Annotated in this window: 108 protein-coding genes and 7 tRNA genes (1 of these 115 cut by a window edge); 38 read left to right on the forward strand and 77 right to left on the reverse strand. The window is 61.4% G+C overall.

Annotated elements, in window-relative coordinates; all coding sequences use genetic code 11:
- Window positions 1–164 precede the first annotated feature (164 nt).
- Window positions 165–815, forward strand: a complete 651-nt coding sequence (locus OKC29_RS14135) for a hypothetical protein (RefSeq protein ID WP_270669309.1) — start codon at window positions 165–167, stop codon at window positions 813–815.
- Between the two features lie 336 nt (window positions 816–1,151).
- Complete coding sequence (locus tag OKC29_RS14140; RefSeq protein ID WP_123785046.1) at window positions 1,152–1,397, forward strand: MerR family transcriptional regulator; 246 nt, start codon at window positions 1,152–1,154, stop codon at window positions 1,395–1,397.
- Here OKC29_RS14140 and putP read toward each other — a convergent pair.
- The 10 genes from putP to OKC29_RS14190 form a co-directional block, all read right to left on the reverse strand.
- On the reverse strand, window positions 1,390–2,907 hold the full coding sequence (gene putP / locus OKC29_RS14145) for a sodium/proline symporter PutP (protein ID WP_073351662.1): 1,518 nt from the start codon (window positions 2,905–2,907) through the stop codon (window positions 1,390–1,392). The genes OKC29_RS14140 and putP overlap by 8 nt on opposite strands.
- Window positions 2,908–3,195: 288 nt before the next feature.
- A complete protein-coding gene (locus OKC29_RS14150; protein WP_073351664.1) occupies window positions 3,196–4,122 on the reverse strand; it encodes a L,D-transpeptidase family protein in 927 nt (308 codons plus the stop codon).
- Window positions 4,123–4,309: 187 nt separating this feature from the next.
- The gene (locus OKC29_RS14155) at window positions 4,310–5,551 is read right to left on the reverse strand and encodes a mechanosensitive ion channel family protein (protein ID WP_011707327.1); all 1,242 of its coding nucleotides are present in this window, start codon (window positions 5,549–5,551) and stop codon (window positions 4,310–4,312) included.
- Window positions 5,552–5,684: 133 nt separating this feature from the next.
- On the reverse strand, window positions 5,685–6,884 hold the full coding sequence (locus OKC29_RS14160) for an acetate kinase (protein WP_073351666.1): 1,200 nt from the start codon (window positions 6,882–6,884) through the stop codon (window positions 5,685–5,687).
- 174 nt (window positions 6,885–7,058) lie between these two features.
- Window positions 7,059–7,529, reverse strand: coding sequence for a YhcH/YjgK/YiaL family protein (locus OKC29_RS14165; protein WP_073351668.1), 471 nt, complete (start codon window positions 7,527–7,529; stop codon window positions 7,059–7,061).
- Between the two features lie 310 nt (window positions 7,530–7,839).
- Window positions 7,840–8,946: a 1-acyl-sn-glycerol-3-phosphate acyltransferase gene (locus tag OKC29_RS14170; protein WP_073351671.1), complete on the reverse strand. Its 1,107-nt coding sequence runs from the start codon at window positions 8,944–8,946 to the stop codon at window positions 7,840–7,842.
- 159 nt (window positions 8,947–9,105) lie between these two features.
- A complete protein-coding gene (cueO, locus tag OKC29_RS14175) occupies window positions 9,106–10,770 on the reverse strand; it encodes a multicopper oxidase CueO (protein ID WP_073351673.1) in 1,665 nt (554 codons plus the stop codon).
- 125 nt (window positions 10,771–10,895) lie between these two features.
- Entirely contained in the window at window positions 10,896–11,588 is a 693-nt protein-coding gene (locus OKC29_RS14180; RefSeq protein ID WP_073351674.1) for an aspartate/glutamate racemase family protein, read from the reverse strand.
- Between the two features lie 144 nt (window positions 11,589–11,732).
- Window positions 11,733–12,323 (reverse strand): LysE family translocator, encoded by a 591-nt coding sequence (locus OKC29_RS14185; protein ID WP_073351676.1) that lies wholly within the window; start codon window positions 12,321–12,323, stop codon window positions 11,733–11,735.
- A 124-nt stretch (window positions 12,324–12,447) separates the two neighbouring features.
- Window positions 12,448–13,044: a LysE family translocator gene (locus OKC29_RS14190; protein ID WP_073351678.1), complete on the reverse strand. Its 597-nt coding sequence runs from the start codon at window positions 13,042–13,044 to the stop codon at window positions 12,448–12,450.
- 117 nt (window positions 13,045–13,161) lie between these two features.
- On the opposite strand from OKC29_RS14190, the gene OKC29_RS14195 reads away from it, so the two are divergent.
- The 5 genes from OKC29_RS14195 (at window position 13,162) to OKC29_RS14215 (ending at window position 19,627) form a co-directional block, all read left to right on the forward strand.
- Window positions 13,162–14,538, forward strand: coding sequence for an aminotransferase-like domain-containing protein (locus OKC29_RS14195; RefSeq protein ID WP_073351680.1), 1,377 nt, complete (start codon window positions 13,162–13,164; stop codon window positions 14,536–14,538).
- 42 nt (window positions 14,539–14,580) lie between these two features.
- Window positions 14,581–15,045, forward strand: coding sequence for a hypothetical protein (locus tag OKC29_RS14200; RefSeq protein WP_073351682.1), 465 nt, complete (start codon window positions 14,581–14,583; stop codon window positions 15,043–15,045).
- A 93-nt stretch (window positions 15,046–15,138) separates the two neighbouring features.
- The gene (locus OKC29_RS14205) at window positions 15,139–17,196 is read left to right on the forward strand and encodes a hypothetical protein (RefSeq protein WP_162275774.1); all 2,058 of its coding nucleotides are present in this window, start codon (window positions 15,139–15,141) and stop codon (window positions 17,194–17,196) included.
- Window positions 17,166–17,891, forward strand: a complete 726-nt coding sequence (locus OKC29_RS14210; protein WP_073351687.1) for a DUF3142 domain-containing protein — start codon at window positions 17,166–17,168, stop codon at window positions 17,889–17,891. Before OKC29_RS14205 ends, OKC29_RS14210 begins: the two co-directional genes overlap by 31 nt.
- Window positions 17,892–18,001: 110 nt before the next feature.
- Window positions 18,002–19,627: a hypothetical protein gene (locus tag OKC29_RS14215; RefSeq protein WP_073351689.1), complete on the forward strand. Its 1,626-nt coding sequence runs from the start codon at window positions 18,002–18,004 to the stop codon at window positions 19,625–19,627.
- Between the two features lie 21 nt (window positions 19,628–19,648).
- Here OKC29_RS14215 and OKC29_RS14220 read toward each other — a convergent pair whose 3' ends face one another.
- A complete protein-coding gene (locus OKC29_RS14220; protein WP_029304843.1) occupies window positions 19,649–20,962 on the reverse strand; it encodes a sodium-dependent transporter in 1,314 nt (437 codons plus the stop codon).
- 455 nt (window positions 20,963–21,417) lie between these two features.
- Between OKC29_RS14220 and OKC29_RS14225 the strand changes: the two genes are divergently transcribed.
- Complete coding sequence (locus OKC29_RS14225; protein ID WP_073351691.1) at window positions 21,418–22,134, forward strand: substrate-binding periplasmic protein; 717 nt, start codon at window positions 21,418–21,420, stop codon at window positions 22,132–22,134.
- Here OKC29_RS14225 and OKC29_RS14230 read toward each other — a convergent pair whose 3' ends face one another.
- On the reverse strand, window positions 22,135–23,448 hold the full coding sequence (locus OKC29_RS14230) for a sodium-dependent transporter (RefSeq protein ID WP_073351693.1): 1,314 nt from the start codon (window positions 23,446–23,448) through the stop codon (window positions 22,135–22,137).
- 214 nt (window positions 23,449–23,662) lie between these two features.
- Window positions 23,663–24,502, reverse strand: a complete 840-nt coding sequence (locus OKC29_RS14235; protein WP_011707343.1) for an isopenicillin N synthase family dioxygenase — start codon at window positions 24,500–24,502, stop codon at window positions 23,663–23,665.
- 208 nt (window positions 24,503–24,710) lie between these two features.
- Here OKC29_RS14235 and OKC29_RS14240 point away from each other — a divergent pair, with 208 nt between their 5' ends.
- On the forward strand, window positions 24,711–25,274 hold the full coding sequence (locus OKC29_RS14240; RefSeq protein WP_073351697.1) for a DUF2799 domain-containing protein: 564 nt from the start codon (window positions 24,711–24,713) through the stop codon (window positions 25,272–25,274).
- 50 nt (window positions 25,275–25,324) lie between these two features.
- Here OKC29_RS14240 and OKC29_RS14245 read toward each other — a convergent pair whose 3' ends face one another.
- Window positions 25,325–26,146, reverse strand: coding sequence for a Cof-type HAD-IIB family hydrolase (locus tag OKC29_RS14245; protein WP_073351698.1), 822 nt, complete (start codon window positions 26,144–26,146; stop codon window positions 25,325–25,327).
- Between the two features lie 272 nt (window positions 26,147–26,418).
- Window positions 26,419–27,660, reverse strand: a complete 1,242-nt coding sequence (locus OKC29_RS14250) for an MFS transporter (protein ID WP_073351699.1) — start codon at window positions 27,658–27,660, stop codon at window positions 26,419–26,421.
- Window positions 27,661–27,826: 166 nt separating this feature from the next.
- Here OKC29_RS14250 and OKC29_RS14255 point away from each other — a divergent pair, with 166 nt between their 5' ends.
- On the forward strand, window positions 27,827–28,447 hold the full coding sequence (locus OKC29_RS14255) for a helix-turn-helix transcriptional regulator (RefSeq protein ID WP_011707347.1): 621 nt from the start codon (window positions 27,827–27,829) through the stop codon (window positions 28,445–28,447).
- On the opposite strand, the gene OKC29_RS14260 is transcribed toward OKC29_RS14255, so the two are convergent.
- Complete coding sequence (locus tag OKC29_RS14260; RefSeq protein WP_123785047.1) at window positions 28,423–28,638, reverse strand: hypothetical protein; 216 nt, start codon at window positions 28,636–28,638, stop codon at window positions 28,423–28,425. The genes OKC29_RS14255 and OKC29_RS14260 overlap by 25 nt on opposite strands.
- 117 nt (window positions 28,639–28,755) lie before the next feature.
- Here OKC29_RS14260 and OKC29_RS14265 point away from each other — a divergent pair, with 117 nt between their 5' ends.
- Window positions 28,756–29,232, forward strand: coding sequence for an Lrp/AsnC family transcriptional regulator (locus tag OKC29_RS14265; RefSeq protein WP_005304871.1), 477 nt, complete (start codon window positions 28,756–28,758; stop codon window positions 29,230–29,232).
- A gap of 89 nt (window positions 29,233–29,321) precedes the next feature.
- Here the strand turns inward: OKC29_RS14265 and OKC29_RS14270 are convergent, their stop codons facing one another.
- From OKC29_RS14270 to OKC29_RS14280, 3 genes are all read right to left on the reverse strand, one after another.
- A complete protein-coding gene (locus OKC29_RS14270; RefSeq protein WP_005304873.1) occupies window positions 29,322–29,639 on the reverse strand; it encodes a hypothetical protein in 318 nt (105 codons plus the stop codon).
- A gap of 145 nt (window positions 29,640–29,784) precedes the next feature.
- Window positions 29,785–30,012: a hypothetical protein gene (locus tag OKC29_RS14275; protein ID WP_045525426.1), complete on the reverse strand. Its 228-nt coding sequence runs from the start codon at window positions 30,010–30,012 to the stop codon at window positions 29,785–29,787.
- 34 nt (window positions 30,013–30,046) lie between these two features.
- Window positions 30,047–30,472 (reverse strand): MarR family winged helix-turn-helix transcriptional regulator, encoded by a 426-nt coding sequence (locus OKC29_RS14280; RefSeq protein ID WP_016351946.1) that lies wholly within the window; start codon window positions 30,470–30,472, stop codon window positions 30,047–30,049.
- A gap of 142 nt (window positions 30,473–30,614) precedes the next feature.
- On the opposite strand from OKC29_RS14280, the gene OKC29_RS14285 reads away from it, so the two are divergent.
- From OKC29_RS14285 to chrA, 4 genes are all read left to right on the forward strand, one after another.
- Window positions 30,615–31,061 carry an organic hydroperoxide resistance protein gene (locus OKC29_RS14285; protein WP_162275775.1) on the forward strand — a complete coding sequence of 149 codons (447 nt, stop codon included), beginning with the start codon at window positions 30,615–30,617 and terminating at the stop codon, window positions 31,059–31,061.
- A gap of 82 nt (window positions 31,062–31,143) precedes the next feature.
- On the forward strand, window positions 31,144–32,148 hold the full coding sequence (locus OKC29_RS14290; protein WP_073351703.1) for an NADP-dependent oxidoreductase: 1,005 nt from the start codon (window positions 31,144–31,146) through the stop codon (window positions 32,146–32,148).
- Window positions 32,149–32,347: 199 nt separating this feature from the next.
- The gene (locus tag OKC29_RS14295; protein ID WP_073351705.1) at window positions 32,348–32,791 is read left to right on the forward strand and encodes a nucleotide triphosphate diphosphatase NUDT15; all 444 of its coding nucleotides are present in this window, start codon (window positions 32,348–32,350) and stop codon (window positions 32,789–32,791) included.
- 359 nt (window positions 32,792–33,150) lie between these two features.
- Window positions 33,151–34,302 (forward strand): chromate efflux transporter, encoded by a 1,152-nt coding sequence (gene chrA, locus OKC29_RS14300; protein ID WP_073351707.1) that lies wholly within the window; start codon window positions 33,151–33,153, stop codon window positions 34,300–34,302.
- An 80-nt stretch (window positions 34,303–34,382) separates the two neighbouring features.
- On the opposite strand, the gene msrB is transcribed toward chrA, so the two are convergent.
- From msrB to malQ, 4 genes are all read right to left on the reverse strand, one after another.
- On the reverse strand, window positions 34,383–34,775 hold the full coding sequence (msrB, locus tag OKC29_RS14305) for a peptide-methionine (R)-S-oxide reductase MsrB (protein ID WP_017411114.1): 393 nt from the start codon (window positions 34,773–34,775) through the stop codon (window positions 34,383–34,385).
- A gap of 56 nt (window positions 34,776–34,831) precedes the next feature.
- Window positions 34,832–36,973 carry a glycogen debranching protein GlgX gene (gene glgX, locus OKC29_RS14310; protein WP_073351710.1) on the reverse strand — a complete coding sequence of 714 codons (2,142 nt, stop codon included), beginning with the start codon at window positions 36,971–36,973 and terminating at the stop codon, window positions 34,832–34,834.
- Complete coding sequence (glgB, locus tag OKC29_RS14315) at window positions 36,973–39,150, reverse strand: 1,4-alpha-glucan branching protein GlgB (RefSeq protein ID WP_073351711.1); 2,178 nt, start codon at window positions 39,148–39,150, stop codon at window positions 36,973–36,975. The genes glgX and glgB overlap by 1 nt, the downstream gene beginning before the upstream one ends.
- Window positions 39,151–39,232: 82 nt before the next feature.
- Window positions 39,233–41,422 carry a 4-alpha-glucanotransferase gene (malQ, locus tag OKC29_RS14320; protein ID WP_162275776.1) on the reverse strand — a complete coding sequence of 730 codons (2,190 nt, stop codon included), beginning with the start codon at window positions 41,420–41,422 and terminating at the stop codon, window positions 39,233–39,235.
- A gap of 346 nt (window positions 41,423–41,768) precedes the next feature.
- On the opposite strand from malQ, the gene gap reads away from it, so the two are divergent.
- Together gap and OKC29_RS14330 are read left to right on the forward strand one after the other, a co-directional pair.
- The gene (gap, locus tag OKC29_RS14325) at window positions 41,769–42,764 is read left to right on the forward strand and encodes a type I glyceraldehyde-3-phosphate dehydrogenase (RefSeq protein ID WP_011707358.1); all 996 of its coding nucleotides are present in this window, start codon (window positions 41,769–41,771) and stop codon (window positions 42,762–42,764) included.
- Between the two features lie 115 nt (window positions 42,765–42,879).
- Complete coding sequence (locus OKC29_RS14330; RefSeq protein WP_073351714.1) at window positions 42,880–43,746, forward strand: D-hexose-6-phosphate mutarotase; 867 nt, start codon at window positions 42,880–42,882, stop codon at window positions 43,744–43,746.
- A gap of 72 nt (window positions 43,747–43,818) precedes the next feature.
- Here OKC29_RS14330 and nadA read toward each other — a convergent pair whose 3' ends face one another.
- The gene (gene nadA, locus OKC29_RS14335; RefSeq protein ID WP_045789014.1) at window positions 43,819–44,892 is read right to left on the reverse strand and encodes a quinolinate synthase NadA; all 1,074 of its coding nucleotides are present in this window, start codon (window positions 44,890–44,892) and stop codon (window positions 43,819–43,821) included.
- Between the two features lie 140 nt (window positions 44,893–45,032).
- Here nadA and OKC29_RS14340 point away from each other — a divergent pair, with 140 nt between their 5' ends.
- Complete coding sequence (locus tag OKC29_RS14340; RefSeq protein ID WP_073351716.1) at window positions 45,033–47,138, forward strand: methyl-accepting chemotaxis protein; 2,106 nt, start codon at window positions 45,033–45,035, stop codon at window positions 47,136–47,138.
- Window positions 47,139–47,187: 49 nt separating this feature from the next.
- On the opposite strand, the gene OKC29_RS14345 is transcribed toward OKC29_RS14340, so the two are convergent.
- From OKC29_RS14345 to ruvA, 20 genes are all read right to left on the reverse strand, one after another.
- Window positions 47,188–47,263, reverse strand: a tRNA-Val gene (locus tag OKC29_RS14345).
- A 12-nt stretch (window positions 47,264–47,275) separates the two neighbouring features.
- Window positions 47,276–47,348 (reverse strand) — tRNA-Val (locus OKC29_RS14350).
- 17 nt (window positions 47,349–47,365) lie between these two features.
- A tRNA-Lys gene (locus OKC29_RS14355) sits at window positions 47,366–47,441 on the reverse strand.
- Between the two features lie 22 nt (window positions 47,442–47,463).
- Window positions 47,464–47,539: transfer RNA gene (locus OKC29_RS14360), tRNA-Val, on the reverse strand.
- Between the two features lie 21 nt (window positions 47,540–47,560).
- A tRNA-Lys gene (locus OKC29_RS14365) sits at window positions 47,561–47,636 on the reverse strand.
- Between the two features lie 48 nt (window positions 47,637–47,684).
- Window positions 47,685–47,760 (reverse strand) — tRNA-Val (locus OKC29_RS14370).
- A gap of 31 nt (window positions 47,761–47,791) precedes the next feature.
- Window positions 47,792–47,867 (reverse strand) — tRNA-Lys (locus OKC29_RS14375).
- Between the two features lie 174 nt (window positions 47,868–48,041).
- Complete coding sequence (ybgF, locus tag OKC29_RS14380) at window positions 48,042–48,851, reverse strand: tol-pal system protein YbgF (protein ID WP_024945827.1); 810 nt, start codon at window positions 48,849–48,851, stop codon at window positions 48,042–48,044.
- Window positions 48,852–49,009: 158 nt separating this feature from the next.
- Complete coding sequence (gene pal, locus OKC29_RS14385) at window positions 49,010–49,534, reverse strand: peptidoglycan-associated lipoprotein Pal (protein ID WP_005304908.1); 525 nt, start codon at window positions 49,532–49,534, stop codon at window positions 49,010–49,012.
- 49 nt (window positions 49,535–49,583) lie between these two features.
- Window positions 49,584–50,909, reverse strand: a complete 1,326-nt coding sequence (gene tolB / locus OKC29_RS14390; protein ID WP_011707363.1) for a Tol-Pal system beta propeller repeat protein TolB — start codon at window positions 50,907–50,909, stop codon at window positions 49,584–49,586.
- 94 nt (window positions 50,910–51,003) lie between these two features.
- Window positions 51,004–52,167 carry a cell envelope integrity protein TolA gene (gene tolA, locus OKC29_RS14395; RefSeq protein WP_011707364.1) on the reverse strand — a complete coding sequence of 388 codons (1,164 nt, stop codon included), beginning with the start codon at window positions 52,165–52,167 and terminating at the stop codon, window positions 51,004–51,006.
- Between the two features lie 5 nt (window positions 52,168–52,172).
- The gene (gene tolR / locus OKC29_RS14400; protein ID WP_270669311.1) at window positions 52,173–52,619 is read right to left on the reverse strand and encodes a protein TolR; all 447 of its coding nucleotides are present in this window, start codon (window positions 52,617–52,619) and stop codon (window positions 52,173–52,175) included.
- Window positions 52,619–53,308, reverse strand: a complete 690-nt coding sequence (gene tolQ / locus OKC29_RS14405; protein ID WP_011707366.1) for a protein TolQ — start codon at window positions 53,306–53,308, stop codon at window positions 52,619–52,621. The genes tolR and tolQ overlap by 1 nt, the downstream gene beginning before the upstream one ends.
- A complete protein-coding gene (ybgC, locus tag OKC29_RS14410) occupies window positions 53,298–53,705 on the reverse strand; it encodes a tol-pal system-associated acyl-CoA thioesterase (RefSeq protein WP_011707367.1) in 408 nt (135 codons plus the stop codon). The genes tolQ and ybgC overlap by 11 nt, the downstream gene beginning before the upstream one ends.
- 105 nt (window positions 53,706–53,810) lie before the next feature.
- Window positions 53,811–54,122, reverse strand: coding sequence for a cyd operon YbgE family protein (locus OKC29_RS14415; RefSeq protein WP_039213707.1), 312 nt, complete (start codon window positions 54,120–54,122; stop codon window positions 53,811–53,813).
- Window positions 54,109–54,225 carry a cytochrome bd-I oxidase subunit CydX gene (gene cydX / locus OKC29_RS14420; RefSeq protein WP_005304933.1) on the reverse strand — a complete coding sequence of 39 codons (117 nt, stop codon included), beginning with the start codon at window positions 54,223–54,225 and terminating at the stop codon, window positions 54,109–54,111. Before cydX ends, OKC29_RS14415 begins: the two co-directional genes overlap by 14 nt.
- A 14-nt stretch (window positions 54,226–54,239) precedes the next feature.
- The gene (cydB, locus tag OKC29_RS14425) at window positions 54,240–55,376 is read right to left on the reverse strand and encodes a cytochrome d ubiquinol oxidase subunit II (RefSeq protein ID WP_073351718.1); all 1,137 of its coding nucleotides are present in this window, start codon (window positions 55,374–55,376) and stop codon (window positions 54,240–54,242) included.
- Between the two features lie 12 nt (window positions 55,377–55,388).
- Window positions 55,389–56,945: a cytochrome ubiquinol oxidase subunit I gene (gene cydA, locus OKC29_RS14430; RefSeq protein ID WP_011707370.1), complete on the reverse strand. Its 1,557-nt coding sequence runs from the start codon at window positions 56,943–56,945 to the stop codon at window positions 55,389–55,391.
- Window positions 56,946–57,881: 936 nt separating this feature from the next.
- Window positions 57,882–58,892: a Holliday junction branch migration DNA helicase RuvB gene (gene ruvB, locus OKC29_RS14435; RefSeq protein WP_011707371.1), complete on the reverse strand. Its 1,011-nt coding sequence runs from the start codon at window positions 58,890–58,892 to the stop codon at window positions 57,882–57,884.
- Window positions 58,893–58,900: 8 nt separating this feature from the next.
- Entirely contained in the window at window positions 58,901–59,515 is a 615-nt protein-coding gene (ruvA, locus tag OKC29_RS14440) for a Holliday junction branch migration protein RuvA (RefSeq protein ID WP_073352585.1), read from the reverse strand.
- Window positions 59,516–59,753: 238 nt separating this feature from the next.
- Between ruvA and OKC29_RS14445 the strand changes: the two genes are divergently transcribed.
- Window positions 59,754–61,763: a methyl-accepting chemotaxis protein gene (locus OKC29_RS14445; protein ID WP_073351720.1), complete on the forward strand. Its 2,010-nt coding sequence runs from the start codon at window positions 59,754–59,756 to the stop codon at window positions 61,761–61,763.
- A gap of 135 nt (window positions 61,764–61,898) precedes the next feature.
- Window positions 61,899–63,623: a proline--tRNA ligase gene (locus OKC29_RS14450; RefSeq protein WP_073351722.1), complete on the forward strand. Its 1,725-nt coding sequence runs from the start codon at window positions 61,899–61,901 to the stop codon at window positions 63,621–63,623.
- Window positions 63,624–63,709: 86 nt separating this feature from the next.
- Here the strand turns inward: OKC29_RS14450 and OKC29_RS14455 are convergent, their stop codons facing one another.
- The 3 genes from OKC29_RS14455 to OKC29_RS14465 all read right to left on the reverse strand — a co-directional run bounded on the left by OKC29_RS14455 (window position 63,710) and on the right by OKC29_RS14465 (window position 65,617).
- Entirely contained in the window at window positions 63,710–64,387 is a 678-nt protein-coding gene (locus OKC29_RS14455) for an SDR family oxidoreductase (RefSeq protein ID WP_011707375.1), read from the reverse strand.
- Window positions 64,388–64,451: 64 nt separating this feature from the next.
- Complete coding sequence (locus OKC29_RS14460; protein ID WP_011707376.1) at window positions 64,452–65,081, reverse strand: TIGR04219 family outer membrane beta-barrel protein; 630 nt, start codon at window positions 65,079–65,081, stop codon at window positions 64,452–64,454.
- Between the two features lie 95 nt (window positions 65,082–65,176).
- The gene (locus OKC29_RS14465; protein ID WP_011707377.1) at window positions 65,177–65,617 is read right to left on the reverse strand and encodes a copper chaperone PCu(A)C; all 441 of its coding nucleotides are present in this window, start codon (window positions 65,615–65,617) and stop codon (window positions 65,177–65,179) included.
- Window positions 65,618–65,706: 89 nt separating this feature from the next.
- On the opposite strand from OKC29_RS14465, the gene OKC29_RS14470 reads away from it, so the two are divergent.
- A complete protein-coding gene (locus OKC29_RS14470; protein WP_162275777.1) occupies window positions 65,707–66,456 on the forward strand; it encodes an enoyl-CoA hydratase-related protein in 750 nt (249 codons plus the stop codon).
- A 3-nt stretch (window positions 66,457–66,459) separates the two neighbouring features.
- Here OKC29_RS14470 and OKC29_RS14475 read toward each other — a convergent pair whose 3' ends face one another.
- Window positions 66,460–66,888 (reverse strand): DUF2753 domain-containing protein, encoded by a 429-nt coding sequence (locus OKC29_RS14475; protein ID WP_011707379.1) that lies wholly within the window; start codon window positions 66,886–66,888, stop codon window positions 66,460–66,462.
- Window positions 66,889–67,178: 290 nt separating this feature from the next.
- On the opposite strand from OKC29_RS14475, the gene OKC29_RS14480 reads away from it, so the two are divergent.
- Complete coding sequence (locus OKC29_RS14480) at window positions 67,179–67,844, forward strand: CatB-related O-acetyltransferase (RefSeq protein WP_073351725.1); 666 nt, start codon at window positions 67,179–67,181, stop codon at window positions 67,842–67,844.
- Window positions 67,845–67,895: 51 nt separating this feature from the next.
- Here the strand turns inward: OKC29_RS14480 and OKC29_RS14485 are convergent, their stop codons facing one another.
- A complete protein-coding gene (locus OKC29_RS14485; protein ID WP_011707381.1) occupies window positions 67,896–68,603 on the reverse strand; it encodes a ParB-like protein in 708 nt (235 codons plus the stop codon).
- 172 nt (window positions 68,604–68,775) lie between these two features.
- Here OKC29_RS14485 and OKC29_RS14490 point away from each other — a divergent pair, with 172 nt between their 5' ends.
- On the forward strand, window positions 68,776–70,380 hold the full coding sequence (locus tag OKC29_RS14490; RefSeq protein WP_073351726.1) for a peptide ABC transporter substrate-binding protein: 1,605 nt from the start codon (window positions 68,776–68,778) through the stop codon (window positions 70,378–70,380).
- Window positions 70,381–70,492: 112 nt separating this feature from the next.
- On the forward strand, window positions 70,493–70,804 hold the full coding sequence (locus tag OKC29_RS14495; protein WP_042064670.1) for a hypothetical protein: 312 nt from the start codon (window positions 70,493–70,495) through the stop codon (window positions 70,802–70,804).
- A gap of 56 nt (window positions 70,805–70,860) precedes the next feature.
- On the opposite strand, the gene OKC29_RS14500 is transcribed toward OKC29_RS14495, so the two are convergent.
- The 5 genes from OKC29_RS14500 to OKC29_RS14520 are packed head-to-tail and all read right to left on the reverse strand — an operon-like array spanning window position 70,861 to window position 73,774.
- The gene (locus OKC29_RS14500) at window positions 70,861–71,280 is read right to left on the reverse strand and encodes a DUF4426 domain-containing protein (RefSeq protein WP_011707384.1); all 420 of its coding nucleotides are present in this window, start codon (window positions 71,278–71,280) and stop codon (window positions 70,861–70,863) included.
- An 18-nt stretch (window positions 71,281–71,298) separates the two neighbouring features.
- Window positions 71,299–71,598: a DUF167 family protein YggU gene (yggU, locus tag OKC29_RS14505; RefSeq protein WP_011707385.1), complete on the reverse strand. Its 300-nt coding sequence runs from the start codon at window positions 71,596–71,598 to the stop codon at window positions 71,299–71,301.
- Window positions 71,598–72,149, reverse strand: coding sequence for a YggT family protein (locus OKC29_RS14510; RefSeq protein WP_016351969.1), 552 nt, complete (start codon window positions 72,147–72,149; stop codon window positions 71,598–71,600). Before OKC29_RS14510 ends, yggU begins: the two co-directional genes overlap by 1 nt.
- A gap of 40 nt (window positions 72,150–72,189) precedes the next feature.
- Entirely contained in the window at window positions 72,190–73,014 is an 825-nt protein-coding gene (gene proC, locus OKC29_RS14515; RefSeq protein ID WP_073351728.1) for a pyrroline-5-carboxylate reductase, read from the reverse strand.
- A gap of 58 nt (window positions 73,015–73,072) precedes the next feature.
- The gene (locus OKC29_RS14520) at window positions 73,073–73,774 is read right to left on the reverse strand and encodes a YggS family pyridoxal phosphate-dependent enzyme (RefSeq protein WP_073351730.1); all 702 of its coding nucleotides are present in this window, start codon (window positions 73,772–73,774) and stop codon (window positions 73,073–73,075) included.
- Between the two features lie 39 nt (window positions 73,775–73,813).
- Here OKC29_RS14520 and tapT point away from each other — a divergent pair, with 39 nt between their 5' ends.
- Genes tapT through yaaA form a run of 3 tightly spaced genes read left to right on the forward strand, consistent with a single transcriptional unit; the run spans window position 73,814 to window position 76,791 of the window.
- Complete coding sequence (gene tapT / locus OKC29_RS14525; protein WP_011707389.1) at window positions 73,814–74,848, forward strand: type IVa pilus ATPase TapT; 1,035 nt, start codon at window positions 73,814–73,816, stop codon at window positions 74,846–74,848.
- Window positions 74,849–74,876: 28 nt separating this feature from the next.
- Complete coding sequence (gene tapU, locus OKC29_RS14530; protein ID WP_017411211.1) at window positions 74,877–75,986, forward strand: type IVa pilus ATPase TapU; 1,110 nt, start codon at window positions 74,877–74,879, stop codon at window positions 75,984–75,986.
- 31 nt (window positions 75,987–76,017) lie between these two features.
- Window positions 76,018–76,791, forward strand: coding sequence for a peroxide stress protein YaaA (yaaA, locus tag OKC29_RS14535; RefSeq protein WP_073351733.1), 774 nt, complete (start codon window positions 76,018–76,020; stop codon window positions 76,789–76,791).
- A 176-nt stretch (window positions 76,792–76,967) separates the two neighbouring features.
- Here yaaA and srmB read toward each other — a convergent pair whose 3' ends face one another.
- Complete coding sequence (gene srmB / locus OKC29_RS14540) at window positions 76,968–78,191, reverse strand: ATP-dependent RNA helicase SrmB (RefSeq protein ID WP_016351974.1); 1,224 nt, start codon at window positions 78,189–78,191, stop codon at window positions 76,968–76,970.
- 128 nt (window positions 78,192–78,319) lie between these two features.
- Between srmB and OKC29_RS14545 the strand changes: the two genes are divergently transcribed.
- The 3 genes from OKC29_RS14545 to brnQ (OKC29_RS14555) all read left to right on the forward strand — a co-directional run bounded on the left by OKC29_RS14545 (window position 78,320) and on the right by brnQ (OKC29_RS14555) (window position 82,199).
- A complete protein-coding gene (locus OKC29_RS14545; protein ID WP_073351735.1) occupies window positions 78,320–79,030 on the forward strand; it encodes a tRNA1(Val) (adenine(37)-N6)-methyltransferase in 711 nt (236 codons plus the stop codon).
- A 190-nt stretch (window positions 79,031–79,220) separates the two neighbouring features.
- Window positions 79,221–80,528 (forward strand): branched-chain amino acid transport system II carrier protein, encoded by a 1,308-nt coding sequence (gene brnQ / locus OKC29_RS14550; RefSeq protein WP_073352588.1) that lies wholly within the window; start codon window positions 79,221–79,223, stop codon window positions 80,526–80,528.
- Window positions 80,529–80,921: 393 nt separating this feature from the next.
- Complete coding sequence (brnQ, locus tag OKC29_RS14555; protein ID WP_049045832.1) at window positions 80,922–82,199, forward strand: branched-chain amino acid transport system II carrier protein; 1,278 nt, start codon at window positions 80,922–80,924, stop codon at window positions 82,197–82,199.
- Between the two features lie 70 nt (window positions 82,200–82,269).
- On the opposite strand, the gene OKC29_RS14560 is transcribed toward brnQ (OKC29_RS14555), so the two are convergent.
- From OKC29_RS14560 to zur, 3 genes are read right to left on the reverse strand one after another with little or no spacing between them, the layout of a single operon-like run.
- Window positions 82,270–82,500 (reverse strand): hypothetical protein, encoded by a 231-nt coding sequence (locus OKC29_RS14560; RefSeq protein ID WP_029304812.1) that lies wholly within the window; start codon window positions 82,498–82,500, stop codon window positions 82,270–82,272.
- Between the two features lie 4 nt (window positions 82,501–82,504).
- Window positions 82,505–82,966: a chemotaxis protein CheX gene (locus OKC29_RS14565; RefSeq protein WP_016351979.1), complete on the reverse strand. Its 462-nt coding sequence runs from the start codon at window positions 82,964–82,966 to the stop codon at window positions 82,505–82,507.
- The gene (gene zur / locus OKC29_RS14570; protein ID WP_011707398.1) at window positions 82,956–83,414 is read right to left on the reverse strand and encodes a zinc uptake transcriptional repressor Zur; all 459 of its coding nucleotides are present in this window, start codon (window positions 83,412–83,414) and stop codon (window positions 82,956–82,958) included. Before zur ends, OKC29_RS14565 begins: the two co-directional genes overlap by 11 nt.
- Before the next feature lie 138 nt (window positions 83,415–83,552).
- Between zur and dusA the strand changes: the two genes are divergently transcribed.
- Both dusA and OKC29_RS14580 read left to right on the forward strand, forming a co-directional pair.
- A complete protein-coding gene (dusA, locus tag OKC29_RS14575) occupies window positions 83,553–84,539 on the forward strand; it encodes a tRNA dihydrouridine(20/20a) synthase DusA (RefSeq protein WP_073351738.1) in 987 nt (328 codons plus the stop codon).
- 2 nt (window positions 84,540–84,541) lie between these two features.
- Complete coding sequence (locus OKC29_RS14580) at window positions 84,542–84,691, forward strand: hypothetical protein (protein WP_011707400.1); 150 nt, start codon at window positions 84,542–84,544, stop codon at window positions 84,689–84,691.
- Between the two features lie 75 nt (window positions 84,692–84,766).
- Here OKC29_RS14580 and OKC29_RS14585 read toward each other — a convergent pair whose 3' ends face one another.
- From OKC29_RS14585 to OKC29_RS14595, 3 genes are all read right to left on the reverse strand, one after another.
- On the reverse strand, window positions 84,767–85,192 hold the full coding sequence (locus OKC29_RS14585) for a hypothetical protein (protein ID WP_073351740.1): 426 nt from the start codon (window positions 85,190–85,192) through the stop codon (window positions 84,767–84,769).
- Window positions 85,193–85,293: 101 nt separating this feature from the next.
- Window positions 85,294–85,566, reverse strand: coding sequence for a nucleoid-associated protein HU-alpha (hupA, locus tag OKC29_RS14590; protein WP_005305063.1), 273 nt, complete (start codon window positions 85,564–85,566; stop codon window positions 85,294–85,296).
- Between the two features lie 58 nt (window positions 85,567–85,624).
- Window positions 85,625–85,810, reverse strand: coding sequence for a hypothetical protein (locus OKC29_RS14595; RefSeq protein ID WP_123785048.1), 186 nt, complete (start codon window positions 85,808–85,810; stop codon window positions 85,625–85,627).
- Between the two features lie 97 nt (window positions 85,811–85,907).
- Here OKC29_RS14595 and OKC29_RS14600 point away from each other — a divergent pair, with 97 nt between their 5' ends.
- Both OKC29_RS14600 and OKC29_RS14605 read left to right on the forward strand, forming a co-directional pair.
- Window positions 85,908–86,390 (forward strand): Rsd/AlgQ family anti-sigma factor, encoded by a 483-nt coding sequence (locus OKC29_RS14600; protein WP_011707403.1) that lies wholly within the window; start codon window positions 85,908–85,910, stop codon window positions 86,388–86,390.
- A gap of 101 nt (window positions 86,391–86,491) precedes the next feature.
- Window positions 86,492–86,872, forward strand: a complete 381-nt coding sequence (locus OKC29_RS14605; RefSeq protein WP_073351742.1) for a PilZ domain-containing protein — start codon at window positions 86,492–86,494, stop codon at window positions 86,870–86,872.
- Between the two features lie 71 nt (window positions 86,873–86,943).
- On the opposite strand, the gene radA is transcribed toward OKC29_RS14605, so the two are convergent.
- Window positions 86,944–88,308, reverse strand: coding sequence for a DNA repair protein RadA (radA, locus tag OKC29_RS14610; protein WP_073351744.1), 1,365 nt, complete (start codon window positions 88,306–88,308; stop codon window positions 86,944–86,946).
- Window positions 88,309–88,408: 100 nt separating this feature from the next.
- On the opposite strand from radA, the gene OKC29_RS14615 reads away from it, so the two are divergent.
- Window positions 88,409–90,787 (forward strand): PilZ domain-containing protein, encoded by a 2,379-nt coding sequence (locus tag OKC29_RS14615; protein WP_073351746.1) that lies wholly within the window; start codon window positions 88,409–88,411, stop codon window positions 90,785–90,787.
- A gap of 126 nt (window positions 90,788–90,913) precedes the next feature.
- Here OKC29_RS14615 and OKC29_RS14620 read toward each other — a convergent pair whose 3' ends face one another.
- The gene (locus OKC29_RS14620) at window positions 90,914–91,819 is read right to left on the reverse strand and encodes an alpha/beta fold hydrolase (RefSeq protein ID WP_073351748.1); all 906 of its coding nucleotides are present in this window, start codon (window positions 91,817–91,819) and stop codon (window positions 90,914–90,916) included.
- A 49-nt stretch (window positions 91,820–91,868) separates the two neighbouring features.
- The gene (serB, locus tag OKC29_RS14625; protein ID WP_073351750.1) at window positions 91,869–92,879 is read right to left on the reverse strand and encodes a phosphoserine phosphatase SerB; all 1,011 of its coding nucleotides are present in this window, start codon (window positions 92,877–92,879) and stop codon (window positions 91,869–91,871) included.
- Window positions 92,880–92,999: 120 nt separating this feature from the next.
- Between serB and OKC29_RS14630 the strand changes: the two genes are divergently transcribed.
- Window positions 93,000–93,608, forward strand: coding sequence for an AhpA/YtjB family protein (locus OKC29_RS14630; protein WP_017411238.1), 609 nt, complete (start codon window positions 93,000–93,002; stop codon window positions 93,606–93,608).
- Between the two features lie 53 nt (window positions 93,609–93,661).
- A complete protein-coding gene (locus tag OKC29_RS14635) occupies window positions 93,662–95,908 on the forward strand; it encodes a sensor domain-containing diguanylate cyclase (protein ID WP_073351752.1) in 2,247 nt (748 codons plus the stop codon).
- A 69-nt stretch (window positions 95,909–95,977) separates the two neighbouring features.
- Here OKC29_RS14635 and deoD read toward each other — a convergent pair whose 3' ends face one another.
- The 7 genes from deoD to OKC29_RS14670 all read right to left on the reverse strand — a co-directional run bounded on the left by deoD (window position 95,978) and on the right by OKC29_RS14670 (window position 103,171).
- A complete protein-coding gene (deoD, locus tag OKC29_RS14640; RefSeq protein ID WP_011707410.1) occupies window positions 95,978–96,694 on the reverse strand; it encodes a purine-nucleoside phosphorylase in 717 nt (238 codons plus the stop codon).
- Window positions 96,695–96,771: 77 nt separating this feature from the next.
- Window positions 96,772–97,980, reverse strand: a complete 1,209-nt coding sequence (locus OKC29_RS14645; RefSeq protein ID WP_073351753.1) for a phosphopentomutase — start codon at window positions 97,978–97,980, stop codon at window positions 96,772–96,774.
- A 14-nt stretch (window positions 97,981–97,994) separates the two neighbouring features.
- Window positions 97,995–99,326, reverse strand: coding sequence for a thymidine phosphorylase (gene deoA, locus OKC29_RS14650; protein WP_016351989.1), 1,332 nt, complete (start codon window positions 99,324–99,326; stop codon window positions 97,995–97,997).
- A 109-nt stretch (window positions 99,327–99,435) separates the two neighbouring features.
- On the reverse strand, window positions 99,436–100,209 hold the full coding sequence (gene deoC / locus OKC29_RS14655) for a deoxyribose-phosphate aldolase (RefSeq protein ID WP_011707413.1): 774 nt from the start codon (window positions 100,207–100,209) through the stop codon (window positions 99,436–99,438).
- Between the two features lie 391 nt (window positions 100,210–100,600).
- Complete coding sequence (locus tag OKC29_RS14660; protein WP_005305103.1) at window positions 100,601–100,771, reverse strand: XapX domain-containing protein; 171 nt, start codon at window positions 100,769–100,771, stop codon at window positions 100,601–100,603.
- Between the two features lie 123 nt (window positions 100,772–100,894).
- Entirely contained in the window at window positions 100,895–102,169 is a 1,275-nt protein-coding gene (locus OKC29_RS14665; protein ID WP_011707414.1) for a NupC/NupG family nucleoside CNT transporter, read from the reverse strand.
- A 225-nt stretch (window positions 102,170–102,394) separates the two neighbouring features.
- Window positions 102,395–103,171 (reverse strand): TatD family hydrolase, encoded by a 777-nt coding sequence (locus tag OKC29_RS14670; protein WP_073351754.1) that lies wholly within the window; start codon window positions 103,169–103,171, stop codon window positions 102,395–102,397.
- A gap of 40 nt (window positions 103,172–103,211) precedes the next feature.
- On the opposite strand from OKC29_RS14670, the gene tppF reads away from it, so the two are divergent.
- Window positions 103,212–103,826 carry a type IVa pilus pseudopilin TppF gene (tppF, locus tag OKC29_RS14675; protein WP_270669321.1) on the forward strand — a complete coding sequence of 205 codons (615 nt, stop codon included), beginning with the start codon at window positions 103,212–103,214 and terminating at the stop codon, window positions 103,824–103,826.
- Here tppF and OKC29_RS14680 read toward each other — a convergent pair.
- The 6 genes from OKC29_RS14680 to OKC29_RS14705 all read right to left on the reverse strand — a co-directional run.
- Window positions 103,795–103,977 carry a DUF5363 family protein gene (locus OKC29_RS14680; protein WP_073351758.1) on the reverse strand — a complete coding sequence of 61 codons (183 nt, stop codon included), beginning with the start codon at window positions 103,975–103,977 and terminating at the stop codon, window positions 103,795–103,797. The genes tppF and OKC29_RS14680 overlap by 32 nt on opposite strands.
- A gap of 205 nt (window positions 103,978–104,182) precedes the next feature.
- Window positions 104,183–105,535, reverse strand: a complete 1,353-nt coding sequence (gene rlmD / locus OKC29_RS14685; protein ID WP_073351760.1) for a 23S rRNA (uracil(1939)-C(5))-methyltransferase RlmD — start codon at window positions 105,533–105,535, stop codon at window positions 104,183–104,185.
- A 334-nt stretch (window positions 105,536–105,869) separates the two neighbouring features.
- Window positions 105,870–107,306: an ammonium transporter gene (amt, locus tag OKC29_RS14690; RefSeq protein ID WP_016351995.1), complete on the reverse strand. Its 1,437-nt coding sequence runs from the start codon at window positions 107,304–107,306 to the stop codon at window positions 105,870–105,872.
- Between the two features lie 971 nt (window positions 107,307–108,277).
- Window positions 108,278–109,546, reverse strand: coding sequence for an ATP-binding protein (locus OKC29_RS14695; RefSeq protein WP_073351762.1), 1,269 nt, complete (start codon window positions 109,544–109,546; stop codon window positions 108,278–108,280).
- Between the two features lies 1 nt (window position 109,547).
- Window positions 109,548–112,397: a TrlF family AAA-like ATPase gene (locus tag OKC29_RS14700; RefSeq protein WP_073351764.1), complete on the reverse strand. Its 2,850-nt coding sequence runs from the start codon at window positions 112,395–112,397 to the stop codon at window positions 109,548–109,550.
- Between the two features lie 271 nt (window positions 112,398–112,668).
- A protein-coding gene (locus tag OKC29_RS14705) for a hypothetical protein (protein ID WP_073351766.1) crosses the window boundary here: on the reverse strand, window positions 112,669–112,837 show its 3' portion. Its footprint extends 20 nt past the window's final position; 169 of the gene's 189 nt are visible here — the last part of the coding sequence; its start codon lies beyond the right edge, outside the window — the gene reads right to left on this strand; it ends in the stop codon at window positions 112,669–112,671.

A 112,837-nucleotide genomic window follows, 5' to 3' on the forward strand; every position in this document is an offset into this window, starting at 1 on the left:
AGGGTACCACCAATCAGCAGTTGGCCACCTCTCGCCATTCATCCATGAGTGTCGCACTTATTATCTGAATTCCCGAAGAAAATGAAAACGCTAGTAAGTTTTTTTCAGAAGCAGTAGCTAATTATCAAGATAGCATTAAGCAGTTAATCGTAAACAACCCTCTTTTGTTTACACCATACAAAGATGATCAAGCGATAGATTTAGTATTAGCCGTTTGGTTTCTGTCTCTCGATAATAGACATTGGAATGATATAAATTATTGGTTAAGCAATATGTCGCGAGAAATCTATCAAATGTTTGAGATGGGCGACAAATACCCGACAACCATACAAAGCTACGCTGAATTGATTGAACATCCCATTAATAAAACCGAAGAATATAAAAAAAGTGTAACTAAAGGTTCAATCTTATACCCCTACATCTCTACTTTTTCAGCGATTATGGGCTTCTCAGAGCCATATGGAGTAGTTAAAAAAATTAAAGAAGAATTTTTACCGCATTGTAACTTTCAAGTGTACTTTCTGGATGAATCATCTGAAGACCACTTTTACCTTTTCAATAAAATGCATGGTGCAACGTTATCTGATGTATGCGTGACCGAAGAGCCAGATAAATTGATTGAGCAGTTGGTTAGTGAGTGTGAGCAATCAAATAAAGTTTATGAAATGAGCGCTTTTAAATTTTCATTTTGGCCGATTATATTGACTGGCTGTAGGCATTACAGGTTGCCAGTGCCCATGCATTTCATAATTGACATTTTTAAACAAAGAAAAGAGCATGAAGCTGCAATTAGTAATGAGGCAGAAGAATCTTAAAAATGTTTAAGTGTCAGCCTGTAGATTCAATTAGAGAAGCGTATTCATACCATCGCGTATAAACACGCCACGACATAAACAAGGATCGGGAAATCCGCTTGGGGAGCCCCTTTCGGTCACCAGGTAGCCCTGTCTAGTTCGCCAGAGTCACTCGCCCCGGCCCGAAGGGCGGGCGAAACCCCGTCGAGGGCAAGGCCCTCGCATTCTATGGGGCAAAGCCACATCCAGAGCGCTGCTGTACAATGCACTGCGCCGACAGCTCCTCCATGGGGATTCTCTCCCGCCAGCCACTGACCTATAGTGGGCACCTCTCAAACCACCTTTGCGAGCAGCACCATGTATATCGGCGAATTTGCCCGGCTGGCGGGCACCACCCCAAAGGCTGTCCGTCTTTACGGGCTGCTGCCCGAGCCCAGGCGGAGCGACAAGTATCGCGCCTACCGGGTCGAGGTTCTGGAATGGGCCAGCTTTATCCGAGAGGCCCAGCGACTTTGTTGCAAGCTGGGTGAACTGGTCCCCTTGCTCATAAAAAAGCCCCGCATCGCGGGGCTTTTTGTTATCTGCAATAGCCGACTCAGTTGACGACAACCGGCTGACCCAGCGCATCCGGCGGGGTCTGGAACTCGCGCTCGGCGTCGTCGAAGCGCTCCAGCATGGCCTTGGAGGGGGCCTTGTCCAGCAGGCTGAACACCACAATGGCGAGTCCGGAGAAGAGGAAGCCAGGGATGATTTCATAGAGCCCCAGCCAGCCGAACTGCTTCCAGACGATGACAGTCAGGGCACCGACCAGCATGCCCGCCAGGGCGCCGTTGCGGGTCATGCGCGACCAGAGCACGGAGAGCAGCACCACGGGGCCGAAGGCGGCACCAAAGCCGGCCCAGGCGTAGCTCACCAGCCCCAGCACCCGGTTCTCCGGGTTCATGGCAACGCTGATGGCGATCAGCGCGATCACCAGCACCATGGCACGACCGACCCACACCAGCTCCTGCTGGGAGGCGTTCTTGCGCAGGAACGGCTTGTAGAGATCCTCGGTGATGGCGCTGGAGCAGACCAGCAGCTGGCAACTGAGGGTACTCATCACCGCCGCCAGGATGGCGGAGAGCAGCACGCCGGCGATCCAGGGGTTGAACAGGATCTTGGAGAGCTCGATGAAGACCCGCTCCGGGTTGCCGGTGACGCCGGCCGCCTGTTCGGTGAAGGTGGAGAAGTAGGCCAGGCCGAAGAAGCCGATGGCCACGGCGCCGCCCAGGCACAGCACCATCCAGGTCATGCTGATGCGGCGGGCATTGGCCATGGAGTGGTGGGAATCCGCCGCCATGAAGCGCGCCAGGATGTGGGGCTGGCCGAAGTAGCCCAGGCCCCAGGCCATCAGCGAGATGATGGCGATGAAGTCCAGGTTCTTGAACATGTCGAGGTTGCTGGCGTTCTGCGCCGCCACCTGCACCATGGCGGTGTCGATGCCGCCCACCGCGATGATGACGAACACCGGGGTGAGGATCAGGGCGAAGATCATCAGGGTGGCCTGCACCGTATCGGTCCAGCTCACCGCGAGGAAGCCGCCGAAGAAGGTGTAGGTGATGGTGGCCGCGGCGCCGACCCAGAGGGCGGTGTCATAGCTCATGCCGAAGGTGCTCTCGAACAGGCGGGCACCGGCCACCACGCCGGAGGCGCAGTAGATGGTGAAGAACAGCAGGATCACCAGAGCGGAGAGGATGCGCAGCACCCGGCTCTTGTCCTCGAAGCGGTAGGTGAAGTAGTCCGGCAGGGTCAGGGCGTTGCGGTTCTTCTCGGTATGCACCCGCAACCGGCCGGCGACCCAGCGCCAGTTGAGGTAGGCGCCCAGGGTGAGGCCGATGGCGATCCAGCTCTCGGAGATGCCGCCGATGAAGACGGCGCCCGGCAGGCCCATCAGGAGCCAGCCGCTCATGTCGGAGGCACCGGCGGAGAGGGCGGTCACCCAGCTCCCCATCCGGCGGCCGCCGAGAATGTAGTCGTCAAAGTTGCGGGTGGCGCGATAGGCGATAAAGCCGATCAGGACCATCCCGAGGATGTACACCAGAAAGGTGATGAGCATGGGTGTGCTGGCTGTCATTCAAAACTCCGTTATGTGACGTGTGTACCCGTTCTGACGACGGGCTCTTCCTTAAAAAAACCGCCCTAGCTTAATCAGCAGATCCCATGACCTCAACCTTTTTTAACAAACAGAAAACACAATATAAACGTTTCATCTTTAACCAACAGACCAGCTTTGCCCCGTTCCACCAGATTTTATCCTGACGCAGCAACTGCTTATCCGCCGGGCACGAGCCGCGGCACAGCCTCGCCACGGCCGCAAAAAAAAGCCCCGACCAGAGGTCGGGGCCATCTCGGCAAGCACCAATCAGCGATTGATCGCGATCGGCATGCCGCTGCGCTGCTCCAGCGCCTGCTTGACCAGCTGGGAGTCGCTGTCAGCGTGGGCGATGAAGCGGGTCACCGCCGGGGTCATCGGCAGCGGCGCAGGCAGGCTGGAGTTGAACTCCTCCTGATTGCGGGAGAGCGGCTGATGCACTTCCAGGTAGCGGCGGCCATCCGGCTCGACACTGGCCTTGATCGGCTGGTTGACGAACTGCACGCGGGTACCGACCGGCACCTTCTTGAACAGGTACTCGATGTCGTCGTTGCGCAGGCGCACGCAGCCGTGGCTCACCCGCAGGCCGATGCCGAACTGGGCGTTGGTGCCGTGGATGGCGTACATCTTGCCGATGTAGAGCGCGAACAGCCCCATGGGGTTGTCCGGGCCGGCCGGCCATACTGCCGGCAGGCTTTCGCCACGGGCGGCATATTCGGCATGCATCTTGGCGGTCGGGGTCCAGGTCGGGCCCGCCTTCTTGCGCTGCACGCTGGTCACCCAGTTTTCCGGGGTGTCGGTACCGAGCTGGCCGATGCCGATGGGCAGCACTTCCACCACCTTCTTGCCTTTCGGGTAGTAGTAGAGGCGCATCTCGGCCACGTTCAGCACGATGCCTTCACGGGGCGCATCCGGCAGGATCAGCTGGTGCGGCACGATCAGCTTCTCGCCGGTCTGCAGCAGCAGGGGATCCGCCTTGGGGTTGGCCTCCAGCATGTTGGTCAGCCCCAGTTGGAATTTGGCGGCAGCGGCCTCCAGCGGCTGGCCGTTTTCTTCGGCCGGGACCACGTATTCCAGATTTTCACCCACCAGGCGGCTGTTGGCCGCAGGCAGGGCGTATTCAACAGCGAGCGCAGGCGCGGCGCCCAAGAGGAGGCTGCAGCACAGCGCGGCCGCAGTATTGTGGAGGAGCTTCATAACTTTCCTGTAATGGATGACGTGGTTCAAGACTCTGGGCTGACCCGGGAGCGGCGGGCGATCCGGGGGGCGAAGAGAAGGCCGCCATTTTTCTCCTCTGCCGGACAAATTTCAACTGACAAGTGGCGGCGGGTCGGCGATTAATATCGCTTTTTTTATCCGCCGCCAGCCCCTGCCGGTCGGTCGTTTACCCCTTTTGCCAGGCGCGCATATCGTAACCTGTGGGAGATTGGTGCAACCGCAGATGAAATTGCTCAATGATGGCAAAGATGTGGTCGAAAATGTCGGCCTGGATCCCTTCGTAATCGGCCCAGGCGGTGGTCGCCGTGAAGCAGTAGATCTCCAGCGGCAGGCCGTCCGAGGTCGGTGCCAGCTGGCGCACCATCAGGGTCATGTCCTTGCGAATGCCGGGGTGGGCGCGCAGGTAGGCGTCCAGATAGGCGCGCAGGGTACCGAGGTTGGTGAGGTGACGACCGTTGATGGGGCAGCTGATGGCGTCGCTCAACTGCTGGTTGTAGGCGCTCAGCTCCTGCTCCTTGCGGCTCAGATAGGGCGCCAGTAGCTGGGCCTGCTTGAGCTGCAGCTGCTCGTCCGCCGTCAGGAAACGCACGCTGGTCATGTCGATGTTGACACTGCGCTTGATGCGCCGGCCACCCGACTCCGTCATCCCCTGCCAGTTCTTGAAGGAGTCGGAGATGAGGGCATAGGTGGGGATGGTGGTGATGGTCTTGTCCCAGTTCGACACCTTGACCGTGGTGAGGCCGATGTCGGTCACCTCGCCATCGGCGCCGTACTTGTCCATCTGCAGCCAGTCACCGACGCTCAGCATGCGGTTGGCGGAGAGCTGGATGCCGGCCACCAGCCCGAGGATGGGGTCCTTGAACACCAACATCAGCACTGCGGTCATGGCACCCAGACCGCTGAACAGGAACAGCGGCGACTTGCCGAGCAGCAGGGCGATCATCAGGATGCCCACCAGGATGCTGCCCACCAGCTTCACCCCCTGGAAGATACCGCGCAGGGGCAGATCCCGCCCGAGCCGGGTGTAGCGGCTCACCGACAGCATGCAGTCGAGCAGGGCGAACAGGGAGAGCAGCAAGAACAGCAGGATCCAGAGCTGGGCCACCATCTCGATCAGTTGCAGGCTGTCGGAGTTGCGCGGCAGCCAGATCTCGGCCTGACCGAGCAGCACGGCCCCCTGCAGCACGAAGGCGAGCCGGTAGAACAGCCGCTGCTGCAACTGGGGCGGCAGCCACACCTGCTTGGTCTTGCCAAGCACGCCCACCAGCCGCACCAGCAGCACCCGGTGCAGCAACATGTGCAGCAACAGCGAGGTGAGCACGATAAAGCCCAGAGCGATCACCAGCCCCATCATGCCGGTTACCTCCAGCCCGAGCCCGGCCAGCCAGCGAAAAAACATCTCCTTCATCCCATCCTCCTGTGCGTGAAACTGCGGTCAGGGTACGTATCTGCCACCCCATGTCAAATGACAGCCGGCGTCACGGCCGCCACAAACGACAACGCCCGGCAGGGGCCGGGCGTTGTCTGGGAGCGAGGGGGCGTTAGCCGACCAGGCTCAGGGCATCGCGGGCGATGACCAGCTCTTCGTTGGTGGGCATCACCAGCGCCAGGCGGCTGCCTTCGGCCGTGATGGGGCCTTCACCGCCCAGTACCGCGGCGTTGTTGGCTTCCTTGTCGATCTTGAAGCCGAACAGGGCCAGACGGGCCAGCACCATCTCGCGCACCATGGCGGCGTTTTCACCGATACCACCGGTGAACACCAGGGCGTCCAGACGACCATCCATGGCGGCAGCGTAGGCACCGACATACTTGGCCACCCGGTAGGTGAACACGTCCAGCGCGCGCTTGGCACCAGCGTCGGTGGCGTAGTTGGTGGTGACGTAGCGGCAGTCGCTGCTCGCCTCGGTCATGCCCAGCAGGCCGGACTCGCGGGTCAGGGTGTGGTTGATCTGCTCCACGCTGTAACCGAGCTGGTCGTGCATGAAGAAGACCACAGCAGGGTCTATGTCGCCGGAGCGGGTGCCCATCGCCAGCCCTTCCAGCGGGGTCAGGCCCATGGAGGTGTCGACGGATTCGCCGCCACGGATGGCGCAGACGGAGGCGCCGTTACCCAGGTGGCAGTTGATGATGTTGAGCTCGGAGAGCGGCTTGCCCAGCGCCTTGGCGGTCTCTTCCGCAATGAAGCGGTGGGAGGTGCCGTGGGCGCCGTAACGACGGATGCCGTTCTCTTTGTAGAGCTTGTAGGGCAGCGCGTAGAGGTAGGCTTCCTGTGGCAGGGTCTGGTGGAAGGCGGTGTCGAACACGGCCACGTTCTTCTCTGCCAGCGCCGGGAACACATTGAGCGCGGCACGGATGCCGATCAGGTGCGCCGGGTTGTGCAGGGGGGCGAACGGAATGGCGGCTTCGATGCCGGCAATCACGCCGTCATCGATGCGAACGGAGCGGGAGAACTGCTCGCCACCGTGCACGATGCGGTGACCGATGGCCACCAGCTGCTCGGCCAGGGTCGGATCCTGCGGCAGGATGTGACCCACGATGTGATCGAGGGCCTCCTGATGCGCGGCGCCCGCGCCCAGCATGGCTTCGCCCTTGACCCCGTGGAGTTTCCATTTGATACGTGCATCATCCAGATTGAAGCATTCGGCCAGGCCGGACAGCATGTCCTCACCTGTTTCGGCGTCCATTACGGCAAATTTCAGGGAAGAGCTACCGCAGTTAAGGATCAATACCAACTTGCTCATGTTCTACATCTTCCTGTGCTTCGGCTTTATGCCGACAGTGTCGTGTCATCCAAAGTGGATGGGATTCCCCTGCCGGGGGCTTATGGTCGCAGGAAAGTGCGCCCAATTTTTCAATATGTTAAGTGCAAATCCGGATGATTCCGGGCACTCGTCTCAGCCAGGCTGCGCCAGCGGTCACAGGCCGGCCAGCAGATCCCGGTGCACCTTGACCACCAGCTTCTTCACCTGAGCCGGCTGGTTGGGGGTGCAGAGGGGGCGATGCAGTTCTCCCGGCCAGAAGATGGCGAAGTCGCCGGGCTGCAACGCCAGATAACTGGTCTGTTCGTCCTCGACGAACCAGAGGTCGGGATGGGGATGATCGGCGCCTTCGACAACATAGCCATGGGGCCCGACCCCGATCCACTCTTCACCACGCAGCAGCAACTGGATGTCCAGATACTGCTGATGGAACTCGCCACGGCGATCCGCGGCCGGCTCGGTCAGCTCTTCGCTCACCAGGCAGAACAGCGTGAGGCCGTCGATCTCCTGTTTGCCGAGCGGCGCCTGCAGCCACTGTTCGACGCTTTGCACCACATCGACCATGATGCGGTCCAGCGGGGCGGGCAGCGGCGTGCGCTGCAGGGTGTTCAGACTGCCGGTGATCATGGCGCTTCCTTAGGTGTATTCAGGCGACATCTTAGCCGCAAAATGAAAAAGGACCCTGTTGAGGTCCTTGTGTCACACCGCCTGCAATCCGTGCAGACAGAGATAGAGCATTTGCTCGTATCAAGCGGGATGAGTGCACTGTTACACACTCATCTGCGGCTTGCCAAGAGGCGCAAGCGCGTTCGCCCAGTGATCGTACCAGCTGAAACAATATTATTCACTACTCCAGCACCGTCGACTTTGACCAGACGCAAAAACGGGAGCATCTGCTCCCGTTTTTTTCGCATCACCTGGTGATAACCGGTGCCATTCAAGCCTTGCTGGCGTTCTCCACAGGCTTGGCGTACATGGCGCGCCAGATGGCCTTGTGCTCTTCCGGCACCTCCGACTGACGGCTCAGGAAGGCAGCCTGCTCGATGGTGTTGGCCTTGCCGGACACATCTGCAGCCAGGTAGTTGCCCGGGAAGAGGCGGTAGTTGCCCCAGATCGCCTTGTCGATGAGCGCAGCCAGTTCATCCGGATCGCTGAAGCCCTCGGTGATGGGGGCGCCGAAGGAGACATGTACCCGCCCCTTCTGGCCGACGATGCCGGCGACAATGCTCTCGATGTCCTCGAACTCGCCCTTCTCGTAGCTGCCGTTGACCGACTTCTCGTACAGCTCGCGCGCCTTGGCCTTGTCGGTAGGATCCAGCTCGTAGCTGATGCTGACCGGCACGATATTGAGGCTGCGCATGTAGTCGACGAACTCGATCTTCTGCTTCTTGCCGTCCACGTAGAACATCTTGAGGATGGCCGGATCAGTCTTGTCATCGCCGTTCTTGGCGCGCCCTTCCTTCTGGGCGATCCAGATGGAGTGGCCTTCGTGCACCGACTGACCGATGTAGGCCGACAGCTCGCCGAGCGCCTTCATCATCTCCCGCGGCCCCTTGGCGGAGCGCTTGACGATGAAGCTCTTGTTGAGCTTCATCAGCTCGGTGGCGCAGGGTTTGCGCAGCAGGTTGTCGCCGATGGCAATGCGCACGGTATCGAAACCATGGGTGTGCAGCCCCCAGTTGACGAACGCCGGATCCATGGCGATGTCCCTGTGGTTGGAGACAAACAGGTAGCCCTGCTCCTTCTTCAGATGCTCGAGCCCGGAGAAGGTCACCCCCTGGGTGGAGGTGGCGATCATCCGGCTCATGTAGCGGGTCACCCCCATCTGCACCTGATGGATGGTGGTCACCTTGGACCACTTGTAGCGCAGGAACTGGCGGATCAGCGGGCGGATGGCCCAGCCCAGCCAGCTCATCAGGGAGCCGAAACGATACTTGGCGATGGCGCCGACAAATTCATCATCCCGGATCAGCCGTTCGATGGCTGCCGGCACTTCCTCATCGCGGTAGGGGCGAATGTCCGCGAATCTATCTACTTCAGTCACAGTGTCAGCCTTGCAGGTAAGGAGTCGCGGCCAGCGCGCGCTGGCCGGAAAATTCAGGGCGCAATTTTACACGCTTTTATGCCGAGGGGTATGTGGCGTGCGTAGATAGTGAGATCTGACCAGTGAAATGAACAAATGGCCCCGTTCGGGCCATTCTTTTTACTCTTCCACCGTGAACGAGAGCATCATACCGGTATCTTCGTGCTCCAGCAGATGACAGTGAGCCATGTAGGCCCGCTCCTTGGGCGCCGTGTGATCGAAACGCACCAGCACCTCGCTGCGCCCGCCCTCCACCTTGACGATGTCCTTCCAGCCGGCGCGATGCGGGGCCACCGGCTGGCCGTTCTCGCTCAGGATCCGGAAACGGGTGCCGTGAATATGGAAGGGGTGCAGCATCATGTCCCCCTCCCCCGAGATGATCCAGCGCTCGGTGCGGCCGCGCTTGACCGCAAACTGCGGGTCGTTCATGGCGAAGGCCTGACCGTTGATGCGGTTGCCGCCGTGCAGATCCAGCGGCTTGGCACTGCCCTTGTCCTCCTGCATCCCCGCCATGGTGTCGTGCTGCATCTCGCCCGCTGGCATGGCCATCTCGCCATGATCCATCCCCGCCATCGACATTTCGGCCATCCCGTCGCCCTGCCCGTCCATCTTCATCCCGGCCATGGCGCCCGTATCGCCGTGGGCCATGCTCATGCCCGCCATGGCGCCGTGGCCGTAGCGGCTCATCAGCGCCTGCATCCCCTGCCGATCCAGCTCGGGATCCATCGACAGGGTCAGGGTGCGGCTCGGCAAGCCTTGGGGGGCGGGCAGCGCCGGCAGCCGGACCAGGCTGTCCGGCAAGCGGCCCTTGCCCTCGATCAGGGAGGGCCGGATCCGCAGCAGCGGCAGGGCCGCATCGAACGGCGCCAGGGTCATCCCCATCTGGCGTACCGGCAGGGTGAGCAGGTCGAACGCCTTGCCGTTGCGGGCATCCACCATCACCTCGAAGCGCTCCCCCGGCAGCAGCGCCAGCTCGCTCAGCGCCACCGGCTCCGCCAGCAGGCCGCCATCGCTGCCGATCACATACAAGGGGCGGCCGTCACTGGCCGCCAACTTGAGAGAGCGGGCATTGCAGCCGTTGAGCAGCCGCAAGCGCAGCCAGCCACGGGGAGCGTCGTGGGTCGGATAGAGGGCGCCGTTGGTCAGCATCAGATCGCCGAACCAGCCGACCGCGGCGCTCATCACGTCCAGCTGGTAGTCCACCTGATCCCGCCCATCGAGCCGCTTGTCCTGCAACACCAGCGGGATGTCGTCCACCCCCCAGCGCTGGGGCAGCGGCAGCCGCAGGCTCTCCTCGTCGTCGAGGATGAAGAGCCCGGCCAGCCCCATGGCCACCTGATGGCCGGTCTGTCCGTGGGTGTGGGGGTGATACCAGCAGGTGGCCGCCGGCTGCTCGATGCGAAACGCCGCCTGCCACTCTTTGCCGGACGGGATGCTGGCCTGCGGGCCGCCATCGGCGGTGCCGGGCACCTCCAGCCCGTGCCAGTGCACCGTGGTGGTCTCCGCCAGCTGGTTGGCAACCCGGACTCGCACCGCCTGCCCCTGACGGGCACGCAAAGTGGGGCCGAGCAGGTTGCCGTTGTAGCCCCAGCTATGAGTCGGCTGGCGTCGCCACTGCATCTGGCCCGGCTGGGCTCTGAGCTGAAACACGCCGCTGGCATCCGCCTCCAGCAGCGCAGGAATCGGCAGGGCTGGCCGCTCGGCGGCAACCGCCCGCCCCCACCAGGGCAGGGCGCCGGCGATACCGACGGCGGTGGAGAATTTGAGAAAATCGCGACGCTGCATGAGTCACTCCTCGTTGGCCAAAGCGGAGCTTCAGCCTAAGCAGCAACCCTGCGGCAAGGTCAAGCCCTGCCGAGCCGGCGGCCGGACAATTTCTGGCTTATCCGCTTGCCAGCAGGCCCCTGTCGTCAAGCCAGCGCCAGAGTGACTGCCGCCTCGGCGTGAATGGCGGTGGTATCGTAGAGCGGCACCGCGGCCGCGGCCTCCCCCACCAGCAGGGCTATCTCGGTGCAACCGAGGATCACCGCCTGGGCTCCCGCGTCGGCCAGCGCGCTGATGATGGCCAGGTACTCGGCCCGCGATGCATCGCGAATGTCGCCCAGGCACAGCTCGTCATAGATGATGCGGTGTACCCGCTCCCGCTGCACCTCGCCGGGCACCAGCACCTCCAGCCCGAATTTGTCCTGCAAGCGCCCCTTGTAGAAATCCTGCTCCATGGTGAAGCGGGTGCCGAGCAGACCGACCCTTTGGATCCCGTCCGCTTGCAGCTGACGCGCGGTGGCATCGGCGATATGGAGCAACGGGATATCGATGGCGGCCTCGATCTCGGGCGCCACCTTGTGCATGGTGTTGGTGCCGATCAGCAGAAAGTCAGCGCCGCCGGCCTGGATGGCCCGCGCCTCGGCCGCCAGCAGACGGGCGGTGGCGGGCCAGTCCCCGATATGCTGCAGCCGCTCTATCTCGGCAAAGTCGACGCTGCTCAGCAGCACCCGCGCCGAGTGCAGGCCGCCGAGCCGCTCGCGCACGCCCCGGTTGAGCGCCTGATAATAGCTGACGGTGGACTCCCAGCTCATGCCACCCAGCAGACCGATACATTTCATGGGACCTCCTTGTGTAAGCCGATCGTGTAAATCGATCGTGCAAACCGAGCAGAGGGCGGCGCGCGTCATGGCACCGCCCCGTGAATAAAAAAGGCCCCGCAGGGCCAACAAGACAGCCGGTAAAGGCCCGGGCGCAGGCCCGGACTAAATCCAGATCATCAGCACGCAGGCCGCCGTGGCGACCCCCATGCCGAGATTGAAACGACGCCAGCCTCTGGCGGTACGGATGAGGCGGCGCACCTGGGCACCGAACAGCACCCAGAAGGCCCCGGTATAGAGGCCGGTCACGAAGAAGATGCCGAGCACCCAGATGGCGGAGGGCCAGTAAGCCTCTCCCGCCAGGGTGAAGCCGCTGATGGCGGAGAGCGCCATCATCCACGCCTTGGGGTTGAGCAACTGCAGCATGGCCCCCTGATGGGCCGGGATCAGCGGCCGGTTGCCCTCGGCCGGGCCGCTGGCGGTCGCCACTTTCCAGGCCAACCAGAGCAGGTAGGCCGACCCCATCAGCTTGAGCCCGTCGTGCAGCAGCGGCAGCTGCTCGAACATCACCCCCAGCCCCAGCGCCGTGGCCAGGATCATCAGGTTGATCCCCCCCACCACGCCCACCAGCAGGGGCACGCTGCGGCGAAAGCCCTGGGCCGCACCGGCGCTGGTAAGCAGCATGTTGTTGGGGCCCGGCGTGCCACAGGTGATGAGGGCAAAGCCCGCCAGGGGAAGCAACCAGTTCAGATCCATCTCAACCTCTTGATGATGCAGGGCGCCGACTCGGCGACAAGCCTTCTAATATGCAGAGCCGGTGCCCGTCAGACAAGGCCGCAAATGCACTTTCTTCGCATCTTTATGCGGCCCCTGGCAGCACTCAGTACCAGAGCATCACCACGCAGAGCGCGGTCAGCGCCCCCAGGCTGCCGTTGAGGCGGCGCCAGCCTGTGTCAGAGTTGATCCAGCGACTGAGCTGATGACCGAACAGCACCCAGGCAAAGCAGACTGGCAATCCCGCCATGGGGAAGACGGCCATGATGCCCCACAGACTCGGCCAGTAAGCACTGCCCGGCAGACTGAACAGACTGATGGCGGAGATCCCCATCATCCAGGCCTTGGGGTTGAGGAACTGAAAGCCCAGCCCCTCCAGCAGGGTCAGCGGGCGCGAACGTCGTTCCGGATCACCGGGAGCGCCGGCCACCGCGATGCGCCACGCCAGCCACAACAAATAGAGGCTGCCCAGCACCTGCAGGCTCAGCTTGAGCAGCGGCCAGCGCTCGAACAGGGGATAAAGCCCCAGCGCCAGCACCAGTTGCAGGACGGGTTGTCCCACCACGACACCAATCAGATGAGGCAGGGTGCGACGCACCCCGAAGTTGGCGCCGGAGGCGGTCAGCATGAGGTTGTTGGGGCCCGGCGTGCCACAGGTGAGCAACGCAAAGCCAAACAGGGTGGCATACCATTCGATCGTCATCTTTGTACTCCTGAACTGCGCACATTGTATCGATACAATGTGCCACTTTTGGTTGTTATCGGGTTCAAAATCACGCTATATTGCCGATACATTTCGATCAATGGATTTATTGTCACCATGACAATCTGGACCCCGGACCTCACCCCTTTCGCCGGCCCCCTCTACCTCAAACTGGTGAAGGCCATCGAGCAGGCCATTCAGGACGGCTCCCTGCCGCCCGAGACCCGGCTGCCCACCCACAGGGCGCTGGCGGACAAGCTGGGGGTCACCGTCGGCACCGTCACCCGCGCCTATGGCGAGGCGGAGCGGCGCGGGCTGCTGGCCGCCCGGGTGGGGCACGGCACCTGGGTCAAGGGGGAGCATGAGGATCCGGCCAACGCCTGGGTGATCCGCAAGGAGGAGGGGCACCGCATCGAGTTGTGGCAGAACCTGCCGGTGCAGCTGGATCGGGCCGCCATCATTCGTCCCATGCTGGCGGAAGTGGCGGACGGGGATCTCAACGCCCTGCTCGGTTATGACAAGGAGGCGGGCCAGCCGAGCCAGCGCCAGCTGTTCATCGACTGGCTGGCCGAGCAGGGGGTGGCGGGCAGCGAGGAGTATCTGCTGTTCAGCCACGGCGCCCAGCACGGCATCATGCTCTCCCTGCTGGCCACCGGCTGCGTGGGGGAGACCCTGTTCTGCGAAGGGCTCAGCTACCCCGGCATGCTGGGCAACGCCCGTCAGCTGAAAAATCAGGTGGTGGGGCTGGCGATGGATGCAGAGGGGCTGCTACCCGACGCGCTGGAGGCGGCCTGCCGCACCCGCCGCGCCAAGCTGCTCTACCTCACCCCTACCCTGCAAAATCCCACCACCGCCACCATGAGCCTGGCGCGGCGCGAGGCCATCATCGCCATCGCCCGTCGCCACGACCTGCTGATCATCGAGGATGACGTCAACGGCCTGCTACCCCAGCAGCCGGTGACACCGCTGGTCAACCTGGCGCCGGAGCGGGTCATCTATCTGGGCAGCCTGGCCAAAATCGCCTGCGGCGGCCTGCGGGTCGGCTTCGTGCTGACCCCGCCAGCCCTGCGCGGCGCCTTCGCCCAGGCGATGCGGCTGTCGAGCTGGATGGTGAGCCCGCTGCTCATCGAGCTGGCCTGCAAGCTGGTGAGCCAGCGCCAGATCATGCCTCTTGTAGAGCAGCAGCGGCAGATCCTGGCACGTCGCGGCGAGCTGCTGCGCCACCTGCTGCCGGGGGCCTGCTGGCAGGCCGGCTCCATGCACGCCTGGCTGCCGCTGCCGGAACCCTGGCGCAGCCAGGAGTTTGCCGAGGCCGCCAACGCCCTTGACGTCGGCGTGGCGAGCGGGGAACACTTCGCCGCCGGCCAGTTTGCCGCGCCGCAGGGCGTGCGGCTGAGCCTGAGCCAACCGGCCACCGACGCCCGCGTCGCCGAGGGGCTGGAGCGGCTCGCCGGTCTGCTGCGCGCCGCGCCGCCCACCAATACCCTGCTATAGTCAGCCCCGGCCCAGCCCATCCGTGCGCTCAAAGGAGAGCCCATGCACCCGACCCGCGCCCCCTTGTTGCTCCTCACCCTGCTGCTGGGGGGCTGCGCCTCCCCCGCTCATCAACAGCTGGGGACCGCGCTGAGCGGGCTGGAGGGGGAGTTGCAACGGCTGGAAGAGGAGCTGGCGGCCATGAACGGCCTGCACTATCAGAAGGCGATCGATGCCCCCCTCAGCCTGCGCCGCCGGCTGAGCGCCCCCGTCCCCACGGCAGAGGGGCTGCTGCCCAGCCGCAGCACGCTGACAGACGGTCCCCTGCTGCGCTACGACTACCGGCTGCCGGCCGGCATGACCAGCCTGCCCCTCGCCGATCCCTGTCTGCGCTACGAATTCGAGCTGCGCCACCTGGGCCGCCTCGGCCAGCTCGCCCTGCACTGGCAGGGGGCGGCGGGCTCGGGAGAGCAACTGATCCAGCAGCGCGACTGCCCCTTTTCGGCCAAAGGGCCCGGTCTGCAGTAAGTCCGCTGGCGGCCTACCTGCCCCTATGGTCAGTTGAAAGGGGCGAAGGCATCTTGTAGCGTGCCAGCATCCCGACTCCTGCTGGAAGCGCCGATGAAACTGACTCCCCTGTGGCTGGCCCTGTGCAGCCTGCCCGCCCTGGCCTGCGGCCCGGATGGCTGCGAGACGCCGCTCACCCTGCAACTGACCGCCGCCCAGTGCCATCTGAACGGGTTGCCGTTCCTCTCCCCTGACAACGACACCCGCACCAACCTGGCGCTGCTACTGGCCGATGAGCAGGCCTTCTCGCTGCCCAAGGCGCCGCTGCCGCTGCCCTTCGCCATCGAGGATCTGCTCAACCCGGCCCTGCTCAACCCAGCCCAAGCCGAGCCGGCCCCCACCGGGCCGGATCCCCTGCTGGCGCTGGCCGCCGGTCTCGGCATCGAGCAGAGCACCACCCAGGCCGCTCTGGAGCGGGCCGCCGGCTGGAGCGAGGGGCGCTGCATCAGCAACAACCCCATCGCGGCCGAAGCCTTCCTGCAGGCGCTGGTCGACACCCCGGCGCTTGGCGCCGACGAGCGCAGCCAGCTGGCCCGCCAGCGGCTGGCCATGCTGGGCCAGTGCGCCCAGCAGGCCGAAACGGCCACGGCGCCGGAGGACAAGGCCGCGCCGCTGTCGGCCGTCGGCCAGGGCTTTGCCAACTACCTGGCCGCCAGCCGACTCTTCTATCAGGGGGAGTTCGCCCAGGCCGATGCGCTGTTTGCCGCTCTCACCGGGCAGGATCAGCCCTGGCTGAAAGAGACGGCGGATTACATGCGGATCCGGGTCGCCCTCAACCAGTCCCAGCAAAGCGCCTTCGATGACTGGGGCACCCTGGATCGCAACCAAATTGACCAGGCCGCCGTGCAGCGTGCCGAGCAGTTCATCGCCGACTATCGCAGTCGCTACCCAGATGGGCGCTATCTCGACTCCGCCAACGGGCTGCTGCGCCGGCTCGCCTGGTTCAAGGGGGACGAAGCGGCGCTGGCCGGCCTGTTCCAGCAGGCGAGCCGCCAGCCGGGCAACCCGGAGCTGCTCAACGAAATAGACCTCAAGCTGCTGATGCAGCCCGGCTTCACCGGCTCAGCCGCCATGCCGCAGCTGACCCTGGTGCAGGATCTGCGCCGGCTGCGGCTGCACGAGAGCTGGGACGAGTGGCAACCGCTGCAAAGCGGCGAGCTGGCGCAACAGAGCGCCCAGTTTGCCAGCAACCCGGCCTGGCTCGCCTATCTGCAGCAGGCCGAGCGCTACTATCTCGCCAAGGATTATGCCGCCGTCATCGCCGCCGCTCCCACCCTCGACAAGGGGCCACTCGACAACCTGGCGTTCAGCCAGCAGGTGCTCAAGGGCATGGCGCTGGCGGCCAGTCAGGCACTGCCCGAGGCAGAGCAGCAGTGGCGCGCCCTGCTCGCCAGCCAGCCCACCCCCTTGCAGGATCAGCTGCTGCAGCTGGCGCTGGCCATGACCCTGGAGCGGGCCGGCCGGCTGGAGCAGGTGTTCGCCAAGGAGAGCCCCATCCAGAGCGATCACTACCGCATTCCGCTGCTGGAATACGTGGCACCGGCCCCGCTGCTGCGCCGCATGGTGCAGGATGAGCAGGCCTCCGACACCCTGCGCCAGCGCGCCGGCCACACCCTGCGCTACAAGCAGCTGACCCACGGCGACTACCGGGGCTTCCTGCAGGATCTGGCGCTGGCCGCCCCGTTTGACTGGCAAGGGAGCCAGGAGTATCAGTGCCCGGCGCTCACGGCGGTGGTCACCACCCTGGCGGACAACCCCAAATCGCCCAAGGCACTCAACTGCCTCGGCGAGTTTTTCCTGAGCCAGGGGCTGGACTGGGATCCGCTCCTGCAGCGGCCGGGCGCCGACACCCTGGCGGGCAGCCGGGATCTGTTTGCCGGCCAGCAGCGCAGCCGGCTCGACTGGTATCAACAGGTGATCGCCAGCCCCAAGGCCGCCAAGGAGGAGAAAGCCTACGCCCTCTACCGCGCCATCAACTGTTACGCCCCGAGCGGCAACAACAGCTGCGGCAGCCAAGAGATCCCCCTCAGCCAGCGCAAGGGCTGGTTCAACACCCTCAAACGCCAGTACGGAACGAGCCAGTGGGCCAAGCAGCTCAAATATTACTGGTGATGCTGGCGCTGCTGGGCGCCGAGGCCAGCGCCGCCGTCGAGGCGAGCCACTACCGCCAGTTCTGGCTGTGGGCCGGGGTCAGGCCCCAGCCGGTGCTGCAGCAGGCCGAGCGGCTCTATCTGCATCAGGGGGAGATAGGCCCGCTCGATGCGCGCCAGCCCGTGCGTTTTCAGGGGCAAGGCATAGCGCCGAGCAAGCTGCCGGTAAAGGAGCTCTGGCTCGCCTACCGGGTGGAACGACTCGACTGGGATGAGGCCCTGCTCAAGAGCCTGACCAACCAGCTGGCAGCCTGGCAGCGCAAGGGTAATGGGGTGCGCGGCGTCCAGATCGATTTTGATGCCCGCACCCACCGGCTGGCGGACTATGGCGAGTTCTTGCGCCAGCTCCGCCGCCAGCTTCCCGCCGACTGCGCCATCAGCATCACCGGCCTGCTGGACTGGACCCGCACCGGCGACGTCGCCACCCTCAACGCCCTTGCCGGCGTGGTCGACGAGCTGGTGGTGCAGACCTATCGCGGCCGCCGCACCGAGCCGGGCTACGCGCGCTACCTGCAGGCGCTGACGCGGCTGACCCTGCCCTTCAAGGTGGGGCTGGTGCAGGGAGGCGAGTGGGATCAAACGTGGGAAAGCAGGCTGGCCGACTCGGCGGCCTATCGCGGCGCTGTGGTGTTTCTCATCAACCCGCCAGGTGCCTGACGCCGGGGAGGAATTGACCGCCCGCAGGCTGGCGTCGAGCGTGGTAGCTCTTTGACTCCGGCAACATGCCATACTTGTCCGTACCCTGAACCAGCCAAGGAGCGCCAAGGATGCAGATCCTCCTGATCGAAGATGATGCCATGCTCAGCACGGCCCTCTCCCGAGGGCTGAATGAGCAGGGGATCACCCCCGCCCAGCTGACCCACTGCAAGGAGCTGGCAACCCTGCCCACCCTGCTGCGCCAGCAGTCGTTCGATGTGGTCATCTGCCGCCAGTACCACCATCAGGCCCGTGAGGGGGTGCGCTTGCTGCAGGAGGCCCACTATCTGGGTCTGCTCGAACCGGGCTGCGTGCTGCTGTTGCTGGACGAGGATCACGATCAGCTGCAGTTTCCCCCTTCCGACCTCTACTTTCCGCTGCTGCTGCCCATGCCGTTCACCGCCGATCAGCTCACCGCCAGCCTGCGCGAACTGGTGCAGCTGACCGGGCTGACCCGCACCCTGCCCGCCCCGATGAAGCTCAGGGAGTGGCAGGTCAGCTGCGCCCTGTGCGAGGACCTGCTCTACCAACAGCAGAAATACCGGGAGCTGGGGCCGTTGCTGGACAGGATCAAGGGCTACATGCTGCTGCAGCAGCAGGATCACTTTCACGCCGCCCAGCACTACGCGGTCTGCACCACGGAGCACGATGCCTGGTGGCCGCGCAAGGGGTTGATCCACGCTCTGCTGGGGCTGAACAAGCTGGAGAGTGCGCGCAAGGATCTGGCCCGCAACCGGGAACGGCTGCCAGCCCCCCTGCAACTGGAGCTGGCGCTGGCCTGTCTGCTGCACGAACGGCAATGGGAAGGGGCCTGGGACGTGCTCACCCTGCTGTTGCAAAAGCAGGCCTGGCAACCGGAGTGGCGCCAGGCGGCCATTCTGCTGGCGCTGCTGCTCAAGGACGAGGGCAAGGCGCTGGAGCAGGCCAACGCCCTCAGCCTGCGCTTCTTCGGCGATCACAAGTTCCGGGTGTCCATCGATAACTTCATCCTCAATGCCAGCCTGGCGGTGCTCTGGCACTACCCGAGCGCCGCCCGGATCAGGGCCTTGCAGCAGGAGTATCGCTACCTCAGCCAGGCGGTGACCCTGCGGGCCCACGAGGAGGCCCTGCTCAAGGCGCTGATGCTGAGCCTGGACTATCGCTTCGACGAGGCCCTGTTGCTGCTCGCCAAGCACCCGCCGGAGAGCGCACGGGATCACCACCTCAACCAGCTGCTCGGCTTTGCCGTCAGCCAGTTCTGCGGCCTGCCCCACCACGCCCAGCGCTACCTGAGCCAGCTCAGCCAGTATCAGGCCAGGGTCGCTCCGGCCCCGCTGGTACAGCAGCTGTTCAAGCAGGTCATCGGCGATTTCATGAAACAGCTGGAGCGGCGCGAACTGCGGCTGACCTACCTGCGCCAGGAACGGCAGCGGGCCAGCGCGGCGGGCCAGCACCAGCTGGCCGTGCAGTATGCGCTGACCCTGCAGGAGGAGTTCCCCGCCCTGCCCGGCGATGCCTGGCAACTGCTGGAGTTGCTGCAACTGTGCTGGCCGGCCGGCATGGCCGCCCCCAGGGTGGCCCTGCTGGTGGATCGGCTGGAGCGGCGCCTCAACCACAGCGCCTCCTTCATGGAGCACCACGCCGAGGAGTACCACAAGACCCTGCTGCAGATCCGCTCCCACCTCAATCCCCGTCTACCCACCACGCCCCCCAACTAGGCCCGGTCAGCCGGGCCGCGGTTACAGCAGCCCGCGCACCAGGATGCCGGCGATCAGCAGCGGCGCCACCAGCCGCCAGCACCAGAGCAGGCAGCCACGCAGCAGCGGCGACAGGCCATCAGGCAGCACGGACTCACCCAGTCGCCAGCCCAGCAGCAGGGTCAGCACCAGACCGAACAGCGGCATCATCAGGTTGGAGGTGAGATAGTCCAGCAGATCGAAAATGGTCTTGCCGAACAGGGTCAGCTCGCTCCAGGGGCCGAACGACAGGCTGACCGGAATGCCGGACGCCATGATCAGCAGGGTCAGCACCCGGCAGGCACCGCGCCGCGACCAACCCCACTCCTCGGTGGTGAAGCGTACCAGGTGCTCCAGCATGGAGATGGAGGAGGAGAGCGCCGCCACCAAGAGCAGCAAGAAGAACACTACCGCCAGCCCCTGGCCGAACGGCAGATGGTTGAACACCGCCGGCATGGTCATAAAGGTGAGCCCTGGCCCGGCAGTCGGGTCAATACCGGTGGAGGCGAGCACCGGGAAGATCATCAACCCCGCCAGCACCGAGATGAGGCTTGCCAGGGTCACTACCCAGACGCCGGAGCGCAGCACACCCTCGCTGCTCGGCAGATAGGCACCATAGGTGGTGTGCACGCCAAGCCCGATGGAGAGGGAGAAGAAGGCCAGCCCCAGCGCGTCCAGCACGCCCTGGCCGGTCAGCATGGAGAAGTCCGGCAGCAGGAACTGGCGCACCCCGGCCATGGCGCCCGGCATGGAGAGGCCAGTCACCACCAGCAGCATCATCATCACGAACAGGGCCGGCATCATCCAGCGCAGCGCCCGCTCCACCCCCTTCTGCAGGCCCCCCTGCACGAACCACCAGGTGAGCCCGGCAAACACCAGATGGGTCAGCACCGGCCACCAGGGGTGGCTGACATAGCCATTGAACAAGGCGGTCAGCGCCGTGCCCTCGCTCAGGTTGAGCTGCCCGCTCACCGCCAGCGCCGCGTAACCCACGGTCCAGCCGCCCACCACGCTGTAGAAGCTGTAGATGAAGAAGCCGCACAGGATCCCCATGTACCCCATCCAGCGCCAGTTCGGCCCCACCAGCTTGTGGAAGGCACCGAGCACCCCGCGCTGGCTGCGACTGCCGAGCAGGGTCTCACCCACCAGCACGGCCACCCCCAGGGTGAAGCTGAACAGCAGAAACATCAGCAGGAAGGCACCGCCGCCGTTGGTGGCCGTCACATAGGGAAACTTCCAGATGGCGCCAAGGCCGATCGCCGAACCGGCGGCGGCCAGCACATGACCGATACGGGAAGACCACTGAACCTGGCTCATACAACCTCCGGGCAAGACAACATCACATCGATACTCCATGGGTAACCGCGCTGGGCGGGGCAACAAAAAAGGCCGCCTGATGGCGACCTTTGCAATGAACATTCAGACAAGCTGCGCGTGCAAGGTCACCTCTCTTGCGAGCTAAAAAATCGACCGAACAGGGCAACGCGACGTGACATGAATAATCTGATCTGAATGCTGAAAAGGGATCACAGCCTAAACCATGGAAAGAAAAATTGACACAACATGACCAAACTTTTTTTCATGTAGCCAATAAAAGTTTGTTTTCACCCGGCCGGCGCCAAAAATCAGCGCCGCAGCCTCCCCGCCCACAGCCTTGAACGATAATAGTCTTAGCTTGGGCGGGTTCGGTGCAACCGGATGGGACCGACCAGCCCTGCCACTCCCTTGCGCAACATGGATGTACCGACGTTACGCACCTGACCGGATACTGGATGAAATGGCTGCTGCCCTGGCTACTGTTGCCCGGCCTGGCGCAGGCCACGCAACCCCCGCTGACCCTGCTCAGCCACGAGCTGCCCCCCTTTACCCACACCAGCGACGGCAAGCTCGGCGGGCTGGCGGTGCAACTGGTGCAGGAGGCCCAGCAGGAGATGGGGGTCGACTACCCCATCAAGATCTATCCCTTGAAGCGGGCGCTGGCGCTGACCCGGGTCGAGCCCGGCTTCGCCCTGTTCGTCATTCTGCGCACGCCCCAGCGGGAACCCCAGTTCAAGTGGGTGGGGCCGCTGTTTCTGAACCGGGTGGTGATCTACCAAGCCAGGGGCAGCCAGCCGCTGACCGATCTGGCCCAGCTGCGCCAGCTGGCGCGGGTCGGCGTACTGCTCGGCAATGCCGATGACGAGCTGCTCACCCGCGAGGGCTACACCAACCTGGTGCGCTGCCAGACCATCGAAGATGCCATCGAACGACTGATGCTCGGCAAGATAGACGCCTTCCCCATGGGGGAGCAGATCATGCCGGCCATCCTGGCCAAGATGAAGTTCTCCCCCCGCAGCGTGGTGAACTCCGGGCTGCTGCTGCAGGAGAACTGGCTCTACATCGTCTTCTCGAAGAGCGAGGATGACGCCGTGATCGCCCGCTGGCAGGCGGCCATCGACAAGGTCAGAGACCGTCACCCGCAGCCGCAGCAGCCCATCCGCCAACCCTGATTACACCAGCCCGCGCACCAGGATGCCGCCGATCAGCAGCGGCGCCAGCCAGCGCCAGCAGCCCATCACCAGAGTACGCCAGTGCAGCGCCAGCCCGGCGGGCAGCGCCTGGCGCCCCAGTTTCCAACCCAGCAGCAGGGTGAGCGCCAAGCCGAACATGGGCATCATCAGGTTGGAGGTGACGAAATCGAGCAGCTCGAAGATGTTCTTGCCAAACAGGGTCACCTGCGCCCAGGGCCCGAACGACAGGCTGACCGGAATGCCTCCCGCCATCACCAGCACGGTGATGAGGCCGCAGGCGGCCCGCCGTGACCAACCCAGGCTCTCGCTGACGAAGCACTGCAGGTGTTCCAGCAGCGAGATGGCCGACGACAGCGCCGCCACCACCAGCAAGGCGAAGAACACCACCGCCAGCCCCTGGCCGAACGGCAACTGCTGGAACACCGCCGGCATGGTCATGAAGGTGAGACCCGGGCCGGAGGCGGGATCGATGCCGGTCGCCGCCAGCACCGGGAAGATCATCAAGCCCGCCAGCACCGCGATGAGGCTTGCCAGCAGCACCACCCAGAGGCTGGAGCGGCCGACCCCATCGCTGGAGGGCAGGTAGGCGCCATAGGTGGTGTGAATGCCAAGGCCGATGGAGAGGGAGAAGAACGCCAGCCCCATGGCGTCGAGCACGCCGGACATACCGAGCTTGCTGAAATCCGGCATCAGGAAGTGGCGCACCCCGGCCATGGCGTTGGGCAAGGTAAGGCCGAAGGCCACCAGCATCAGGATCATGATGAACAGGGCCGGCATCATCCAGCGCAGGGTGCGCTCCACCCCCTTCTGCACGCCTCCCTGCACGAACCACCAGGTGAGCCCGGCAAACAGCAGGTGGGTCAGCACCGGCCAGAGCGGATCCCCCACATAGTCGTTGAAGCGGGCGGTGAGGGCCGCGCCGTCGCCGTGCTGCAGACTGCCCGCCAGCGCCATGCCGGTGTAGCCCAGGGTCCAGCCGCCCACCACGCTGTAGAAGCTATAGATGAGCAGGCTGCTGAGCAGCCCCATGGCGCCGACCCAGCGCCAGCGCTTGCCCATCAGTGCACCGAAGGCCCCCACCACCCCGCGCCGGCTCAGGCTGCCGAGCAAGGTCTCCCCCATCAACACCGCCACCCCCAGGGTGAAGCTGAACAGCAGAAACACCAGCAGGAAGGCGCCACCGCCGTTGGCAGCCGTCACATAGGGGAACTTCCAGATAGCGCCGAGACCGACTGCGGAACCGGCGGCGGCCAGGATATAACCGAGCCGGGATGACCATTGGGACTGCTTCATAAGAACTCCAACCGTGGGGCCCGCCACAAGGGGCCCAAAATGACGCTCAGAGTACGGGGGGGGCTGCGCAATCACAACGCCACTTATCTGGATAAAACGCACATTATTGGCATCATTGCCTAATTAAATTCTATTTAACGCGCAATCCTGCCAACAAATAAAAACCGGAGCAATTTTGCTCCGGTTTTACAGGGTGGTGAGCCAGCTTCGGGGACTAGATCACCCCCAGCTCCCGCAGCCGCTCCATCAGGTAGCTGTGGGCGGTGTGACGCTCGGAGAGCACTACGTCCGGGCGCGGGTGGAGGAACAGCGGCAGGGAGATGCGGGACTTAGCGGCGCTGCCACCGGTCGGGTTGATGACGCGGTGGGTGGTGGAGGGGTAATAGCCGTGGGAGGCTTCCTGCAGCATGTCACCGATGTTGATGATCAGGGTGCCAAAATCGCACGGCACGTCCATCCACTCGCCATCGGAACCCTTCACCTGCAGGCCCGGCTCGTTGGCGGCGGGCAGTATGGTCAACAGGTTGATGTCTTCATGGGCGGCGGCGCGGATGGCACCCGGCTCCTCGGTGCCGTCGAACGGCGGGTAGTGCAGCACCCGCAGCAGGGTCTTCTGGCTCTCTTCGATCATGGAGGAGAGCGGGCAGCTGTAGTGGGCGGCGATGTCGCTCGGGGTGTACTGCTCGACCCAACCCAGCAGCTCGGCCGCCAGGTTGTTGGCAAGGCGGTAGTACTCCATCGCCTGCTCTTTCAGCTCGGCCGGCATCTGGCCCCAGGGGTAGAGGTGGAAATACTCCTTGATGTCCTTCTGACTGTGGCCCTTGGCCACCTCGGACACCGACGGCGGGAAGTAGCCGTCCTGGGTCTCGCGATTGAACAGGAAATCCTGCTTCTGCTCGCTCATGAAGAAGCGATACCAGTTGTCATAGATGGACTGTACCAGCTCTTTCGGGATGGGGTGATTGGTCAGTACCCCGAAGCCGGTGGTCCGCAGGGATTCGGTGAAGCGCTGCGCCGCATCGGGCGAGCGGTAATCGACGGTCAGGACTTTCATTGTTTTTGTTACGCGCCAGTTAAAAGATGGCGCAGTTTACCCCGTGGCCGGCAACAAGGAAAGGGCGCGGGCCGTCACGCCGCCAGCCCTCGCAAATAGTGACAAACCGCTCAGAAAACGGCGCCGGCCAGCACCGTTTTTCATCCCTTGTCCTGCCCCTGCATCCTCTCTAGAATGCCCCCATCATCCCTCTCGGAGCCCGTCGTCCATGTCCCCCAAGATCCTGTTGCTGACCCTGCCTTTCCTGCTCGCCGGTTGCAGCTCGCTGTCGGAAGAAGAGTGCCGCACCATGAGCTGGTACAACCTGGGTTATCAGGACGGCGAGCAGGGCAACACCCGGGCCGCCACCCGTGACTACGTCTCGACCTGCGGCGAATACGGCCTCAAGGTGGACGAAGCGGAGTGGAAACGGGGTTATGCCAAGGGGCTGGAGCTCTACTGCATTCCGGAGCTCGCCTACAGCAAGGGCAAGTCCGGCGCCGAGTATCAGGGAGTCTGTCCCAACGATGCCAGCTTCCTGACCCAGTACGATCGCGGCCGCCAGGAGTACCTGGTGGAGAAACAGCTCAGCGACCTCAAGAGCGACATGGAGCGGACCGAGCGCGACATCGAGACGCTGGAGCGCCAGATCCGCAACGAGAACGACAGCAAGCAGCGCGACTACTACCGCGCCCAGCGCGAACGCGCCATCCGTCACTACGAGGGGCTGCGCCGTGACTACAACCGGATCCGTTTCCCGGATCGGGTGATCCAGTTCTCCTTCGGGAACTGACAAACAAAAAAGGGGCCGACATGGCCCCTTTCTGTTGCTGTTTCTGTCCCTCAGGCGGGCAGAACCCAGCGCTGCAGCGCCAGCGCGATGCCGTCTTCGTTGTGATCGGCGGTGACCCGATCCGCCAGCGCCTGGATCTGTGACGCCGCGTTGCCCATGGCCACCGCCAGCCCCACCTGCTCGAACATGCTGATGTCGTTGTTGTTGTCGCCAAACGCCACCACGTTCTCCATCGCGATCCCTTCGCTCGCCGCCCACTGGGCCAGTCGGTTGCCCTTGCTGCAGCCGGGTTGCACCAGCTCCACCGCATAGGGCGCCGCCCAGTCACGGGTAAAGGGCAACTGTTCGACCACCTCTGCCATGAAGTGATGGAGCAGGGCGGGATCCTGGTTGAACAGCTCCAGCTTCCAGACCGGCCGGCTGAGCCAGCTCGCCAGATCCTCCGCCGGCAACAGGGAGATCTTGAGATGATCCGGCTGGGTCGCCGACCAATGGCGCATCCGGGTCACATGCTCCTCGCAGCCGAGGTAGCCGATCCCCTCGTCGAGGTGGAACAGGGCCCCCATCTGGTGCGCCTGCACCTCCGCCAGCAGCCGGCTGAGGGGGGCCACCGCCAGCGGATCCCCGACCAGGATCTGCTCCAGCACCGGATCATAGAGGTAGGCACCGTTGCTGCAGATGATGGGGGTGTCGAGGGCCAGCTCGTGATGGAAAGGACGGGCCGTCATGAAGTGGCGCCCCGTCACCAGCAGCACCTTGATGCCGTGGGCACGGGCCTGGGCCAGCGCGGCCCGGGTGGCGGACGAAATCTTGTGATCCCGGGTCAGCAGGGTACCGTCCATATCCAACGCAATGGCCTGAAAACGACTCATATCACCTCCAAAATGTCGAAACGGCTGGGGTGCCATACAGTCCCGCTTCCAGTGCAATGGCCTGAAAACGACTCATGTCACCGCCAACATGTCGAAACGAATGCAGCGCCATACCAACCCGCGTTCAAATAACGATTCATGCTACCGCCAAAGGCTGAGCATAGCGGGCAGCACCGGGCGATCGGGCAAGCAAGGCAAAGAGCCATACCGTCCCAGAGTCGGCGCCACGATGCAAGCGCCGGTTGCCCCCTTCGCGTCGTTCTGTGATCCCGTCAGCCGGCTTCGACCTGGACGTCGAGCCGCTGCCGCCGATCCGCAGCCCGGCGCAGGCCATAGAAGCCGGCGGCACAGAGCAGGCTGCACAGCGCCGCCAGATAGAAGGGCCACTCGGTACCCGCCAGCAGCACCAGACTGCCGACCACCACCGCCAGGATCTCGCTGCCCACCGCCAGCCCGCGATAGAGCCCCATCGCCTGCCCCTGCTGCTCGGCATGGCTGCGGTTGGAGACCGCCACCGAGGTCGCCAGCTCCCCCAGGCTCATGCCGATGCCGGTGGGGATAAAGGTGAGTGCCAGCCCCCACCAATGGCCGGGCAGCACGAACATCAGCATGCCCGCCGCCATCACCAGATGACCGACCACCCCCAGACTGCTGCCACGCCAATGGCGAGCCAGACGGGAGCCCAGCCAGGATCCCAGGATCATGGGCACGCTCACCAGCACGGCGGCCTGCGCCAGCTGCACCGGATCCCAGGCCAGCCGCTCCACCAGCCAGACGTTGAAGTAGGTGAAGTAGAGCTGCACCGCACCGTAGCTGAGCAGGGTCAGCACGAAATAGGGCAGCAGCGCCGGTTGCAGCAGCAGCTGGCGGGAAGAGAGGGCCGGTGGCTGCTGCTCACTGCGGGCCGCTGCCGGCCGATTGGGCAGCAGCCAGAGCACCAGCAGCAGGTTGACCAGGGTCATCGCCACCGCCAGCCAGGCCGCCAGGCTGTAATCGCCGGACACCACGGCGGCATAGCCGCCGATCATGGGGCCCACCACCCAGCCCAGGTTCATGCCGATGTTGATCCAGGCGAAGCTGCGCGCCTTGGTTTTGGCGGTGCTCATGTCGGCCGCCATGGCCTGCACGATGGCGATGTCACCGTTGAAGAAGCCCTCCACCACCCGGCTCAGCAACAGCAGCGGCAAGGAACGCCAGGCGATCCCCAGCGCCATCAGGGCGTAACCCACCAGCACGCCCACCAGACAGAGGGTCAGCACCGGCTTGCGGCCATGACGATCGGAGAGCTTGCCGAGCCAGGGAGCCCCTACCAGCTGAAACAGCGGATAGAGCCCCATGATGACCCCCAGCCACACCTTGCGGCTCCAGTCCGACGCTTCCGGCGTCAGCATGCCCTGGGCCGGATCCAGCATCAGCGGTGCCAGCACCGGAGACGGCAGACTGAAGCCCGCCACCGCCAGCGTCACCGTCATCACCAGTACCCACAGGCTGGCCTGCCCCTTGATCCCTTCCATGTTCGCCCCATTAAATAAAGTCATTGGTTTATTTATGTTGGCAATCAAACCAGATTAAGTAAAGCGAATTGTTGATTTAAAAAATCCCCCTCCCCATAATGCTCTTATCCATGCCAGAACCGCTGCCGCGCAAGCGGTCGCACCTGCCGACGATGAGAGCCTTGCCATGAACGCCAGCACCGACAAGATACTGTTTCTGCTCAAGAGCCACGGGCCACAGAGCGCCGCCGAGCTGGGAGAGCAGTTGCAGATGACCTCCATGGGGGCTCGCCAGCACCTGATGACGCTGGAGGCCGACGGCTGGGTGAGCTTCAACGACGAGGCCCGCGGGCGCGGTCGACCGGTACGGTTGTGGCACCTCACCGAGCAGGCCTGGCAACGCTTCCCCGACAGCCACAGCGAACTGACGCTGCAGCTTATCGACAACATCCAGCAGCTGTTTGGCGAGGTGGGCATGGAGCGGTTGATCGCCCAGCGGGAGCAGCAGCAGCTCGCCCGCTATCAGGCCGAGCTGACCCAGCCGGCGCTGGCCGACAGACTGGCGGCACTGACGGCGCAGCGCACGCGAGAGGGCTATATGGCGGATTTTCGCCAGGAGGAGGATGGCAGCTGGCTGCTGTGGGAGAGCCACTGCCCCATCTGCGCGGCGGCGCGGGCCTGCCGGGGTTTTTGTCGCAGCGAGCTGGAGATGTTTCGCCGCTTGCTGGCGCCGGCCGGAGTGGAGCGGGAGCAGTATCTGCTGGAGGGGGATCACCGCTGCCTCTATCGCATCAGGCCGCAGCCCTGATCCGCGAACGCCAGAAACAACAAAGCAGGCGCCGGGATGCCTGCTTTGTTGCCTTCGGGGAGGGGATGCTCTCGTTCCAGCCCGTCGTTGCCCGATAAGGTGAGACGGCTGATGGGGTTGTTGACCCGGTAAGGTCCTTCACCACAGAGACCGGGTTGGGTTTCTGTCTTGCCACCGGAAGATGTAACCATGGTATCCCTGCCGGCCCGGTGAGTGGTTGCGAAGTAGCATGTATTTTCAGTTGTTTTTGCAATAGTTCACCCTTAATCTAGGAAAAGTGAATTAGTAATTGCAACGAGGAACGGAGAATGCTGAAACTTGATCGCATAGACAGGCATATTCTGGAGTTGATGCAGGAGAATGGCCGCATCAGCAACCTGGAGCTGGCCGAGCTGGTCGGGCTCTCCCCCTCCCCCTGCTCCCGCCGGGTCAAGGCGCTGGAGGATGCCGGTCTCATCGACACCCACGTCACCCTGCTCAACGCCCGTCAACTGGGGCTGACCCTCACCGCCTACATTCACATCTCTATGGACCGGCACACCCCGGAGCGGTTCGAAAATTTTGACCGCGCCATCAGTGAGCTGCCCGAAGTGCTGGAGTGTGACCTCATCACTGGCAACGATGCCGACTACCAGCTCAAGGTGGTGGTGCGGGACATGGAGCACTACCAGCACTTCCTGCTGGACAAGCTGACCCACATTCCGGGGGTGACCGGGGTGCGCTCCAGCTTCGTGCTGCGCCGGATCAAGCACAAGACGGCGCTGCCGCTCAACCATCTGGGCTGACCGCCAGCCCTGCTCGGCGGGCCAGAGCGGATAAAAGAAGAGGAGGCCACTGGCCTCCTCTTCTTTTATCTTCAGTCAGCGGCCTGCACTCAGACTGCTACCTGGCTGACATCCTGCACCTGCAACAGCCAGCCGGCCTGCTCCTGCTGGGGCTCGCCGCTGACCCGCAGCCGCTCGCCGGTCGGCACCCACTGCCCCTGGGGCAGGGAGACCAGCAGGCTCTCGCTGCCGTTGTCGAACAGCCAGCGATCTTCACCCAGCGACTCGATCAGATAACCTTCCATCTCCACTCTGGACTCGGCTTGCCAGGATGGCGCAACGGAATCACGGCTCTCGATGAAATCCCCCTGAACACCAAAACTGGCCAGCCCCCACAGAATGGAGAGCCCAACCAACGATGATTGCATCTCGTCTCTCCTCTTTTGGAACTGTAGGGCCAGTATGGGAAGAGAAAACTGAGCGCACCATGAACAAGATGGCAAAGTGCCGACGGGATCGCGAAAAAAACCGGCCAGTCGGCCGGTTGTGTCATTTTATGGCGCCTGGATCACACTATTTGGCGGCTTCCTCTGCCATCCGTGCGGCTCTTGGCTTATTCGTCCACATGGCAACACCGCGATGATCCGCGCAGATCCCCTCCTCCACCACGGCCCGCACCCGGGTGCCGTCTTTGCAGATAGCCTGCCAGGCATCGGCATCGTCGATGGCCATCGAAGGGGCATGGGAACCGGTACTGCAGGCGGTCAGCAACAGGGCAAACAGGGGCAACAGAAGTTTCATGGGGTGATCCTCAGGCTGTATGGGTCGGCTGCACTCAGCGCCCCAGCTGGGCCGAGATGCGATCGCAGAGCTGCTTGAGCTGGGCCAGTTCAGCATCGGCCAGATCCACCTGATTGCGCAAGTTGTCCGCCAGACAACACTCCCTGACCTCCTGCTGCAGCTGACGCCCCGCCTCGGTCAGGCCGATGCATTTTTGCCGCTCATCCTCGCTGGAGACGGTGCGGGTCAACCAGCCCTTGCTCTCCAGCCGCTTGACGATGGGGGTCAGGGTGCCCGCATCCAGCCCGGTCTCCTGACCTATCTCCTTGAGGCTGACCTCGTCCCGCGCCCACAGCGACAGCATCACCAGATACTGGGTGTAGGTGAGATCCAGCTTGTCCAGCAGCGGCCGATAGGCCCGCATCACCGCGTTGGAGGCGCTGTAGAGGGCAAAACAGACCTGCTTTTTCAATTCACTCATGGGGCACCTCGCTGACGACTGGGGCCAGTATACCCCAGGAAAATCGGGGGTCGAATAATTTGCACACAAAATAGTTGTCAGCCCGCATTTTCGGGATTAGTCTGGATTTACTTTGCACACAAACAAAATCAGAGACCCCGACATGAAGACGCTCTATCGCACTCAAGCCATCGCCCAGGCCGGCCGCAACGGTGAGGTTCACACCCTGGACAACAGCCTGCAGCTGGCACTGGCCCTGCCGACCGCCCTCGGTGGCAACGGCAAGGGCAATAACCCGGAGCAGCTGCTGGCCGCCGGTTATGCCGCCTGCTTCTCCAATGCGCTGATCCACGTGGCCCACAAACTGGATTCGCCCCTATCCAGTGCTCCCGTCACCGCCGGAGTCGAGTTGCTGGCGCTGGACGATGGCCGCTTCAACTTCGCCATCACGCTGGACGTAGCGCTCGCCACGACCCAACCTGAACAGGCGGCGCAGGCCGAGCAGATAGTGCGGCTGGCCCACCAGACCTGCCCCTTCTCCAACGCCATGCGGGGCAATGTGGTCACCCGGCTGCTGCTCAACGGCGCCCCGCTGGATGAGACGGCGTGAACCCGTTCAGCCTCAACCCCTTGGAAATAGCCATGCTGGCGACTCGCAGGTTGCCAACCCCCCTCACCCTGGAGAAAAAACCATGAATCAGTCCAGCCATCAGATCCAGCTGCTGCGTCGCCCGGTCGGCCTGCCCAGCCTGGCCGATTTCACCCTGACCGAGGTGGCCCTGCCCGAGCTGCAAGAAGGAGAGGTGCGGGTCGCCAACCAATGGCTGTCGGTGGATCCCTACATGCGCGGTCGCATGAGCGAAGCCAAGAGCTATGTGCCCCCCTTCCCCCTCAACGGCCCCCTCGATGGCGGCGCCATCGGCGTGGTGGAAGCCTCCCGTCACCCGGACTTCGCAGTGGGCGACCGGGTGAGCAGCATGCTGGGTTGGCGCGATCGCTTCGTCGCCAACGGCGCCCAGCTGACCAGACTGCCCGACACCCGCCTGCCGCCCCAGCTCTTTCTCGGCGCCCTCGGCATGCCGGGCATGACCGCCTGGACCGGGCTCAACCGCATCGCCAAACTGCAGGCCGGTGAAACCGTGCTGGTGTCGGCCGCCTCCGGCGCCGTCGGATCCATGGTGGTGCAGCTCGCCAAACGGGCAGGGGCCCGTGTCATCGGCTCCACCGGGTCGGCCGACAAGGTGGCCTACCTCAAGAGCCTGGGGGCCGACGAGGTGATCAACTACCGTGAGACCCCGGATCTCGATGCCGAGCTGTCCCGGCTGGCACCGGAGGGGATCCACGTCTACTTCGAGAACGTGGGGGGCGCCATGCTGGACGCCGCCCTCAACCACATGGTAGTGCACGGCCGCATCGTGATGTGCGGCCTCATCGAGCAGTACAACGGCCAGAGCGAGGCGAGCGGCCCGCGCAACCTCTCCCAGGTGATCCGCAAGCGCCTCACCATGCAGGGGCTGATCGTGTTCGATCACTGGCAGCACTACGGCGAGTTTCTGGCCGAGGTGACCCCGGCCTTCGATGCTGGCACCCTGCAGGCCGAGGAGACCGTCTATCAGGGGCTCGCCAGCATGCCGCAGGCTTTCATCGGGCTGTTCGAAGGGCGCAACATCGGCAAGATGCTGGTCAAGCTGGCGTGATCCGCAGCACTGGCGCCTGACGCCGCAGACTGCTTGCATGACGGGCCCATCCGCCCTAAGGTGGGCCCGTTTTTTATAGTCTGTCTCGTCTTTGCAAGGAGCTCATATGTCTACTCCCTATCCCCGCGTCGGTGGTCGATGACAGAGTGATCCTGACCAACCCATTACCCCACCTCCCCCTCAGCAAGGAGCCCTTCTTATGTCTACCCCCTATCCCCGCGTCGGTGTCGGCGTAATCCTCACCAACCGCCAGGGCCAGGTGCTGCTTGGCAAACGCAAGGGCAGCCACGCCCCCTACTGGTCCATCGCCGGCGGCCATCTGGAGCTGGGAGAGACGTTCGAATCGGCAGCGATCCGGGAGGTGGCCGAAGAGACGGGTTTTCAGATCAGCAACCCCAGCGTCATCGCCGTCACCAACAACCTGGAGACCTGGCGTGAAAGCGGCCTGCACTATGTCTCGGTCACCCTGCTGGCCGAGGTAGAGGGAAAGCCCCAGCTGCTGGAGCCGGAGAAGTGCGAAGGCTGGGTCTGGTGCGACCCGCGCAATCTGCCAGAGCCCCACTTCGATGCCAGTCGCCAATCGATAGCCTGCTGGCTCGCCGGTCGTTGCTATCTGCCGACGCCACACCAGCCCACCCCATAGACCATCGCCTGCAGGCTGGCGAATCGTTGCTACCTGCCGACCTCAAGCCAGCCGGCCCCATAAGCCATCGCCTGCTGGCTGGCCGTTGCTATCTGCCGACGCCAAACCAGCCCACCCCATAGACCATCGCCTGCTGGCTGGCGAATCGTTGCTACCTGCCGACCTCGAGCCAGCCGGCCCCATAAACCATCGCCTGCTGGCTTGCTGGCCATTGCTATCTGCCACAACCAGGCCAGCCGATGGAGTGACCTGCGGCTGACAAGGCGCGGCTACCTGCCAGCAGCCCCCTGATTTGTCATAAAAAAGTCACCGCTTTGTCATATCATCGGGGTCGATGATGACAACGAGGGAGTGAGGACGTGGGGCAGGTGTTTATTCAGTTTTTATGGTTGGGCTGTGTCAGCTTCGGCGGACCCGCCGCCCATATCGGCTACTTCCAGCGCACCTTCGTCGAGCGGCTGGGCTGGCTGACCCAGGCCGAATTCGCCCAGTTGCTGGCCCTCTGCCAGCTGCTGCCAGGCCCCGCCTCCAGCCAGCTCGGCTTTGCCATCGGCCGCCAGCGGGCCGGGCTCGCTGGGGCACTGGCCGCCTTCGCCGGTTTCACCCTCCCCTCCTTCCTGCTGTTGCTGGCCGCCGCCATCGGTCTGGGCCAGCTCGGCAACAACGTCTGGCTCGATGCCGCCTTGCACGGTCTCAAGCTGCTGGCACTGGTGGTGGTCGCCGATGCGGTGCTCACCATGAGCCACCAGTTCTGCAAGGCGACGCGCAATCAGGGGATCATGGTCGCCACCGCGGCCGCCCTCTGGTGGCAGCCCGGCCTGCTCACCCAGCTCGTCATGCTGGCGGGCGCCGCCCTGCTCTGTGCCCGCGTCGACTCGCCGCAAACACCAGACCCACAGTCCTCAGCGGCTCAGTCCATCCCTGTGCACCAACCCCACTGGCCCACCCTGCTGCTGTTTGCCCTGCTGTTTGTCGGCCTGCCACTGCTGGGGGGCCCCGTCGGCCAGCTGGTCGCCGACTTCTACCGGGCCGGCAGCCTGGTGTTTGGCGGCGGTCACGTGGTGCTGCCCCTGCTGGCGGAGAGCGTGGGCCACAGCCTCAACCAGCAGCAGTTCCTGACCGGCTACAGCCTGGCCCAGCTGGTGCCCGGCCCCATGTTTACCCTGGCGACCTATCTCGGTGCCCAGTTGCTGCCGGCGAGCCCGGTGGACGGCGCCCTGCTGGCGACCCTGGCGCTGTTCCTGCCCGGCTTTCTGCTGCTGTGGGCCATGGGCCCCTGCTGGCAGAGCTGGCTGGCCCGCCCTCGCCTCGCTGGCGCCGTGGCCGGCATCAACGCCGCCGTGGTGGGTCTGCTGCTGGCGGCGCTCTATCAGCCGGTCTGGCAGAGCGCCGTGCTGGCCCCCACCGATCTGGCGTTGGCCGCCGTCGGCTTCTATCTGCTGCGGGGACTCAAGCTGCCCATTCTGGCGCTGGCCTCCCTGCTGGTGGTAGCCACCCTGCTGCTGGCCTGATAGGCCCAGGCTGCGGCCACAAAGAAACGGCCCCCTGCCAAGGCAGGGGGCCGTTTTTGCATGGATGCCGGGCGCCAGACTCAGGGCTCGGGATCGAAATCCAGACTCAGGCTGTTGACGCAGTAGCGCTGACCGGTTTCGGTCGGTCCGTCCGGGAAGACGTGGCCAAGGTGGGAGCCGCACTGGCTGCAGGTGATCTCCACCCGCTTCATGCCGTGGCTGCCATCCTCGGTGTAGGTCACGGTCCCCTCGATGGCCCGATCGAACGAGGGCCAGCCGCAGCCCGAGTCAAACTTGGCATCCGAGTGGAACAGCACCTGCTTGCAGCAGACACACAGGTAGTCGCCGCTCTTGCGGTTGTGGAGCAGGGCGCCGCTGTAGGGACGCTCCGTGCCCTTCTCCCAGCAGACGTGATACTGCTCGGCGCTCAACTGCCGGCGCCACTGCTCGGGGTTGGGGGTGTTGCCGCTCATACTGACTCCTTGCCGTGAATATCGGTGCCCAGCATACCCAGTCAGGGCGCCGCGCTCTACCCCGCCAGCGGGAACTGTGATCCGGTTGGCAACACGACGGCAACATCCGGGGTAGCGACCACTCCCTCCTCGGCCAGCGCCACCGCACTCAGGGCGACCCGCTCCAGCAGCTTGAGGGAGTGGGCCCGGCCCACCGCCACCTGCCGCTTGATGTCGTCGGGCAGGAACGGCAGCCCGTCGTTGGTGGCGGTGTCGATGGTCTGGATCCACTCCAGCCCCTCACCCGGCGGCGGCAGACGGAACTGGATGTCGTAGTCGCTGGCGTTGAACAGCACGTACCAGCGCTCCCCGCCGCAGCCGATCATGCCGATGTCCATGGCAAACGCCTGCCCCATGGGGGCATGCCAGTCCTGATCGGTGAGCTGATGGCCGTCCGGGTGATACCAGTTGACCTGGTGGCAGCTGCTGGGGGTGCCGTTCCAGCTGTCGTCGCTCAGCTGCAGGTTGGAGAAGACGGTGGACTCCGCCCGCAGCGCCAGCATCTGCTGGGTGAAGGCGAGCAGCCGCTCATCCTCCGGCCGCCACTGCCAGTTGACCCAGCTGATCTGGTTGTCCTGGCAGTAGGCATTGTTGTTGCCGAGCTGGCTGCGGCCCATCTCGTCGCCGGCGAGGAAGTGCGGGGTGCCTTGCGACAGCAGCAGGGTGGCGATCAGGTTGCGCTTCTGCTGCTGGCGCAGGTTGTTGACCCGCGGATCCAGGGTCGGCCCTTCCACCCCGTGGTTGTTGGAGAGGTTGTTGCCGTGACCGTCGCGGTTGTCCTCGCCGTTGGCCTGGTTGTGGCGCTGGTTGTAGGAGACCAGATCCTCCAGGGTGAAACCGTCGTGATAGCAGAGGTAGTTGACGCTGGTATGGGGGGAGCGCCAGTTCTTCGGGAACAGATCCCGTGAGCCGACCAGCCGGGTGGCAAAGTCCCCCATCTTGCCCGCATCACCGCGCCAGAAGGCGCGTACCGTGTCGCGGTAGCGGTCGTTGATCTCCAGCCACTGGCTCGGGAACTGGCCGAGCCGATAGCCGAACGGGCCGATATCCCAGGGCTCGGCGATGAGCTTGACCCGCGCCAGCACGGGGTCTGCCATCATGGCCTTGAAGAAGGCCCCCATGGGGTCGAACTCGCCCGCCTCCCTCGCCAGGGTGACAGCCAGATCGAAGCGAAAGCCATCCACCTGCATCTCGGTGACCCAGTAGCGCAGGGCGTCGAGCACCAGTCGCAGGCTGTTGGGGTGATCCAGATTGACGCTGTTGCCGCAGCCGGTGACGTTGGCGTGGCGAGTGTAGTCGGGGCCGTGGGCGCCCGCCTCGAAGGCGTAGTAACCGGCGTTGTCAAAGCCCTTGAAGGAGAGCATGGGGCCGTCGAAGCCCGACTCCGCGGTGTGGTTGTAGACCACATCCAGGATCACCTCGAGCCCGGCCTTGTGCAGCTCGCGCACCATGGTCTTGAACTCGGTCACCGCCTCCTGCGCCGCATAGCGCGGCTCGGGGGCGAAGAAGGCGATGGGGTTGTAACCCCAGTAGTTGGTCAGCCCCAGCTGCTCGAGCCTGGGCTCGGACATGAAGGCCGCCACCGGCATCAACTGCACCGAGGTGATGCCGAGGGACTTGAGATGCTCGATGATGAGCGGGTGGCAGATGCCCAGATAGGTGCCGCGCAGCTCGCTCGGCACCCCCTGATGCTGACGGGTGAAGCCCTTGACGTGGGTTTCATAGATGACGGTGCGGGCCGGCTCGATGGCGGGCTTGCCCACCCCCTGCCAGTCGAAGGCATCGTCCACCACCACGGATTTGGCCACCATGGCGGCGCTGTCACCCTGATAGAGGGCATCATCCCAGTGGGTCGGGCGACTGAGCGCCTTGGCGTAGGGGTCGATCAGCAGCTTGTCCGGGTCGAACAGCATCCCCTCCTGCGACGTGCCGTGAACCCGGTAGCCGTAGCGCTGACCGGCCTTGACGCCGCGCACATGGCCGAAGCGGTACTGACCGCGCCGGCCGGGCAGCTCGAGGCGGGCCAACTCCCGCTCCTGCTCGTCGAACAGGCAGAGCTCCACCTTGTCCGATTGCGGCGCCCAGACGCAGAAGTGACAACCCGTCTCGTCGAGCAGGGCCCCCAGCGGATGGTCCTGCCCCTTTTCCATTGCGAACATCAAGACTCCTGTTTGATGAACAAGGTCGCTAGCGGCGGCAGATCCAGCACTATGCTGTGCGCCATCCCCTGCCAGGGGGTCGCCTCGGCGACAAAGACCAGGCCCACATCATAGTTGCTGCCCCAGTAATGCTCGCTGTCGGTGTTGAGCACCACCCGGTAGTGGCCGGCCGCCGGTACCCCAAGCCGATAGGCAAGCCGCGGCACCGGCGTGAAGTTGCAGGCCACCACCAGCGGGTTGGCCCCCTGCTTGTCGGCCCGCAGCCAGGCAAAGATGCTGTTGTCGGCGTCGTTGTGATCCAGCCAGCGGAAGCCGTTTTGCTCATAATCCGCCTGATACAAGGCAGCTTCATGACGGTAGAGATGGTTGAGATCGTGGATCAGCCGCTGCTGGCCGCCGTGCTTGGGATACTGCAGCAGGTGCCAGGGCAGCTGGGCATCGTGATTCCACTCGTTGCTCTGGGCGATCTCGGTGCCCATGAAGTTGAGCTTCTTGCCGGGGTGGGCATACATGAAGCCCATGTAGGCGCGCAGGTTGGCCGCCTGCTGCCACTCGTCCCCCGGCATCTTGTAGAGCATGGAGTGCTTGCCGTGCACCACCTCGTCGTGGGAGAGCGACAGAATGAAGTTCTCGTCATAGTGGTACACCATGGAGAAGGTCATGTCGTTGTGGTGGTAGCGACGGTGAATGGGCTCTTTCTGCATGTAGGTGAGGGTGTCGTGCATCCAGCCCATATTCCACTTGAAGCCAAAACCCAGGCCACCGAGGAAGGTGGGACGGGACACCCCGGCAAAAGCGGTGGACTCCTCGGCGATGGTCATGGCGTGGGGGTACTTGCCGTACACCTCCTCGTTGGTCCACTTCAACAGGCTGATCGCCTCGTAGTTGTGGTTGCCGCCATCGACGTTGGGCACCCACTCGCCGGCGTTGCGGGAATAGTCCAGATAGAGCATGGAGGCGACCGCATCCACCCGCAGGCCGTCGACGTGGAACTTGTCGAGCCAGAACAGGGCGCTGGCCACCAGGAACTGGCGCACCGTATTGCGGCCGAAGTCATAGATGTAGGAGTTCCAGTCCGGGTGCCAGCCACGGCGCGGATCCTCGTACTCGTAGAGCGGAGTGCCGTCGAAGCGGGCCAGCCCGTGGGCATCGGACGGGAAGTGGGCCGGCACCCAGTCGAGGATGACGCCGATGCCGGCCTGGTGGCACTGATCCACGAAGTATTTGAAATCATCAGCCGTGCCGTAGCGGCTGGTGGGCGAGAACATGCCCACCGGCTGGTAGCCCCAGGAGCCGCTGAACGGGTGCTCTGAGACCGGCAGCAGCTCGATGTGGGTGTACTCCATCCCCTTGACGTAATCCACCAGTTCCACCGCCAGCTCGCGCCAGCTCAGGCTGTCGCCGTTGGGGTGGCGTTTCCAGGAGCCGACGTGCAGCTCGTAGATGGAGAGCGGCTGCTCACGTTTGTCGTTGAGCTGGCTCTCCCGCCAGGCGGCATCCTGCCACTGGTACTGGTCGTGGTCATAGACCACGGAGGCGAACGACGGGTACTGCTCGCAGTAGAAACCGACCGGGTCGCTCTTGTGCGGCAGCCGGTTGCCCGCCGGGTCTTTGAGTTCGAACTTGTAGCGATCCCCGGCCTTGAGGCCCGGCACGAACAGCACCCAGTGACCGCACTGGCTGCGCTGCATCGGGTGGCGACGGCCATCCCAGAAGTTGAAATCGCCGATGAGGCTCACCGCAGTGGCGCTCGGTGCATAGACCGCAAAGCGCACCCCTTCCACTTGCTGATCCAGATGCCCCACGGTACGCAGCTGGGCACCGAGCGTGTGGTAGAGGTTTTCCGGCTGGTAGGTGAGTTCCGCCAACCCGGCCCAGCCCGCATCCTGGAACTGATAGGGGTCGATGACCTCGACGCTGGCATCTGGGTAGTCGGCAAGCAACTGGTAGGGGAAAGGATTTTTACGGCGGGTGAAAACAGTTTCAAAGAGGCCCGAATCATCGGTGGGCGCCAGGGTGGCAACAATCTTGCCCGACTTGAGATCCCTGACCCGTACGGCCTGGGCATCGGGTAACCAGACGGTCAGCTTGAGGCCGGGTCCATCCGGATTGGCCTGCAGGCCTAAGTGGGAGAAGGGATCGGAACAGCGGGCTGCAACCAAACGTTCAACGAGCATCGAGATTTCCTTTCATAGCTGAGCATCCGCTCCGGCCTGGGCCGAAGCGGATGTAAGTGAGTCACGTTTTGTCGGCAGTGGCTCAACGACTGGCCTCGTCACGGGCCTGGCTCATCTTGCCTGCCAGCGCCTTGAGCGCCTCATTGGCAAAAATATCCTCCAGATCGGTAGACAGCTTGCGGCGCCAGTTCGGGTACTCGTAACTGGTGCCCGGCACGTTGACCGGCTTGTCCATCTCCAGCCAATCCTCCAGCTGGGTGCTGAACAGGGCGCAGCTACCGCGAGACATGTGCAGTTGCAGACCGTGGTTGAGCTCGGTATTCATGCCGACCCAGTTCACGTCGTGGCTGATGTTGCCGGAGATCACCCCGTGGCCGTGCAGGCTGTCGAGGATCCGCTGTTTGGCCTGGTGGCGATCAGCATACAGGGTCTTGAGTACGTCTTCATCCGGATACAAGCCCAGCTCACGCCCCAGCGCCAGATCGTCGCAATGCCAGAAGCCCTTGAGGGTCGGCATGTCGTGGGTGGTCAGCGCCGACATCGCCTGCTCGGCGTAGTGAGCCGGAGAGATGAAGCCGCCATCGGCCTTGGAGCGCTCGAAGAAGAACACCTTGTAGGAGTGGACGCCGTTCTCTTTCAGGGTCACGTCGATCCCCTCCGGCACGGTACCGAGATCCTCGCCGATCAGCAGACACTGGTTGCGGTGGGACTCGAGGGCCAGGATGCCGAGCAGGTCGTTGACCGGGTAATAGATGTAGGCGCCTTTGGCGGCAGACTCTCCGGGCGGCACCCACCACAGGCGCAGCAAGGCCATCACGTGGTCGATGCGCAGCGCGCCGCAGGAGCGCATGTTGGCACGGAACAGATCCACCATCGGCTGGTAGGCCGCCTCGAACAGCTGGTTCGGGTTCATGGGGGGCAGGCCCCAGTTCTGGCCGAGCGGACCCAGAATATCGGGCGGCGCACCGACCGAGGCTTTCGGGCAGTAGAGATCCCGGTTGGCCCAGATCTCGGTGGAGCCTTCGGAGACGCCCACCGCCAGATCGCGGTAGATCCCCATCACCATGCCGGCCGCCTTGGCACGGGCGTCGGCCCGGGCCAGCTGCTCGTCGGCCAGGAACTGCAGATAGAGGTAGAAATTCACATCCTGGCTGTGCTCGGCCATCCAGGCCGCCACTTCGGGATTGTGGTAGTCACGGAACGGCTCCGGCCACACCGGCCAGCCCCAGGCATTCTCGCCTTTGGCGTAGAAATGGGCCTGCAGAGCATCGAAGGCGGCCTGTTGCTGCAGGCTGTCGCCACCGGCGGCAACGAAGGCATCGAAGGCGGCCTGACGCTCGGCGCAGAGGCTCGCCTGGTCAAACACCTGACGCAGCATGCCGAGTTTGGTCTCGACGGCGCCGGTGTAATCCACGTTGCCCTTGGCACGCAGCTCGCTCAAGTGCTGCTGGAAGGCGGGGTTCGCCACCTCGGCCTTGAGCCGGGCATTGGCCAGAAATTCGGGCACGGCTTCCACATCGATGTAGGCCACGTTGAGCCAGCGTCGGGACGAGGGGCTGTAGGGGCTGGCGCTCTCCGGGTTGGCCGGATAGAGGGCATGAATCGGGTTGAGACCGACGAAGTGAGCGCCCCAGGCAGCCATCTTCTCGACCAGCTGGCCCAGATCGCTGAAATCGCCGATGCCCCAGTTGTGACGGCTGCGCAGGCAGTAGAGCTGCACGCTCGGGCCCCACACCTTGCGACCATTGGCGATGGGAGGCTGTTTGTAGCACGCCTTGGGCGCGACGATGAGGCGCATGCTGGCGAGCGGCTCGTCATTGCCCTCCTCCAGCAGGATCAGATCGTGATAACCCAGCTCGGGCTGCACAGCCAGGGCCACGCGATAGGCCTGGCACTCCATCTCTTCGAATTCGGCCACGCCGACCAGCTCGCCGTCGATGGGGGTGAGTTGACCGGACAACAGGCCGCCCTGCTCCAGGGAGAGCTGCCAGCTGAGGGCGTCGTTGACGAATTCGATGGGCAGACGAACTTCGAGGGTAATGGGCTCGCCGCTGCGGACCACCATCACGGGATCCAGCGCACGCAGCCAGTGCTGGCGGTGCTCCTGCTCAAGCTGCTCGGTCAGGGCGGCCTCGTCATCGACGCGGTAACCCATGGCGCCCAGCATGGCGGCCTTGCTCTCTTCGGATACCTGAGCCGGGTGGCCCCAGGCATCAACATACTCGCTGGCGATACCTTTGGCGGCAGCCAGCTGTTCAATCAGGGTGGTCATAGTTTGAGAATTCCCGCTGTGGATTCTATCTATACTATTTTGATTAATTTTTATGGGTGGTACTTGAACAGTGGCTCTATGGGCCATGCTAAACCGCGCACATTTTTACACATCTGCCTGGCTGGTTGTGTGACCGAGCAGGCACTATTGTTGATAACCGCACCGCCAGGAGATAGATAGTTATTTCGACAAAAGCTGGTAGTCAGTTACATAAACAGAAAATAAATTTCACAGTTTTTCATGATATAGCGCAATTTCAGACAGATTGTTGGTTGACTCACGGGGGAGTTCTAGTAAATTTACAAACGGAATTTTCTTTGACTACTGAACAGTTAGGTAACCAATTATGACTATCAAAGTAGGTATTAACGGTTTTGGCCGCATCGGCCGTTTCGTCTTCCGTCTGGCCGCTGAGCGTTCTGACATCGAAGTGGTTGGTATCAACGATCTGATCGACGTTGACTACATGGCCTACATGCTGAAGTACGACTCCACTCACGGCCGCTTCAAGGGCACCGTTGAAGTCAAAGACGGCAACCTGGTTGTCAACGGCAAAACCGTACGTGTTACCGCTGAGCGTGACCCGGCCAACCTGAAATGGGGCGAAATCGGTGTTGACGTTGTTGCCGAAGCTACCGGCCTGTTCCTGACCGACGAGACTGCTCGCAAGCACATCGCTGCCGGCGCCAAGAAAGTCGTTCTGACCGGTCCGTCCAAAGACGCTACCCCGATGTTCGTAATGGGCGTTAACGACGCTACCTATGCTGGCCAGGACATCGTTTCCAACGCTTCCTGCACCACCAACTGCCTGGCTCCGATCGCCAAGGTTCTGAACGATACCTTCGGTATCGAGTCCGGCCTGATGACCACCGTTCACGCTACCACTGCTACCCAGAAGACCGTTGATGGTCCGTCTGCCAAAGACTGGCGCGGTGGCCGCGGTGCGGCTCAGAACATCATCCCGTCCTCTACCGGTGCTGCCAAGGCTGTTGGCGTGGTTATCCCGGAACTGAAAGGCCTGCTGACCGGTATGGCTTTCCGCGTTCCGACTCCGGACGTGTCTGTTGTTGACCTGACCGTCAACCTGAAGAAAGCTGCCACCTACGCAGAAATCTGCGAAGCGATGAAAGCTGCTTCCGAAGGCGCCATGAAGGGTGTTCTGGGCTACACCGAAGACGAAGTGGTTTCTACCGACTTCCTGGGTGAGCGTCAGACCTCCGTATTCGACGCCAAGGCTGGTATCCAGCTGAACGACAAATTCGTTAAAGTTGTATCCTGGTACGACAACGAAATGGGCTACTCCAGCAAAGTTCTGGACCTGATCGCTCACATCTCCAAGTAATTTGGGATACGCAATCAAGTAGCTTGAAAAAGGCGGCCATGGGCCGCCTTTTTGTATTCTGGACCGGGATTTTTCCAACCCTCTCTTCTGAATGTGCGCGAGCACAGGAGTCCTCATGCAACCGACACGCTCTCTGACTGCCCACTGTACCCTCAGCCACCACCCGGCTGGCCAACCCTTGCTGACCGTCGACAACGGCTACGCCAAGGCAGAAATCAGCCTGTTTGGCGCCCACGTGCTCAGCTACCAGCGTCACGACGAACCCGCCTCCATCTGGCTCAGCGACAAGGCGGTGCTGGATGGCAGCAAACCCATCCGCGGCGGCATTCCCCTCTGCTGGCCCTGGTTCGGCCCGGCCCCTGCTCGCGTCGGCAGCGGCAAGCCCTCCCACGGCTTTGCCCGCACCAGCCTGTGGACGCTGGACGGTGTCTCCGATCACGGTGACGGCACACTCGTCCATCTGTCTCTGCGTGACAACGAGGCAACCCGTCAGCTCTGGCCTCATGCCTTCGAGCTGGAGCTGGACGTGCTGGTCGGCAAGGAGCTGGCCCTGGTACTGACCACCCGCAACACCGGCAAAGCGCCGCTCGTCTACAGCGGTGCCCTGCACACCTACCTGCAGATAAGTTCACCGGAGTCAGTGAGCGTCAGCGGCCTTGGCGAGCCCTATGCCGACAAACTGACCGGCCAGAATGGCCAGCAGCAGGGTCCTCTGACCCTGAACGGCCCGCTGGATCGGGTCTATTGGCAGCCTGCGGCCCACGTCAGCATCCAGGATGGCGAACGCGAGACCCGGGTGGTCAGCGGCAACCACGACAGCGTGGTAGTCTGGACCCCCTGGCTGGAAGGCGCCCACGCCATGGCCGACATGAGCGATGATGGTTATCGCACCATGCTCTGCGTCGAAGCCGCCATCGCCAGCGAGGCAGGCGTGACCGTCGCACCGGATGAAGAGCACAGCTTCTCCACCGTGATCATCTGAGCCGGATGAGGTTCAGATAAATAAAGAGGGCTCCCGCGGGAGCCCTCTCTTTGCATCTCTTTGTCTTGGTAATCAGGCATTGCCTTGGGTCTTGAGCCTGAGCTCGGCGGCGAAGTTGAGCATGCGGTCGAGCGGGATCAAGGCCTTTACCCGCAGATCCTCGTCCACCAGGATCTCGTGGCGCTCGGCGCCATCGGTGAGGGCCTCCTTGATGGCCACCAGACCGTTCATCGCCATCCAGGGGCAGTGGGCGCAACTGCGGCAAGTCGCGCCATCGCCACCGGTCGGCGCCTCCACCATCTCTTTCTCCGGGCAGGCCTGCTGCATCTTGTAGAAGATGCCGCGATCGGTCGCCACGATCAGCTTCTGCTGGGGCAGCTCCTTGGCCGCCTTGATCAGCTGGCTGGTGGAACCCACCGCATCGGCCAGCTCGATCACCGAGGCAGGGGACTCCGGATGAACCAGCACGGCGGCATCCGGATTCTGCTCCTTCAGCTCACGCAAGGCGCGGGCCTTGAACTCGTCGTGGACGATGCAGTGGCCCTGCCAGCGCAACATCTCGGCGCCAGTCTTCTTCTCGATGTAGGCACCGAGGTGACGGTCCGGACCCCAGATGATCTTGTGACCCTGGCTGTCCAGATGTTCGACGATCTCCAGCGCGATGCTGGAGGTGACCACCCAGTCCGCCCGCGCCTTGACCGCCGCCGAGGTGTTGGCGTAGACCACCACGATATGGTCGGGATGGGCGTCACAGAAGGCGGAGAACTGTTCGATGGGGCAACCCAGATCAAGCGAGCACTCGGCCTCCAGCGTCGGCATCAGGACTCGCTTGTGGGGGCTCAGGATCTTGGAGGTCTCGCCCATGAAGCGCACCCCGGCGACGATCAGGGTCTGCGCCTCGTGATCACGGCCAAAGCGGGCCATCTCGAGGGAGTCGCCGACGAAACCACCGGTCTCCTCCGCCAGCGCCTGGATCTCGGGATCCGTGTAGTAGTGGGCGACCAGCACCGCCTTGCGCTCCTTGAGCAGTGCCTTGATGTCTGCGATCAGGGTCGTCTTCTGCTCGGCGCTCAGGGGAAGGGGCTTGGCCGGAAACGGATAGTCCATCTCGACTACCGGCGGGACATTGTTCAGTGCATTGCTCATTGCGACTGTTCCATCAACGCTTGGAAAGGCAAAAATTATAACCAGAAGCCGCGCACAAACCCATCAACAAATCCGGTGCTGCGCAAGTGTCCGAATATACTCAAGTAATTCGTTGTCATTCTTGCCAAAGGAGTTGTCGAATGAAACAACGTTCCCTCAAAACCAAGCTGCTATTGCTCACCATGGGGCTGTTTCTCGCCAGCGGCCTCGCCATGACCCTGATGCAGTCCTCCTCGCTGAACACCCTGCGCAGCAACATCGTCAGCCAGACCCGCCAGGCGCTGGAACAAGAAGTCTCCCGTACCCTGCAGTTCCAGGCCGAACGCTATGCGGTGCAGATCGCCGACCTGCTGCAGCAGTCCTATCAGGTGCCGCTGGGCATGGCGGCCCAGCTGGAGGGCAGCATGGCGCAGCCGGACAGGCTGCTGAGCCGCCCCCAGGTCGAAACGCTGCTTCACAGCCGACTGCAGCAAGCGGGCGGCATCAGTTCCATCTATGCCCAGTTTGAACCCGACGGGTACGACGGCCAGGATGCCAGCTGGCAGGCCGGCGCCTCCCACTCCGTCGTCGGCAAGGGCAGCCTGGAGATTTATTTCACCCGCGACCAGGGTGGCCAGATCAGCCAGCAGCCGGTGGATGCCGCCACCAGTGCCGCCAAATACGACACCTCGGTCAACGAGTTCGGCATCCGCAACAGCGAATGGTACCTGTGCGGCCGCGACACCCTGCGCCCCTGTCTGATGGAGCCCTACCTCTACGAGATAAGCCCAGGCAACAAGATGCTGATGACCAGCCTGACGGTGCCCGTTCTGAAAGCCGGCAAGTTCGCCGGCATCACCGGCGTCGACATGAACCTGCCCATCTTCCAGCAACTGGCCGAGAACCTCGGCAAGAGCCTGTATGACAACCAGGCCGAGGTCACTCTGGTCAGCAAGATGGGTCTCATCGTCGGCAGCAACCGTCACGCCGACAAGCTGGGGCGGCCGCTGACGGAAGCCGGCCTCACCGCCCCCACCGGCCAGGAGCAGGACACCGAGACCGACTTCATCCTGCAACAACCGGTCAGGATCGACGCCGCCGACACCCAGTGGTGGCTGATGCTCAAGGTACCCAAGGCGCTGGCTCTCAGCCAGGCCAATACCATCAGCAACCAGCTTGGCGACTTGCTGCAGGCCACCCAGCAGCAACAACTGATCACCATCGTCGTCATCACCCTGCTGGCGCTGGCGCTGCTCATCTGGTTCATCCAGACCATCACGGCCCCCCTCTCCCTCATCAGCCGCCATGTATCCCACCTCTCCAGCAACGAGGGGGACCTGACCCAGCAGATGAGGATAGATACCCACCAGGAGCTGATCGAGCTGGGCGGCCACCTCAACGCCTTCCTCGGCAAGTTGCGCGGCATGGTGCAGGGCAGCAAGCAAATCGGCCAGCAGGTGCACCAGCAGGCCCAGGGCATGAAACAGACAGCAGACACCATGCGCAGCAGTCTGGACGAGCAGAGCCTGGAGCTGGAGAGCGTGGTCAGTGCCATGCATCAGATGAGCACCACTGCGGTCAGCGTGGCAGGCTATGCCGAGCAGGCAGCCCAGGAGTCGGAAACGGCCACCCATCACATCAGCACGGCACAGCAGACCCTGAGCCGGGCCCGCACCGAGATCCACACCTTGGTTGAAGACATGCACCTCGCCGACAAGGCCGTCGCCCAGGTGGCTCAGCGCAGCACCAACATCAGCCGTATTCTCGACGTGATCAGGGCCATCGCCGAGCAGACCAACCTGCTGGCGCTCAATGCGGCCATCGAGGCGGCGCGGGCGGGTGATATGGGGCGCGGTTTTGCCGTGGTGGCGGACGAAGTGCGGGCGCTGGCCAACAAGACCCGGGAGTCCACCGACGAGATAGGTCAGCTCATCGGCAGCCTGCAGACCGAGGTCAGCAGCAGCCAGCAGTTAATGAGTACCGGCATCACTCGCTCGGCCAGCACGGTGGAAGGGACGGAGCAGGCCTTTGAGGCCCTCAATCAGGTGGTCACCCAGATCCAGCAGATCCACGATCACATCAGCCAGGTGGCCACGGCGGCCGAGCAGCAGAGCGCCGTCAGCGACACCATCAACCAGAATCTGATGCGGATCGGCGACGCCGCCACCACCCTGGGGCAAGAGGCCAACGCCAGCCATCACCTGAGCGAGCAGCTGGAGCAGGCTGCCACGGCACTGGCTACCCAGCTCGATCGACTGAGAACCTGACGCCGAACGGCCATAAAAAAATCCCGCATTGCTGCGGGCTTTTTCAATCTGGTGGTCGTTACTGGGATCGAACCAGTGACCCCCTCCTTGTAAGGGAGGTGCTCTCCCAGCTGAGCTAAACGACCTGGGAGNTGGGTTGGTCGTTACTGGGATCGAACCAGTGACCCCCTCCTTGTAAGGGAGGTGCTCTCCCAGCTGAGCTAAACGACCTGGGATTCTTGAAATGATGGTGGGTCGTGCTGGATTCGAACCAGCGACCAATTGATTAAAAGTCAACTGCTCTACCGACTGAGCTAACGACCCATCTAAATCATTTTTTACAAACTGGTGGTCGTTACTGGGATCGAACCAGTGACCCCCTCCTTGTAAGGGAGGTGCTCTCCCAGCTGAGCTAAACGACCTGGGAATTCTTGTGGCCAGATTGGTGGGTCGTGTAGGGATCGAACCTACGACCAATTGATTAAGAGTCAACTGCTCTACCGACTGAGCTAACGACCCACACCGACTTGCCTGGCACACTGCTTGCCTTGGCAAACAGTTTAAAACTGGTGGTCGCTACTGGGATCGAACCAGTGACCCCCTCCTTGTAAGGGAGGTGCTCTCCCAGCTGAGCTAAGCGACCTGGGAATGCTGTCTCCACCTTGTGGAGAGAATGGTGGGTCGTGCTGGATTCGAACCAGCGACCAATTGATTAAAAGTCAACTGCTCTACCGACTGAGCTAACGACCCTCACCACGACCAGGACCGACTGCAATACTGCACCGGCTCTGACGGCGGCCTATATTACGGATTTATCATCCTGGCGCAATAGAAAAATCTTAAATTCAATCTGTTTGTTCATTGCGCATACAAAGCGGGGCTGTATTTACAAGACTGTTACGAAAACAGTGACATGCAGCAATGTTACAGCTTGCTCAAACTCTGCTTGGCCAGTTGGGCCGGCGAGGTGTTGGGATAGCCCTTGATCACCTGCTCATAGAAGTTCTTCGCTTCCGCCTTCTTGCCGTCAAGCTGTGCCAGCATGCCCAGCTTCAACAGCGCATCGGCTCGCTTGGGCGACTTGCTGAACTTGGTTGCCACCGTGGTGAACTGGGCAGCAGCGCCGGTCCGGTCACCCTTGTTGAACAACAGCTGACCCAGCCAGTAATGGGCATTGGGGACATAGCTCGAGCTTGGATACTGTTTGATGAACCCTTCGAAGGCGGGGATGGCCTTGTCGTAGTTCTTCTCCTTGAGCACCATGTTTACGGCCGCATCGTAGGCCTGGTTCTCATTCAGGTTGGTCGAGTAGTTGGCCGCAGCTGCCGGTGTCGCACTCGCAGCGGCGGCTGCCGGGGCTGCTGGCGTAGCAGCAGGCTGGCTGTTGGCCACCTTGTCGAGCTCCTGATAGAGCTGACGCTGACGCTCTTGCGACTGTTCCATCTGGTAGGTCTGCTGTTCCAGCTGACCGCGCAGCTCGGAGACCTCCCCTTGCAGAGAGTCGACCTGCTGCTGCAATTCGGCTTGCAGCCGCAGACGGGCATTGAGGGTGCGCTCCAGCAGGGCAACCCTGTCTTCCAGGCTGCCGGTGGGCACGATGGCGCCGTTGTTGCCACTAAGGACAACTCCACCACCCGAGTCACCGCTCAGATCGCTGACGGGAGCCGCCGCCTGCGCATTGAGAGCAACCAATACGGCCAGCGCAACAACAGCTTGCTTGTACACAGATTTCATTCGGATCAAACCTTAGCGTTTAGGGCAAATAAAACGGCCAGCGCCATCGTCGCTCGCTTATGCAGATTTCATTCGGATCAAACCTTGGCGTTTAGTGCAAATAAAACGGCCATCGAAATGGCCGCTTGCATATAAACGAACTTCGTTCGGTTTAAACCTTAGTAAACCAGAACCGCACGGCGGTTTTTGGCAAAGGCATCCTCGGTGTGGGACATGTCCAGCGGCTTCTCTTCGCCATAGCTGACGATGGAGAGCTGCTCGGCCTGCACACCCAGGGTTTGCAGATACTTGGCAACGGCCTTGGCACGACGCTCGCCCAGGGCGATGTTGTACTCCGGAGTACCGCGCTCATCGGCGTGACCTTCGATCAGGACTTTAACGCTCGGGCGCTCGCGCAGGTAGCTGGCGTGGGCATCCAGCAGATCAGCATACTGACCCTGGATATCGTAACCGTCGAACGGGAAGTAGATCACGTTGTCACGTTGCAGCGCTTCGAACTTCTGACGCATCTGCTCTTCCGGGGACAACATGCCGTTGGCGCCGCCGGTTTGTACACCGCCCATGCCGTCGGTCATACCTGATTCAGCACCAGCGGCGTCAGAATCAGAAGAAGAGCTACAAGCGGCCAGGGTGAACAGTGGCAGTGCGATGGCCAAACCCTTGAGCAGTTTATTGAGTTGCATGCTATTTCCTTAAACCTTTATAACAAAACAAAAAACAATTGGATTTTTATCAATTCAAGAAGGGCGACCAAGCTGGTGCACGAATTTCACCGCTACTGGTCGGAAGCACAGCCTTGAAGCGACCATCAGTCGACACCAACGCGAGACTCTTACGACCCTGATAGATGGTGGCATAAATGATCATGCTGCCATTGGGAGCCACACTTGGCGACTCATCCAGCGCACTCTGGGTAAGGACCAGCAGGGCATTGTTTTCCATGTCCTGGCGGGCAATACGGTACTGCCCCTGAACACGAGTCACCATCACCATGATTTTGCCATCAGGAGTGATGGATGCGCCCTGGTTGGATTCACCTTCCCAAGTCATCCGGCGAGTCATACCAGTCGCCAAATTTACGCTATAAATCTGGGGTTTGCCACCACGTTCAGAGGTGAACAACAAATTTTGCCCGTCCGGCATCCAGGAGGGTTCGGTGTCGATCACCCGGCTGGTTGTGACGCGGGTCAGCTGCTTGCTAGCGACATCAACCACATAGAGGTTCGGTGAACCATCCTTGGAGAGAACGATAGCCAGACGACGACCATCCGGAGACCACTCAGGCGCGCCGTTGATCCCGCGGAAACTAGTGATCAGGCTGCGTTGCTGGGTGTAGATATCCTGCACGTAGATCTCGGACTTCTGGTTCTCGAAACTCACGTAGGCCAGCTTGCTGCCATCCGGCGACCAGGCCGGAGACATCAAGGGCTCGCGGGAGCGCAGCAGGGTCTTCTCGTTGTAACCGTCGTAGTCGGCGATGCGCAGCTGATACGGGAACTGGGTGCCCTGCTGGACGGAGACATAGGCCAGGCGGGTCAGGAAGGCACCACGTTCGCCGGTCAGGCGCTCATAGACGATGTCGGAGATGCGGTGAGCGAACTGACGCATCTGGGCACCCGGGATGGTCGCCATGCGGCTGTCCAGGATGTAGCCGTTGCTCTCGCCGCCTTGCGCCTTGGCCAGTTGGCCCTTCAGCACGTCGACCAGCTCGAAGTTGATCTTGTAGGTACCGTCGCCGACAGCGGCAATGGAACCGACCACCACAGCCTCGACCCCTTGCGAAGCCCAGGGTGCGAAGTTGATTTCGCCGCTGGTGCTCGGCGTCTGCGGCATCTGGCCACGAGCCAGCGGCTTGAACTTGCCGCTGCGCATCAGGTCGTTGGAGACCACTTCCGCGATGTCCTGCGGCAGCTGGCCATTGCCTTCCCACTTGAAGGGGGCGACCGCAATGGGTCGGGCACTGTCGATACCGCCGGTGATGACGATGTCCAAGGCCGCCTGGGCGCTCTGGCCCAGCAACAAACAGCCAACCAAAGCAAAAAACACTTTTCTTATCATGGCTTAAATACTCGGTTCCAAAAAAATGAGAGATTAACTTCCTTTCTCGGCAAGATGCTGCCAACCACGCTACACGATTTACCTTACCCAGGCCTTAGATGCTCGGTTCCAACTTGAGGTTGAACTCCTTCAACATCTCGAACGCCGCAGGATCCTTCGGTACCGGCAGTTGGTTGGCCTTCAATACGGCCGCCTTGCCGGAACGACATACCGCCGGGTCACCCTGGCCGTTATCTACCGAAATGACAAAGCCAGTGCTCGCAAGACGTACGCCGATAGTACATGTTTTGCCCCGCATGGTGGGATCCAAAATCATATATCGCTCAACAGTCGCCTTGATGAGTGCCGCGTATTTGTCGACCTCGCCCTGCGCTGCAGCAGATGCCGCCTGACTGCGGGCATTGGCCTCAGCCGCCAGCTGCTGCTGCATCATGTCTTCCATCTCTTTTTGCAGCTTGGCCTCCTCGGCCGCCTTGCGCTTGCGCTCTGCCGCGATCTTGGCCTGCTTGTCGGCCTCCGCCTTGGCTTTCTTCTCTGCGTCAGCTTTTGCCTTCTTGGCGGCCTCTTCCTTGGCCTCCTTGGCTTTCTTGTCGGCTTCGGCCTTGGCTTTCTTCTCAGCCTCCGCCTTGGCTTTCTTGTCCGCTTCGGCCTTGGCTTTCTTCTCAGCCTCCTGCTTGGCCTTCTTCTCGGCTTCAGCCTTCTTGGCTGCGTCCGCCTTGGCCTGCTTCTCTTCGGCCTCTTTCTTCTCTTGTTCCTTTTTCTTCTTCAGCGCCAGCGCCTTGCTCTCTTCTTCCGCAGCCTTGCGCTCGGCTTCCACCTTCTTGGCTTTCTGCTCTTCCAGTTTGCGGGCTTCCTCGGCCTTCTGGGCCTTCTCTTCCGCCTGCTTCTGCTCGGCTACCTTCTTCTGCTTTTCAGCCTCGGCCTTGCGGGTGGCCTCTTCGGCCTCCTTGCGCTTGGTCTCGGCAATACGCAGCCGCTCCTGCTGCTGGGCCAGCTCGCGCTTGGCGATGTCCGTGTCTTCCTTATCCTTCTCTTTCTCTACCTTCTGCGGCTTGGGCTGAGACTTCTGCTGCTGGATCTGCTTGGCCTGCTCGTTGAGGAAATTCTCGTCGAGCATGACGGCGTTGACGATCTGCCCCTTCGACTCGGGTCGCTTCGGCTTGCTGAAATCGAGCCCGACAAACAGGATGATGCCGATGATCAGGTGCAGCAGAAGCGACGCGATGAGATAACCGGAAATACCACGCTTCACATCCATCTCCGTCAGTTCACCGGATCCGTCATCAGGCCGACCTGAGGCACACCCGCTTTCTTGAGGGCCACCATCAGCAGGATCACCTCTTCGTAGCGCACCGACTTGTCGCCGGCGACCACCACGGGGGCGTTCTGATTGATGGCCAGATAGCCCATGGCCTTCACGGTGATGTATTGCTGCATCGCCTCGGGAGTACCGGCAGGCACCGGCTCGTCATCCGCCTCGCCGGCCTTGATGACGTACTCGCCTTCGGTGTTGACGCTGACGATGAAGGGCGGCTTGGCATCTTCCGGCAACTGCTCGGATTCCGCCTGTGGCAGGTCAACCTTGACCCCTTGCGTGATCACGGGCGTCACCGCCATGAAGATGATAAGCAGCACCAGCATGACGTCGATATAGGGAACCACGTTGATCTCGGCCACCTTCTTGCGCCGGATCCGCTGATAGGTTTGCATTACTGATCACCCTGCTGCTGAGCAATTTGACGGTTCAGAATGGTGGTGAACTCGTCCATGAAGTTGGCGTAGGCGTTTTCCAGCCGCTCGACCTTGTTGGAGAAGCGGTTGTAGAAGATAACGGCCGGGATGGCGGCAAACAGACCCATGGCGGTGGCGATCAGCGCTTCCGCGATACCGGGTGCCACCATCTGCAGGGTGGCCTGCTGCACCTGACCCAGGGCGATAAAGGCGTTCATGATCCCCCAGACGGTACCAAACAGACCGATATAGGGGCTGATGGAGCCGATGGTCGCCAGCACCGGCAGGTTGGATTCCAGTTCGTCCACGGCGCGGGAAAGGGAGACCCGCATGGCACGGTAAGTACCGTCCATCACCGCATCCTGACCACGGGCACCGGCCTTGAGCAGACGGGCGTACTCCTTGAAGCCGGAGTAGAAGATATCTTCCATGCCTTCGATGTCGTCGCGACGGGAGGAGGACTCCTGGTAGAGACGGTTCAGATCGACCCCGGACCAGAATCTGTCTTCAAATTGCTCCGATGCGAGATTGGCTGCCTTGATGGCCTTGGAACGCTGGATGATCAGCGCCCAAGAGACTACCGACATACCCATCAGGGTCATCATGACCAGTTTTACCAGCAGGCTGGCTTGCCAAAACAGGCCAATAAACGAAATTTCAGCGTGCACTTAACAGCACTCCCTTCACATTTTCAGGTATTGCAACAGGTTTCATATGCGGATGACTGACACAGGCTATCTGTACCATGGCCTGGGTGATCAGTCGTCCATCAGCCGCCAGTATCCGTTGTGAAAAACGCATGGAGGCGCGTTTCACTTCAGTCACTTGCGTTAATACAGTCAAAAGCTCATTAAATCGGGCCGCCGAGCGGAAATCGATCTCTGTTCGACTCACCACAAACGCGAACCCGTCGCGCAGCATGACATCCTGTTCGATGCCGCCGCAGCGCAGGAACTCGGTGCGAGCACGTTCCATAAACTTGAGATAATTGGCGTTGTAGACGATGCCCCCGGCATCGGTGTCTTCGTAGTAGACCCGTACCGGAAACTCAGAGACTTCCCCCATAACAATCTGTGATCCATTCGACAGTCAGATGGGGGGCTATCATAGCGCAGGGCTGAATAGGAAAGAAGCAGGGGGAAGCAGGGAAATCCTGCCTCCCCCCGTTTTTTATGAAAGGAAATAGCCTTGGGTCAACCAGAGCCCATATAACAAACTGGGCCAGGCGAGCCAGGGGCAAAACAGCACACGACCGATGAGGCTGCGGGGATGAAATCCCAGCCCGTGCATGACGCCACAACAGACCGCCCACATCAGCCAGGGCGCGAGCCAGAGCCCGTGCTCGCTGGTATTGGCGGCCACCAGGTTGGGAGCCTGTAAAATGGCGACGGCCAACAGGGCCGCCGCCAACAGCATCAACCCCTGCCAAGGTTGGCGCTCCAATGGAGCGGCCAACCGGGCGAGTCGATCACTTGTTCTCATCGATCTGGCGATCCATGTTCTCGGTGTGCTCCAGCCAGAGCGCATTGATGATGCCGAATGCGCAAGCCAGCAACAGACCCAGGATCCAGGTGAAATACCACATATCAGGGCACCTTCTTAGTAGAGCGATTGTTGGTTGTCTTCGATGTGCTTGCTGGTCACCCGGCCGAACATCTTGATGTAGGTCCACAGGGTATAACCCAGCACAATCGGTACAAAGATGGCTGCCGCCACCGTCATCACCTTGAGGGTGTTGAAGGAGGCTGTGGCATCCCACATGGTCAGGCTCAGTGACGGCTCAAGACTGGAAGGCATCACGAACGGGAACATGGAGAAGCCTGCTGTCAGGATCACGCCGGCAACCGCCAGGGAGGAGGTAGTGAACGCCAGCCAGCCCTTGTTCAGTTTGGCGAACAGCGCGGTCAGCAGGCTCATGGCCAGACCCAGCACAGGTGCTGCAACCATCCAGGGATAGAGGCTGTAGTTGTTCATCCAGGCTCCGGCCTGACGCACCACGTCCTTGTTCATCGGATTGGAAACGGCATCGGTCGCGGCCGCCTTGACCACCACATAGCCTTCCATGCCGCTGACCCAGAAACCGGCCAGACCGAACAGCACCAGCGTCAGCAGCGAGCAGATCATGGCGGCAGTGCGGGAGCGGGCCAGCACTTCACCGTCGGTCTTCATCATCAGCCAGGTCGCACCCTGAGTGACCAGCATGAACAGGCTCACCAGGCCGGCCAGCAGGCCGAACGGATTGAGCAGACCGAAGAAGTTGCCGTGATAGGTCAGCATCATGAACTGGTTGAAGTCGAACGGTACGCCCTGCAGCAGGTTGCCGAATGCCACGCCGAACACGATGGGCGGCACCGCACTGCCGACGAACAGCGCCCAGTCCCAGTTGCTGCGCCACTTGGCGTCTTCACGCAGGGAACGGTACTTGAAGCCGACCGGGCGGAAGAACAGGGCCATCAGCGTCAGGATCATGGCGATGTAGAAGCCGGAGAAGGCGGCGGCATAGACCATGGGCCAGGCGGCAAACAGGGCACCACCGGCAGTCACCAGCCATACCTGGTTGCCCTCCCAGTGCGGGCCCATGGTGTTGAGCATCACCCGACGCTCGACATCCTTCTTGCCGACGAAGGGGAGCAGTGCGCCCACCCCCATATCGAAGCCGTCGGTGATGGCGAAACCGATCAGCAAGACACCGACCAGCACCCACCAGACCAGACGCAACATTTCGTAATCAAACATGGGTTACTCTCCTTATGCCTTGCTCTGTTCGAAGTGGTACTTGCCCGTCTTCAGGCTGCTTGGGCCCAGACGCGCGTACTTGAACATCAGGTACATCTCGATGATCAGCAGTACGGTATAGAACAGGCAGATCCCGATCAGAGAGAACCAGATCTCGGACGCCGGCACATTGGATGCAGAGACGGAGGTCGGCAGCACTTCGGCGATGGTCCAGGGCTGACGGCCATACTCAGCGACGAACCAGCCACACTCGATGGCGATCCAGGGCAAGGGGATACCGTACAGCAGCGCCTTGAGCAGCCATTTGCGCTCGCCGATCTTGTGGCGGGTGCTGTCATAGAAAGCCAGACCGATCAGCAGCAGCATCAGCATGCCGCAGGCAACCATGATGCGGAAGGCAAAGAACAGCGGTGCAACCTGCGGGATGGAGTCATCCACGGCTGCCTTGATCTGTTCGTCGGTGGCATCGGTAACGTTGTTGGTGTAGCGCTTGAGCAGCAGACCGTAGCCCAGATCCTGCTTCACTTCATCGAAGCGGGCACGGGTATCGTCGGACTTGTCGCCGGATTGCAGCTTGGTCAACAGGTCGTAGGCGGTCATGCCGTTGCGCACGCGCAGCTCATGCTCGCTCTTCAGATCCTTGAGGCCGGTGACCTGACCATCCAGGGAACGGGTAGCGATGATGCCGAGCGCATAGGGGATCTTGATGGCGTAGTCGGTGCGCATCTCCTCCTGATTCGGAATGCCGAACAGGGTAAAGGAGGCAGGTGCCGGCTCGGTGTTCCACTCGGCCTCGATGGCCGCCAGTTTCACCTTCTGCACTTCACCGGTCTCGTAACCGGACTCGTCACCGAGGATCAGCACGGAGAGGATGGAAGCCATACCGAAAGCGGCTGCAATGGCGAAGGAGCGACGGGCAAAGGCCACGTCACGATTCTTCAGCAGGTAGTAGGAAGAGATACCCAGCACGAACATGGCGCCCGTGGTGTAGCCGGCCGCGACGGTATGCACGAACTTGACCTGGGCAACCGGGTTGAACACCAGCTCGGCGAAGCTCACCATCTCCATCCGCATGGATTCGAAGTTGAACTCGGCACCGACCGGGTTCTGCATCCAGCCGTTGGCCACCAGGATCCAGAGGGCGGAGAGGTTGGTCCCGAGTGCCATCAGCCAGGTCGCAGCCAGGTGCTGACGCTTGGAGAGGCGATCCCAACCGAAGAAGAACATACCGACGAAGGTGGATTCCAGGAAGAAGGCCATCAAGCCTTCGATGGCCAGCGGGGCCCCGAAGATATCGCCGACGTAGTGGGAGTAGTAAGCCCAGTTGGTACCGAACTGAAACTCCATGGTCAGCCCTGTGGTGACCCCAAGGGCAAAGTTGATACCAAACAACTTGCCCCAGAACTTGGTCATGTCCCGGTAGACAGGGTTGTTGGTCATCACATAGACAGACTCCATGATCGCCAGAATGAAGGCCATTCCGAGCGTCAGGGGCACAAACAGGAAGTGATAAAGGGCCGTCGCAGCGAATTGGAACCGCGATAGGTCTACCACATGCTCAGCAATCATGATGTTTCCTCACCGATTATTGGCACGGCTATTTTAAGTTTTAAGGACAAAGCTTCCGTTGGAAGTCCCCGAATTATCGGTCATGTTCCAGTTTTGCACTGACGACCGGATTCGACTGCCACCACATTAACAACAAGTCAATAATAGGGAACAAAAAAAGCTAATGTTTAACAATTACAAAACAATCCAGCTTGCTTTATTCCCGCCCATAATGACCTGCGTTTTATATCACCTTTATTTGATTGAAATCAATGTAAAACCATCATGAATACATGCCTTTTAAAGGCATTTTAACGACCGATGAGATTTATTTTAGAGAGCTGCGTCACAAAAAAACAAAGATCGCAAATCATTGATTTAAATCAAATTTATATTTATCACCAATTAGTAATGGTTCTGTTAAAAAACAACTGGCAAGGTCGTTTTCATAATGTTTCCTGTGGCTGTGCCGGGTCCGAATAAAACTAATTAAAAACCACTAAAAACGCATGTTCATGCTAATTCCATAAGCCGGAAAAATGATTAGTTAATCTAATCTGAGATAGGTAATTTTTCTTGTTTGTCCGAGTCCGATAGAGCTCCTACAATGCGCCTCGCAGTGAGGGCATACCCTTGGATACAGGCCGGTCAATCTGGGTTCCCGGTACGTATTCGATAAACATTTCGAACCTGTTTATTGGAATCAAAGATGAAAAAGTTTGTTGCTAAAACCATCCGTTACTACAAGCTTTCGTTCGTGCAGCTCTATCAAATGAACCGACTCTGAGGCCTCGCGACGGCTCCTCTGTTTTTTTACCGGTCTGTCTCCAGACGCACTCACTGTCTGTGAACATCCATCCTGAATTGTCTTTGCCCACCGCATCCGCAGTGGGCTTTTTTTTGCCCGGATAACAAAAAACCGCCTCTAGCGGCGGTTTTTTGTTCAATCAGCTATTTTCACCCTTCATCTGGCCGTTGCAGGCCAAAATGCGCATAAGCTCTTGGTGTCGCGATCCGCCCTCTGGGTGTACGTTGCAGATAGCCCTGCTGGATCAGATAAGGCTCGAGTACATCCTCGATAGTGTCCTTCTCCTCCCCGATGGCAGCCGCCAGGTTGTCGAGCCCCACCGGCCCGCCCAGAAACTTGTCTATCACAGCCAACAATAGCTTGCGGTCCATGAAGTCGAAGCCTTCATTATCCACGTCCAGCATGTCCATGGCTCGGGCCGCTATGGGTCCATCGATGCGACCGTCAGATTTCACCTGGGCAAAATCGCGCACCCGGCGCAACAAACGGTTAGCAATTCGCGGCGTACCGCGCGAACGACGCGCCACCTCCAGTGCACCGTCTTCCGTCATGTCGAGCCCGAGGCAACGGGCGCTGCGCGCGACGATGTCGGTCAGATCCTTGACGTTGTAGAACTCGAGCCGTTGCACTATGCCAAAACGATCCCGCAGCGGACTGGTGAGGGAGCCAGCCCGGGTAGTGGCACCGATCAGGGTGAAGGGGGGCAGATCGAGCTTGATGGAACGGGCGGCGGGCCCCTCCCCGATCATGATATCGAGCTGGTAATCCTCCATCGCCGGGTAGAGCACCTCCTCCACCACCGGACTGAGGCGGTGGATCTCGTCGATGAACAGCACGTCGTTCGGTTCGAGGTTGGTGAGCAGTGCCGCCAGATCGCCGGCCTTCTCCAGCACCGGGCCGGAAGTGGTCTTGATGTTGACCCCCATCTCGTTGGCAACGATGTTGGCCAGCGTGGTCTTGCCAAGCCCCGGCGGGCCGAAGATCAACAGGTGATCGAGCGCCTCGCCACGCTGGCGCGCCGCCGCGATGAAGATCTCCATCTGCTCGCAGACGGGATCCTGACCGGTGTAATCGGCCAGCAGCTTGGGCCGGATGGCCCGATCGATGACTTCCTCTTCTCGCCCGCCGGAGGCGGAGATGAGACGATCCGCTTCAATCATTGTCTACCTCACACCAGGCTGCGCAGTGCTTCACGGATGATATCTTCCACCGACATGCCGTCGGCAGCGACCTTGCTGACGATCTGGCTGGCCTGCTGCGGCTTGTAGCCAAGCGCCACCAGCGCGCTGGCCGCCTCTTCGCTCGAATCCGGCGCCCGCAGGGCACTCTCTCTGGCAGGCAGGGTGATCTCGGCCGGCGAGAAGAGATCGTGGCTGACCCAGCCCTTGAGCCGGTCCTTCATCTCCACCACCAGCCGCTCGGCGGTCTTCTTGCCCACCCCCGGCAACTTGACCAGGGAGCTGATCTCTTCGCGCTCGACGCTCAGCACGAACTGGGTGGCGGTCATGCCGGAGAGGATGGCCAGCGCCAGCTTGGGACCGACCCCGTTGGTCTTGATCAGTTCGCGAAACAGCGCCCGTTCCTGCTTGTGATTGAAGCCATAGAGCAGCTGGGCATCTTCCCGCACCACGAAGTGGATGTGGATGGTCGCCTCCTTGCCGATCTCGGGCAGATCATAGAAGCAGCTCATGGGCATCTGTACCTCATAGCCCACGCCCCCGACCTCCAGCAGTACCTCGGGGGGTTGTTTCTCAATGACTACGCCTCTCAAGCGACCAATCACGGCAATCTCCTCACCAAACCAGCTATCTGTAAATTGGCTCATAGCATAAAGAATAACTGGATAAGTATCCAGCATAGGGCGGTGAGGATCGGGGCGGATTCTCGGCACGTTCACCCGTTGCCAGCCATGCTTGGATCCGGGCATGGCAACAACTTTATTTTTCATCGGGAATGGCGGATTCCCGCCATTGATAAAACACTGAATTGGGTTTGTTCGGAGCCAAGGAAGGTCCTGCATCATGAAAATTGTCACCACATCGAATCTCGGGCTGACCATTCTGCTCAGCTGCACGCTGGGGATGGGCATCGTCGGCTGGTATGGCAGCCAGCGACTGGCCGATCTGCTCTCCTATGTATTGGGCGCCGCCTGGCAGACTGCCGACGGCGCCATGGAGGGGTCCATCGAGCTCGGCAACCAGTCGCTCTACATCCAGAAGATGCTCAGAGGCATTCCGCTCGATGAGCCGGAGCTGCAGCGCGCCAGAGCGGCCACCGCCGATGCCATGCGCCGGGTGGGGGAAGGCCGGCTGATCGACGCTACCGCCATCAACGCGATGGAGCAGCAGCATCTGGCCTATCAGCAGCAACAGGAGCAGTTGCTGGCACTCTACCGGGCCTTTACCAGCGTCGATCAGGCGCTGCGCGCCAGCTCGGAGCGTATGTCCCGCCTCTCGACTCAACTTGAGGTGGTAGGGGACGGCGCGGTCGAGAGTCTGACCCAGTCGCCGGATCAGGCCATCAGCTGGAATGGCGGTCTGGCCACCCGCTGGCATGCCGCCGATGGCGGCATGGAGGCCAACATCGGCTTCCTGCGCCAGCTCTATGCGCTGGAGAAGATGCAGAGCGAGGGGCCGACTCCCGCCATCCAGGCCGAGATGAAAGAGGCGACCCGCTTCTACCAGGAAGCGGTCGACGCCATGCTGGGCAGCGGCATGTTTGATGTGCCCGGCGAAGGGGAATTTGCCGGCCAGTCGCTGGCAACCCAGTACCGCACCTTGCAAACTGAGGTGCAGCGGCTGATGGTGCAGTGGATGGCGGCACTGAGCGAGTATCAGGGTCAACTGGTCAACTATGAACGCAGCGCCGACCAGCTCAAGCAACAACTGGTCGAGGTCGAGGCCAAGGGGGACGCCACGGTAGAGGATCAGGTGAACCAGCTCAACAGCATCATCAGCCACACCAAGAACCTGCTGCTGGGGGGTCTGCTGTTGAGCCTGCTGCTCGTGACCCTGTGCGGCTTCTGGCTGGTGCGCACCATCGTCAAACCCCTGCTGCAGGTCAATCAACGCATGCAGGACATCGCGGCAGGCGAAGGCGACCTCAATGCCCGCATCAATCTCAAGCGCGACGACGAGATTGGCTCGCTGGCCGGCAGCGTGGATCGCTTTATCGAGAAACTGCAGAAGATGATCAGCTCCACCATGGACAACAATCAGCACATCAGCGAGCACGTTCACACCTCGGTCAACCGGGTCGAAGCCATCAGCCAGAGTAGCCGCCAGACCGCCGAACACGCCCAGGCACTGCACCACGACAGCGAGCAGATGGTCCAGGTCGCCACCTCCATCTCGGATAACTGCAGCCTGGCGGCGCAAAATGCCAACGAGGTACGCCAGCTCACCGCCGAGAGCAGCCAATACGTGACCTCCGCCAGCAACGGCATGCAGCGGGTAGTGGTGGAGGTGGGCGAGTGCGCCAACGCCATCAACGCCCTCAAGGAGCAGGCCAGCCAGATTGGCCAGATCATCTCCACCATCAGCAGCATTTCGGAGCAGACCAACCTGCTGGCGCTCAACGCCGCCATCGAGGCGGCCCGGGCCGGCGAGATGGGTCGCGGCTTTGCCGTGGTGGCCGACGAGGTGCGCACCCTGGCCAATCGCACCGCCTCCTCCAGCGCCGAAATAACCGAGGTGATCAACAGCATCCAGCAACAGACCGAGAAGGCCTATCTGATGATGCAGCGCAATCTGAAGACGGTGGAATCCGGCATGGAGGACTCTGACAACACCAGGCAGATCCTGTTCAAGGTGGAAGAGGCCATCGATCATCTGGCAGACATGGTGCAACAGGTGGCGGATGCCACCGGTCAGCTCTCCCATACCCTGAGCCACACCTCGGACAAGGTCTCCGGCATCAGCCTGCAAGCCCAGACCGGCGAGCAGGAGGCGCAGGAGTGCCTGCAGCTCGCCTCCTCCCTGCATCAGGCCAGCCTGCTGCAACAGCGCCTGCTGTCGCAATTTCGGGTCTGACCAACGCGGGGGCTATGCCCCCGCTTTCTCCCGTCGTACGAATTTAGCCCTTGGGCCGCAGGGTCCGGCCTGTTAAAATTCCGCTCTTGAAATTATCCAGGGCCCAGCCGCCCGTCTTAGCTAAGGTCTACCGCGATGCGTACCAGCCAATATCTGCTTTCCACTCTCAAGGAAACCCCGTCCGATGCCGAGATCGTCAGCCATCAGCTGATGCTGCGCGCCGGCATGATCCGCAAACTGGCCTCCGGCATGTATGCCTGGCTGCCGTCCGGTCTGCGGGTTCTGAAAAAAATCGAGAACATTGTTCGCGAAGAGATGAACAATGCTGGTGCCATCGAAGTCTCCATGCCGGTGGTGCAACCCGCCGAGCTGTGGCAGGAGTCCGGCCGCTGGGATGACTACGGTCCCGAGCTGTGCCGTCTGACCGACCGTCACAACCGTCCCTTCGTGCTGGGTCCAACCCACGAAGAGGTGATCACCTCGCTGGTACGTTACGAAGTGAACAGCTACAAGCAGCTGCCGCTCAACCTCTACCAGATCCAGACCAAATTCCGCGATGAAGTGCGTCCCCGCTTCGGCGTGATGCGCGGTCGCGAATTCCTGATGAAGGACGCCTACTCCTTCCACATCGACAAGGCTTCGCTGATCGAAACCTACGAGCGGATGCACGCCGCCTACTGCGCCGCCTTCACCCGCATGGGGCTGAACTTCCGTCCGGTGCAGGCCGATACCGGCTCCATCGGTGGTACCGGCTCCCACGAATTCCAGGTGCTGGCCGAGAGCGGTGAAGATCTGATCGCCTTCTCCGATACATCAGATTACGCCGCCAACATCGAGATGGCCGAAGCGCTGGCACCGGCTGGCGAGCGTGCTGCCGCCACCTCGGCCCTGACCAAGGTCGCCACTCCGGCCGTCCACACCATCATTGATGTGGCCGCCTTCCTGAACGTGGCGCCGAGCGCCATTGCCAAGACCCTGCTGGTGCTGGGTGAAGAGGACGAGCACGGCAACCAGGCCGTCATCGCACTGGTCCTGCGTGGCGATCACGAGCTGAACGAAATCAAGGCCGAGAAACTGCCGGGTGTTGCCAACCCGCTGACCTTCGCCAACGACGAGCAGATCAAGGCTGCTGCCGGTTGCGACGCAGGCTCCATCGGTCCGGTCGGCTTTGCCGGTCGCATCATCGCCGATCGCAGCGCCGCCCATCTGGCCGACTTCGTCTGTGGCGCCAACGAGACCGGCTTCCACCTGACTGGAGCCAACTGGGATCGCGACATCGCGACCTATGAAGTGGCCGACCTGCGCAACGTGGTAGAAGGCGACCCGAGCCCGTGCGGTCAGGGCAAGCTGCTGCTCAAGCGCGGCATCGAAGTGGGCCACATCTTCCAGCTGGGTACCAAGTACTCCGAAGCCATGAAGGCGAGCGTGCTGAACGAGGGCGGCAAGTCCGTCACCATGGAGATGGGTTGCTACGGTATCGGGGTTTCCCGTCTGGTGGCTGCCGCCATCGAGCAGAACAACGACCAGTACGGCATCATCTGGCCGGAAGCCATCGCCCCGTTCGAAGTGGCCATCGTGCCGATGAACATGCACAAATCCGAGCGCGTGGCCGAGCAGGCACAGCAGTTCTACACCGAGCTGAAGGCCGCCGGTGTGGATGTGCTGTTCGATGACCGTAAAGAGCGCCCGGGCGTGATGTTCGCCGACATGGAGCTGCTGGGTGTGCCGCACGCCATCGTTATCGGCGATCGCGGTCTGGACAACGGTGTGGTGGAGTACAAGTGCCGCCGCACCGGCGAGAAGCAGGAAGTGGCGATCAGCGAGATCGTTGCCCTGCTCAAGGCCAAGCTGGGTCGTTAATTACGCCCCCTAGCCCCCATAAAAAAGCGCGCCATTAGGCGCGCTTTTTGTTTTCTGCCGCAGGGCAGAGGCGAGGCTGGCCGCCACTAGTTGCGACCGATGAAGAGATCGGTCACATGGCAGCTGCTTCTGGCTTCCAGCGCATCCAGCATGTAGGCGGCGGCGTCTTCCGGGGTCATGAAGCCGCTGCTGTCCACGTGATCCGAGTTGTCCCAGAATTCGCTGCGGATCCCGCTCGGATAGAGGTTCACCAGCCGCAGCGGCGAGCCTTTCAGCTCGGCCCGCAACGACTCCAGAAAGCCGCGCATGCCCCATTTGGAGGCACAATAGAGGCTCTCGTTGGCCTTGCCCACCTGGGCGGCGGAGGAGAGCACGTTGGCCAGCACACCGCCCTTGTCGCCGATGAGGCGCACCGTCTGTTGGGCCACCAGAATGGTGGAGATGAGGTTGCTCTCCACCACTCGGCGGATCTGCTCGGCGGTATAGACGCCGACCGGGCCGAACTCGCCCACGCCGGCACAGTGCAGCACCAGCTCGGGCAAACCGCCCCACTCCACCGCAGCGGCGAACGCCACATCCACTTCTTCGTGGTGCGCCAGATCGGCGGCGATGCCGATCACCGCCTTGCCAAGCAACTCCTCCTGCTCCTGCAGCCTCTGATAACGACGCCCCATCATGGAGACCTGATGACCGCGTTCAACCAGACCTATGGTGAGCGCCCGGCCCAGACCGGACCCCGCCCCCGTCACTATGATATGACCCATGCTCTTTCCTCGTCGGATGCCGCCATCGGGATGATGGGGGCATCGTCATCAGCCGTTGCCGGAATTAGAAGGTGAATTCGCCACCGATGAACCAGCCGTCGACCCGCTGGTCAACGCGATCGAAGTCCATGCTCGCATCACGCCAACCGGCACGCACCTTGAGCGGTACGGTCGCGAACTTGTAGGAACCGCCCAGACGGTAGTCGTAGTTGTCGGCATCCTGCACGCGGGCATCGCCGAAGGCAGCAAAGCCGGTACCCGGGATGCGCACTTCGGCGCCGGTGTAGGCCATCAGCACGTCCTTGTCATAGGAGTAGTGCTGGGTGTTGAAATCACCATCGTAGCGACGACCGGTCAGACCCAGATCGATCTGGAACAGGTCGTTGTTGAACAGGCGATAGTAGAGGCTCAGGTCATACGCCATCAGATCGTTGTTGAGGGCGCCGCCGCTGGTACCGAAATCGGAGATCTCGAACTTGGCGTTGGGCAGCAGGATGATGCCGTGCTCCAGTTGCAGGTAGCCGCTCCAGTTGTAGTTCTCGTCGTAGCTGCCGTTGGCCCCGACACCGTTGATCTGGCCGCTGCCCTGAGCATTCCATACATCGGTACCGGCAGCGAAACGCCAGTCATCGGCAGCCATGGCAGCCTGGCTGAACAGGGCCAGTACGCAACCGGCAATCAAGGTCTTCTTCATCACGTCACTCTCTATCTATGGACTGGAAAGGCCATCATTTTACCCAGTGCGACGGGAATACACAGTGTAAAAAACTGAACAAGCGTCCATTAATGTCAGTGCTGCATGCCAGCCATGGGTTCAATCGGCTTCACCGGCAGGCTCAACTCCAGCTTCTGGCCATCATCCATGGTCAATGTCAGCGGGAAAGGGGTGCCCTGGGAAAGCTCGCGCACTTCGAACAGCATGATGTGAAAGCTGCCGGGTTTGAGCGCCACTTCGCCCTTGGCCGGCACCTCAATGCTCTCGACCTGGCGCATCTTCATCACGCCGTTCTCGTGCAGATGGGTGTGCAGCTCGGCGCGGCCCACCTCGGGCGAGGCGGCAGCCACCAGCTTGACCGGCTGATCGGCATCATTCTTCAGCACCAGGAAGGCGGCGGTGTTGGGCGAGCCTGGCGGCAACAGGCGCACATAGCCGTCGACGGCCTCGACCTTGGCCAGGGCGGGAGCAGCCAGCCCCAGGGCCAGCAGGGAATAGAACGCACGTTTAAACATGGTTGAAATCCTTTTATGATGTTGTTAAACGCCGCAAAGATTACCGCAGCAGTAAGCTTTTGACAGCCAGCAATAACAAGGATTTAGACATGGACCCCATTATCATTATCGAGCAGCAGGATGGCTTGCTCACCCTGACCCTCAATCGTCCCGACAAGCGCAATGCCCTCAATACGGCCATGTATCGTGCGCTCACCGACGCCTTGCGACAAGCGACGGAAGATGACGCCATCCATGCCCTGCTCATCCAGGGGCAGAGCGACTGCTTTACCGCCGGCAATGATCTGGCCGACTTCGTGGGGAAAGAGACCCTGGAGGCAGACGATCCTATCTTGCAGTTCCTCCACACCCTGGCCGACTTCCCGAAACCGGTGATCGCCGCAGTCGGCGGTGCGGCGGTGGGGATTGGCACCACCCTGCTGCTGCACTGCGATCTGGTCTATCTGGCCGACAATGCCCGCCTGCAACTGCCCTTCGTCGAGCTGGGGTTGGTGCCGGAGTTTGCCTCCAGCCTGCTGCTGCCGCGCAGCGTGGGTCACTTGAAGGCGGCGGAACTATTGCTGCTGGCCGAAGCCATCGATGCCGACGAGGCACTGCGGCTGGGGCTCGCCAACCGGGTGCTGGCGGCCGAAGCCCTGCTCCCCTTTGCCCGGGAGCAGGGTTTGAAGCTGGCGCACAAGGCGCCGAAGGCACTGCAAAAGAGCAAGGCGCTGCTCAAGCAGGAGCTCAGGCAGGCGGTGCACTTCATCATCGATCTGGAGGCGCGCGCCTTCTCCCTCGCCCTGCAGGGGGAAGAAGCACAAACGCGGATCGCCCAGCGCCTCAAAGGCCGTAAATGATCCTCAGTTGAGGCGAAAACGGCCGATCAGCTCGCAGCCCTGCACCTGATCCTGCAGCTGGATCAAGCGGGCGATGTCGGGATTGGGGTGGCGCTTGAGGAAAGAGAGCAGCGCCGCCCGACAGCAACCCAGTTCGCTGATGAGGGATTCGCACTCCTGGTTCGGGCACTGGGGCACCAATGCCGTCACCAGCTCGGAGGCCAGCTTGAGGTAGCGCAGCTCGTAGGCCGGCTCCTCCATGGCGCGCCAGAAATCGGCCAGCCGGTGGCAGGTCGCCACCCGCATGCTGGCCAACTCGTCCAGCTCGCCGTCACTCAGTTCGTATACCTCGGCGAGGGCCTGCTGATAGAGGCAGATGGCGGTGCCGAGCGCGCCTGCGCCCAGTGCGTTTTCAGCCTCCAGCATGTAGCGCTGCCAGATTTGATGGGTCATGCCGATCTCCCAAGTTGATGGGTGGGACTTTTATCATGCCCAGTTGAGAATGAATATCAACCCGATATTTCGTGCAGGTTTTGACCAGATAACGATGCTTGGCTTGGCCCCCATCCTCATATGACTTACCATGCCGATCCACCCTTCAGGACCCGCACTCTCCATGCTGCGACCCCGTTTACCCCAGGATCTGGGCTGCTCGACCCTGTGCGTGCCCCGCCTGCTGGTCTGGATCTATTAGCTGCGCTCCTCGCGTCATCCACCCTATCCATTTGAACGAGGAGACAACCATGAAACCCTGCCAACACTGGTCGCAGGTCGAGTACCTGCACCTGACGGTGAGCAACCCCAACATCCACCTGAAGGGGTGCCACAGCTACTACTCCGGCGCCTGGGACGGCCCGTTTGAAGAGGCCGCCGTGCGCTATCTGCACGGCGACAGCTTCAGCCGCAGCCCAGAGACCGGCTGGGAGCCGCTCTGGCACATCGATCAGCTGCATATCGGTGACTATGTGCAAATAGCCGCCGGGGTGAAGATCCTGATGGGCGGCAACCACACCCACAATGCCGACTTCATCAGCACCTATCCGTTTGCCGATCTCGATGCCCTCCAGCGCAGCTATCGCCCTGCCGGCGACACCCGCATCGGCAACGATGTCTGGATCGGCATGGACGCCATGATCATGCCGGGGGTCACCGTCGGCGACGGCGCCATCATAGCGGCGCGCGCCCTGGTCAATCAGGATGTGCCGCCCTATGCCATGGTGGCCGGTACGCCGGCCAAGGTTATTAGGATGCGCTTTGCTGAGGAGGAGATCACCCGCTTGCAGGCGCTGGCCTGGTGGGAGTGGCCGGATGCCCAGGTGCAGGCCTTGCTGCCGCAGATCCAGCAAGGCGAAGTAGCCCTGCTGGAACAGGCCGCCGCGCACTGGCAGCAGGCCCGGCAACCATCATGACGAAGCGGGGGGCATAGGCCCCCCGCAATTGCGTTGATAGCGGCTATCCCCTCAGTTGCCGCTGCGCGACTGATTGACCCTGCACTGCTTGCCCGGATAACCGGGCAGATCCGCCGCCTTGCTGCTGCACGCCAGCCGCTTGGCCTGATAGAGGCGATCCGCCAGATTGGCGCTGTCGACCGGCAACCAGTCCATCTGCTGGCCGAGCCAGCTGGCCCAGGCAAACTCGACGAAGTAGACCTGCTCCCGCTTGTCGAAATAGCCCGCATCCTGCAGCAGGCCGGCCACCGTCCGGTAGGGGTAATCCGGCAGTTCGCCGATGTGGGCCGGCAGTTGCTGCGGCGTCAGTGCGCCGCCCTTTTCATCCTTGAGCCAAGCCCAGTGGTTGCACTGCATCTGGCTCCAGAAGTTCTCCTTGTCCTGCAACCTGGCGATCACCTTGACCCGCACCTGCTTCACGCCAGACTGCCACAGCGCCTTGGTCAGATGGTGCCTGTCCACCAGCCAGTAACCACCATCGGGCGCAATGACGATGGGGATCTCTTTCTTTTTCATCAACTTGTCGAGCTGCTTTGCACTCTTGCCCGCCAGCTCGGCCTGGGTGTTGTCGACCTGGATCTGGCCCACGCCGCCCTGGGTCGGATGCAGCTGATCTATGTTCACCTCGCACCAGCTGCCAACCTGGCTTTCACGCTCACACGGCGCCAGCGCCCAGGCCCCCTGACTGATGGCCAGGGCCAACAGGATCCACGTTCTCATTGCTCACTCCTCTACCCGAATGGCGGGTCAAATAAGATGCCGGGGAGTCCCCTCATCCAAGGGACTCATACTGGCGGTCTGACCAGCAAACGGGATATCATGATTTCCCGTCTGTCGGCGATCACTTCTCGCCGAGTTTTCACCCCGCTTCACACTATTTGAAGGATCAACCATGAAAGGATGGAGTCCCCTGCTGGCCCTGCTGGGCTGCGCCTGTGTCCAGGCTGCCGATGTTCCACCCGGCACCCAGCTCGCCGCCGAACAGGCCGTCGTGCGTCATCTGAAAGACGAGCCGGCGAGTCTGAGCCCGCTCAAGCTGGTCGGCCTGCCCGAGTTGCAGGTACTGCGGGATCTCTACGAGGGGCTGCTGACCCAGGGACCGGACGGCAAGGTGCAGCCCGGGGTGGCCGCCAGCTGGGACAACCAGGGCAATCAGCGCTTCACCTTCCATCTGCGCCCGGACGCCCGCTGGTCCAACGGCGATCCCGTACAGGCCGCCGACTTCGTCTACGGCTGGCGCAAACTGGTCGATCCCAAAGAGGCGGCCACCTTTGCCTGGTTCGCCCAGCTGGCCCGCTTCGACAAGGTGGATGAGATCGTGGCCGGCAAGCTGCCCCCCGCAGAGCTCGGAGTGAAGGCCCTTGATGAGCATACCCTGCAGGTGACCCTCTCCCAGCCGGTGCCCTACTTCCTGAGCCTGCTGACCCACCCCAGCCTGTCGCCGCTGCATCGTGCCAGCATGGAGCAATACGGCAACCAGTGGACCCAGCCCGGCAAGCTGGTCGGCAACGGCGCCTTCGTGCTGAGTCACCGGGTGGTGAACGAGAAGCTGGAGCTGACCCCCAACCCCTACTACTGGGATCGCGCCCATACCGTGCTGACCAAGGTCACCTTCGTCCCCATCAATCAGGAGAGTGCCGCCACCAACCGCTACCTGGCCGGCGACCTGCACATTACCGAATCCTTCCCCAAGGAGCAGTATCACAAGCTGATGCTGCAGATCCCGGGCGAGGTCTATACCCCGGATCAGCTCGGCACCTACTACTACGCCTTCAACACCCAGCGCGCGCCCCTCAACGACGTGCGGGTGCGCAAGGCGCTCTCCTACACCATCGACCGTGGCCTCATCGCCAGCAAGATCCTGGGCACCGGAGAAAAACCCGCCTATCACTTCACCCCGGACGTGGTTGCCGGCTTCGAGCCCAAGGCCAACCTGCTCTCCAGCAGCAGTCAGCAGGAGCTGGACGACAAGGCCAGAGCCCTGCTCAAGGAGGCGGGCTACGGCCCGGCCAACCCGCTCAAGCTGACCCTGCTCTACAACACGGCCGAGGTACACAAGAAGATGGCGCTGGCCATCGCCAACCTGTGGAAACAGAAGCTGGGAGCCCGGGTCGAGCTCACCAATCAAGAGTGGAAAACCTATCTCGACAGCCGCCAGAGCGGCCAGTTCGAGGTGATCCGCTCCTCCTGGGTGGCCGACTACAACGACCCGTCCGCCTTCCTCGGCCTGTGGGGCTCCCACCACAGCGGCAACATGGCCCGCTTCGCCAACGCCGGCTACGATGCCCTGCTGGCCAAGGCTGCCAACAGCCAGGATCCCCGTGAACGGGCCCGTCTGTTCGATGAGGCCGAAACCATACTGCAGGACGAGGCGCCTATCGCCCCCATCTATCAGTACACCAACGCCCGGCTGATCAAGCCCTGGCTCAAGGGCTATCCCATCAACAATCCGGAAGACGTGGCCTACAGCCGCCAGCTCTACCTCGTCAAACACTGACCCTGTGGGGGCCGGCCATGCCGGTCCCCTCTCTTCCCCTGTTCATGCTCAAGTTTTCGGCATAGAATGCCGCCCTTTCAGACAACCACACCCCTCAGTCACCGATGTTGTTATGCGCTATTTATTGATGATCGCCCTGCTGGCGGCCCTGCCCGTCCAGGCAGCCAGCGAGGCCCAGTGCCGCCAGGCCTTCACCGAGTGGATGCTGGCCCAGCACAAGCAGTTCAGCGACCGCAAGGCCAGCAAGATGGAGCGGCGCAGCGCGGAGCGGGCCATCGATCAGGTGCGCAGCGAATTCTCGAAGCGGGAGAGCTTCTGTCAGGCCATGGAGTGGGTGGAGCACAACCGGGATCAGGATCCCCGCTTCACCCCACGGATCGGGGAGATCCACGACTTCACCCCGCCGGCCGACTCGCCGTCATGAAAAAAGCCCCGAACCTGCGTTCGGGGCTTTTTTACAGGGCATCACCGGCGTCGGCATCAGTCGACGTAGAAGGTCTGCTGGAAGGTCAGCGTCTGTTGCTGCCCCTCCCCCATGATCTTCAGGGTGAACTGGTAGGTATCCTCGTTGCGATAGGGCAGCACCGCCAGATAGTAGATGGCATCCCCCTCCTTCACCTCCTGGAAGCTCAGGTTGCGGATGGTGCCGGTGAGGTTCTTGGCCTCGCCGCTGATCCCCACCGCCTGGGCGACCCCCTGCTTGTTCTGCACCGCAATGTTGACGATGCCATTGTAGCGGCTGCGCTCCAGACCGTAGGCCTTGGCAACCTCGGGGGTGAGGAAGCTGGAGTTGAAGGCGCTGTAGTGTACCTGCCAGGGGCCCAGTTCCTTCATCTGTTCGGCCCGCAGGGGCAAGGTCAGCAGCAGTGCCAGCAGGCAGCTTATCCAGGCTGTTTTCATGGTGTCATCCTTCTCGTGTTAACCCTGATTGTCCAGCAGGGCACTGACCTCGGCGGGGATCTGCCTGGGCGCCTCGATGGCGACCGTCTTGTGCCGTCCCAGCTCCCCCCGCACGATGCGAACCTGCCCCTTGGCCACCTTGAACTGCTTGGCCAGATACTTGATCAAGTGGCTGTTGGCCTGGCCATCCACCGGCGGCGCCGTGATGGCCACTTTCAACTCTTCTCCATGCAATCCGACGATCTGATCCCGGCTCGCCTTGGGCTGGATCATCAGATGCATTATCAGCTCATCCCCTTCCCGCAGGACGGCTGCCATCAAATCATCCACCACAGCTGGCCGAACAGATCACCCAACAGATAGTTTATGGCCTGCAGCCCGATAAAGGCGACCAGCACGGAGAGATCCAGCCCGCCCAGTGCCGGCAGAATGCGACGGATGGGGGCCAGGAAGGGCTCAGTCAGCTGGTGCATCACATACTCGATGGGGTTGCGACCCTGGCTGACCCAGCTCAGGATGGCACGGATCAGCAGCACCCAGAAGATCATGGAGCCGGCCTTCTTCAGCACGGTCAGCCCGGCAAACAGGCTGAGGGTGAGCCAGTCGGCCAGCAGCACGTTCATGCTCTTGAGCAACGCCAGCTTGGCAAAGGCGATGATAATGGCCAGCAGCACAGAGGCCATGTCCAGCCCGCCAAACCCGGGAATGACCCGGCGCAGCGGCACCACCAGCGGATTGGTCAACTTGACCACCATCTGGCTCATGGGGTTGTAGAAGTCTGCGCGGGCCCACTGCAGCCAGACGCGCAACAGCACCACCATGAGATAGAGGTCAAAAATCGTGTTAATCAGAAAGTAAGCAGTGTTCATCTGGGCTCCAGGTTGAGACAGAGAGTAAGAGAAATCGGGTTCAGAACAGGGTTTCCATTTCGCCGGCCCGGGCAACGGCCGCCTGCATGGCGTGTGCCGTCAGCGGCATCAGCCCCTGTTGCTGGAAAGTCTTGATCGCCTCGGCGGTGGTGCCACCCTTGCTGGTCACCTGCTCGCGCAGGGTCTGCAGCGACAGCTCGGGATTTTGCTCGACCATGGCCGCCGCACCAAGGGCGGTCTGCTGCACCAGCAGGCGGGCCTGTTCGGGGGAGAAGCCCATGGCCTCGGCCTCCTCGGCGATGGCCTGCATGAACAGGAAGAAGTAGGCAGGCGCACTGCCGGCCGCGGCGATGACGCCGTTGATGGCAGACTCCTGCTCCACCCACAGGGTTTTACCCACCGCCAGCATCATCTGCTCGGCCAGCGCCCGATCAGCCTGCTCGATGCCAGGCGGGGCGTACAGCCCGGTCATGCCCAGCCCCAGCAGAGAGGGGGTGTTCGGCATGGTGCGGATGATCCGGCCGTGGCCACCCGCCATCTCGGCCAACCGCGCCACCTTGATGCCGGCGGCGATGGAGATGAGCAGCTTGCCCTCCAACGTGCCCAGCTGTGCCACCAGCGCGCTCAGCATGGCGGCCATCAGCTGCGGCTTGACCGCCAGTACGATCACCTCCGCCGCCCGGGCTGCCTCGGCGTTGTCCTGGGTGATGCGGATGCCGTAGTCGTTGGCCAGCGCATCCAGCTTGGGCCGACTGGGGTTGGCGGCGATGATCCGGTCGGCCGGATAGCCCGCCTGAACCAGACCGGCAATGATACTGCGGCTCATGTTGCCCGCCCCGATAAAGGCGAGGATCCTATGCTGCATCAAACGCTCCTGTTATCTGAAAAAAGCACGGCCCGATGCATCGCATCCCGGGCCTTGCTCATGAATAGTCGCGGGCACCGAAGATGGCGGTACCGACCCGCACCATGGTGCTGCCGTGGCCGATCGCCAGTTCGAGATCCTCGGTCATCCCCATCGAGAGGGTGTCGACGCCCGGGTATTGTTGCGCAAGCTCGGTGAACAGAGTCTGCATGCGCACCATCTGGGCGGCCAGCACCGCCTCGTCGCTGGTGTGCTCCGGAATCGCCATGAGGCCGCGCAGCCGCAGCCGTTCACAGCGGGAGACCAGTTCGGCCAGGCGGAAAATCTCTTGCTCCGACGTTCCGGATTTGCTGCTCTCTCCGCTAATATTGATTTGCAGACAGACATTTAGCGGCGCGAGCTCGCTCGGGCGCTGGTTGTTCAGGCGTTCGATCAGCTTCTCTCTATCCACGCTCTGCACCCAGTCGAAGCGCTCGGCCACCAGCTTGGATTTGTTCGATTGCAGCGGGCCGATAAAGTGCCACTCTATGTCTGCACAGGCCCCTTGCTCACGCAGGGTATCTATCTTGGTCGCCGCTTCCTGGGCGTAGGATTCGCCAAAGCGGCGCTGACCGGCGGCATAGGCCTCGCAAACGGCCTCCAGCGGTTTGGTCTTGCTGACCGCCAGCAGCTGGATGTGATCGCGGCTTCGGCCCGCGCGACTGGCGGCTTGTACAATACGTTCCTTGACCTGAAGCAGGTGCTCGGCAATCTGGTTCATGTTTCGTTAGTGATCTTGTGATGGGAGAATGACAAATCTATGGATATCACAGAGTTATTGGCTTTCAGTGTAAAACATAAAGCCTCGGATCTACACCTCTCGGCCGGGGTTCCCCCGATGATCAGGGTTGATGGCGAGGTTCGCAAGATCAATTTGCCCGCCCTGGAACACCGGGAAGTGCACGCCCTCATCTACGACATCATGAACGACCACCAGCGCAAGGAGCTGGAAGAGAACTTCGAGGTGGACTTCTCGTTCGAGGTGCCGAACCTGGCCCGCTTCCGGGTCAACGCCTTCCAGCAGGCACGCGGCTCAGGCGCGGTATTTCGTACTATCCCCAGCACGGTGCTGAGCCTCGAAGATCTCGACGCGCCGGAGATCTTTCGCAAGATTGCCGAATACCCGCGCGGCCTGGTGCTGGTGACAGGTCCGACCGGCTCGGGTAAATCCACCACCCTGGCGGCCATGGTCAACTACATCAACGAGAACTTTCACCACCACATCCTCACCATCGAGGACCCCATCGAATTCGTGCACGAGAACAAGCGCTGCCTGGTAAACCAGCGGGAAGTGCACCGCGACACCAAGAGCTTCAGCAACGCCCTGCGCTCGGCGCTGCGGGAAGACCCGGACATCATCTTGGTGGGCGAGATGCGCGATCTGGAAACCATTCGTCTGGCCATGACTGCGGCCGAGACTGGCCACCTGGTGTTCGGTACCCTGCACACCTCGTCGGCGGCCAAGACCATCGACCGGATCATCGACGTCTTCCCCGGTGCGGAAAAAGACATGGTGCGCTCTATGCTATCCGAGTCGCTGCGGGCGGTCATCTCTCAGACCCTGCTCAAGCGCATCGGTGGCGGCCGGGTGGCGGCCCACGAGATCATGATGGGCATTCCCGCCGTGCGTAACCTCATCCGGGAAGACAAGATCGCCCAGCTCTACTCGGTGATCCAGACCGGGATGACCCACGGCATGCAGACCATGGATCAGAGCCTCAAGCAGCTGGTGAGCCGCGGCGTAGTGGCGGCGCTGGATGCCAAGGCCAAGGCGGTCGATCCCAACACCATCTAACCACGACGAATCTAGGGAAGGAGTCGTTATGAATCTGGATGCCCTGCTGACCGAGCTGGTCGCCCGTAAAGGCTCGGATCTGTTCATCACGGTCGGCACGCCGCCGACCCTCAAGGTCAACGGCCATCTGCAGTCGCTGGCAGAAGCCCCCCTCGACAAGGCCAGGGCGCTGGCGCTGGTCAAGGAGACCCTGAGCCAGGAGCACTTCGAGCGCTACCTGCACACCAAGGAGGCCAACTACGCCATCCACCGCGAGGAGCTTGGCCGCTTTCGGGTCAGCGCCTTCTGGCAGCAGGAGCTGCCGGGCATGGTGCTGCGCCGTATCGAGACCCGTATCCCCACCTTCGACGAGCTGGCGCTGCCCCCCATCCTGCAGGAGATCGCCCTGGCCAAGCGCGGGCTGGTGCTGTTCGTCGGTGCCACCGGCGCCGGCAAATCCACCACCCAGGCGGCCATGATCGGCTATCGCAACCAGCATGTGGACGGCCACATCCTGACGGTGGAAGATCCGGTGGAATTCGTGCATCAGCACGGCCGCAGCCTGATCACCCAGCGCGAGGTAGGCATAGACACAGCGTCATTCGACGTGGCGCTGAAGAGTTCGCTGCGCCAGGCGCCAGATGTGATCCTGATCGGCGAAATTCGCAGCCAGGAGACCATGGAGTTTGCCCTGCAGTTTGCCGAGACCGGCCACCTCTGCCTCGCCACCCTGCACGCCAACAATGCCAACCAGGCGCTGGACCGCATCCTGCACCTGGTCCCTCAGGAGAAACACCGCCAGTTCCTGTTCGATCTCTCCTTCAACCTGCGTGCCATCGTGGCCCAGCAACTGCTGCCCAGCCTGGACGGACGCCGTCGCTGTGCGGCCTTCGAGGTGCTGCTCAACACCCCGCTCATCACCGATATCGTCCGCAAAGGGGAGATGCATCGGCTCAAGGAGGTGATGACCAAGTCCACCGAGCTCGGCATGCAGACCTTCGATCAGGCGCTGTTCGCCCTGTTCTGTGCCGGCCAAATTGGCTACAGTGAGGCCCTTGCCCATGCCGACTCGGCCAACGACCTGCGACTGCTGATCAAGCTGTCGGGGCGCGAGCAGCTGGGTGCAGGCACTCTCGACAACGTCACCCTGGATGAATGAGGGGCGTGCGTCACCGCTATAAAGGATCGTTATGCTGATTGTGGTTTCCCCGGCCAAGACGCTGGACTACGAGTCGCCGCTGGTGACTTCCCGTTTCACTCAACCCGAGCTGTTGGACCACTCCGCCGAGCTGATCGGCCGGGCCCGCCAGCTGAGCCCGGACCAAATCGCCAGCCTGATGAAGATCAGCGACAAGCTGGCCGGCCTCAACGCCGCCCGCTTTGCCGACTGGCAACCCGACTTCAGCCCGACCAACGCCCGCCAGGCGCTGCTGGCCTTCAAAGGGGATGTCTACACGGGGCTGGCGGTGGAGGATTTCAGCGAGGCTGATCTCGACTTCGCCCAGGCACACCTGCGCATGCTCTCCGGCCTCTACGGGGTACTGCGCCCGCTCGATCTGATGATGCCCTACCGGCTGGAGATGGGGATCCGCCTCGACAACGCACGTGGCAAGGATCTCTACCAGTTCTGGGGCGACATCATCACCGCCCACCTGAATAAGGCGCTGGCCACCCAAGGAGACGAGGTGTTGATCAACCTGGCTTCCGACGAGTACTTCAAGTCGGTACGTCCCAAGGCCCTGCAGGGGCGCATCATCACACCGGTGTTCAAGGACGAGAAGAACGGCCAGTTCAAGATCATCAGCTTCTATGCCAAGAAGGCGCGCGGCATGATGGCCCGTCACATCATCAAGCACCGACTCACCAAGGTGGAACAGCTGACCGGGTTCAACGCCGATGGCTACTACTTCGTAGCGGAAGAGTCCGACGCCAATACCCTGATGTTCAAACGCGCTGAAAATTAATTACGACCCGAGGGAACCAAATTCAGGATCCCCAAGTCTGAATAGGTGAATCCTCTGTTGTAAGCACTTTTTATTGGCCGACGTTTATACGTCGGCTTTTTTCTTTTCTGGCCCCCGTCGAGTGGGCAGCAGATAGCACAACGGCCATCCGGAGATGGCCGTTGTGGCGGGCAGGCTTACTTCTTTTTCTTCTTGGCCGACTTCTTCTTGTCGTCCTTCGGCTTTTTCTTCTTCACCGGCACCCGCGCCTCTTTATGTTTGGGGCGCAGTTCGTCGATCACCCGGCGCTTGAGACGCTCTTCGGTGTAGCGCTCGATCTTGGCGACCATCGCCATGTCGTGGGCTTCCACCAGGCTGATGGCGCAACCACGGTTGCCGGCACGGCCGGTGCGGCCGATCCGGTGGACGTAGACATCGGCGCCGTAGGGCATGTCATAGTTGATGACATGGCTGACGTTGGGCAGGTCGATGCCGCGGGCGGCCACGTCGGTGGCGATGAGGAAGGGCACTTCCCCTTCATGGAACTTGCGGATCGACTCGATGCGCTTGCTCTGCTCCATCTCGCCGCGGATCCAGGCGCAGGAGACGCCAGCCGCCTGCAGCTGACCGGACAACTCCGCCAGCCGCTCACGGGTCTTGACGAAGATGATGGCTTTCTGGGTCTCGGGATCTTTCAGGATGTGCACCAGCAGGGCCAGCTTGTGAGCGGCATCGTCGGCCAGGTGCACCCACTGGGTGATGGGGCGACGTTCGCTGCGGGGCGGCTCGGCGTGCAGCTCTACCGGCTCCTTCAGGATATCGTTGGCGAACTTCTCAAGGCCTGCCCCTTCCAGGGTGGCGGAGAACAGCATGGTGTGCTTGCGATAACGCGCCTCTTCCACGATGCGGTTCACGTCTTTGATGAAGCCCATGTCCAGCATGCGGTCCGCTTCGTCCAGCACCAGCACCTCGATGTCGTGGCTCTCGAACTCCTCTTTCTCGATGTACTCGAGTAGACGGCCCGGGGTGGCCACCACGATGTCGGTGGTTTTGGTCAGGGCCGGCAGTTGCTCTTCATGGCTGACGCCGCCGATGATAGTCTCGATGCTGAGGTTGGTGTGAGCCGCCAGCGCCTTGGCGTGGGCGGTGACCTGCAGCGCCAGCTCGCGGGTCGGGGTCAGCACCAGCATGCGGCACGGGCCCGGCTTGCGGCGCGGGAAGTCCAGCAAGTGCTGCAGGGCGGGCAGCAGGAAGGCGGCGGTCTTGCCGGTACCGGTCGGGGCGGATGCCAGAATATCGCGGCCGTCCAGGGCTGGCTCCAGCACCATCTGCTGAATGGTGGTGGGGCGGGTGAAACCCATCTCGGCCAAGGCCCGGTTGAGGGCTGGATTCAGGTCGAAATCATCAAAGGACTGGCTCATGGCAATACTCGGTCATTAAGGAAACGGCAGATTATAGGCGATTATGTCGTCGGCTCCTATGGCGACTGTGGCTTAGTCGCTATAATCGCCGACCATTTTCTGCGGCGCTGGCACAGGACGGGAGTCGGATGGGACGAAACAGCGGTTTTACCTTCAAGCAATTTCACGTCGCGCACGATCGCTGCGCCATGAAAGTCGGCACCGATGGCATCCTGCTCGGCGCCTGGGCACCTGTCACCAACGCCCGCCGGATCCTCGACATTGGCAGCGGCAGCGGCCTCATCGCCCTGATGCTGGCCCAGCGCAGCCCTGCCGACTGTCGCATCGATGCGGTAGAGCTGGATAGCAATGCAGCCCGGCAGGCTCGCGAGAATGCGGCAGCCTCCCCCTGGCATGAGCGGGTCACCGTCATCGAGAGTGCCATTCAAACCTATCAGGCCGCCCCTTACGATCTCATCGTCTCCAACCCGCCCTACTTCGTGGCTGGCCAGTCATTTCGCGATCCGGCCAGGGCATTGGCACGTCATACCGGCGGCCTCGACAGCCGGGATCTGCTGGCCGCCTGTTACCGGCTATTGGCCCCCAACGGCGAGGTTGCGCTGGTCGTGCCAACGGCCATGGCCGATGAAATTTTATGCATCTCGGCGGATTATGATCTGCACGCCGTTTGTTATACAGCTGTTATCACCAGAGCTGGAAAAGAGGCAAATCGTGTTTTATTGCGACTTGGCAGAGGATTAAACAAGTGTGAGCAGGGTGAAATTGTGATCCATTCTGCTGATGGAACCTATTCCGACAGATATATCCAACTAACCAGCCCCTTCTATTTGAAGATGTAAATTTCGTCTTGAACTATTTTTTCACGCCATTATGCTGACTCATAAACGAGCGCCCGCTCAAGACCAGCTCAAACCACTGGTTGCGATGAAAAAATAAGCGGGGCTCTTTTTTTTACCCCTGAACAATATCGGTCACTGACCAATAAAAAACTATAACAAGCAATAGTTTACAAGACAGACGAGGTTGAACTTGACGAAATCACTCACATTGTCCGACGTGCTCGGATTGGGCTTCATGACCTTCGCCTTCTATCTGGGCGCCGGCAACATCATCTTCCCGCCGCTGGCCGGTTACATGGCGGGTGAGCACCTCTCTCTCGCCATGCTGGGTTTCCTGGTCACTGCCGTCGGTCTGCCCCTCATCACCATCATCGCCGTCGCCAAGGCAGGCAACGGCTGGGCCGGCATGACCAAGCTGCTGCCGGCCGGCGTCGCCACTGCACTGGCCGTCGCCATCTACATCATCATCGGTCCGGCCTTCGCCGCCCCCCGTACCGGGCTGGTGGCCTACGAAATGGGCCTCAAGCCTTTCATCGGTGACATGGGTCAGGCCGGTCTGGCGGCCTACACTGTGCTGTTCTTCGGCGTGGCCATCCTGGTCTCCATGAATCAGGGCAAGCTGATGGATGCTATCGGCAAATACCTGACCCCGGTGCTGATGCTGTTGCTGCTGACCCTGGCCATCGGCGTGTTCGTCGCCCCGCAAGGTGGCATGCCGGCCTCTTCCGGTGACTATCAGAATGGCCCCTTCGTGAAAGGGATCCTGGAAGGCTACAACACCATGGACACCCTGGCGTCCCTGATGTTCGGCGCCCTGATCGTCGACCTGCTGCGTCAGAAAGGCATTCATGACTACCAGAGCCAGTTCAAGTACCTGGCCATTGCCGGCATCATCTCCGCCATTGGTCTGTCCGTGGTCTACGTCTCTCTGTTCCAGCTGGGCAACACCGCAGCCGGTGTCGCCACCGACATCAGCAACGGCGGCGCCATCGTCAACGCCTACGTGTTGAGCCTGTTTGGTCAGCCGGGTCAGTTCATCCTGGCAGCCATCATCACCCTGGCCTGTTTCACCACCGCCGTGGGCCTGATCTCTGCCTGCTCCGACTTTTTCCACAACTTGACCGGCATGAGCTACAAGAAGCTGGTGGTGTTGCTGGGGGTCATCTGCGCCGTGGTCGCCAACGTGGGCCTGAGCCAGCTCATCAGCCTCTCCATCCCGGTGCTGGTCGCCATCTACCCGGTTGCCGTTGCACTGGTGCTGGTCACCTTCCTGAAGGGTTACTTCGGTCGTCCGCGCCTGGTGTTCCGCGCCGTGCTGATGGTCGCCTTCCTGTTCGGCTGCCTGGACGGTCTGGGCGCCGCCGGCATGAAGATGGATGCGTTTGCCTTCCTGCCGCTGTTCGATAAGGGCCTGGCCTGGCTGCTGCCGACCCTGCTGGCCTGTGGCCTCGGCATGGCGGTACGCTCCGGCGAGAAACTGGCTGCCGAAGCCGCCTGATTTCGCTCCCGTCCCTCTCAAAGAGCCTGCCTTGCGCAGGCTCTTTTGTTTGTCTGCCAACCGCCTTTTACCACCCGTTACCCCTTTCCTCCTGCCAGCCCCCTGCCGCTATGCCGACCTCTTTCACTGCTGCCAACCGCTGGCTAATCGGTGATTTATTCTGGCCAATTAAATTTTTTCAAGATATTAATGTGTGATTGAGATCAAATTTCTCTTCTTTATGCTCAGAAGAGTGCTCCTTTATCGATGTGCTCATCGTGGAGGAGAGGGAAGCATTGTTATCCGGTTATCTGCCAGGCAGTGGGTGCAATCAACAAGAACAAGCTGATAAGGCAGATGAGGTCAGGTTTGACGAAATCACTGAAGTTGTCCGACGTATTCGGACTGGGTTTTATGACGTTTGCTTTCTATCTGGGGGCAGGCAACATCATTTTTCCGCCGCTCGCCGGTTTCATGGCCGGTGAACATTTGATGCCAGCCATGGTCGGCTTTCTGCTGACGGCGGTGGGTCTCCCTCTATTGACGCTGGTCGCCGTTGCCAGAGGCAGCGCCGGACAAGGCAGCAGCGGCTGGACGACGATGACCCGCTATCTGCCGACCTGGGCGGCCACGACGCTGGCCATCGCCATCTACATCATCATGGGGCCGGCCTTTGCCACCCCCCGCACCGGGCTGGTGGCTTATGAAATGGGGCTCAAACCCTGGCTAGGCGAAGCCGGCCAACACGGGCTGCTGCTCTACAGCCTGCTCTTCTTCGCACTGGTGATCCTGGTATCGCTGGATCGGGGCAGGCTGCTCGATGCGGTGGGCAAGTACATGACGCCTGTCTTAATGGTGATGTTGCTGATCCTGGCGGTCGGGGTCTTGGTTGACCCACAAGGCACCCTGCCAGAGGCCAGCGGCGACTACACGGATACGCCGCTCATCAAGGGGATGCTGGAAGGGTACAACACCATGGATACCCTCGGCTCGCTGATGTTCGGTGCTCTCATCATCGGTCTGCTGCAACGCAGGGGCATCGAGGACTACCCGAGCCAGTTCAAGTACCTGACCATCGCGGGCCTCATCTCGGCAGTTGGCCTCTCGGCGGTCTACATCTCCCTGTTCTATCTGGGCAACAGCGCGGCGGGCGTGGTCACCAACGTCGACAATGGCGGCGCCATCGTCAACGCCTATGTACTGAGCCTGTTCGGCCACTACGGCCAGTTGATCCTGGCCGCCATCATCACCCTGGCCTGCTTCACCAGCGCGGTCGGCCTGCTCTGCGCCAGCGCCGACTACTTCCACGGTCTGGCCGGCTGGACATACCGCAAGTGGGTACTGCTGATGGGGTGTGTCTCCATCCTGGTGGCCAACGTCGGGCTGAGCCAGCTCATCAGCCTCTCCATCCCGGTGCTGGTAGCCATCTACCCGGTCGCCATCGCATTGGTGCTGGTGACCTTTGTACAGGGTTATTTTGGACGGCCACGGCTGGCGTTTCGCGTCGTGCTGCTGGTGGCGTTTCTGTTCGGCTGTCTGGACGGGCTGGGCGCGGCTGGCATGCAGATGGAGGCGTTCGCCTTCCTGCCGCTGTTCGACAAGGGGCTGGCCTGGTTGCTGCCCACCCTGCTGACCTGCGGCCTCGGCATGCTGCTGCGCCCCCGCGAAGATCTGGCCGCCGAAGCGGCCTGATCAACCGGGCGACCAACGACAAGAGGCCAGCATCAGCTGGCCTCTTGCATTGCATCTGTCACCCTGGCTGCTACAGCAGCGGGTCTACCTGCTTGGGTCTGCCTGCCAGACCATACCAATGGGCCTCCACCCGCCCGGCATGCCACTCAAAGGTGCCCCAGGGCTGGTCTGCCTGCCAGCGCGGAAAGTTCACCACCACCCGGTTGTCTTCGTACTTGTAGAGTGAGGTGGTGATCTGGAGATCAGACAGGATGAGCAGCAGGGCCCAACCGATGAAGAACCATTTCAGCGCTTTCCACATAGGGTTACTCGAAACAGATCTCGATGGTGGCACGACCGTAATCTGATTCGAACGGCATCATGATCTTGGTGCCGTCGGCACGGTGGGTGATGGTGTGATTGGGGCCGGAGACGATGATGGGGGTCGCCATGTCGAACTCATACCCCTTCTCCCCCAGCATGCGCTTGGCACCGCCGGTCACCATGTTGGTGATCTCGCCCACCATGTCGGTCACTTCTTCATTGATGGTGGCCGGTGCCTCGCCCAGCATACGGCGCATGATCTCCAGCGCCAGCCCCTTCTCGAAGCTGATAGAGAGCGAGCCACGGGTCTGCGGGCCGACCATGCCGATGAGACCGGAGACATCGCCGCGCGCCAGCTCGTCCATCTTGCGTTTGGGTTTGCCCGGCTTGAGCTCGAGCTGTGCCATGGTGGAGAGCACATTGAGCAGGGAGAGCAGGAACGGGTTTACAAAATCAGCCTTCATGTTGACTTCCTACGGTGGGCGTACAGCGAGCACATTGGCCATGTGCCTCTATTGTCTTATTGGTAATAGTAAAGCCATGCAAGTGGGCTTGCTCGGAAAACGCGCCATCGATCGCCGAGTCATGCAACTCGACCACCTCGCCACACCGATCGCAGATGAGCAGTTGCATCGGGTGGGCATGATCGAAGTGACAGCAGAAAATGAAGGCGTTGAGCGACTCCACCTTGTGGGCAAAGCCCTGTTCGAGCAGAAAATCGAGCGCCCGATAAACGGTTGGCGGCTTGGCATGGGCCTCGGTCTGCTGCAACTGGGCCAACAGATCATAGGCGCTGATGGCATTGCCGTGGGCAGCCAGCAGCCTGAATACCTGACGCCGGGTAGGGGTGAAGCGGATCCCGCGTTGTTCGCAGAGTCGTTCGGCTCGTTGTAAAAGTTGGTCTTGATTCATGATCACGCAATTACCCTTTTTATTAGCCGGATACTATCACAGGGCCCCCTTTGACGCGGTGACAAAATTCATTTTCTGGGGCTGCCTCACGTTGTGGTAAAATCCGCCCCCTTTGTTTAGCCAACCCGGATGATTTTTATGCAGGCGCAGCGTTTTTCCATCGCCCCCATGCTGGACTGGACCGATCGGCATTGCCGTTATTTCCATCGTCTGATGACTCGCCAGACCTTGCTTTATACCGAGATGGTGACCACCGGCGCCATCATCCACGGCAAGGGAGATTATCTGGGTTACAGCGAGCAGGAGCACCCCATCTCCCTGCAGCTGGGTGGCAGCAATCCGGCCGATCTGGCGCGCTGCGCCAAACTGGCCGAGGAGCGCGGCTATGACGAGGTGAACATCAACGTCGGCTGTCCCTCCGATCGGGTGCAAAACGGCCGCTTTGGTGCCTGCCTGATGGGTGAACCCGCCCTGGTGGCGGACTGCGTCAAGGCGATGCGCGATGTGGTAAATATTCCGGTGACGGTGAAAACCCGTATCGGCATCGACGATCAGGACTCCTACGAATTTCTGCAGGCCTTTATCGAACAGGTTCGTGACGCCGGTTGCGACACCTTCATAGTCCATGCCCGCAAGGCGTGGCTGAGCGGCCTGAGCCCCAAGGAAAACCGCGAGATCCCGCCGCTCGATTATCCCCGTGTCTATCGGGTCAAACAGGATTACCCGGAGCTGACCATCGCCATCAACGGCGGCGTCACCTCCATGGAGCAGACCCTCGAGCATCTGCAACACCTGGATGGCGTCATGATGGGGCGCGAAGCCTATCAGAACCCCTACCTTCTGGCGCAGGTGGACAACATGGTGTTCGGCCAGAACCACGCCGTGCCGAGCCGCCACGAGGTGGTGCGGATGATGCTGCCCTATATCGAGCAGGAGCTGGCCAAGGGCAACTATCTCTCCCACATGACCCGCCACATGCTGGGGCTGTTCCAGAACATGCAGGGAGCCCGCGCCTGGCGCCGCCACCTGAGTGAAAACGCTTGCAAGCCGGGAGCGGATATCCAGGTAGTGCTGGATGCCATGGCCAAGGTGCCGGAATTCGCCACCACGGAGGCGGCAGAGTAACCATGTACCGTTTCACCGGCTCCTGGCTGCACAAGGCCATCGTCCGGCTCTGCGCCGGCCTGCTCGCCATTCTGGGCATCAAACTCAGCGCCTTTTACTTCCTCGGCTTGCTCATCGTGCTGGGGCTGCATCGGGATCAGCTGCTCGGCTGAGCTAGCCCCGCGTCGACCAATAAAAAAACCGGCAACACCCAGTGCTGCCGGTTTTTTATTGTCTCTTCAGCCTCGCTAATTGCCTTTGTCCACGAACTGCAGCTCGGGCGCTCTGGACGTCAGCACATCGGCACAATAATCCCAGGTCGAGATGCGGTAGTGCTGCAGGTCCTCGTCCAGGTGCAGACCATCCGACTCCTGATGGAACCAGCTGGCAAATCGGGACGGGGTGATGAGCTGGATCTGCTCCTCGATGGCATGGCTATCCTTGCCCTCCGCCAGATCGCAATCCTCCATCACTCGCACCGCAAAGATATGCCGGAAATAGACCCGGCAAAGGATCTGCGGCGGCAGATCGATGCTGCGAGCCCTGCCCAGCATGATGGTGAGGGAGTCGCTCCAGATATCCTGATGAAGTTCGGCCACAACCAGGCCCGGGGGGAGTTGGCGGGACGGAGCCCAAGGTACGGCAACCTGCCGAATGGCATTTTTCTGTTCCATCATCCACCTCACTACGGCGCACGCCATATCTTGAGTGTATCTGAAACAATTTCCGCTGACGATGGCAATAAAAAACCCGGCTGGCGCCGGGTTTTTGGGGATTACTTGACGGCGTCTTTGAGCGCCTTGCCTGCCACAAAGGACGGCACATTCGCGGCTGCAATCTGGATCTCTTTACCAGTTTGCGGATTGCGACCGGTACGGCCAGCACGATGGTTCACCTTGAAGGTGCCAAAACCCACCAACTGCACAGCATCACCTTCTTTCAGGCTCTGGGTAATACCATTGATGATCTCTTCCAGAGCGACTTTGGCCTGAGCTTTGCTCAGATCTGCTTTGGCTGCAATTGCATCGACAAGTTGAGCTTTGTTCATAACATTTCCTTTATGATCGGGCATTTAGCACCGGGCAACTCTATTCAAAAAAAAACACTCAGGCAAAGGCTTTATCAGCCGGATTGGCTTGAATGCTGGGGTTTTCATCAAGATCTGCGGAAATAGTCACATATCTCGCCCCTTCGAGATCGTAATTGACGGGAAGAGGAGAGCAAATGATGGTGTCTTGTAACCAAAACGCCACCCGGTGTAACAATATCCCCATGCCCCTATTGACGGTCAACTGGATTTTCCCTAGTTATAGGAGGGTGTCGTCAGTCAATAAAAAGGCCGGAGGCCCGTCACGATAGCACTCCATGCCTATGCCCCACGGAGGGACTATGTTAACTGAACTGGAACAAACCAAACGCGCATTGGCAGGAAAGCACAGAGCTATCGACGACTGGCTGGATGCCAGGCAGGCATTGCTGGTCGAATACATGCGGCTTGCCGGACTGACCCCCGCCCGCACCAAGCAGCGCTCGCTGCCCGGCCATGTGGAACTGCAAGGCTTCTGTGAACGCCTGGTCGACTACGTCAGCGCCGGACACTTCGAGATCTACAACCACGTGGTGACCGCCTTCGAACAGGCCAGCGGCGACAAGCTGGAACTGGCGAAGCGCATCTACCCCCATATCCGTGCCTGCACCGAGTTCGCGCTGGAGTTCAACGACAAGTACAGCAATGCCGATGAGGCTCAGCTGCTGTTGCTGGACGAGGATCTGAACCAGCTGGGTCCCGTGCTGGAAGATCGTTTCAAACAGGAAGATCGGCTGATCAAGGCATTGCAGGTCGTGGAGTCACTCAGCGCCCAGCAGGTTTGATATCCAATTTCGGAGCCAGTTCAAGATCCTGATGTGCAAGGTGCATTACACTCTATGTCATGACCTTTAGCTCCAATTCCTATTGCTGACAGGAGATGAGAATGTCCGAGCGTCGCCGTTTTTCACGGATCCTCTACTTGACCATGGCCGACCTCGTCCAGGGAGATAAGAAATGGCGGACCCAACTGGTGGATATCTCCCTGCAGGGCGCCCTGTTGATCCGGCCCGATGACTGGGAAAGTCACGACAACAAAGAGTATTCACTCAGCTTCGCGCTGAGCGGCAGCGACATCGAGATCAAGATGCAGGTCATGCTGACCCATGAAGCCAGCAAGAAGCTGGGGTTCTACTGCCATCACATCGACATCGACAGCGCCACCCACCTCAAACGGATGATCGAGCTCAACGTTGGCGATGAAGACTTGCTGCACCGGGAGCTGGAGCAGCTGCTGAGCGAACATCTCGAACACCCTCACCCCTGAGCGGCATACCCGATGTAAAAAGGAGCGCCATTGCGCTCCTTTTTATTGCCTGCCTGCGGCCACCATACCGATTACAAGGCCTCCAGGGCATCGGCCAGCTTCTTGACCGGCACCACTTCCATGCCTTCGATGGGATGCTTGGGCGCGTTGGCGTGCGGCACTATGGCCCGGCGGAAGCCATGCTTGGCGGCCTCCTGCAACCGCTCCTGGCCGGAGGGCACGGGCCGGATCTCGCCGGACAGCCCCACTTCCCCGAACACCACCAGATCCTTGGGCAGGGATTGATCCCGGAAACTGGAGACCATGGAGAGCAGCAGGGCCAGATCCGCGCTGGTCTCTTCGACCTTGACCCCGCCGACCACGTTGATGAAGACATCCTGATCCGCCATCTGCAGGCCCCCGTGGCGATGCAGCACCGCCAGCAACATGGCGAGACGGTTTTGATCCATCCCCACCGCCACCCGGCGCGGATTGGAGAGCTGGGAGTAATCCACCAGCGCCTGCAGTTCCACCAGCAGGGGCCGCGTCCCCTCCCAGATCACCATCACCACCGACCCCGGTGCCTGCTCTTCACCGCGACTGAGGAAGATGGCGGAAGGATTGCTCACCTCCCGCATCCCCTGCCCGGTCATGGCGAAGACACCGAGCTCGTTGACCGCCCCGAAGCGGTTCTTGTGGGAACGCAGGGTCCGGAAACGGGAATCGTGGCCGCCATCGAGCAGCACGGAGCAGTCGATGCAGTGCTCCAGTACCTTGGGGCCGGCTAGGGTGCCATCCTTGGTCACGTGGCCCACCATGAAGATGGCGACGTGATTCTGTTTGGCATAGCGGGTCAGCAGGGCGGCGGCTTCCCGCACCTGAGACACGGAACCCGGCGCCGACTGCACATCCGCCACATGCATCACCTGGATGGAGTCGATGACCATGATCTGCGGCTGCTCCTGCTGGGCAATCAGGCAGATCTGCTCGACCGAGGTCTCCGACAGCATGCGCAGCTTGTCGGTCGGCAGGCCGAGGCGCGAGGCCCGCATCGCCACCTGTTGCAGCGACTCCTCGCCGGTGACATAGAGGGTCTTCATCCGCTCCGCCAGACCGCACATGGTCTGCAGCAGCAGGGTCGACTTGCCCGCCCCCGGATTGCCGCCGATCAGGATCGCCGAACCCGGCACCACCCCGCCACCCAGAACCCGGTCCAGCTCCTTGAAACCGGAAGAGAAGCGTGGGATCTCGGTGGTGGCGATCTCCGCCAGCGTCTGCACCTGGCTGCCAACGGCACCGGCATAACCGGTATAACGGGCGCTCTTGCCCGGAGTCACCGAGCCGAGGCGCACCTCGCTGATGGTGTTCCACTCCTTGCACTCACTGCACTGGCCCTGCCAGCGTGTGAAGTCGGCGCCACATTCGGTACAAACATAGGCAGTTTTGTTTTTGGCCATGGATAACTCGGGGACAGGATGAATTCCTGCTTGATATACTTGTTTGCGACCGACAGATCAAACCCAGAATCGGAAAAGTGACTTTCCGTGGCAGGAACACATGGATTCAGAACAACAACAGCACCTTATTGAACAGCTCATCCCCCTGCTCAGAGAAAAGGATTTCGATGACATCTTCAATCGCCTGACCCAGGACGAAAACAGCAACAGCCGTTTTCTGATCAAGATGGAGATCAAGCGCAGATGCACCCCCTGCCGTCGCGTCATCGACATGCGGGACGAACTGGGTGACGAGTGTCTGGTCCATGAATCCGACGGGATCACCCACTTCATGCCGGCCGAGGCCATCGGTCTGTTCCAGTCCCAGTGCTATCTCTACAAAGACGATTACACCCTGGGAGTCTACGAGGCACTGCAATACTGGCAGAAGCACCACCATGGCAAGAGCGATGGCCCGCTGCAGCCCCCTGCCAGCCCGTTTCGCCAGTACGACGTCAATCCCATCGCCTTTGCCAGCTACTATGGCCGCCGCCAGGAGCGGATGCACTTCAGCTCCCCCGTGCTGATCAAGTTTGCCGATGGCGACAAGCTGTTTGCCAAAAGCTCCGACCTTTCCCTCGGCGGGATCCGGGTCTCGGTGCCCTATCTGCCCAACTACCAGACCGGCGCCCAGGTCGAGGTGTTCTTCACCGGACTGGAGCGGGATCATGCCAACCCGATCCTGCACCATTCGGTCAGCTACCAGATCCTCGGGGAAGAGAGCAAGGAGGGCAAGTTCTGGCTCAGGCTGGTCAAAACCGGCGAACACCCCGGCTTCGACCAGTTCCTGAGCGAGTTCATCGAGAGCAACAAGAGCCGCTATCGGGTCAGTGTCGACTACCTGCTCTCCGCCGCCATCATCAAGGGGTATGAGCAGTTCTATCTGCCGCGCATGACCGGCATGCCGCTGTTTTTCGGTTCGGGCGACAGCCCCAGCCTCGAGATCGCCCTGCGCACCGAGAACAACCAGCACATTCTCGAATACTGGCGCGATGCCAAGAACCGCGACATGCTCGCCAGCCTGTTCTCCGCCACCCGCATGCAGGCCCTGCTGCCGGCAGCGGGGGAATTGAAAGAGACCCTGATCTACTGCTTCACCCACTCGGTACGCAGCCACCTCTATTTCTTCTCCGCCACCCGGGAAGAGCTGTTGCAGAGCGGGCTGATGTCGCTCTTCTTCCAGGTCGGCGCCCGGCGCCCCAGCTGGCGGGTCTACAAATTCAGCCTGGAGCGCTGTGACCTGCACGAGGCCGATCTGGCCAGCCAGCAGAGCAAGGAGAGCCCCCAGCTGCAAGACATGCTGCTGCAAGAGCGGCTCAAGCAGATAAGCTATGTCGGTCTGCTGCAGGATGTCGGCCTCGACAGCCAGCGGGAAGAGTTCCAGTACGATGCCAGCGCCCAGCACAATGCCAACGAGCTGCAGCGTTTCGGCCACGACAGCAGTGCCGCCCCCTTCGAAATCGAGACGCTGCACTATGTCCAGCTGCGCAAGGAGGCCCGCTACATCCACAAGACGGCCGTGGCCATCAAGCACAATGGCCGCGCCTGGCTCGGCTGGACCCGCGACATCTCGGCCCACGGCATGCAGATCGAGCTGGAAGAGCCATTCGAAGGAGTGAAGGACGACATCGTCACCATCGCCCTGCCGCGCCTGCAGGAGCTCTCCAAAAGCATGGATCTGCAGCGTCTGCCCTACCGGCTGGTCAGCATCAACCTGACCCGCACCGTGCTGCACCTGTGCATCGAGGGCGATCCGGAGCGCCACACCGGCCGCCAGTTCTTCAAGCTGCTGATCGAGAGCAACCAGAACAAGCTCAAAGCGGCCCAGGAGCAGCGCCGCTATCGCGGCATGGCGCGGGCGCTGCGCAACATCTACACCCACCACGTCTTCAGCACCCCGGTCTACATCAACAAGCTCAAGGGCGCCCCCAGGCCGGCCTCCATCGGTCATGCCCCGCAGGCGCGCAGCCTGTCGCGGTTGCTGAAAGCCTGTGCCGAGCAGGGTGACCAGGACAACCTCTACCCCCTGTTCCAGGGCGAATTGCTCAAACAGCTCATCATGAACCCGCTGCGGGCCATCGAGCGGGAGGATCAGCCCCAGGAGGAGGAGGTCTATATCGCCAGCCTGCAGACGGCGGCCGGCCTGCCCATCTTCACCAGCCGGCTCGCCAGCAGCTTCAAGAATGTGGCGGAGAAGCGCAGTTTCATCGAACAGGCGCTGCGTCAGGGGGAGTTCTACTCGGTGCTGGTGGGCATCTCCCGCACCGGCCGCCCCGACACCAACTTCATCGCCAACGAGCTGGACTACATCGCCAAGTTCGCCATTCACAAGGCCAAGAAGCTGGAAGAGGAGTTGTGGAGCGTGGTGGGGGTGGGTGAGCTGACCGATACCAGCCAGGCGACTCTGTTCCGGCTCGGCATCACGGCGCCCGTCAATTGAGCAGGCCCCTGCAAACCACGGCCCTCAACTTGGCGGGCGAGCAATAAAACCATGGCGGGCCTCTGGCCCGCCATGGTTCATTCATCAGTACACCGGATAGTAACCCGCTCCGCCAACCGGCCTTTGTCAGGCCGCCTGCGGGTTGAGCAGCCATTCGAGGATCTGCGGGAAGTGATCTTCCTGCGCCTGCGGGGCGGTCAACATGTTGATGTGGTCGTAATCGAGCCGGTTGCCGTTGTCCCGGCCGAGGCGGGTATGGCGCGCGGCCGAGCCCATCTCGGCGCTGAAGCGGCGCACGTCGGTCGGGTGACCCAGCACCTTGTCCGCCTTGGCCGAGATCATCCAGAGCGGTGGCCAGTTGACCCTGGCGGCCGCCTCGTCATAGGCGAACCCGTCGCTCGGATCCTGCCAGGGGCCGCATTTGACCCAGGGGATGGTCTCCTGCAGGTAACGCAGCGGCTCGTCATCCGCCCCGATCTTCAGGCTGCGCGCGGCCAGAAAGCCGTTGCGCCTGGCCAGCCAGGGGGCCAGCCGGTTCCAGATCAGATCCACTTTGAGCCAGCGCTCCGGATTTTGTACCGACACGCCACGCTTGGTGCCAAAGAACACCAGACTGGCCACCTGCTCCGCCAACTCGGGGAAGCGCACCAAGGTCGATGCCATGATGACGCCGCCCCAGGAGTGGGCCATCCAGTGCAGCTTGAAACCGGCATGGCGGGCGGCAATCCAGCGGTGCAGGGCCGGCAGATCCTCGGTGATGAGCTCATGCTGGCCATGTTCGGCCTGCTCGGCGATGGCCGGTGTGCTCAGCCCACGTCCCCGCAGGTCGGCCACATAGACCTGATAGCCGTGACGGGCCAGAAAGCAGGCCAGTCCCTTGCCCGATTCGGTGTAGAAGATGCGGCCGTTCTCGATGGCGCCGTGCACCATCAGGATCGGCTCACCATGTACCGCGACCCGCGGCTGAATGTGGCGCACGTGCAGCCGATGTGTGCCGCAGGGAATAAACAGGGATTGCTGTAACAGTTCCATTATGAGACTACGTCCTCCGTGACGTGAGGGTCTTGCCGAGGCGCCGGGACTAGCGGCGATCCCAGCGCTGCTGGCGGCAGGCCAGCGCACCGAGCAGGCAGATAACCCCTTCCAGATCGTGGTGGTTGAGGGTGGCCGCCGCCTGCGCCCGCACCAGCGGCTTGGCGTGGATGGCGATGCCGAGCCCGGCCACCCCCATCATCTTGAGATCGTTGGCGCCATCGCCGACGGCCACGGTCTGGCCAGCGGCGATGCCGTACTCCTGCGCCAACTGCTGCAGCACCTCGGCCTTGACGGCGGCATCGACGATGCGCCCGCTCACCTTGCCGGTCAGCTGTTGCCCTTCCACCGCCAGCTCGTTGGCGAAGATGGCGTCCAGCCCCAGCTCCCGCTGCAACTGGCCGGCAAAACGGGTGAAGCCACCGGAGGCGATCGCCACCTTCCAACCAGCCTGCTTGAGGGTATCGACCATCAACTGCAGGCCCGGCATCCAGGGCATGTCGGCCGCCACCTGGTCGAGTAGGGAGACCGGCGCCCCTTCCAGCAGGGCGACCCTGGCCCGCAGGCTGTCGGCAAACTCCAGCTGGCCCTGCATGGCGGCCGCCGTGACCGCCGCCACCTGCTCACCGACCCCAGCCAACCGGGCAATCTCGTCGATGCACTCGATGCGGATGGCGGTGGAGTCCATGTCCATCACCAGCAGACCGGGCTCCGCCAGACTGGGCAGGGCCGACAGATGACACAGATCGATGTCCCACTCCTCCCCCTTGAGCGCTTGTACCAGAGCGGGTGAGAAGCGATCCGTGCCCAGCAGCAGCAGAGGCACTCCGGCCGGCATGGCGGGCGGATAGAGCCTGGCTTGCAACTCGTGCTGCGCCAGCAGCCCGGCCAGCCGTCCGAGATGATGGCCGGCCAGCGCGCGCCCGAACAGCACCAGCCAGCCGCCATCCAGCGCACTGGCGGCAGGCAGCAGCGCCTGCGGCGTCGCCTCCCACCAGGGGGCGCCGGACAGGCACTCGGGCCACTCTGAAATCTCTGCGGGCAATTGGGACAACAACATAGGGATAACGCCTTCCTTGGTGATCATGGGGTTAACAATGCTGGCCCAGAGTAGCGTATTGCTTTTTGTACAGGCAAGCGCCAAGATCCCGCCACCCCTTGTCAGCAAAAGGCTCAACGCTTGCGTCATCTCCCCATCAAACGTGTGCTCAGTCTCGGTGCCGGCGTCCTGCTCGGGCTCTGGGTGCTCGCGGTACTCATCCACATGCAGGGTGAGAGCCAGGCTTCGCTGCACAGCGAGGCACGCAACCGGGCCCAGGCGCTGGTGGCCTACGCCGCCCGCGACATGAAGCGCTGGCTCAAGGAGGACAAGAACAGCGAGCTGGAGCGGCTGGCCCAGGATCTGGCTGCCGAGCCCGAGATCCTCGACGTCACCCTCTACGATGCCCGCGGCATCCCCCTCGCCCAGTCGGACAATGCGGTGCCGCTGGACAGCCTGCTACCCATCGGCGACAGCAACAAGTCGATACCGGAGCAGGGCAAGGGACGCATCCAGTTCGTGCAGGAGATCCTGGATGGGGAGCAGACCCTGGGATATCTGCGCATTACGCTGGAAGAGCAGCAGATGCTGGCGGACAAGGATACCCGGCTCAAGGTGGTACAGGAGAAGCAGCGGCTGATGCTGCTGGTCGCCCTGCTGGCCGGGTTGCTGATCTCCTACGGGATCCGTCGCAACTACATGCGGGTGCGCAAGCACAAGAAGAAAAGCAAACCGGTCGAGCCGCAATAAGGCGGCGCGATCCCCCGACCCGAAACTGGCAATGCCACCAGCAGGAGCGCTGTATGATTGCCCCCTCACTGCCGCTGGATGAAGAGAGTCGACTGGAACGACTCCGCATCCTCGGCCTGCTTGACCGCGAGCCCATCGATCAGCTGGATCGCCTGACCCGGCTCATTACCCGCCATTTCTCGCTGCCCATCGCCATGGTCTCGCTGACCGACGTGAACCGGCAGTGGTTTCTTGCCCGCACCGGCGTCGCCCTGTGCGAGATCAGCCGGGAGCACTCCTTTTGCGGCCACGCCATCCTGCATCCCGACATCATGCAGGTGCCGGATGCCAGGCTCGACCCGCGGTTTGCCGACAACCCGCTGGTGACCGAGGAGCCGCACGTGGTCTTCTATGCCGGCCGGCCACTGCGGGCGCTGGATGGCGTGGTGCTCGGCACCCTCTGTCTGGTGGATCATGCCCCGCGCCACCTCGACCAGGAGGCCTGCCGCGATCTCGACGACTTCGGCCGCCTGGTGGAGAACACCCTGCACGATCTGGAGCGGCGCCATCAGGTGCGCAGCCTCAATCAGGTGCTGGAGGACAAGGATCACCTGTTCACCCTCACCTTCAACCAGTCGTCGGTGGGCATGGCCCTCTCCTCCCTCGAAGGCAAGTGGCTGCGGGCCAACTCTGGGCTGGAGCGGCTGCTGGGCTACAGCGAGCAGGCGATGCTGAGCCGCACCTGGCACGCCATGACCCATCCCGAGGATCTGCCGCGCGAGCTGCCCCTGTTCAACGCCCTGCTCGCGGGGCAACGGCAGGACTACCGGCTGGAGAAGCGGATGATCCGGGCCGACGGTAGCCAGTGCTGGGTCCAGCTCAGCGTGACCCTGTGCCATAGCCGCACCATGGCGCCACACCTGATCGCCGTATTCGCCGATCTCACCGAGCGCAAGCAGGCCGAAGCCGAGCTGCTGCAACTGCAGCAGGGGCTCGAGCGGCAGGTCCGTGAGCGCACCCGCGAGCTGTCGAGCACGGTGGAGCAGCTGCATCGCGAGATGCAGGAGCGCGGCGTCATGCAGCAGCGCCTGTGGCAAGAGCAGCGCCGCCTGCAGCACATGCTGGAACACACCAGCAACGCCTTCCTCGAACTCGACGAGGCGCTGGTCATCACCGGCTGGAACCCGGCCTCCACCACCCTGCTGGGCTGGCACCCTGAAGAGATGCTGGGGCGTACCCTGCCCGTCCTGCTCGGCAGTGCTCACCCCCTGCTGGCCCAGCTGACCCATCCCCAGAGTGCTGCGCGCCGGCTGGAATGCGAAATCGGCACCCACGACGGTCGGCGCATCCCGGTGGAGGTGATTGCCGAGCGCTACCAGTTCGACGGCAAGGTACGCATCGCCCTGTTTTTGCACGACATCACGGCTCGCCGCCAGGTGCTGGCCGAGATTGAGCGCGGGCGGGCCAGGCTGCGGGCCATCACCGACGGCCTGCCGGTCACCATCAGCATGGTCTCGCCCGAGGGGCGCTACCTGTTCGCCAACCAGGCCTACTGCCGCTACTTCGGGCTCGATGCCGAGCTGATGCGGGAGATGAGCGTGCGGGAGGTGATCGGCGACGCGGCCTACGGCCGGGCCATCGCCCATCTGGAGCGGGCCCTCGCCGGCGAGCAGGTGAGCTTCGAGAACCGTTTCGAGCTGCCCATCGGCCCGCGCGATCTCAGGATCACCATGATCCCGAGCCGGGGCGATGAGTCGGGGGTCTACATCCTCGGCAGCGACATCACCGAGTTCAAGGCGCTGCAGAACCAGCTGGAGCACGAAGCGGCCCACGACCCCCTCACCGGCCTGCCCAATCGGCGCGCCTTCACCCTGCGCCTCTCCCGGGAGCTGGAGCGGGTGCGCCAGAATGCCGAGACCCTGGGTCTGCTGTTTCTCGATCTCGACGGCTTCAAGCGCATCAACGATCAGCTCGGCCATCACGTCGGCGACGCCCTGTTGCAGCGCTTCGCCAGCGTGCTGAGTGCCGAGGTGCGCCCCGGCGACATGGTGGCGCGCCTGGCTGGCGACGAGTTCACCATCATACTGCCGGCCCTGCGCCAGCCGGAGCTGGAGCTGCCCGCCCTGTGCGAGCGGCTGCTGGCGGCAATGGCGGTGCCGGCCGACGTGGCCGGCCACCTGTTGCCCCTCGCCGGCAGCATCGGCGGTGCGCTCTGTCACTCGGGCCAGTATTGCCACATCGACGATCTGCTGCACCGGGCCGACAGCGCCATGTACCAAGCCAAGCAGGCCGGCAAGGGGCGCTTCGCCCTCGACCTCTGATCTGCCATCCTTGAAATGCAAAACGGCGGCCCGAGGGCCGCCGTTGTCATTATTCATGCGCGAGGGGGATTAGTTGTCGCCCAGCAGGACGGAATCCAGCGCGATTTCGATCATGTCGTTGAAGGTCAGCTGACGCTCTTCGGAGGTAGTCTGCTCACCGGTACGGATATGGTCGGAGACGGTGCAGATGGTCAGTGCCTTGGCACCGTACTCTGCGGCCACGCCGTAGATGCCGGCGGCTTCCATCTCGACACCCAGGATGCCGTACTTTTCCATGACGTCGAACATGGAGGGGTCCGGGGTGTAGAACAGGTCGGCGGAGAAGATGTTGCCCACGCGCACGGCGACGCCCTTGTTCTTGGCGGCCTGTACGGCATTGGCAACCAGATCGAAGTCGGCGATGGCGGCGAAGTCGTGATCCTTGAAGCGCAGACGGTTCACTTTGGAGTCGGTGCAGGCACCCATGCCGATCACCACGTCACGCAGTTTCACGTCTTCACGCACGGCACCGCAGGAGCCAACGCGGATCAGGGTCTTCACACCGTAATCGGTGATCAGCTCTTTTGCATAGATGGAGCAGGACGGGATGCCCATGCCGTGACCCATGATGGAGATGCGACGACCCTTGTAGGTGCCGGTGAAACCGAACATGTTGCGCACGTCGCACACCTGCTCGACGTTCTCCAGAAAAGTCTCGGCGATGTACTTGGCGCGCAGGGGGTCGCCCGGCATCAGCACGGTATCAGCAAAGGCGCCATCTTTCGCATTGATATGAGGAGTTGCCATTCTCTTGATTCCTTCACACTAGGTTGAGTTTTATTGTCTTTATTGGTTGCCCGCCGCCGAGGCGGCGGGCGGGTAAATTACAGGAAGCTGGTACCGTATGCCAGTTTGGGCAGGCCGTGGTACGCCGCGATGCTCTGGCCGATGTCGGCGAACGTCTCGCGACGACCGACGGAGCCGGCCTTGACCGGCTTGCCGTAGAACAACACCGGGATGTACTCGCGGGTGTGATCGGTACCACCCCAGGTCGGATCGCAGCCGTGGTCGGCGGTCAGCACCACCACGTCACCATCTTCCAGCAACTCGAACAGCTCCGGCAGGCGGGAGTCGAAATACTCCAGCGCATCGGCATAGCCCTTCACGTCGCGACGGTGACCGTAGGAGGAGTCGAAGTCGACGAAGTTGGTGAAGACGATGGTCTGGTCACCAGCCGCTTTCACCTCTTCCAGAGTACGATCCCACAGCTCGGTCAGACCGGTCCCCTTCACCTGCTTGGTGATGCCCTGCTGGGCATAGATGTCGGCGATCTTGCCGATGGAAACCACCTGGCCGCCCGCTTCCTTCATGTAGTCCAGCACGGTCGGTGCCGGCGGCAGCACGGAGTAGTCGTGGCGGTTGCCGGTGCGCTTGAAGTTGCCCTTGCCGCTGCCCACGAACGGACGCGCGATGACGCGGCCGATGTTGTAGGGCTCCAGCAGCTCGCGCACGATGTGGCACAGCTCATAGAGCTTCTCGAGGCCGTAGGTCTCTTCGTGGCAGGCGATCTGGAACACGGAGTCGGCAGAGGTGTAGAGGATCGGCTTGCCGGTACGCATGTGCTCTTCGCCCAGATCATCCAGCACCTGGGTGCCGGAGGCGTGGCAGTTGCCCAGATACCCCGGCAGACCGGCCTTCTCGACGATGGCGTCCAGCAGCTCCTGCGGGAAGCTGTTGTGGTGATCGGTGAAGTAACCCCACTCGAACAGCACGGGCACGCCGGCGATCTCCCAGTGACCGGACGGGGTGTCCTTGCCGGAGGAGAGCTCCTGGGCAAAGCCGTAGGCGCCGACCACGTCGATGTCCTTGCTCAGACCCGCCGGGAAGGTGCCGCTGGCGAGTTCGCCCGCATGACCCAGCCCCAGCTTGCTGAGGTTCGGCAGATTGAGGGCACCACGGCCTTCGATCTCACCGGCGGCGCAGGCCTTGGCGATATGGCCAAGGGTATTGGCGCCCACATCTCCGAACTTGTCGGCGTCGGCGGCAGCGCCAATACCGAAAGAGTCCATCATCAGAATAAAGGTACGTTTCATGGGACTTCCCCTTGTTACAAATCAGCCAGACCGATGCGACGGTAGACCTCGGGCAATGCCTCTGGTCGGGTGTCACCGATCTTGACGGCGGCCTGCACCATGCTGGCAGCCTGAGCGAATTGCTCTTCAGTTTGAGCGTGGATCAGGGCGAGCGGCTTGTCTGCCTCGACGCTTTGACCCAGGCGGATAAAGTCGGTCAGACCGACCGCATAATCAAGTTTGTCACCGGCAGCGCGACGGCCACCGCCCATGGCGACCACGGCCAGGCCCAGTTCACGGGTGTCCATGGCAGTCACGAAACCGCTGTTGGCAGCATAGACGGGGCGCACGATGGCGGCCTTCGGCAGGTGGTGATCGTAGCGCTCCATGAAGTCGCCCGGGCCGCCGAGGCCAGTCACCATGCGACCGAAGATCTCGGCCGCCTTGCCGTTGTCCAGTACCGCCTGCAGCTTGCGGCGGGCCTCGCCGTCATCGCTGGCCAGGCCGGCGGAGATCAGCATCTCGGCACACAGTGCCATGGTGACGGCGTGGATGCGCGGGTTGCGATATTCACCAGTCAGGTAGCGCACCGCTTCGCGCACTTCCACCGCGTTGCCGGCGCTGGAGGCCAGCACCTGGTTCATGTCGGTCAAGAGCGCTGACGTGCGGCAGCCGGCACCGTTGGCCACCGCGACTATGCTCTTGGCCAGCTCTTCGGAAGCTTCAAACGTCGGCATGAAGGCACCGGAGCCCACTTTCACATCCATCACCAGCGCTTCCAGCCCGGAGGCGAGCTTCTTGGATAGGATGGAGCCGGTGATCATGGCGATGGATTCGACGGTGGCAGTGATGTCCCGTACCGCATAGATACGCTTGTCGGCCGGGGCAAGATCGCCGGTCTGGCCGATGATGGCGACACCGGCCTCTTTCACCACTTTCAGGAAACGATCATTGTCGACCGAGGTCTGGTAGCCAGGAATGGCATCCAGCTTGTCGAGGGTACCGCCGGTGTGGCCCAGGCCACGGCCGGAGATCATCGGCACGAAACCGCCGCAGGCGGCGACCATCGGGCCGAGCATCAGGGAGACGACGTCACCCACACCGCCGGTGGAGTGTTTGTCGACGATCGGGCCACCCAGATTGAGGTGATCCCAGGTCAGTACCATGCCAGAGTCGCGCATGGCGCAGGTCAGGGCAACCCGCTCATCCATGGTCATGTCTTTGAAGTAGACCGCCATCGCCAGCGCCGCAATCTGGCCCTCGCCGATGGTGTTGTTGGTAATGCCCTGAACGAAGAATTGAATCTCTTGGGTACTGAGCGCTTCACCGTTGCGCTTCTTGCGAATAATTTCTTGAGGCAAAAACATCTTTCATTCCCTCCGCCATTGCTGGCGTTACACAAGCCTGAATCCTTGCCCGCACACCGCATGGTGGGGGCGAAACAGGGCGGACCAGGTCCGCCCTCTCATCAACCTATTAGTAACCGCTGGTGTTGGCCGGCTTGTCGCCATGCCCCAGTGTGGCCAGCAGGCTGGCCAGCAGGCTGGATGCACCAAAGCGGAAGGTGCGGGCGGATACCCAGTCCTTGCCCAGGATCTCTTCGGCCATGGCCAGGTACTGACCCGCCACGGCGGCGTCTTTCACGCCACCGGCCGGCTTGAAGCCGACTTTCGGGTTCTTGGCCTTGATCACTTCCATCATGATGCGCGCCGCTTCCGGGGTCGCATTGACCGGCACCTTGCCGGTGGAGGTCTTGATGAAGTCGGCACCGGCGTCGATGGAGATTTCAGACGCGCGGCGGATCAGCGCTTCTTCTTTCAGCTCGCCGGTTTCGATGATCACTTTCAGCAGGGCTTGGCTACCACAGGCTTCCTTACAAGCTTTGACCAGATCGAAGCCGACCTGTTCATTGCCGGCCATGAAGGCGCGGTACGGGAACACCACGTCCACTTCATCGGCACCGTAGGCTACGGCGGCGCGGGTTTCGGCCACGGCGATCTCGATGTCGTCGTTGCCGTGCGGGAAGTTGGTCACGGTCGCAATGCGCACGTCGGCGGCGCCGATTTCACGCAGGGTCTTGCGAGCGATGGGGATGAAACGGGGATAGATGCAGACGGCGGCGGTCAGGCCGGCCGGCGACTTGGCCTTGCGGCACAGGTCGATCACCTTCTGATCGGTGTCGTCATCGTTCAGAGTGGTCAGGTCCATCAGGTTCAGGGCGCGCTGGGCGGCCAGTTTCAGATCAGTCATTCTGTTCTCCAAAGTCTCGATTTAGTCCGGATTCCAGGGCATGGGTCCGCCTGTCGCAACGCAACCGGCAAGACACGACTCCCAAAGAAACGGGAATGGAATTGCAGCGCAATTGCACGGGCAATGAGGCTGCAAATAAGGCAAGAGCCCTGTCACTTTCTTACAAAAGTGCGGACTTGGTTCCATGAAGACTTGAGAAAGGCAGACAAGGTCTGACCCGACTTCCCAATCAATTCCATTTGACCGCCAACACCCGATTTCATCGGGCATTAGTCAATGCCAGCACCCTGCTGGCAATGCCTATTTCAGCCGAGATACCCCTTGTTTGCAAGCCGGATTTGCCATTTTCAGAGGTACCTCACATCTGGCAAATCCGGTACTGAAAAGTGCGTTAAGAGAAGAAGCGAGTGAGTATCCAGGAGTATGCCAGCCCCCCCAGATAGACTCCGACGATCCCCATTACCCCGGACAATACGGGCGGGGCCGGGATCGGCAATTTGAGGAAAGAAAACAACAAGCCAACGATAAAGCCGGCCGCCATCGCCAGTAGCACTTCATTCATATAACCTCCGATTTGACTCATTTTATTATTAGTTTAGAAAGGAAAACGGTTGTCACCGCCCCAAACGCGAACGCCACAGCTTCTCGCTGTGGCGTTCGTCTTTACCCTGACAGTCAGGCGATATTACATGCCGGACAGCGCCAGGAAGAAGCCTGCGATGGTCGCAGACATCAGGTTGGACAGAGAGCCAGCCAGTACGGCTTTCAGACCAAATTTGGCAATGGTGCCACGACGGTTCGGTGCCATGGAGCCCAGACCGCCCAGCAGGATGGCGACGGAGGACAGGTTGGCGAAGCCGCACAGGGCGAAGGAGATGATGGCCTTGGTGTGGTCGGACATGGCCACGCCATTGATCAGCACTTCATCTTTCAGATACGGGGCAAAGTTCAGGTAGGCCACGAACTCGTTGACCACCAGTTTCTGACCGATGAAGGAACCGGCCACGATGGCTTCGCTCCAGGGCACCCCGATCAGGAAGGCCAGCGGGGAGAAGATCCAGCCCAGCAGCAGTTCCAGGGAGAGCTGCGGATAACCGAACCAGCCACCCACACCGGAGAAGATGCCGTTGATCATGGCGATCAGACCGATGAAGGCCAGCAGCATGGCACCGACGTTCAGGGCCAGTTGCAGACCGGCGGAAGCACCGGCGGCAGCGGCATCGATCACGTTGGCAGGCTTGTCTTCCAGCTCGCCATCGGCATTGTTCTCGTCGTAGCTCGGGGTCTCGGTTTCCGGCACCAGCAGCTTGGCGAACAGCAGACCACCCGGAGCGGCCATGAAGGAGGCGGCGATCAGGTATTCCATCTTGACGCCCATGGAGGCATAGCCAGCCAGTACGGAACCGGCAACGGAGGCCAGACCACCACACATGACGGCAAACAGCTCGGAGTCAGTCATCTTGGAGATGAAGGGACGCACCACCAGCGGGGCTTCAGTCTGACCCACGAAGATGTTGGCAGTGGCAGAGAGGGATTCGGTACGGGAAGTGCCCAGTACTTTTTGCAGGCCACCACCCAGCAGTTTGATGACCCACTGCATGATGCCCAGATAATAAAGAACGGCGATCAGCGAGGAGAAGAAGATGATGACCGGCAATACGCGGAAGGCGAAGATAAAGCCGCCGCCACCGAATACTTCGAACATCTTGTTGCTGACCAGACCACCGAACAGGAATTCGATACCGTTTTGGCCATAACCGATGACGCTGGAAACGGCATCGGATACACCCACCAGAATATCTCGGCCAACCGGGACGTACAGCACGAATGCACCCAGTCCAGCTTGAATTGCAAAGGCACCGACAACGGTGCGAATTTTTATTGCTTTGCGATTACTGGAGAACAGCACCGCGATAAGGACGAGCGTTGCCATCCCTACCAGACCCATTATCAAATTCATTATTAACACTTCCTCTTTAGTAGCACCTTCCAGCTTGTTAACAACTTGTATCTCAAAGCCATCAATCAAGGGTGCGCATTATACTAATTACGGTGCGACAAAGTAGAATGCTGGTCACATTTTATAAGCATGAAATGCGCTAGGGGTCGTCAAATTAGACCGCAAACGATTTTTACTTACCCCGTTTTTTATCATGCCGCTATCAATAGTTAATCAGCTGTTAATTTATGACTTGCCCAGTTGGAAAGCCTGCAAAGTGGATTCACGTAACACCGAAGCAACATGGGCCAGCGGTTGTTGCCGCAAATCGGCCAGCAGTTGCGCAATTTTTGGCAGGTTGGCGGGGGTGTTGGGCGCCCCCTGTTGACCCTGCAGCGGCATGTCGGGAGCGTCGGTTTCCAGCAGCAAGGATTCCAGCGGCATGTCGCGCACCGCCTCCCGGGTCTTGTTGGCCCGCTCGAAGCTGATGACCCCGCCGATACCGAGCCGAAATCCCAGTTGCCAGAACGTCTCTGCCTGCTGCAGAGAACCGCTGAAGGAGTGGATGACGCCCCCTCTGGCCGGACGCAGGCGCCTGAGGATCTTGGCAACCGTGTCGTTGGCGCGCACCGAATGGACGATCAAGGGCAGCTCATGCTCCATGGCCAGCGCGATCTGGACCTCGAACATCTCGAGTTGCCCCTCCTGCGGCACATGAGAGCGCAGATCCAGCCCGCACTCCCCCACCGCCACCAGCCCGCGTGGACGCTCGGCCAGCAGTCGCCGCAGCCGGGTCAATACCGCCGGAGTCTGCCCCCCCACATACCAGGGATGCACACCCAGGGCATAGGAAATACCGTCGTGCTCTGCCGCCAGCGCCATCACCCGGCCCCAGTTTTCCTCTCCCACGGCGGGGATGATATACTCGCTCACCCCCAGCTGGCGGCACTCGGCCAGCAGCGCCGCCCGATCGGGATCGAAGACCGGAAAATCGAGATGGCAATGGGTGTCGATCAGTTGCATGTCGCTCTCACCTGTTTGTCGTAATTAATGGGTCCATATCATGATGAAACGCACAAGCCACGGCTTTACCCTGATAGAACTGGTGCTGGTCATCATAGTGCTGGGGATCTTGGCCGTCACCGCCCTGCCCCGTTTCATCAATCTCAAGGATGACGCTCTCAAGAGTACGGTCGCCACCACCGCCACCAGTTTCGCCAGCGCGGTGCAGCTGGCCCATGCCGGCTGGGCGGTCAAGGTAAAGGGAGAGCCGCTAGCGCTCTACAACTTCAGCGGCATGGGAAAACAGGATCTCGATATCAACAGCCGCGGCTGGCCGGTGGGCACCAAGGAGGATCAGGGGGGCCAAGCGCCAGACACCCCCTTCCCTGGTGGTGAGAGCGACCAGATCTCCGTCAGCAGCCCGGACGACTGCGACAGTCTGTTCGATGGTCTGCTCAATACCGACCAGACGGTAGCTGACGAGCGAGATGCAGCCTCGACCAGCGACTATGTTTCGCGACTCATGACGGCCGATGACCAACTAGAAGGCAATCTGCGCCACGACAACTGCCGCTATACCCTGCGCGACTCCATCGGCCGCTTCCCGGCCTATCCGGATGGCCTCTCCTTCGACTACAACAGCGTCACTGGTGCCGTGACCCGCAATTTCCAGTGAGCGATTCCGACTCGCCCTGCTGCTCCGTCTGCGGCGCGTCATCCTGCTCGCTGCGCACCGGCACGCAGCAGCGCCGGTTCTCCGGCGTGAGTCCCCACTCCTCGCACCAGCCATCGTAGCGAGCCAGCCAGCGTAACAAGATGCCTTTCATGGTCTGTTCCTCGTCTCTGTCACACCCTTGCCGTTTCTATCTATCTGCTCCGAATCCGCTAATGTCACGACTCGATACCGGAATGACAGGTATAAAAAAACGACTCCATTTGGAGTCGTTTTTATCAGAGCCATCTGGCTAATTCAATTCACGCCTGGGTGGGCAGGCTCAGACGCCTGACACGAGGGAGCATGTCCACCGGCGATCAGGCCTTGGCCGGCAAACTCAAGCGAGCAACCGCTTCCACGTGCATGGAGTGCGGGAACATGTCGACCGGCTGCACCTCGTCCAGCACGAAGCCCTGCTTGACCAGCCAGGCGAGATCGCGGGCCAGGGTCTGCGGGTTGCAGGAGACATAGACCAACCGGCGCGGCGCCATGGCGACCAGGGTCTGCAGCACGGCCTTGTCACAGCCCTTGCGCGGCGGATCCATCACCACCACGTCGGCGCTCACCCCCTGCGCGTGCAGCTCGGGCATCAGCTGTTCGGCTTTACCCACGTGGAATTCGGTGTGCTCGATGCCGTTGAGGGCCGCGTTGCGACGGGCGTCGCTGATGGCGCTCTCCACCGACTCGATCCCCACCACCTTGGCAGCCTTGCCAGCCAGGAACAGGGAGATGGTGCCGATACCACAATAGATGTCGAACACCGTCTCGTTGCCGGTCAGTTCGGCATACTCGAGGGCGCTGGAGTAGAGCACATCGGTCTGGCTCGGGTTGTTCTGGAAGAAGGAGAGCGGCGAGATCTCGAACTCGAGCTCGTGGATCTTGTCGCGGATCACCCCTTCACCCAGCAGCACCCGGTTGGTGGCCCCCAGGATGCGGTTGGTGCGTTCCTCGTTGATGTTCTGCACCAGGGTGGTAACCGGCAGATCACTCAGGGCGGCCAGCAGCTCGGCTTCAAACGGCAGCTCCTCGCCCAGGGTCACCAGCACCACCATCAGCTCGCCGCTCTTGAAGCCCTTGCGGGTCATCAGGTTGCGCACGCAGCCGGTGTGGTTCACCTCGTCATAGGCGGCGATATTGTGCTCGCGCATCCAGTTGCGTACCCGGGCGTTCAGCTCCACGTGCAGCGAGTCCTGCACCGCACAATCGTCGGCGGTGATGAGATCGTGAGAGTGTTTGCGATAGAAACCGATCTCGGCACCGGCGTCGCAACCGCGCACCGCATATTGCGCCTTGTTGCGATAGGCAAACGGGCTGTCCATGCCAAGGATTGTCCTGACGGTGGTATCACCCAGCCCGGCCTGTTCCAGTGCACTCTCCACCAACTCCTGTTTGAGCTTGAGCTGGGCTGGGTAGGCCAGCGGGCGCACCTGACAGCCACCGCATTCGGTGTTGGGGCAGAAGTCGGCGACCCGATCGGCGGAGGGCTGGAGCAGCTCGGTCACCTTGCCGTGCAGATAGTTGGGCTTGACCTCGGTCAGCTCCACCAGCGCCTGCTCACCGGGCAGCAAACCTTCGACAAACAGGGGGCGGTCGAACAGGCGTCCTTTGCCATCTCCTTTGTCGGTCAGTTCCAGGATCTCGATCTGGTGTTGATGTCCCACTAACGGCATGAGCGGCTCCAAAAGTACATATAAAGAGGGGTGATGGAACCGGCCCGGCCAGCCCCATCAAGAAAAGGTGGCAGAGTTTAGCGGAGATCCGGCCAAATTGCAGGCATAAAACAGCAACAAGACCGAGGACATTGCCCCACCTGGCGTTATCTGCCGAAAAAGCCGGAGTCCCCCGGCGCAATTTTGGGGTCGTCCTTATAAGAGGGCATGGTGACCACGGACTGGCTATCACCCCAACGGCCCAGCCATCAAACCGGCCCCCAACCCTGACAGCCCCACATAAAAAAGCCGCCGGCATGGCCGGCGGCAATATTGCTGACTAACAGATGGCGGATTACAGGCTGTAGGCCTTCTCGCCGTGGGTGGTGACATCCAGCCCCTCCCGCTCCGCGTCTTCTTTCACTCTCAGGCCAATCAGCAGATCCACCAGCTTGTAGGCCACCACCGAGATGATGCCGGACCAGAGGATGGTCACCCCGACCCCGATGGCCTGAATTTTGACCTGCGCCAGGATGGAGTAGCCCTCCGCCACCTGGTTGGTGACATAGTCCCACACCCCGGTACCGCCCAGATCCGGGCTGGCGAAGACGCCGGTCAGCAGCGCCCCCAGGATGCCGCACACCCCGTGCACGCCGAACACGTCCAGACTGTCATCGGCGCCCAGCAGCCGCTTGAGACCGTGGACCCCCCACAGCCCTGCAACACCGCTGATGAGGCCCATCACCAGACCGCCGCCCACTCCGACGAAGCCGGCCGCCGGAGTGATCACCACCAGCCCGGAGACGGCGCCGGAAGCCGCCCCCAGCAGGGAGGGACGACCCTTCATCACCCACTCGGCCAGGGTCCAGGAGAGGGCTGCCGCCGCCGGAGCCACCCAGGTATTGATGAAGGCCAGTGCCGCCGTGCCGTTGGCTTCCAGCGCGGAGCCGGCGTTGAAACCGAACCAGCCGAACCAGAGCAGGGAAGCCCCGATCATGGTCATGGTGAGGCTGTGCGGAGTCATGGGATCACGGCCATAGCCCAGGCGTTTGCCCACCAGATAGGCACCGACCAGACCGGCCACCGCCGCGTTGATGTGCACCACTGTGCCGCCCGCAAAGTCCAGCGCACCGTGCTGGAACAGATAACCGGCGGTCGCGGTGGCCGCTGCCGCGGCATCAGCCGTGGTATAGGCATCCGGACCCGCCCAGTACCACACCATGTGGGCCAGCGGGATATAGGCGAAGGTGAACCAGATCACCGAGAACAGCAGCACGGCGGCAAACTTGATGCGCTCGGCGAAGGCCCCCACGATCAGACCGCAGGTGATGGCGGCAAAGGCGCCCTGGAACACCACATAGATGAACTCGCTGATCCCGACCCCCTTGCTGAAGGTGGCAGCGATGGAATCAGGGGTGACTCCCTTGAGCAGCGCCTTGCTGAAGGAGCCATAAACGCTGTTGCCCTCGGTAAAGGCCAGTGAATAGCCGTAGAGGATCCACAGCACGCAGATCAGCGAGAACAGAGTGAACACCTGCATCAACACGCTCAGCATGTTCTTGCTGCGCACCAGGCCGCCATAAAACAGGGCCAGGCCCGGAATGGACATCAGGATCACCAGGGCTGCCGACAGCAGCATCCAGGTATTGTCCCCCTTGTTGATGGTCACTACTGCCGGGGCCGCAGCCTGCACGACCTCGGCCGAGGCGGCCACCACCTCTTCAGCCCAACTGGGGGCGGCCAGCAAGGCGGCAAGCGCCAACAGGCCAGTCATCACGAGTCTCTTGAGCATACAGCCATCTCCTTCCCTGTCGTCCCGGCTCCCGGCCGGGTCCATTTCCTAATATGAACATCGAAACCGACGATTCACGTACATCCACATTCGCTACACACTGGTGACCGCCCCGCCCATCATTCCTCGGATGAGCGGCATCATGGCGACATAAGTGCTTCAAAGCACAAAGCAGGCCAACTTAATAAATAGTTTTAAATCATTAAGTTATGCTTACCACAGCGAAGTGACGCACCAGATTGGCGCACGGGACGCGCTAACTTGAGCATGTGCGCACTTCCGCTGTGCACACACATACTGCCGCACCGAAATAGCGCAGAAGGACGCCATGCGGACATAGACGAGTAGCCAGCCTGTCGATATCAGCCAGAAAACGGAAGAGCGATGAGAAAGGGGAAAAGTGGAAAAACAAAAGGCCATCATTGCTGATGGCCTTTTGTCTTGGAATTTGATGGTGCCGGGGTCTCTATCGAACCAAGAGTTCAACAGATTGATTTTATAGGAAATATCTATTTATCACTCTGCTTTGGGCCCCCAAAAAGGCCCCCATGATGAGCACCTTGGGGCAGACACGTTATGGATCACCCGCTGGCACCACATTCCCCTTTATCGTGACTTTATCTGCTGCTCGGTGGCGATGCGTTCCCCCAGCTAACATCTGGAGAGAATTTACTGTTCGGCTGCGCCCTCGACCTGCGCCCATAAGCCTTTGTGAGCAGGTCTGCAGCTTTCACTATGCCATGCGCCAATAACTGATACTCCACACTTCATCGACTGGCGTGATTACCATCAAGTGGGAATGGCGTGACTCATCCCGCAGATTCACCACTCCACTTCGTGCTCGCTAAGTTGATCAACTTAGCGAGCACGAAGCTCCAGGTATACGGGCGCTTCATCTCAGTACAGCGCCCACTCATGAGTTCCAGTTATTCAAAGTTGGCACTGGCCATGGTTCTTCCTTAATCTAGTTATCATTCATCCGCTTTGGGTGGCGTGGCTGCCGGAATGACCAACAACAGTTCTGAGTCATCCACCATGCTGTACACAGGGCGGTTGCCGGACAAACGTTCGCTCTGATCCAGAATGATCTGAACTCCTTCACCACGCTTATCCATCATTGCGCTCCGGCCGGTTATAGCGCTGTCTGTTTCGGGCAGTTGGCATTTGGCTAACAAGCTGGTGATGGCTTCATTGCGTGCAGCTTGGCGGTATGGAAGGCTCTCAACAGTCATTGTATTTGGAATGGCCCCAGGTGAGTATAATTCTAACCGATCTGCGAACATACGTAGGCGGATTTTTGCTCCATGAATGGAGTAGTCGCGGTGGGCAACAGCATTTACCAACGCCTCAAATACGGCCGTCATGTCGTATGACGGCAAGTCATGCCGCCCTTCATCTTTCATGGCATATACTTGCATGTTCTTTCGAACGAAGTGACATGCATCCAGCACCTGGGCATCGAGGGGACCGGTGATGTCCTGAGCGTCGAGCTGATAGGCCACATCACCTTGTGGCAGTACTGTAATCCCCCGATAAGCTACCGCCTGAATAAAAGCATTAGGCAACCAGCGGCGTGGGTCTTGGCTTGCAAGCAATACTCCCGCAATTGTTGGGCGAATCGAGCCATCGGCATCTGGGCGAGCCATCGCGAGCTTGTCCAGTAACACCTCACGTGAGTCTTGAACTCTTGGGCTGGCAAAACGTTGCCACAGCGCTTCTGATAGATCGTCGAAAGTTGCTCCAGGTACCGGCTGCTCGTCAAAGCGAATGATGCGCGCTTGGCTGCGTTGCTGAAATAATCTAGCCAGATAATCAGGCATCATCTCGCGTTTTGCACTGCCCACACGATGTAGATAACCTCCTGGGCTCCTGTGCACGAACAGGCTGCTACTCACATCGACTTTCAATACCGGCAACTGCTCGCCAGTAGTGCTCGGCAGGGTCAGGCGTTCGATCACCGGTGCAAGTGGAGGGTTAATGCTGTCTAGGCAAAGTTGTCGGACGAAATCTTCCACCAAATCTAAGCGATCCAGAGGGATGCCCAAGACCTCCCGTGTGTCATCCACACCCAAAATGCATACACCGCCACGGCTGTTAGCTAAGGCGGACAGTTCATCAGCCAGAGAATCCTTGTGCGGTGCCGATACTCGATGACCGGCAAAACGCACTTCTTTCAACTCCAAGAAAGAGTCTTCACCCAGACGAATTTTCTCGATCAAGTCTGCGATGTTATCGAACATGTCAAGCCTCTCTTCCCAAGCGCTGGTAGCGCCGCTCAAATGCCTCTTCACCACCTTCCATCACCTGACATACCTCTCGGCGCATGGTTTGATCCTGTAGCGAACCTGTCTGCTTCACATGGCACTGGTGATTGAAGTCCAACACGTGAATCAGCTCGGCATCGCCATTTACGACAATATTCGGATTGTGGGTGACGATGACAAGTTGACGACGAAGCTTGTTCGAGCGAATCTGCTGAACCACCAGGCCGTAGATCAGGTGGTTGTCCAAGTCGTCTTCGGGTTGGTCAAGCACCAGTGGTTCATTACCATGCGCTAGGAGGAAAGCCAGCATGGCCGCCGCACGTTGTCCTGCCGAAGCCTGGCCAATTGACTGGAAGCCCCTGCCATCCCCCTTGCGGCTGTATTCGACCTGCAGGCCATCCTCCGGAAACCAACACAGAATGTGATCAGTATATTCGGGCCTCTTGTCGCTCTCAGCCTTCAAGAATTTGTTAAACCAGGCACCGAACTCACCGTCGCCTCGGCAAGCTTTGACTAAGCGCCGCTTCTGGGCCTGAAGGGTTGCTTCGAAAAGGGGCGTGTCCCATTCTCCTGGTTTTTCTCCTAGCTCGACCGACAACATCAAATCTGCTAACAAGCCTTTGGATTGTGAATCGCCCTGCGCTTCGAGATACAAATCATCAGCATACCTGCCCTCCGCCACCCCCAAGAGCTCCCGCAATGACCGCTCGATGCCCTGCACATCCCGGCTGTAGGGAATCAACTCGATACGCACAAAGGGGTTATCATGGAGCGTTGCTTGCAGAAACGCAGTGCGCTGAGCACTGACTGCTCGCCGAGCAGACTGCACTTGCTCCAGTTGAAGCAATGCTTTATCTCGCAGTGCAGTATTCTGCTTCTGCAAGGCGTCCAAACGCTTCAACTCTGTTTCAAGCCGCTGCTTTTCCTGCACCAGCCGTCCGTATTCACTTGGATCGCTAACCCCCTGCTGCTGCAAGTCGGCCTTTAACTGATCGTAAGCGGCCTTAGCCTCGCCGATTCGAGCAAACCAGTGAGATGCCACAAGTTCACCTCTAATGGCATGCCCACGCTCTTGCAGCGCAGTGGCAGCACTTCCTACTTCCTCCCTGGCCTTGTCGATAGCCGCTTTAAGCGACTGAACAAGCTGCAGTGCCACACTGTCTTCACCGGCATCAAACAGCCCGTCGGGTAGGTCTTCAGCCAGCAAATCCGCCGCAACGCCTTGCAATCTAGTCGCCAATTCAACTGTGGTTTCAAACTGGCGTTCCAGCTCTCGGCTTTGCCGGCTGGTACGTTGGTAGTTTTTCAGCACCAACGCATGATCAGCACCTTCGAAACGGGCCAGTTTGCGTTGTATGTCCTGCAAGGACAAAGTCAGTGGTTCACGCCCGAGCAGTTTGCCCTCCAGCTCGCGCATCTGTGACCGCGATGCAAGGAAAGCCCGCTTAGCTTCTTCGAAAACCTCTTGCTGCTCCCGCGTACCTGCGGCATCGTCGATCACCTTCAGTAAGGCCTGCTGACTATCACCTGCCAAGGCGGCGATCTGCCCCTGGCTAAACAGCCGCACGGGAAAGCGTTGCTCGGTAATCGCCTGGCTGTCTGAGAGTTTGAAATCTAAGATGGCGGGATCCCATTCCTCCACCACATGTCCCTGGCCATTCTGCTGCCAAAGCAAACGATACACCGCGCCGTCGCGGTGAACTCTGATGCGTATTGCCGAATCTGGGAGCAGGCCGCCATCATCAGTCCTGGACTTGGCAATCTTATTGAACCTATTAAAGGTCTGCCCAGCTTCCGATGTGGGCGATAGCTCTTTTTCCCGTCGATACGCTAGGCGCAGGGCATGCACAATTGTCGATTTACCGGTACCGCGACCGCCAATCAACGCGTTAAAGTAAGGATTAAGCGGCAAGCAAGCAACTGCCTTGCCGCGCCCCATGTAACGCGCATTTTGGATTTCAATGGATTCGATGAAATGTTCAGGCGTGTTAAAAGGCGCAAAACCGGGACTTTCGTCACTACGCCGGACAGAAACTTCCTGTCCATCCAGCAACGCTAGGCGTAGGCCTTCCAAGCTGGGCTTGGCCATCTTGATCCAAGTGTAACGGGAGCCAGGAACAGCCCCCCCCTGAAAACTGTGGCAATCACTGCCGACCACGCTAGCAAAGCTGAGTTTCAACTCATCCAAAATCATAGGTTTCGTACTATTTGAGGAAACCCACTCCAAGGCCAAGATACCGGGCACCTGCAAGACCTGCTTAACTGTGGTTGGGTCCCGAAGGCATTTGCGCGTGCCCTGCTCGACCTGCAACAACCCCTTCTCGCTATCGACATGGGCCGCAATGGCAATACCGCCCTCAGCTAGGACTCGCTCAACAACCTTGGCTGCACCTTCACGAGTGACCCCATCGCTATCGCCGCGTGTATCGGCATAATCCACCTTGGCCAGCAGATTGCTGATGCTTTGACTGGTGGCGGCAGAGTCAAAAATGGCCAGCAGATGGAAGCCCCCCTGCACCGAAATCTCCACCCCGGGAAACAGGTATAGCTCACGAAACCCCTCTGGAGGATTACCAGAATCGGCTTGAAGCTTCATGTCAGCATAGGCAGCTTTGAGTAAGTCGACCCACTCTCCGCTGTTGTGGTCGGTTATCGCTACACAGTCGATTTCGGCGGCCATGTACTTGAGCAGCCACTTCTGAGGCGTCAGCTCATCGGGCGTATTTATGGCGGCTTGCCAAGCAGCAGTATCCTTGGATGCCGGGGTGTGCGTATGGAAGTCAAACTTCCACCAGCGTGCGCCGAGATACGGCCAACTCTGACTCATACACTTCTCCTGTTTAGCGCTATCATTCTTCCAATCAACTGCTCCGCATCAGAGCCTGTGCCCATCCGCGAACGGGCTTTCATCAAGCACTCTCACACCAACGGGAAGTTCTTCTCGCCCAGCTGCAGGAAATCTACGAAACCGCTCTTGATGGATTCTAAGTTCTCACCTAGGTCGTTGATCTGGTCCTGACGTCAGCATCGAAGAATCGCCGGCCAGTGAACACCTGAAGCTTGTTGCTCTGGATTCGCACGTTGCTTCTTTCGCCATCTCAGGCATCTATCTTTTCTGACTCGCTCGGACGATCCAGTTTCAAATCATGCACACGGGCATACTCCAAGACCAGGATTTCGATCATTGATGCGACAGAGCGGCGTTCTCGTTCAGCGGCCAAGCGCAATAGTTGCTTAATCTCGGCGGTGGTTCGGATGGAAAGAGTT

The organism is Aeromonas sp. QDB34 (genome assembly GCF_027705405.1).
GTDB lineage: Bacteria > Pseudomonadota > Gammaproteobacteria > Enterobacterales > Aeromonadaceae > Aeromonas > Aeromonas hydrophila.

Coding starts and splice junctions, on each gene's coding strand:
- OKC29_RS14140 (WP_123785046.1), top strand. CDS start 1,152: ATGTATATCGGCGAATTTGCCCGGCTGGCGGGCACCACCCCAAAGGCT.
- putP (WP_073351662.1), bottom strand. CDS start 2,907: ATGACAGCCAGCACACCCATGCTCATCACCTTTCTGGTGTACATCCTC.
- OKC29_RS14150 (WP_073351664.1), bottom strand. CDS start 4,122: ATGAAGCTCCTCCACAATACTGCGGCCGCGCTGTGCTGCAGCCTCCTC.
- OKC29_RS14155 (WP_011707327.1), bottom strand. CDS start 5,551: ATGAAGGAGATGTTTTTTCGCTGGCTGGCCGGGCTCGGGCTGGAGGTA.
- OKC29_RS14160 (WP_073351666.1), bottom strand. CDS start 6,884: ATGAGCAAGTTGGTATTGATCCTTAACTGCGGTAGCTCTTCCCTGAAA.
- OKC29_RS14165 (WP_073351668.1), bottom strand. CDS start 7,529: ATGATCACCGGCAGTCTGAACACCCTGCAGCGCACGCCGCTGCCCGCC.
- cueO (WP_073351673.1), bottom strand. CDS start 10,770: ATGCAGCGTCGCGATTTTCTCAAATTCTCCACCGCCGTCGGTATCGCC.
- OKC29_RS14180 (WP_073351674.1), bottom strand. CDS start 11,588: ATGAAATGTATCGGTCTGCTGGGTGGCATGAGCTGGGAGTCCACCGTC.
- OKC29_RS14185 (WP_073351676.1), bottom strand. CDS start 12,323: ATGGATCTGAACTGGTTGCTTCCCCTGGCGGGCTTTGCCCTCATCACC.
- OKC29_RS14190 (WP_073351678.1), bottom strand. CDS start 13,044: ATGACGATCGAATGGTATGCCACCCTGTTTGGCTTTGCGTTGCTCACC.
- OKC29_RS14195 (WP_073351680.1), top strand. CDS start 13,162: ATGACAATCTGGACCCCGGACCTCACCCCTTTCGCCGGCCCCCTCTAC.
- OKC29_RS14200 (WP_073351682.1), top strand. CDS start 14,581: ATGCACCCGACCCGCGCCCCCTTGTTGCTCCTCACCCTGCTGCTGGGG.
- OKC29_RS14205 (WP_162275774.1), top strand. CDS start 15,139: ATGAAACTGACTCCCCTGTGGCTGGCCCTGTGCAGCCTGCCCGCCCTG.
- OKC29_RS14215 (WP_073351689.1), top strand. CDS start 18,002: ATGCAGATCCTCCTGATCGAAGATGATGCCATGCTCAGCACGGCCCTC.
- OKC29_RS14220 (WP_029304843.1), bottom strand. CDS start 20,962: ATGAGCCAGGTTCAGTGGTCTTCCCGTATCGGTCATGTGCTGGCCGCC.
- OKC29_RS14225 (WP_073351691.1), top strand. CDS start 21,418: ATGAAATGGCTGCTGCCCTGGCTACTGTTGCCCGGCCTGGCGCAGGCC.
- OKC29_RS14230 (WP_073351693.1), bottom strand. CDS start 23,448: ATGAAGCAGTCCCAATGGTCATCCCGGCTCGGTTATATCCTGGCCGCC.
- OKC29_RS14235 (WP_011707343.1), bottom strand. CDS start 24,502: ATGAAAGTCCTGACCGTCGATTACCGCTCGCCCGATGCGGCGCAGCGC.
- OKC29_RS14240 (WP_073351697.1), top strand. CDS start 24,711: ATGTCCCCCAAGATCCTGTTGCTGACCCTGCCTTTCCTGCTCGCCGGT.
- OKC29_RS14245 (WP_073351698.1), bottom strand. CDS start 26,146: ATGAGTCGTTTTCAGGCCATTGCGTTGGATATGGACGGTACCCTGCTG.
- OKC29_RS14250 (WP_073351699.1), bottom strand. CDS start 27,660: ATGGAAGGGATCAAGGGGCAGGCCAGCCTGTGGGTACTGGTGATGACG.
- OKC29_RS14255 (WP_011707347.1), top strand. CDS start 27,827: ATGAACGCCAGCACCGACAAGATACTGTTTCTGCTCAAGAGCCACGGG.
- OKC29_RS14260 (WP_123785047.1), bottom strand. CDS start 28,638: ATGGTTACATCTTCCGGTGGCAAGACAGAAACCCAACCCGGTCTCTGT.
- OKC29_RS14265 (WP_005304871.1), top strand. CDS start 28,756: ATGCTGAAACTTGATCGCATAGACAGGCATATTCTGGAGTTGATGCAG.
- OKC29_RS14270 (WP_005304873.1), bottom strand. CDS start 29,639: ATGCAATCATCGTTGGTTGGGCTCTCCATTCTGTGGGGGCTGGCCAGT.
- OKC29_RS14275 (WP_045525426.1), bottom strand. CDS start 30,012: ATGAAACTTCTGTTGCCCCTGTTTGCCCTGTTGCTGACCGCCTGCAGT.
- OKC29_RS14280 (WP_016351946.1), bottom strand. CDS start 30,472: ATGAGTGAATTGAAAAAGCAGGTCTGTTTTGCCCTCTACAGCGCCTCC.
- OKC29_RS14285 (WP_162275775.1), top strand. CDS start 30,615: ATGAAGACGCTCTATCGCACTCAAGCCATCGCCCAGGCCGGCCGCAAC.
- OKC29_RS14290 (WP_073351703.1), top strand. CDS start 31,144: ATGAATCAGTCCAGCCATCAGATCCAGCTGCTGCGTCGCCCGGTCGGC.
- OKC29_RS14295 (WP_073351705.1), top strand. CDS start 32,348: ATGTCTACCCCCTATCCCCGCGTCGGTGTCGGCGTAATCCTCACCAAC.
- msrB (WP_017411114.1), bottom strand. CDS start 34,775: ATGAGCGGCAACACCCCCAACCCCGAGCAGTGGCGCCGGCAGTTGAGC.
- glgX (WP_073351710.1), bottom strand. CDS start 36,973: ATGTTCGCAATGGAAAAGGGGCAGGACCATCCGCTGGGGGCCCTGCTC.
- glgB (WP_073351711.1), bottom strand. CDS start 39,150: ATGCTCGTTGAACGTTTGGTTGCAGCCCGCTGTTCCGATCCCTTCTCC.
- malQ (WP_162275776.1), bottom strand. CDS start 41,422: ATGACCACCCTGATTGAACAGCTGGCTGCCGCCAAAGGTATCGCCAGC.
- gap (WP_011707358.1), top strand. CDS start 41,769: ATGACTATCAAAGTAGGTATTAACGGTTTTGGCCGCATCGGCCGTTTC.
- OKC29_RS14330 (WP_073351714.1), top strand. CDS start 42,880: ATGCAACCGACACGCTCTCTGACTGCCCACTGTACCCTCAGCCACCAC.
- nadA (WP_045789014.1), bottom strand. CDS start 44,892: ATGAGCAATGCACTGAACAATGTCCCGCCGGTAGTCGAGATGGACTAT.
- OKC29_RS14340 (WP_073351716.1), top strand. CDS start 45,033: ATGAAACAACGTTCCCTCAAAACCAAGCTGCTATTGCTCACCATGGGG.
- ybgF (WP_024945827.1), bottom strand. CDS start 48,851: ATGAAATCTGTGTACAAGCAAGCTGTTGTTGCGCTGGCCGTATTGGTT.
- pal (WP_005304908.1), bottom strand. CDS start 49,534: ATGCAACTCAATAAACTGCTCAAGGGTTTGGCCATCGCACTGCCACTG.
- tolB (WP_011707363.1), bottom strand. CDS start 50,909: ATGATAAGAAAAGTGTTTTTTGCTTTGGTTGGCTGTTTGTTGCTGGGC.
- tolA (WP_011707364.1), bottom strand. CDS start 52,167: ATGGATGTGAAGCGTGGTATTTCCGGTTATCTCATCGCGTCGCTTCTG.
- tolR (WP_270669311.1), bottom strand. CDS start 52,619: ATGCAAACCTATCAGCGGATCCGGCGCAAGAAGGTGGCCGAGATCAAC.
- ybgC (WP_011707367.1), bottom strand. CDS start 53,705: ATGGGGGAAGTCTCTGAGTTTCCGGTACGGGTCTACTACGAAGACACC.
- OKC29_RS14415 (WP_039213707.1), bottom strand. CDS start 54,122: ATGAGAACAAGTGATCGACTCGCCCGGTTGGCCGCTCCATTGGAGCGC.
- cydX (WP_005304933.1), bottom strand. CDS start 54,225: ATGTGGTATTTCACCTGGATCCTGGGTCTGTTGCTGGCTTGCGCATTC.
- cydB (WP_073351718.1), bottom strand. CDS start 55,376: ATGTTTGATTACGAAATGTTGCGTCTGGTCTGGTGGGTGCTGGTCGGT.
- cydA (WP_011707370.1), bottom strand. CDS start 56,945: ATGATTGCTGAGCATGTGGTAGACCTATCGCGGTTCCAATTCGCTGCG.
- ruvB (WP_011707371.1), bottom strand. CDS start 58,892: ATGATTGAAGCGGATCGTCTCATCTCCGCCTCCGGCGGGCGAGAAGAG.
- OKC29_RS14445 (WP_073351720.1), top strand. CDS start 59,754: ATGAAAATTGTCACCACATCGAATCTCGGGCTGACCATTCTGCTCAGC.
- OKC29_RS14450 (WP_073351722.1), top strand. CDS start 61,899: ATGCGTACCAGCCAATATCTGCTTTCCACTCTCAAGGAAACCCCGTCC.
- OKC29_RS14455 (WP_011707375.1), bottom strand. CDS start 64,387: ATGGGTCATATCATAGTGACGGGGGCGGGGTCCGGTCTGGGCCGGGCG.
- OKC29_RS14460 (WP_011707376.1), bottom strand. CDS start 65,081: ATGAAGAAGACCTTGATTGCCGGTTGCGTACTGGCCCTGTTCAGCCAG.
- OKC29_RS14465 (WP_011707377.1), bottom strand. CDS start 65,617: ATGTTTAAACGTGCGTTCTATTCCCTGCTGGCCCTGGGGCTGGCTGCT.
- OKC29_RS14470 (WP_162275777.1), top strand. CDS start 65,707: ATGGACCCCATTATCATTATCGAGCAGCAGGATGGCTTGCTCACCCTG.
- OKC29_RS14475 (WP_011707379.1), bottom strand. CDS start 66,888: ATGACCCATCAAATCTGGCAGCGCTACATGCTGGAGGCTGAAAACGCA.
- OKC29_RS14480 (WP_073351725.1), top strand. CDS start 67,179: ATGAAACCCTGCCAACACTGGTCGCAGGTCGAGTACCTGCACCTGACG.
- OKC29_RS14485 (WP_011707381.1), bottom strand. CDS start 68,603: ATGAGAACGTGGATCCTGTTGGCCCTGGCCATCAGTCAGGGGGCCTGG.
- OKC29_RS14490 (WP_073351726.1), top strand. CDS start 68,776: ATGAAAGGATGGAGTCCCCTGCTGGCCCTGCTGGGCTGCGCCTGTGTC.
- OKC29_RS14495 (WP_042064670.1), top strand. CDS start 70,493: ATGCGCTATTTATTGATGATCGCCCTGCTGGCGGCCCTGCCCGTCCAG.
- OKC29_RS14500 (WP_011707384.1), bottom strand. CDS start 71,280: ATGAAAACAGCCTGGATAAGCTGCCTGCTGGCACTGCTGCTGACCTTG.
- yggU (WP_011707385.1), bottom strand. CDS start 71,598: ATGGCAGCCGTCCTGCGGGAAGGGGATGAGCTGATAATGCATCTGATG.
- OKC29_RS14510 (WP_016351969.1), bottom strand. CDS start 72,149: ATGAACACTGCTTACTTTCTGATTAACACGATTTTTGACCTCTATCTC.
- proC (WP_073351728.1), bottom strand. CDS start 73,014: ATGCAGCATAGGATCCTCGCCTTTATCGGGGCGGGCAACATGAGCCGC.
- OKC29_RS14520 (WP_073351730.1), bottom strand. CDS start 73,774: ATGAACCAGATTGCCGAGCACCTGCTTCAGGTCAAGGAACGTATTGTA.
- tapT (WP_011707389.1), top strand. CDS start 73,814: ATGGATATCACAGAGTTATTGGCTTTCAGTGTAAAACATAAAGCCTCG.
- tapU (WP_017411211.1), top strand. CDS start 74,877: ATGAATCTGGATGCCCTGCTGACCGAGCTGGTCGCCCGTAAAGGCTCG.
- yaaA (WP_073351733.1), top strand. CDS start 76,018: ATGCTGATTGTGGTTTCCCCGGCCAAGACGCTGGACTACGAGTCGCCG.
- srmB (WP_016351974.1), bottom strand. CDS start 78,191: ATGAGCCAGTCCTTTGATGATTTCGACCTGAATCCAGCCCTCAACCGG.
- OKC29_RS14545 (WP_073351735.1), top strand. CDS start 78,320: ATGGGACGAAACAGCGGTTTTACCTTCAAGCAATTTCACGTCGCGCAC.
- brnQ (WP_049045832.1), top strand. CDS start 80,922: ATGACGTTTGCTTTCTATCTGGGGGCAGGCAACATCATTTTTCCGCCG.
- OKC29_RS14560 (WP_029304812.1), bottom strand. CDS start 82,500: ATGTGGAAAGCGCTGAAATGGTTCTTCATCGGTTGGGCCCTGCTGCTC.
- OKC29_RS14565 (WP_016351979.1), bottom strand. CDS start 82,966: ATGAAGGCTGATTTTGTAAACCCGTTCCTGCTCTCCCTGCTCAATGTG.
- zur (WP_011707398.1), bottom strand. CDS start 83,414: ATGAATCAAGACCAACTTTTACAACGAGCCGAACGACTCTGCGAACAA.
- dusA (WP_073351738.1), top strand. CDS start 83,553: ATGCAGGCGCAGCGTTTTTCCATCGCCCCCATGCTGGACTGGACCGAT.
- OKC29_RS14580 (WP_011707400.1), top strand. CDS start 84,542: ATGTACCGTTTCACCGGCTCCTGGCTGCACAAGGCCATCGTCCGGCTC.
- OKC29_RS14585 (WP_073351740.1), bottom strand. CDS start 85,192: ATGGAACAGAAAAATGCCATTCGGCAGGTTGCCGTACCTTGGGCTCCG.
- hupA (WP_005305063.1), bottom strand. CDS start 85,566: ATGAACAAAGCTCAACTTGTCGATGCAATTGCAGCCAAAGCAGATCTG.
- OKC29_RS14600 (WP_011707403.1), top strand. CDS start 85,908: ATGTTAACTGAACTGGAACAAACCAAACGCGCATTGGCAGGAAAGCAC.
- OKC29_RS14605 (WP_073351742.1), top strand. CDS start 86,492: ATGTCCGAGCGTCGCCGTTTTTCACGGATCCTCTACTTGACCATGGCC.
- radA (WP_073351744.1), bottom strand. CDS start 88,308: ATGGCCAAAAACAAAACTGCCTATGTTTGTACCGAATGTGGCGCCGAC.
- OKC29_RS14615 (WP_073351746.1), top strand. CDS start 88,409: ATGGATTCAGAACAACAACAGCACCTTATTGAACAGCTCATCCCCCTG.
- OKC29_RS14620 (WP_073351748.1), bottom strand. CDS start 91,819: ATGGAACTGTTACAGCAATCCCTGTTTATTCCCTGCGGCACACATCGG.
- serB (WP_073351750.1), bottom strand. CDS start 92,879: ATGTTGTTGTCCCAATTGCCCGCAGAGATTTCAGAGTGGCCCGAGTGC.
- OKC29_RS14635 (WP_073351752.1), top strand. CDS start 93,662: ATGATTGCCCCCTCACTGCCGCTGGATGAAGAGAGTCGACTGGAACGA.
- deoD (WP_011707410.1), bottom strand. CDS start 96,694: ATGGCAACTCCTCATATCAATGCGAAAGATGGCGCCTTTGCTGATACC.
- OKC29_RS14645 (WP_073351753.1), bottom strand. CDS start 97,980: ATGAAACGTACCTTTATTCTGATGATGGACTCTTTCGGTATTGGCGCT.
- deoA (WP_016351989.1), bottom strand. CDS start 99,326: ATGTTTTTGCCTCAAGAAATTATTCGCAAGAAGCGCAACGGTGAAGCG.
- deoC (WP_011707413.1), bottom strand. CDS start 100,209: ATGACTGATCTGAAACTGGCCGCCCAGCGCGCCCTGAACCTGATGGAC.
- OKC29_RS14660 (WP_005305103.1), bottom strand. CDS start 100,771: ATGAATGAAGTGCTACTGGCGATGGCGGCCGGCTTTATCGTTGGCTTG.
- OKC29_RS14665 (WP_011707414.1), bottom strand. CDS start 102,169: ATGAATTTGATAATGGGTCTGGTAGGGATGGCAACGCTCGTCCTTATC.
- OKC29_RS14670 (WP_073351754.1), bottom strand. CDS start 103,171: ATGCAACTGATCGACACCCATTGCCATCTCGATTTTCCGGTCTTCGAT.
- tppF (WP_270669321.1), top strand. CDS start 103,212: ATGATGAAACGCACAAGCCACGGCTTTACCCTGATAGAACTGGTGCTG.
- OKC29_RS14680 (WP_073351758.1), bottom strand. CDS start 103,977: ATGAAAGGCATCTTGTTACGCTGGCTGGCTCGCTACGATGGCTGGTGC.
- rlmD (WP_073351760.1), bottom strand. CDS start 105,535: ATGCCGTTAGTGGGACATCAACACCAGATCGAGATCCTGGAACTGACC.
- amt (WP_016351995.1), bottom strand. CDS start 107,306: ATGCTCAAGAGACTCGTGATGACTGGCCTGTTGGCGCTTGCCGCCTTG.
- OKC29_RS14695 (WP_073351762.1), bottom strand. CDS start 109,546: ATGTTCGATAACATCGCAGACTTGATCGAGAAAATTCGTCTGGGTGAA.
- OKC29_RS14700 (WP_073351764.1), bottom strand. CDS start 112,397: ATGAGTCAGAGTTGGCCGTATCTCGGCGCACGCTGGTGGAAGTTTGAC.